A 112,907-nucleotide genomic window follows, 5' to 3' on the forward strand; every position below is an offset into this window, starting at 1 on the left:
GTCGGGCCCGCCGCCGCCCGCCTCCGTGGTGACGCTCAGCGCGGTGGAAGCCGCGGAGACGTTCCCGGCGGCGTCGCGCGCCCGGACGGTGTAGCCGTACGCCGTGGCCGCGGTCAGCCCGGTGTCGGTGAACGCGGTGCCGGTGAGCGTCGAGGCGTTGACCCTGGTGCCGTTGCGGTACACGTCGTAACCGGTGACGCCCACGTCGTCGGTGGCCGCCGTCCACGCCAGGGAGACGCTGGTCGCGGTCTTCGCGGTGGCCCTCAGGCCGGTCGGCGCGGTGGGAGCGGTGGTGTCGGTGGGGTCGGGCTCACCGCCGCCGTCGACGGGCACGGCCGGGTACGCGTTGCGCACCAGCATCGAGAACTGGTGGTGGAACCAGTGGCCGGCCAGCGGCGCGTCCGGCATGGCGCCGGTCGGGTTGCCGCCCGCGTTGGGCGCCGTGTAGTCCGGGTTGCACATCGGGTCCGGACGCTTGCCCTCGTCGTTCGGGATGTCCTTGCTGGCCCCGTCCGACTCCCCCGGCGGCTTGATCCACAGGAAGGCGTCGAGGTGCGAGTCGGGGTACCCGGCGGGTGAGGCCTGCGGGGGCTGTCCGAGGCCGGCACCGTTGACGTTGCACCACAGGCCGCGGTGGGTCCGCCGGTCCACCTTGGACTGGCTGACGTAGGTGTCGAGGACGGTGCTGGTGGACTCGGCGGTCGGCCGGGCCGCGCCTCCCCAGCCGTTGCGGGAGGTGTCGACGACCATGCCGGTGGAGGCGGGCCAGCCCTGCGCCACCAGGGTGGCGTGCACGGCCTTGGTGAAGTCCGACTCGTCGAAGTTCGGGTTCCACTCGTAGTACTTGCCGGACCGGATCTGGTTGCCGCCGACCGTCTTGCTCGGGTCGGTCAGGAACGGTTCGGCGAGCGGCGTGTAGTTGGCGACGTTGGTGATCAGGCCGTCGACACTGCCGAGCCCGGCCGTGGTGCCCTTGACGACGTCCGTGTACAACTGGGTGGTCTGGGCGAGGTTGTTGTCCCAGCCCAGCCACCCGGAGTGGGCGAAGTCCAGGTACGTGTACACGTTCGGGACGGCGTGCAGCTTGTTCAGGGCGTAGCGGATGGCGTCGACCTGGATGCCGCTGCTCTTGGCCTGGGCGCACTCGGGGTCGTTGAGGTTGGTGACCAGGTTCGGCAGGCCGTCCGGTTCGATGACCGTGGTGATGCGGATGTCCTGGTACTTGGGGTCGGCGAAGACCTCGGCGATCTCGTCGATGTACTCGCTCTTGTAGCGGGCCAACCCGGCCGCGGTGAGCGGCAGTTCGCCGTTGGAGGCGAGGGCGGAGCAGTCGCGGCCCGGCAGGTCGTACACGACGAAGGTGGCGGCGAGCGGCCGGCCGGGCTTCTTCTGGGCGAGCGCCAGGTCCAGGTGATCGGCGAGGCTCTTGCGGCCCGCGTTGGCCTCACCGCCGTGGATGGCGGCGATCCGGTCGAGCCAGACGGCCGTCGGATAGCCCTTGACCTTCTCCATCCTGGCCTTGAGGGTCGCGTCGCCGGTCTGGGCGATGGACCCGTCGACCAGGCGCGCGTAGTCCGGGTTGACGTAGAACGAGGCGCCCGCGAACGGGTTGTCGACGTGCGCCTCCGCGGCGGACGCCTCGGGTGCGGCCAACTGGGCCGCCGCGCCCAGCAGCAGCGTGCTCACCGCGGTGGCCAGGGCAGCCGTCCGCTTGCGGTGCGGCCTGCGCGGGCGGGTGTCCGCGCGTCCGGTCCGGTCTGACATGTGCGCTCCTCGGTGCGGGGGTACGGGGGTGCGGGGGTGCGGGGGTGGCGCAGGTTCGGCGGAGCGGGGTGGCACGGGTCCGGCCGAGCCTTTCCGGAAGCGGGCCGGAGGGGCGGGAGCGGTGCGGGTTCGAGCCCGAGCGGGGCGTGCTGGGTGGTCCGGGCCGGGCCGGAGCCCGGCAGGCGGCTCGCCTCGCCCGGGCCACCCGGAGCGAGCCGGTCGTGCGGCCTCCGGGACGGCCCGCCCGGCCGCTCCGACCGTCCCTTCACGACCCGGGCGGGCCGGGGTGAGGAGCTCGAGCCGGGTGCGCGGCAAGGGATTCGCCGGTGAGCCGGTGGTACGGCCCGGGCAGAGCGCGGGGTGCGGCACTCGAGCGGACCGCGCCGTGCAGGACGTGCCGGGACGGCCGGGGGCGGGCCCCCATGGGCGGTCGTGGACCAGGTCCGTACGCCCCTGGCGCGTGGCGCGGGGAAACCGGCCCTGCCGTGTCCCGGTACCGCGGGTGGAACGCTCCGGGGCCCGCCCGTTCGGCGCAGGGCGGAACCCGGAGCGGGTCGGTGCGCCGCGGGTCAGGCGACGGAGCAGGCCGTGCCGTTCAGGGTGAAGCCGGCCGGCTTGGCGAAGGTGCCGCCGTACGTGCCCTGGAAGCCGAAGCTCTGGGTACCGCCGGCCGCGATGCGCGCGTTGTGCGCGACGGGACTCGCCGTGACGGCGCCGGAGGTACCGGACAGGGTCGCGTTCCAAGCGCTCGTGACCCGTTGCCCGGACGGCAGGGTGAAGCCGAGCCGCCAGCCGTCGACCGCCGCCGATCCGGTGTTCTTCACGGTCACGTCGGCGGTGAAGCCGCCCTGCCAGACGCTGGTCCCGTACGTCACCTGGCAGGCCGCCGCCGGGCCGCCGGGGCCGCCCGGGTCGCCGCCACCGGTGTTGACGGTGGAGGAGAAGGAGTTCACGGCGAGCCCGGCGCCGTTCTGCCAGGGCTCGAAGCCGGCCTGGACGCTGGTCAGGTACCAGTTGTTCTGCGCCATGCCCCGGGCCACGGTCTGGTCGACGAAGTCCATGACGTCGAAGCTCCAGCTGGAGACGGCCGAGGGGGCGACGAAGGAGATCACGTCGTTGGATCCGTTGCTGCCGGTCCACACCTCCCAGGTGCGCCCGCCGACGGAGGCGGTGCCGACCTGGGAGCCGATCGGCTGGATCGGGCCGACCCGGTTGAACCAGATCATGATCTCGGTGCGGTTGACGCCGTCGGTGCGGGGCGTCGGGTCCAGCCAGATGTCGTACGAGGCGTTGTACACCGCCCCCGAGACGTAGCCGTAGGAGATGCTGCTGGGCGCGCTGGAGATGGTGCTGATCTGCGCCGGCAGCTTGGTGCCGGGCGAACAGTTGGTGTAGTGGCAGCCGTTGAAGACCGACGGGTAGGACTTCGGCGCGCCGTTGGTGGGCACGGAGCCGTCGGCCTGGGTGAGCCGGAAGCCGGAGTCGGTCGCGGTGACGCACTGCGGGGCGCTGGTGCCCCAGCGGTTGTTCTGGACGACGTAGCGGCCCTGGATCACGGTCGATCCGAACTGCTCGCAGACGACCGTGTCCGCCCGGGCGGGCGCGGTGGCGGCGAGCAGCGCCGCGACGGTGGCGAGCGTGGTGAGCAGCGCGCCGAACAGGGCGCGGACGGTGCGGAGGCGGTGCGGTGACGATCGCATGGGGGGGCCTCTCTGCGGGGGGACGACCGGACGCGACGGAGGGTGCTGCGGCAGGGAGATCGGGAGCGCTCCCGCCTCCCCAGGAATGGGAGCGCTCCCATCTCACCGGTTTCGGTCGCGACTGTAGGAGCCACCCCATGTCCCTGACAACCCGTTAGGCGCGAATCCGTCGAATGTATTTCGATGCCGCAGCTCAGCGAGGTGCCCCGACAGCCCTCGGCAACGGGCGCGGGGCGCGCGGGAGTTGGGAGCGCTCCCGGATCGCCTCCGGCCGGTTGCCGAACGGCCTCACGCCGAGTCCCGGACCACCAGGCGCGTCCGCAGGATCACGTGCCGCCACGCCACCTCCGGCTGCTCCATCTCCTCCCGCAGCAGCCGCACCATCGTCCGGCCGATCTCCTCCAGCGGCTGCCGGACGGTGGTCAGGGGCGGATCGGTGTGCCGGGCGAGCTCGAAGTCGTCGAAGCCGATCACCGCCACGTCGTCGGGCACCCGCCGCCCCGCCGCGTGCAGCACGGCCAGGGCTCCGGAGGCCATGGTGTCGGAGGCGGCGAGGACCGCGTCCACCTCCGGGTGGCGCTCCAGGAGTTCGGCCATCGCCCGGCGCCCGCTCGCCTCCGTGAAGTCGCCCTCGACGGTCCGGGAGACGGGCGCGGGCAGCCCCGCCTCCTCCAGGGCCTGCCGGTAGCCGCGCAGGCGGCAGCGGGCGACGTACATGTCCAGCGGCCCGGTGATCGCCCCGATCGACCTCCGGCCGCCGCGCACCAGGTGGGCCACCGCCTCGCGCGCGCCGCCCACGTTGTCCGCGTCGACGTAGGTGATCTGCTCGTCGCCGGAGCGGCGGCCCAGCAGCACGGTGGGCAGGCCCGCGTCGGCGAGCATGTCGGGCAGCCGGTCCTCGGCGCGCACCGACATCAGCAGCACACCGTCGACCCGGCCGCCGCGCGCGTACTCGACGAATCGCTGCCGCTCGGCGTCGGTGCGGACCAGGGTGAGCAGCAGTTGCACGGACGTCTCGGCGAGCGCGTCGCCGACGGCGGTGACCGTCTCGGAGAAGAACGGCTCGCCGAACAGCCGCCAGTCGCGCTCCGTCATGACCAGCGCCACGGCGTCGGCCCGCCGCCCCGCCAGCGACCGCGCCGCCAGGTTGGGCACGTAGCCGAGTTCGGCGATGGCCTGCTGCACGGCTCGGCGGGTGGACTCCCGGACTCCCGCCTCGTTGTTGACGACGCGGGAGACCGTGCCCCGTCCGACGCCGGCGAGCGCGGCCACCTGCTCCAGCGTGGGTGTCGTACCGGGCCGCCGTCTGACCATGTGTCACCCCCCAAGGGCGTCGATCCTACGGGCCCCCGGCTCCGCACGACCGAACGCCCTCGCGGTCGTTCACCCGGCGTAGCGCTCGCGCAGTTCCACCTTGCGCACCTTCCCGGACACCGTCATGGGGAAGGCGTCCAGGACCTGCATCCGGCTCGGGACCTTGTAGTGCGCCAGCCGGCCCGCGCAGAAGGCCCGCAGGTCCTCCAGCACCGGCGGGTCGGCCGGGTCGCGCGGGATGACGCAGGCGAGGACCTCCTCGCCGTAGTGCGGGTGCGGGACGCCCACGACCTGGACGTCCCTGATCTTGGGGTGCGCGTAGAGGAACTCCTCGATCTCGCGCGGGTAGATGTTCTCCCCGCCGCGGATGATCATGTCCTTGATGCGGCCGACGATCTCCACGTAGCCGTCCTCGCGCATCACGGCCAGGTCCCCGGTGTGCATCCAGCGGCCCGCGTCGACGGACTCGGCGGTCTTCTCCGGCTCGTCCCAGTAGCCGAGCATCACGCTGTAGCCGCGGGTGCACAGCTCCCCCGCCTCGCCGCGCGGCCGCGTCACCCCGGTCGCCGGGTCGACCACCTTGACCTCGAGGTGGGGCAGGACCCGGCCGACCGTGCCGGTGCGGTGCTCCAGGTCGTCGTCCCGCCGCGTCTGCAACGACACCGGGGACGTCTCGGTCATGCCGTAGCAGATGGAGACCTCCGCCATGTGCATCTCGGCGACCACCCGCTTCATCACCTCCACCGGGCAGGGCGAGCCCGCCATGATGCCGGTGCGCAGCGAGGACAGGTCGTACGAGGCGAAGCCGGGGAGGTTCAGCTCCGCGATGAACATAGTCGGCACCCCGTACAGGGAGGTGCAGCGCTCGCGCTGGACCGCCTCCAGGGTCGCCTCCGGGTCGAAGGAGGGGGCGGGGATCACCATGCAGGCGCCGTGCGAGGTGGCGGCCAGATTGCCCATGACCATGCCGAAGCAGTGGTAGAAGGGCACCGGGATGCAGATGCGGTCCTGTTCCGAGTAGCCGAGCAGTTCCCCCACGAAGTAGCCGTTGTTGAGGATGTTGTGGTGGGAGAGGGTCGCGCCCTTGGGGAAGCCCGTCGTGCCCGACGTGTACTGGATGTTGATGGGGTCGTCGCAGGAGAGGTCCTCGGGGACCGGCTCGGCACCGGCCCGGGTGAGGAGACCGTCCCAGCCCGGATCGCCGAAGTACACGACCTCCCGCAACCCGGGGCAGCGGCCCCGGACCTCCTCGACCATGGCCCGGTAGTCGCTCGACTTGTGGCCGAGGGACGCGAAGAGCATCGAGACCCCGGCCTGCCTCAGCACGTACTCGACCTCGTGGGTGCGGTACGCCGGGTTGATGTTCACCATGATCGCGCCGAGCCGGGCGGTGGCGTACTGGACGAGCACCCACTCGGGGCAGTTGACCGCCCACACGCCCACCCGGTCGCCCTTGGCGACGCCCGAGGCGAGCAGGGCCGACGCCAGTTCCCGCACGGCGGCGCCGAACTGCGCATAGGTCCAGCGCCGGCCGGACGGCACGTCCACCAGCGCCTCGCGCTCGGGCCAGGCGGCGACCGCGCGGTCCAGGTTCGCCCCGATGGTGTCACCGAGCAGGGCGGTGCCGCCGGTGCCGTGGCTGTAGGAGTTCACCGGAAGTCCTCCTCGCGGTACTCGGCGTCCGACCCGGCCGCCGTGGCCTCGCGCAGTTCGATCCGGCGGATCTTGCCGGAGACGGTCTTGGGCAGCTCGCCGAACTCCAGGCGGCGTACGCGCTTGTAGGGAGCGAGCGTCTGACGGGAGTGCTCGAAGAGGACCTTGGCCGTGTCCGGGCCGGGCCGCCAGCCCTCGGCGAGCACCACGTAGGCCTTCGGGACGGCGAGCCGCAGCTCGTCCGGGGCGGGGACGACCGCCGCCTCGGCCACCGCCTCGTGCTCCAGCAGCGCGCTCTCCAGCTCGAACGGGCTGATCTTGTAGTCGGACGCCTTGAAGACGTCGTCGCTGCGCCCGATGTAGGTGAGGTAGCCCTCCTCGTCCCGGGAGGCGACGTCACCCGTGCGGTAGTAGCCCCCGGCCATGGACTCGGCCGTCCGGTCGGCGTCGCCGTGGTAGCCGGTCATCAGGCCGACGGGCCGCTCCGACAGGTCCAGGGCGATCTCCCCCTCCGTGGCGCCCGGGGCGCCGGAGACCGGGTCGAGGAGCTCCACGCGGTACCCCGGGCTGGGCCGGCCCATCGAGCCGGTCTTGAGCGGCTGGCCCGGGCTGTTGGCGACCTGGACGGCGGTCTCGGTCTGCCCGAAGCCGTCCCGGACGGTCACGCCCCAGGCCCGGCGGACCTGCTCGACGACCTCGGGGTTCAGCGGCTCCCCGGCGGCGACGACCTCCCGGGGCGGGGTGCGCAGCTGGCCGAGGTCGGCCTGGATGAGCATGCGCCACACGGTCGGCGGGGCGCAGAAGGTGGTGACGCCCGCCCGGTCCATCTCGCTCATGAGGCGGGCGGCGTCGAAGCGCGTGTAGTTGTGCAGGAAGACGGTCGCCTCGGCGTTCCACGGGGCGAAGAGGTTGGACCAGGCGTGTTTGGCCCAGCCCGGCGAGGAGATGTTCAGGTGCACGTCGCCCGGCTTCAGGCCGATCCAGTACATGGTCGCCAGATGGCCGACCGGGTACGAGGTGTGGGTGTGCTCGACGAGCTTGGGCCGGGCCGTGGTGCCGGAGGTGAAGTAGAGCATCAGCGGGTCGTCGGCCCGGGTCGGGCCGTCGGGCGCGAAGCCGTCCGGGGCGCCGTGGGCGTCGTCCAGCGCCGCCCAGCCGGCCGGCACGTCACCGGCGGCGCCCGCGGCGATGCGCGTGTAGTCCCCGGGGACCTCGGCGAACTTCGCGGTGTCCTCGGCACGGGCCACGACGTGCCGGACCCGGCCGCGCTCCACCCGGTCGCGCAGGTCCGCCGGGCCGAGCAGCGGGGTGGCCGGGATGACGACCGCGCGCAGCTTCATCGCGGCCAGCGCGGTGATCCACAGTTCGGCCTGGTTGCCGAGCATGACCAGGACGCGGTCCTCGGCGCGCACGCCCCGGTCCTGGAGCCAGCCGGCGCACCGGGACGAGAGCCGGGACATCTCCTGGAAGGACAGCCGCGTCTCGCTGCCGTCCTCCTCGACGATGTGCAGGGCCGTGCGGGCGTTGTCCTCGGCGATCACGTCGAACCAGTCGAGCGCCCAGTTGAAGTACTCCGGCCGGGGCCAGCGGAAGCCCTCGTAGGCCGTGGCGTAGTCGTCGCGGTGTTCCAGCAGGAAGTCCCGCGCGCTGCGGAACTGCTCCGTCGCCGATGTCATGCGTCCTCCTCGGTGCCGGACCATTGCCGGGCGGCTGCGAGTCATCGTGTAATCCGTGATGCGGGTCTCACTACCCCCGAACGGGGGGTGGGGCCGCACGGAAGCCGGAACGAAGGGGCGAGCGGGTGACGGCAGACGCGTCCGAGGCGGTCGAGATGCGGGACGCACTGCTGCGCCTGCGGCGCGGCACGGGCCTTCCGGTCGCCTTCGGCGGGCTGCTGGAGGCGGGCTCCCGGGTGCGCATCAGCGAGCTGAGCGGCACGGCGACCGGCGCGCTGCGCTCGCTGGTGGTGACGTCGGGGAACGGGCTGGGCGGGAAGGCGGTGGCGCTGTCCCGGCCGTGCGTGGTGACGGACTACTCGGTGTCCCGGCAGATCAGCCACGAGTACGACGCCCCGGTCGCCGCGGAGGGCCTGCGCTCGGTGCTGGCCGTGCCGGTGGTGGTGGGGCACCGGGTGCGGGGGGTGCTGTACGGGGCGCTGCGCACGGCGCTGCCGCTGGGCGGGCGGATGCTGGACGCCGCGGTCGAGGCGGCGCGGGACGTGGAGCGGGCGCTGGCGGTGCGGGACGAGGCCCGCACGGTCGCCGCCGGGGCCGGGACGGGCGCGGGGTGGGAGCAGGTGCGGGAGGCGCACGCGGCCCTGCGGGCCCTGGCCCCGCGGATCGCCGACGCGCGGTTGCGGGCGGAGCTGCTGCGGGCCTGCACGCTGCTGGCGGCCGAGGGCGGGGGTCCCGGCCCGGCGGCCCGGGTGCGGCTCGCCCCGCGCGAGGTGGACGTGCTGGCCTGCGTCGCGGCGGGCGCCACCAACGCGGCCGCCGCCCAGCGGCTGGGCGTGACGCCCGAGACGGTCAAGGGGTACCTGCGGTCGGCCATGCGCAAGCTGCGGGCGCGTACCCGGGGCGAGGCCGTGGTGGCCGCGCGCCGGGCGGGATGGTTGCCGTAGGTTGGTGGTGCTTTCCCCCGGGTCCGGCCGCGCGGCCGGGCGGCGGTGCCCCGCGCAGGTGCGGGCGCCGTGTTCCGCGGCATTCCGCGGCCGGTGAATTCGCCCGTCCGCACCCCTGTTATTTCCCTCACCACACCGTCCCTCCGTTATTCGAAGAGCTGTTGCCTAATATTGGCCAGGACACGACACAGGGAGGGCCGCGGTGACCGTACGACGGGACTTCCAGGAGCCTTCCAGGAGCCGCCCCGACCTGGTCATCGGCCGGGAGGATCTCTTCACGTCGGCCCGGGATCAGCTCGGCCGGGGCGGCAGTGTGCTGCTCCACGGTCCGGCCGGAATTGGAAAGTCGACCGTCCTGCGGGCACTGGCCGCGGAATACGCCGGTCCGGACCGCACGGTGTTGCGCTGCTCGGCGACCGAGTCGGAATCGCATCTGCCCTTCCTGGCGCTGGCCGATCTGTTCGGGCTCGTCCTGGACGACGTCTCCGGGTCCCTGCCGGCAGCGCAGCGCACCGCCCTGGAGTCGGCGCTGACCGGCCGGGGCGAGTCCACGCTCCAGCGGGACGGGCTCGCGCTGCGCCTGGCCGTGCTGTCGGCGCTGCGGGCGCTGGCCACCAGGGGCCCGGTGCTCGTGGTGGCCGACGACCTTCAGTGGCTGGACGCCGCCAGCGCGGAACTGCTGGGCTTCGCCGCCCGCCGCCTCGGTGACACACCGGTGCAGATGCTGTGCGCGGTGCGCACCGAGGGCGAGGAGTACGACCGCCACCTGCGCGCGTCCCCGCCCGACACGCTCGCCGTCCGGCTGGGGCCACTCACCCGTACCCAGGTCTCGGCGCTGCTGGACCACCGCGGCTACACCCCGCTGTCCCGTTCCACGGTCCGCGACATCCACCGCACCAGCGGCGGCAATCCCCTGTTCGCCCTGGAGCTGGGCCGTGCCCTGGCCGAGAGCACGGCACGGCCGCGGCCCGGTGAGCCGCTGCCGGTGCCGACCTCCCTGCGGGCGCTGGTGCTGAGCCGGCTGGAGATGCTGTCGGACGAGGCCCGCCGGACCCTGCTGGTGGCCAGTGCCGGTGCCCGTCCCTCGCTGGCGCTGCTGCACGCGGCGGGCCGGGAGCACGCCGAGGCGGAGACGGCCCAGGCGGCGGCCCTGGGGCTGCTGGCCACGGACTCCGAGGCGCCGGCGCTGCGGTTCGCGCACCCCCTGATCTCGGCCGCGCTGTACGCGGAGGCCCCCGCGCAGGAGCGGCGCGCGGTGCACGCGGCGCTGTCCACGGCCGCCTCCGACCCGATCGAGCGTGCCCGGCACCTGGCGCTGGCGACCACCGGCACCGACCCCGAGGTCGCGGCCCGGCTCGCCGAGGCGGCGGCCCTGGCCCGGGACCGCGGCGCGCCGTCGGTGGCGGCCTCGCTCGGACTGCTCGCGGCCCGGCACACCCCGGCCGACAGCACTCCGGGACCGGACGAGCGGCGGCTGCAGGCCGCCGAGGACGCGATCACCGCGGGCGAGGCCGATCTCGCCCGCGACATCGCCCGCGACGTACTGACGCGTGCCACCGTGCCCGCCGAGCGGGTACGGGCCTGGATGGTCGTCATCGAGGCGGCCGGGCAGGCCCTCGGGGACGTCGACGCCGTCTTCCCGCAGGTCCTGGCCGACGCGGGCGACGACCCGGGCCTGCTGGCGCTGGTCCACTACCAGCTGGCCTGGCGCGGCCTGGTGGTGGAGGGGGACTTCGCGGAGGCCCGGCAGGAGGCCGCGCACGCGGCGGAGCTGGCGGCCCGGGGCGGGGACCGGCGCACCGAGCTGATGGCGCTGTCCTTCCAGGCCTCCACCGAGACCCTGATGGGCCACCCGGACGCCCCGGTGACCGTCAAGCGGGCGCTGACGGAGCCGCAGGACCCGTATGTGGCCTGCCATCACAACGGCGCCGGTTCGGCCCGGTTCCGCTGGCTGATCATGAGCGACCAGCTGCCGGAGGCGCGGGCCACGATCACCGCGCTGCTGCGCGAGGTGCGCCGGCGCGGCATGGTCGAGAGCGAGGTGCACTTCCTGCGCTTCCTCGCCGACACCGAACTGCGCTCCGGGCACTGCGGCCGGGCCCTCGACCTGGCCCGCGAGAGTCTGCGCCTGGCCCGCGACTCCGGGATCGGCGAGGGCGCCTCGGCGATGCTCGCCTCCCTCGCGGAGGCCTCCGGCGGGGACGTCGACCGGGCGCTCGCCCTCGCCCGCGAGGCGGCCGACCACGCCGAGGTCGACGGCGACCAGATGTACCTGTCGCGGGCCCTGGCCGCGCTGGGTTACGCCCAGTTGGTGGCCGGGGACCCGGCGGCCGCGGTGCGCTCGCTGCGCCGGGTGCGTGAGCTGGAGCAGGGCCTGGGCATCAACGACCCCGGGCGCGGCCGCTGGCACGGCGACCTCGCCGAGGCGCTGGTGCGCGTCGGCGAACCGGGCGAGGCCCAGGACCTCGTCGACACCACCCGGGTGCACGCGATGCGGCTGGGCCGGCAGAGCGTGCTGGCCGTGCTGGACCGCGCCGAGGCGCTGGTGCGCGCGGCGCGGGGCGACCACGAGGGCGCGCTCGTGCGGCTGGCGTCCGTGCAGGACCGGCTGGGCCGGCTCGGGTACGGGCTGGAGGAGGCCCGGGCCGCCTTCGCGCTGGCCCGCCTGCGGGCGCAGAGCACCGCCGCGCGCGGCTCGGCGCCCGGCGCCCCGGCTCCGGCGCCCTACGACGAGGCGGCGCGGTTGTTCAGGCGCTGCCGGGCCCTGCCCTGGCTGCGGCAGGTGGACGCGGCCGCCACCGCCGGGTCGGCCGCGCCGGTGGCACCGGCCGCCTCGGCGCCGCCCGTCGCGCTCGACGCGCTGGAGGGACTCGCCTCGATGGAGCGTCAGGTGGCCTCGCTGGTGATGGAGGGGGCGACCAACCGGGAGATCGCGGCCCGTCTGTTCATCAGCGTCAAGACCGTCGAGGCGACCCTCACCCGGGTCTACCGCAAGCTGGGTATCCGCTCCCGGGTGGACATCGTCCGGCTGGCCGCCGGCCGCCGCACCACCTGAGCCGGGACCGCCGGAGCACCCGCACGGCGCCGGGCCATGCGGTCCGACCTGGGTTTACGCGGCCGGACCGAGGGTTTTCCCTGCCCCAACTCCCTTAGGGGGTTCCCTCATTGGGGGCCTCGCCGCACCGGCCCTAGCTTGGGGGCGTGCCGCTCGCCGGGCACACGGAGATCCGAACAACGACGTGAGGGTCACCGTGCACCACCACCCGCGCGACCCCCCACCGGCAACTCCCCGAGGAGACCCATGTTCGGGCTCAACGCTGCCAGAAAGGCCGCCGCCGTAGCCGCGGCGACCGCTGCCGCCGCCACGACCGCGCTGCTCGCCGCCCCCACGGCCGTCGCCGCGCCCCAGCCGATCGTCGGCGGCACCACGACCACCACGTCCGCGTACCCGTACGTCATGCAGATCACGGACGCCTCGCAGAACCAGTTCTGCGGCGGCACCCTGGTCTCGCCCACGAAGGTGGTCACCGCCGCGCACTGCATGGTCGGCGAGACGACGAGCAGCGTGCGCGTCGTCGGCGGCCGCACCTACCTCAACGGCACCAACGGCACCGTGGCCCGGGTCAGCAGGATATGGATCCACCCGAGCTACACCGACGCCACCAACGGCGACGACGTGGCCGTGCTGACGCTGTCGACGTCCATGCCGTACACCACGGCCAAGTACGTCTCCTCCTCCCAGACCTCGGTGTACGCGGCCGGCACCACCGCCCGCATCCTCGGCTGGGGCACCACCTCCGCGGGCGGCAGCTCCTCCAACCAGCTGCGCACCGCGACCGTTCCGACCGTGTCCGACTCCAGCTGCGCGAACTCCTACGGCTCGGACTTCGTGCGCAGCGACATGGTGTGCGCCGGCAGGACGACCGGCGGCGTGGACACCTGCCAGGGCGACAGCGGTGGTCCCCTGCTCATCGGGGGCGTCCTGGCAGGCATCACCTCCTGGGGCGAGGGCTGCGCCCAGGCCGGGTACCCGGGTGTCTACACCCGGCTGACCACCTTCTCCAGCCTCGTCACGGCCCAGGTCAACTCGTGATCTGAGCAGGTTTCCTGAGCAACCCTCAGGTGCGATACCAGGGGGCGTTGCGGGCCTCCACGAGCGGCCCGCAACGCCCCCTCTCCATGTCCGCGTGCCGGTGGCGGCCGCCCGGGGGCGAGCGGGGGGGGGCGCCGCCCGCCTCACGTCCGTACGGCGCCGAAGCGGATGTCGTACGAGGCCCCCGGGTGCATGGTCCGCAGCATCCGCTCCCCCTCGGCGACGACCTCCTCCCGCGCGGCGCGGGCGAGCCGGCCGAAGGGCTCGATCACCAGGGCGTCCTCGTCCAGGCGCCACAGCCCGGCCAGGAAGCCGTCGACGAGCAGGGTACGGTGGGCGACGTTGCCCTGCCAGGAGCGGCCCCGGTGCTCGGGCGGGACGACCCGCGTGCGGTCGGCGTGCGAGAGCAGCAGGTTGTCGAACTCGGGCAGGAAGCGCGGCGGGGCGGGGGTGTCCGGGTCGGGGCGGGGGGCGTCCGGGAGGTCGAACAGCTCGGTGCCGCCGTCGTCCCGGAAGGTGACGAGCTCAGGGCGCAGCCGCTCGAACGCCGCACGCAGCCGGGTCAGCCCCGCCCAGGTCTGCATGTCCTTCACGGAGGCCGGGCCGAAGGCGGCCAGGTAGCGCAGGACGACCGCCTCCGGGGCGGGGGCCGGTTCCGCGGCACGGCCCAGCCAGTGCCCGGCGGTGGTCAGCCGGACCTGGCCGCTGCGCTCCCACAGCCCGCGCGGGGTCACCTGCACCAGCGGGAGCCGGCACCGGGCGGCGACGCCCAGGGCCTGGGGGTCGGCGTCGGGCCACTGCTGCGCCAGGGCCTCGCGCAGCTCGCCCATGGTGCGCGGTGCCTCCTCGACGAGGTCGCGGGCCAGGGCGGCGAGCCGGTCCAGGTCGACGCCGGCCAGACCCTTGCGGAAGGCGACCAGTTCGCGGTCGCGGGCGGGCTGCACCAGGGGGCGCAGCACGAGGCAGTCGTCCGCGGTGTGGGTGTGGATGGTGGAGCGCATGGTGACGATCCGGACGGCCGAGCGGTCGGCCATCAGCCGGGACAGCGCCTCGGGGGTGAAGGCGTCCAGGCGGGCGGCGAGCGCGTAGTACGGCGGCTTGACGTTCTGCGCCTGGAGGCCGACCAGGTGCTCCACGGCCTCGGCGGCGGACATCCGCGCGGGGCGCAGCAGGAGCTGGCGGTCGAGCGTGGCCCGGTTGAGGGCGCGCGTGCCGAGGACGGGTGCCGTGGCGCTCCGCTTGGTGGTGGTCATGGAGGCACGGTAGCGAGGGTCGCGGACAGGTTCTGTCCGCGATGGCGGAGAGGTCCGCGGCGGATGCGGCCCGTATTCTGCTCGTGTCCCGCCCCCATGCTCCCCCGATCCCCGCGTACGCATCCTCGACCGAGAGGCAGCCGCGATGCCCGAGCCACGCGCCGGCTCCGCCGGGAACGACCGGCCTGCCTCCGGGTCCGGGCGGACCGCCGGTTCCGCCCGGCCGGCGGGCCGCGGTGCGCGCAAGTCGGTGTGGCGCCGCGCCCTGCCGCCGGCGCAGCCGCCCGCCGACGGCCCGGCGCAGGCGGAGCGGCCCGCCGAGCCGGCCAGTGTGGTCGAGGCGGCCCTCTACCGCGACGGCGTCCGCGTCTCCTCCCCCGCGACCCTGGCGGACACCTTCCGCGCCCTGCGCGAGCAGCCGGCCGGCATGGCGTGGATCGGGCTCGCCCGCCCCACGGACGACGAACTGCACGCGCTGGCAGCGGAGTTCGACCTGCACCCGCTCGCCGTCGAGGACGCGATCAAGGCGCATCAGCGGCCGAAGCTGGAGCGTTACGGCGAGACGCTGTTCGTGGTGCTGCGGGCCGCGCTCTACCTGGACGCGCCGGAGGAGGTCGACTTCGGCGAACTGCACGTGTTCGTCGGCCCGGACTTCGTGATCACGGTCCGCCACGGCGCGGCACCGGACCTGTCGGCGGTGCGCCGCCGCATGGAGGCGACGCCCGAACTGCTGCGGCTGGGGCCCGAGGCGGTGCTGTACGCCATCCTCGACGCGGTCGTCGACGGCTACGTGCCGGTGGTGGCGGGCGTGCAGAACGACATCGACGAGATCGAGACCGAGGTGTTCCGCGGCGACCCCGAGGTGTCCCGGCGCATCTACGAACTCTCCCGGGAGATGGTCGAGTTCCAGCGCGCCACCCGCCCCCTGGGCGGCATGCTGCGCGCGCTGACGGCGGGCTTCGCCAAGTACGGGACCGACGAGGAACTGCAGCGCTACCTGCGGGACGTGGCCGACCACGTCACGCACATCAGCGAGCGCGTCGACACCTTCCGCCAGGCCCTCACCGAGATCCTCACGGTGAACGCCACGCTCGTCACGCAGCAGCAGAACGCCGAGATGCGCGCCCTGGCGGAGGCCGGCTTCGAGCAGAACGAGGAGATCAAGAAGATCTCGGCGTGGGCGGCGATCCTGTTCGCGCCGACGCTGGTGGGCACGGTGTACGGCATGAACTTCGACCACATGCCGGAGCTGGGCTGGGGCTTCGGGTACCCCTTCGCGATCGCCGCGATGGGCCTGGTCTGCGTCGGGCTGTACGTGGTCTTCAAGCGCCGGGACTGGCTCTGAGGGGACGCCGTTCGGGTGCCCCGCCGGCCGCCCGGCGGGCGGGCCGTCCCGCTCGGTGCGAGCGTGGAGGGGACACCGCGGCGGACGGGCACGCCGGGGACGGACGGGACGGAGCGCGGCATGGCTCGGGCGATCTGGACAGGCGTGATCACCTTCGGCCTGGTCACGGTGCCGGTCGGGCTGTTCACCGCGACCGAGGACCACACCGTCCACTTCCACCAGCTCCAGCGCGGCACCGGGGACCGCATCCGCAACCGGCGCGTCAACGAGCGCACCGGCGAGGAGGTCTCCACGTCCGACATCGTCAAGGGCTACGAGGTGGGCGAGGGCGAGTACGTGATCGTCGAGCCGGACGAGCTGGACGAGATCGCACCGGGCCGGTCCAAGACCATCGAGATCTCCGACTTCGTCGACTTGGACCGGATCGAGCCGGTGTACTTCGCCCGCACCTACTACGTCGCCCCGCGGGGCGAGGAGTACCTCAAGGTCTACGAGTTGCTGCGGGCGGCGCTGGAGAAGACCGGCAAGGCGGGCGTGGCCACGTTCGTCATGCGGAACAAGCAGTATCTGACGGCGCTGCGGGCCGAGGACAAGCTCCTGGTGCTGCAGACCCTGCACTGGGCCGACGAGGTGCGCGACCCGGGCACCGAACTGCCCGACCTGCCCTCCCGCCGGGCCGGGCGCGGCAAGGAACTGGACATGGCGCTGCGGCTGGTGGACGCCCTCAGCGGCCCGTGGGACCCGCACCGGTACCACGACACGTACCAGGAGAAGGTCCGCGAGCTGGTGAAGGCGAAAGCCGAGGGCCAGGAGGTCGCCGTGGCGGAGGGGCCGCCCGAGGCCACCGGCGTCGTCGACCTGATGGCGGTGCTGGAGAGCAGCCTCGCCCAGGCCGGCGCCTCCGGCGGCGGCAAGCGCAGCGGGTCCCGGCGGTCCGGATCCGCCGGGAAGGACTCCCGCCGGGCCGCGTCCGGGTCCTCGCGGTCCTCGCGCCCGGAGCGGGCGCGCGCGCCGAAGGGCCGTGAGCGGGGTGCGAGCCGCAGCGAGCTGCGGCAGTTGACCAAGGCCGAGCTGTACGAGCGGGCCGGCGAACAGGGCATCGAGGGCCGGTCGAAGATGACCCGCGACCAGCTGATCGACGCCCTGACCCGGCCGGGCCGCCGTCGCGCCGGGAGCGCGGCCTGACCACGGGTGGCGAAGCCCGCGGAGGGTACCCGGCTGCCCCCTGAGGAGGGAGGCCCCCGTTGGGCAGGAGCCCGGTCCCCGTGCGCGGCCGTGACCATCACCGCCGCGCACGGCGTCATGAAACACGCAGGGAGCAGACCCCCGGCGACCCGCCCGCCTCCGCATCCCGGCCGGTCGCCCTGGTCGAGGACGCCTTCCGCGCGAGCGCCCTTCCCGTACGCGGCCGTGAAGAGCGCCGCCGCGCACGGCGTCATGAAACACGCAGCGAGCGGACCCCCGGCGACCCGCCCGCCTCCGCGTCCCGGTCGGTCGCCCTGGTCGAGGACGCGTTTCGCGTGTGCGCCCTTCCCGTACGCGGCCATGAGGACCGCCGCCGCGCACCGCTTCGCGACGGACACCCGCGAGGACGGAGGTCCACGTCGTGAGCGTGCGTGACGGGGCCACACCCGGGACCCGGGCCGCCGGCCCGCCCGTGTCCGTGTCCCGGCCGGTCGCCCTGGTCGAGGGTGCCTTTCGGGCGCTGGCCCGGGTGCGGCGGGCCCCGGCCCTGCACCCGCGGGGGCTGACCTGCGCGGGTGAGCTGGAGGTGCCGGACGACGGGGCCGGGCCGTGGGGCGTGCCGTGGCTGGACTCGCCCCGGCGGCTGACGGCGACGGTCCGCCTCTCGCGTGCGGGCGGCCTGCCCCGGCGGCTGCCGGACGGGCTGGGCCTGGCCGTCCGGGTGACGGACGCCGACGGCCCGGGCCGCACCCTCGACCTGCTGATGACCAGCAGCGGCCGCGGCCGCGTCTCCCGGCATCTGCCGCTGCCGCGCGCCGACGCGCTGCGCGGCCCGTACTCCAGCCTGCTGCCCTACCGGGTGGCCGGCCGGTCGTCCCTCCTGGTCGCCTTCCCGCGCCGGACCCGGCAGGCGCCGGTGCCGGGCGGTCCGGAGGGCATCGCCGCCGCGCTGGCCGCCGGGCCGCTGGTGTACGACCTGTGCGCGCAGGTGGGTGCGGCGTCCTGGCGGCGGTTCGCGGTGCTCACGGTGCGGGACGTCCTGCCCGTGGACCCCGGGGACACCGTCGACTTCGACCCCTACCGGCACAGCGTGCGCGCGTTCGCGCCGGGTCCCGTCCTGGCCGCGACGCGCCGTGCCGCGTACCGGGGCTCCCGGCGGGGGCGGGGTGCCCGCGGCGAGGTTTCCTAGCCGCCACCGGCGGCCGGCGGTCGCCGGTCGGCCCCGCTCCGACCGCCGGCCGCCGGTCAGTCGCCCGTCGTCCTGCCGACCAGCGCGCCGTACGCCAGTTGCAGCGTGTCGGCCCCGGCCAGCGCGGTGAGCGTGCCCATGGCGGTACGGGTGGCCCGGGGCCAGAGCAGCTGACCGGCCGTGAGCGCCGAGGCGATCCAGACGCTCATGCAGAAGGGGCAGGTCGCCAGCTCGCCGACCGTGTGCCGGCCGTCGGGCTGCGCCTCCTCCTCCAGTTCGGCCGGCCCCTGCGGGCCCACGTACCGGGTGAAGGGGGCCCGCAGGGGGCTGGTCACCGAGGCCTTGCTCAGCAGGCGGCTGAGGCGGAACGTGGCGACCGCGGTCAGGGCGACGTCCCACGGCTCGGGGCGCGCCGGGACGGGGCGTCCGCTCAGCCGGACGGCGGTCGCCCAGGCCGTGGTGAACACCGCGAATCCCGCCATGGCGGCGGTGTAGCCGCCGAGCGGCCGGTCGTGGCCGCCGGAGTAGCCCGTATGGGTGCGGCGCAGCAACCCGCGCAGCCTCTGTGCCGGGCGACTCTCCGCCACTGACGTCATGTTCACGTTCATTACCTGTTCGAGCTGCGCTTTCCTTGTTCGGTGAGGGCACGGTCCGGTGCGGTGTGCCGGCCGCCGTTCTGGTGCCGCAGGCGCACCTCGACCCGGTTGCCGGTGATCCGGGTCTCGAAGGAGGGCTGGGGGGCGGTGGCGGGGCCGGCCACGTTCCAGCCGTCGGAGAGGCGGAAGACGCTGCCGTGCCAGGGGCAGCGCACGCAGCCGTCGGCGACGGTGCCCTCGGCGAGGGGTCCGGCCAGGTGGCTGCACCGTTCGGCGAGGGCGTGGATCTGCCCGCCGGTCTCGCGCACGACCAGCACCGGCACGTCGTCGACCGTGCGCCGCACCGGCTCACCCGCCGGGAACTCCTCGACGGCGCCGACCGGGTGCCAGCCCTCGGAGACGACGTGCGGGACCTCCTCGGCGTGATTGGCGCCGGCGGCCTGCCGGTAGGCCATGTGGCCGCCCAGCAGGCCGCCGACGCCGACCACCGTCAGTCCGAGGAACCCGTAGGTCCGGCCCGCCGTCTCCCGGCCCGTGGCGCGGCAGGCGAGGGAGGTCGCGTACAGCCCGACGGCCGCGATGTTGGACAGGGCGTGCGCCAGGCCGACGCGCTGCTGCTGGCGGTGCAGTTCCGCCCAGTCGACCCAGCCGGCCAGGGCCGCCGGGGCCGCGGCCCCGAGCCCGACGCCGATCAGCAGCCGGGCCTCGCGGGAGCGGCCCGGACGCAGGTCCAGGACCGCCGCCGAGAGCCAGCTGCCGATCGGCACCTGCACCATCAGCGGGTGCACGGGGTGACCCATCCACCGGCCGTGCAGCAGGTCGCGGCCGCGTCCCAGCGGCAGCGCCCGCACGCCCTTGCGGAGGGTGTCGATCACCGCGTCGGCCCCGGACTCGCGCTCCAGGCGGTCCAGCAGCCACAGCATCCGGTTCTGCCGCAGCAGGCGGCGTCGCTTGGTGGTCATGCCCGGCCGGGTCCCCACCGGCCGGGACGGCAAACAGGGACGCGGGCGCCCGCGCGGAGGCAGCCGCCGCCCATGTCACGCCCTCCGCGTGCCGGTGGCCGGGCCGCGGGTGAGCAGGGCGCCCAGGGCGATCATGCCGATGCCGAGGAAGAAGTGCAGCCAGTCGTCGGCCGTGTTCAGCGGGACGAAGTTGGCGGCACTGTCGTGGCCGATGATCAGGCCGTACAGCCACAGCACGAGGTAGACGGCGCCGCCGGCCAGCAGGTAGGTGCGGGCGGCCGCGGCGCTGCGGGACATGGCCAGGCCGGCCACGCCGAACGCGAGGTGGACCAGGTTGTGCAGGACGGAGATCTGGAAGACGCCGAGCAGTTCGGCACCGGAGTCGTGCGAGGCGAACTCCATCGAGTCGTATCCGGTGGTGATCCCCGGTATGAAGCCCAGGATGCCGACCAGCAGGAACACTGCTCCCACCAGCAGTGCCGCCGTCTGGACGGGCGTGCGGGCACCGGTCGTCGGCTGCGTTCGTGAGCTCATGGCGGTGGCCTTCCGGCGTGAGGGGCGCGTCACGTCGAGCGCCCGGTGCGCCGCGAGTACCCCCGCTGCACCACCCAACCTCCTTGGTTTCCGGGGGCGTTTCCCGGTGTGGCGGGAGGGGCACTCGCGGCGCCATGGATCGAAGCCGTCGCCCCGTGCTCGCCGACAGTTCGCTCGCCCTGCTGGCCAAGGGCTACACCTGGCTGCCCGACCGCAGGCGCCGCACGGACGCCCCGCTGGTGCGCACCCGCCTCATGGGCCGGCACGCCGTGGCCCTGCACGGCCCGCAGGCGGTGCGCTTCTTCTACGACGAGCGGCACGTCGAGCGCGGTGCGGCCCTGCCCGGCCCGGTGCTGAGCACCCTGTTCGGGCACGGGGCCGTGCACACGCTGGACGGCCCCCTGCACCGCGGCCGCAAGGGCATGTTCCTCTCCCTGCTCACCGGGCCGCGGGCGGTCGCCGGGGTGGTGGACGCCGTCACCGCGGACTGGGACGAGACGGTGCGCTCCTGGCCCGGCCGCCGGATCGTGCTGTTCGACGAGGCGAGCCGCGTGCTCACCCGGGGCGTGTGCCGCTGGGCCGGGATCCCGCTCGAGGACGATGACGCGGTCGCGGCGGACCTGGTGTCCCTGGTCGACGGTTTCGCCACGGCGGGTCCGCGCCACTGGCGTGCCCGCCGGGCCCGGGCCCGCCTGGAGGGCCGGCTGGGCGCCCTGGTCGGGAGTGTGCGCGCCGGTGGGGCGACCGCCCCGGACGGGTCCGTCCTGGACGTGGTGGCCCGGCACCGGGACGCCGACGGGCGGCTCCTCGACCCGCGCACCGCCGCGGTCGAACTGCTCAACGTCGTCCGCCCCACCGTCGCGGTGTGCTGGTTCGTCGCCTACGCCGGTCACGCGCTGCGACGCCCGGACGTCCGCGAGGAACTGCGCGGCGGGGACCCGGCCTACGCCGTGGCCTTCGCCCACGAGCTGCGGCGCTTCTACCCCTTCGCCCCGTTCGTGGGCGGCCTGGCCGTCACCGACCTGGACTGGCACGGCGAGCCGATCCCCGAGGGCGCGATGGTCCTGCTCGACCTGTACGGGCAGAACCACGACCCGGAACTCTGGGACGAGCCCCACGCCTTCGCGCCGCGGCGCTTCCTCGGGCAGCCGCCCGCCCGGGACGAGCTGATCCCCCAGGGCGGCGGCGATCCCGCCACGGGCCACCGCTGCCCCGGCGAGGACATCACGATCGCCCTGCTGGCGGCCCTCGCCCCGCGGCTCGCCCGGCTGGAGTACGAAGTGCCGGAGCAGGACCTGAGGATCCCGCTGAACCGTCTGCCGGCCCGGATCCGCAGCGGCTTCGTCATGGAGTCCGTCCGCGTCCCGGTGCCCGCCGGGCAGACAGCGCCGGTGCACACCGCGTGAGAACCGGCGAGCAGGCCGCCGCGCGGAGGGCGGGGAGAGCGGGGTCACAATCTGAGCGAGGGGAAGGTCACAGGCGTCCCCTCTGCTGCCCGTTCGTGTCCGTGACCTAGCATCCGAGCATGACGGTCCTGCCTGACGACGGGCTTGAGCTGGCCGGCGAGTTCCCTGACGTGCCCCACGAGCAGTGGCAGCGCCTAGTGGCGGGTGTGCTGCGCAAGTCGGGCAAGGACGTCGGGGGCGCCGAGGCCGAGGAAGCCCTGTCCACCGCGCTGGAGGACGGGTTGCGCACCCGTCCCCTGTACACCGCCCGCGACGCCGCACCCGAACCGGGGCTGCCCGGGTTCGCCCCCTTCGTACGGGGTGGCCGCGCCGAGGGCAACACGGTCGGCGGCTGGGACGTACGGCAGCGGCACACGGCGGCCGACCGCGACGCGCTGCTCGCCGACCTCGAGAACGGCGTCACCTCGCTGTGGCTGACCGTCGGCGACGGCGGCGTCCCGGTGCCCTCCCTGGGCGCGGTCCTCGACGGCGTCTACCTCGACCTGGCCGGGGTGGTGCTCGACGCCGGGCGCGACACGGAGCCGGCCGCGCGGGAGTTGTTCCGGCTGTACGAGGAGCGGGGCGTCGCGCCGGAGGCCGCCCGCGGCAACCTGGGCGCCGACCCGCTCGGGTTCGAGGCCCGTACCGGTGAGCGGCAGGACTTCACGGCGGCGGCCGAGCTGGCGCGACGGTGCGCCGGGGAGTACCCGCAACTGCGGGCGCTGACCGTGGACGCGCTGCCGTACCACGAGGCCGGCGGGTCGGCCGCGCAGGAGCTGGGGGCCTCGCTGGCCACGGCGGTGGCGTACCTGCGGGAGCTGACCGGTGCCGGACTGGGCGTCGAACAGGCCTGCGGGCAGCTGGAGTTCCGCTACGCGGCGACCGCCGACCAGTTCCTGACGATCGCCAAGCTGCGGGCCGCGCGCCGGCTGTGGGCGCGGGTCGCCGAGGTCTGCGGTGCCCCGGCCGCCGGGGCGCAGCGCCAGCACGCGGTCACGTCGCCGGTGATGATGACGCGCCGCGACCCCTGGGTGAACATGCTGCGCACCACCATCGCCACCCTGGCGGCCGGAGCGGGCGGGGCCGACGCGGTCACGGTGCTGCCCTTCGACGACGCGCTGGGCCTGCCGGACGCGTTCGCCCGGCGCATCGCCCGCAACACCTCCACCATCCTCATCGAGGAGTCGCACCTGGCCCGGGTGATCGACCCGGCGGGCGGCTCCTGGTACGTGGAGCGGCTCACGGACGAACTCGCCCACGCGGGCTGGGAGTTCTTCCAGCGGATCGAAGGGCTCGGCGGCATGGCGGCCGCCCTGCGGTCCGGTGACGTCGAGCGGGACCTCGCCGAGACCTGGCGGGAGCGCACCGGACGGCTGGCCGAGCGGCGCGAACCGGTCACCGGAGTCAGCGAGTTCCCGTTCCTGGCGGAGAAGCCGGTGGTGCGCGAGCCCGCGCCCGGGCGGCCGGCGGGCGGGCTGCCGCGGGTGCGCCGCGACGAGGCCTTCGAGGCGCTGCGCGCCCGTTCGGACGCGCACCTGACCGCGACCGGCTCCCGGCCGCGGATCTTCCTCGCCGCGCTCGGCCCGGCCGCCGCCCACACCGCGCGCCTCACCTTCGCCTCCAACCTCTTCCAGGCGGGCGGCATCGAGCCGGTCGCCGAGGGCGACTTCGCGGACAGCGGCGCGCGTGAGGCCGTGCTGTGCTCCAGCGACGCGCTGTACGAGGAGCAGGCGGCGGCCCGGGCCGCGCAGCTCAAGGAGGCCGGCGCCGCGCACGTGTTCCTCGCCGGGCGGCCCGGGGAGTACCCCGGTGTCGACGACTACGTCTTCGCGGGCTGCGACGCCGTGGCCGTGCTGTCCGCGACCCTCGACCGCATGGGAGTTGCCCGATGACCGCCCCCCGTGGCATCCCCGACTTCTCCGGGATCGAGCTGGGCACCCCGGCCGCCGACGGCACGCCCGACGAGTGGCGCGCGGCGGTCAAGAACGCCTCCGGCGGTGACGACCTGCTGTGGGAGACCCCGGAGGGCATCTCCGTCAAGCCGCTGTACACCGGCCGTGACCTGGAGGGCCTGGACTTCCTGGACACCTACCCGGGAGCGGCGCCGTACCTGCGCGGCCCGTACCCGACGATGTACGTCAACCAGCCCTGGACGATCCGCCAGTACGCGGGCTTCTCCACGGCCGAGGAGTCCAACGCCTTCTACCGGCGCAACCTCGCGGCCGGGCAGAAGGGCCTGTCGGTCGCCTTCGACCTGCCCACGCACCGCGGGTACGACAGCGACCACCCGCGCGTGACGGGCGACGTCGGCATGGCGGGCGTGGCCATCGACTCGATTCTCGACATGCGGCAGCTGTTCGACGGGATCCCGCTGGACAGGATGACCGTGTCGATGACGATGAACGGCGCGGTGCTGCCCGTGCTGGCGCTGTACATCGTGGCGGCGGAGGAGCAGGGCGTACCGCCCGAGAAGCTGGCCGGGACCATTCAGAACGACATTCTGAAGGAGTTCATGGTCCGCAACACCTACATCTACCCGCCGAAGCCGTCGATGCGGATCATCTCCGACATCTTCGCGTACACCTCGCAGCGGATGCCGCGCTACAACTCCATCTCCATCTCCGGCTACCACATCCAGGAGGCGGGTGCGACGGCCGACCTGGAGCTGGCGTACACCCTCGCGGACGGCGTGGAGTACATCCGGGCGGGCCGTGAAGCCGGCCTGGACGTGGACGCGTTCGCGCCGCGGCTGTCGTTCTTCTGGGCGATCGGCATGAACTTCTTCATGGAGGTCGCCAAGCTGCGCGCGGCGCGCCTGCTGTGGGCGAAGCTGGTGCGGCAGTTCGACCCGCAGAACGCCAAGTCGCTGTCGCTGCGCACCCATTCGCAGACCTCCGGCTGGTCGCTGACCGCGCAGGACGTGTTCAACAACGTCACGCGCACCTGCGTCGAGGCGATGGCGGCCACCCAGGGCCACACCCAGTCGCTGCACACCAACGCCCTGGACGAGGCGCTCGCCCTGCCGACGGACTTCTCGGCGCGCATCGCCCGCAACACGCAGCTGCTGCTCCAGCAGGAGTCCGGGACCACACGGGTCATCGACCCGTGGGGCGGCAGCGCGTACGTGGAGAAGCTGACGTACGACCTGGCGCGGCGGGCCTGGCAGCACATCCAGGAGGTGGAGGCCGCGGGCGGCATGGCCAAGGCCATCGACGCCGGCATCCCCAAGCTGCGCATCGAGGAGGCCGCGGCCCGCACCCAGGCCCGGATCGACTCGGGCCGGCAGCCGGTCATCGGCGTCAACAAGTACCGGGTGGAGACCGACGAGCAGATCGAGGTCCTGAAGGTCGACAACTCCTCGGTGCGCGCCCAGCAGATCGAGAAGCTGCGGCGGCTGCGCGCGGAGCGCGACGAGCAGGCCTGCCGGGACGCGCTGGAGGCGCTGACCAGGGCCGCCGACGGCGAGGGCAACCTGCTGGAGCTGGCCGTGCACGCGGCCCGCGCCAAGGCCACGGTCGGGGAGATCTCCGACGCCCTGGAGAAGGTGTACGGACGGCACGCGAGTCAGATCCGTACGATCACCGGCGTGTACCGCAACGAGACGGGAGAGTCCCCGAGCGTGGACCGCACCCGCACCCTGGTGTCCGCCTTCGAGGAGGCCGAGGGGCGCCGCCCGCGCATCCTGGTCGCCAAGATGGGCCAGGACGGCCACGACCGCGGCCAGAAGGTGATCGCCACCGCCTTCGCCGACCTCGGTTTCGACGTGGACGTCGGCCCGCTGTTCCAGACGCCCGCCGAGGTGGCCCGGCAGGCCGTCGAGGCGGACGTGCACATCGTCGGCGTCTCGTCGCTGGCGGCCGGTCACCTCACCCTCGTCCCGGCGCTGCGCGAGGCGCTGGCGGAGGAGGGGCGCGAGGACATCATGGTCGTCGTCGGCGGGGTCATCCCGCCGCAGGACGTGCCGACGCTGCTGGAGATGGGGGCGGCGGCCGTCTTCCCGCCCGGGACGGTGATCCCGGACGCGGCGTACGACCTGGTGCGGCGGCTGTCGGACGGTCTCGGGCACGAGCTGTGATCGATGTCGACGCGTATGTGAAGGGCGTGCTCGACGGGAAGCGGGCGATCGTCGCGCGCGCCATCACACTCGTCGAGTCGACCCGCCCCCAGCACCGGGCGCTGGCCCAGGAGCTGCTGACCGCGCTGCTGCCGCACAGCGGCCGGGCCCGGCGGATCGGCGTCAGCGGGGTGCCCGGCGTCGGCAAGTCGACGTTCATCGACGCCTTCGGCACGCTGCTGACCTCGCTCGGGCACCGGGTGGCGGTGCTGGCCGTCGACCCGTCTTCCACCCGTACGGGCGGCTCCATCCTGGGCGACAAGACCCGGATGGAGCGGCTGGCCGTGGACCCGGCGGCGTTCGTGCGCCCCTCCCCCACGGCGGGCACCCTCGGCGGGGTCGCCAAAGCCACCCGCGAGTCGATCGTGGTGATGGAGGCGGCCGGCTACGACGTGATCCTGGTGGAGACGGTCGGCGTCGGGCAGTCCGAGACGGCCGTGGCGAACATGGTGGACACCTTCCTGCTGCTCACCCTCGCCCGCACCGGCGACCAGCTCCAGGGCATCAAGAAGGGCGTGCTGGAGCTGGCCGACGTGATCGCCGTCAACAAGGCCGACGGACCGCACGAGCGCGACGCCCGGGCCGCCGCGCGGGAACTGGCGGGCGCGCTCAGGCTGATGCACGGCAAGGACACGTTCTGGACGCCGCCGGTGCTGCACTGCAGCGCCCGCGAGTCGACGGGGCTGGACACGGTGTGGGAGCGGCTGGAGCAGCACCGCACGCTGCTGGACTCCACCGGCCGCCTCACCGCCAAGCGCCGCGATCAGCAGGTCGACTGGACCTGGAGCATGGTCCGCGACGAACTCCTCGGGCGGCTGCACGCCGACCCGGCGGTCCGGGCCCTGGCCCCCGTGCTGGAGGAGCGGGTGCGGCAGGGTGCACTGACCCCGACCCTGGCCGCCGAGCGGATCCTCGGCGCGCTCGGCGGCGGTACCGAGGCCGCGGGTTCCTGAACCGGAAAGAACCGGAGCGAGGAATGCGCACGCCCGGCTTGCATGACTATGCAAAGTGATACATACTCTTTCTATGTCCAAGGTCCTCACCTCCTTGCCCGCCGGCGAACGCGTCGGCATCGCCTTCTCGGGCGGTCTCGACACCTCCGTCGCGGTCGCGTGGATGCGCGACAAGGGCGCGATCCCCTGCACCTACACCGCCGACATCGGCCAGTACGACGAGCCCGACATCGCCTCGGTGCCCGGCCGTGCCCAGGCCTACGGCGCCGAGATCGCGCGCCTGGTCGACTGCCGTGCGGCGCTGGTCGAGGAGGGCCTGGCCGCGCTGACCTGCGGCGCGTTCCACATCCGCTCGGGCGGGCGGGCGTACTTCAACACCACCCCGCTCGGCCGGGCCGTCACCGGCACGCTGCTGGTGCGGGCGATGCTGGAGGACGACGTCCAGATCTGGGGCGACGGCTCGACCTTCAAGGGCAACGACATCGAGCGGTTCTACCGCTACGGCCTCCTCGCCAACCCGCACCTGCGCATCTACAAGCCCTGGCTGGACGCGGCGTTCGTGACCGAGCTCGGCGGCCGCAAGGAGATGTCGGAGTGGCTGCTCGCCCACGGCCTCCCCTACCGCGACAGCACCGAGAAGGCGTACTCCACCGACGCCAACATCTGGGGCGCCACGCACGAGGCCAAGACGCTGGAGCACCTGGACACCGGCATCGAGACGGTCGAGCCCATCATGGGCGTGAAGTTCTGGGACCCGACGGTCGAGATCGCCCCCGAGGACGTGACGATCGGCTTCGACCAGGGCCGCCCGGTGTCGATCAACGGCAAGGAGTTCCCCTCCGCCGTCGACCTGGTGATGGAGGCCAACGCCATCGGCGGCCGGCACGGGCTCGGCATGTCGGACCAGATCGAGAACCGCATCATCGAGGCCAAGAGCCGCGGCATCTACGAGGCCCCGGGCATGGCCCTGCTGCACGCCGCCTACGAGCGGCTGGTCAACGCGATCCACAACGAGGACACCCTCGCCCAGTACCACACCGAGGGCCGGCGCCTGGGCCGGCTGATGTACGAGGGCCGCTGGCTGGACCCGCAGGCCCTGATGATCCGCGAGTCGCTCCAGCGCTGGGTCGGCGCGGCCGTCACCGGTGAGGTGACGCTGCGGCTGCGGCGCGGCGAGGACTACTCGATCCTCGACACGACCGGCCCGGCGTTCAGCTACCACCCGGACAAGCTGTCCATGGAGCGCACCGAGGACTCGGCCTTCGGCCCGGTGGACCGGATCGGCCAGCTCACCATGCGCAACCTGGACATCGCCGACTCGCGCGCCAAGCTGGAGCAGTACGCCGGCATCGGCCTGATCGGCACCGGCAGCCCCACGATCGGCGCCTCCCAGGCCGCCGCGACCGGGTTGATCGGCACCATGCCGGAGCTGCCGCAGGGCGGCGCCGAGGCCATCGCCTCCCGCGGCGAGGTCTCGGAGGAGGACGCCTGGCTGGACCGCGCGGCGATGGAGTCCGGCACGGACTGACCGCACGGAACAACGCGAGGGCCGGCTCGACGGTGTCGAGCCGGCCCTCGTGCGCGAGGTGCCCGTCGGCTCAGCCCGACGTGCCGGCCATCTCGCGGACCGGGCTGTCCAGGGCGTCCAGCCCGCGCAGGATGTCCTCGACGCGCTGCTTGGCGTCGCCGAAGAGCATCTGGGTGTTCTCGCGGAAGAACAGCGGGTTCTGCACGCCCGCGTAGCCGGCGGCCATGGACCGCTTGAAGACCACCACGTTCGCCGCCTCCCACACGTGCAGCACCGGCATGCCCGCGATGGGGCTCGACGGGTTGTCGGTGGCGGCCGGGTTGACCGTGTCGTTGGCGCCGATGACCAGGACGACCGAGGTGGCGGCGAAGTCGTCGTTGATCTCGTCCATCTCCAGGACGATGTCGTAGGGCACGTTGGCCTCGGCGAGCAGCACGTTCATGTGCCCGGGCAGCCGGCCGGCGACCGGGTGGATGCCGAAGCGGACCTCGACGCCCCGCTCGCGCAGCTTGCGCGCCAGTTCGGCGACCGGGTACTGCGCCTGGGCGACGGCCATGCCGTAGCCCGGCGTGATGATCACCGAGGTGGCGTCGCGCAGGAGTTCCGCGGTCTCCTCGGCGCCGATCTCCCGGTGCTCGCCCTGCTCGCCCTCCTCGGCCGCCGCGGCCGGGGTGCCGAAGCCGCCGGCGATCACCGAGATGAAGGACCGGTTCATCGCCTTGCACATGATGTACGACAGGTAGGCACCGGAGGAGCCCACCAGCGCGCCGGTGACGATGAGCAGGTTGTTGGCGAGCAGGAAGCCCGAGGCGGCCGCCGCCCAGCCCGAGTAGCTGTTCAGCATGGAGACCACCACCGGCATGTCACCACCGCCGATGGAGGCGACCAGGTGCGCGCCGAGCGCCAGGGCGACCACGGTGACCGCGATGAGCAGCCCCATGTTCGGCCGGGCCACGAACGCGATGGTCAGCCCCACGAAGGCGACCAGCGCGCCGATGTTCAGCACGTGCTTGCCCGGCAGGGTCAGCGGACGGGAGGCGATGCGCGCGGACAGCTTCAGATAGGCGACGACGGAGCCCGTGAAGGTGACGGCGCCGATGAACACCCCGATGAACACCTCGGCGTGGTGGATGCCCAGCAGCGAGCCGGACAGGTCGGCGTCGACGTCGAGGTAGCCGTTCCAGCCGACCAGGGTGGCGGCCAGACCGACGAGGCTGTGCATGATGGCGATCAGCTCGGGCATGCCGGTCATCTCGACGACCCGGGCCCGCCACAGGCCGATGCCGGCCCCGGCCGCCGTGGCGACGGCGATCAGCACCAGTCCGGTGGCGGTGATGCTGCGCGAGGCGAGTCCGACGGTCGCGGCGAGTGCGACGACCATGCCCGCGATGCCCCAGACGACGCCGGAACGCGAGGTCCGGTGCTGGGAGAGTCCGGCGAGGCTGAGGATGAACAGCAGCGCCGCGACGACGTAGGCGGCCTGGGCGGCCGTGTCTGTGGTCATCCCTGATCAGCCCTTCGAGAACATGCCGAGCATGCGGCGGGTCACGGCGAATCCGCCGAAGATGTTGATGCTCGCCAGCAGGATCGCGGCGAACGACAGCACGGTGACGGCGGTGTCCCCCTGCCCGATCTGGAGCAGCGCGCCGACCACGACGATGCCGGAGATGGCGTTGGTGACCGACATCAGCGGTGTGTGCAGCGCGTGGTGCACGTTGCCGATGACGTAGAAGCCGATGACGATCGCCAGGACGAACACCGTGAAGTGGCCGAGGAGTTCGCTCGGGGAGAAGGCCGTCACGAGGAACAGCGCGAGCGCGCCGGCTGCGACGAGGGCGTAGGAGGCCCACGCGGGCCGGGCGGGCTTGGCCGCCGCCTCGGGGGCCGGTGCGGCGGCGTCCTTCGCGGCGGCGGGGGCCGGGGCGGCGGACACCTGCACCGGGGGCGGCGGCCAGGTCTTCTCGCCGTCGCGGACCACGGTCATCGACCGCTGCACCACGTCGTCGAAGTCGAGGACGAGGCGGCCGTCCTTGCCCGGCGTGAGCAGCTTCATCAGGTTGACGAGGTTGGTGCCGTACAGCTGCGAGGCCTGGGCCGGGAGCCTGCCGGGCAGGTCGGTGTAGCCGATGATCGTCACGTCGTTGTCGGTGACGACGGCCTTGCCCGCGACCGTGCCCTCGACGTTGCCGCCCTGGGCGGCGGCCATGTCGACGATGACGCTGCCGGGCTTCATGCGCGCGACGTCCTCGGCGGTGATCAGCCGCGGCGCCGGGCGGCCCGGGATGAGGGCGGTGGTGATGATGATGTCGACGTCGGCGGCCTGCTCGGCGTACAGCTGCGCGGCGAGCCGGTCGTAGTCCTCCGAGGTGGCCTTGGCGTAGCCGTCGGTGCTCACCTCCTGCTCGGTGGAGACGGCGAGGAACTCCCCGCCCAGGGAGCGCACCTGCTCGGCGACCTCGGGCCGGGGGTCGGTGGCGCGGACCACGGCGCCGAGGCTGCGGGCGGCGCCGATGGCGGCGAGGCCGGCGACTCCGGCGCCGGCGACCAGGACCTTGGCGGGCGGCACCTTGCCGGCGGCGGTCACCTGGCCGGTGAAGAACCGGCCGAAGGCGTGCGCGGCCTCGACCACGGCCCGGTAGCCGGCGATGTTCGCCATCGAGCTGAGGACGTCCAGGGACTGGGCGCGCGAGATGCGCGGCACGGCGTCCATGGCGAGCACGGTGACGGGCCGTCGGGCCAGCTCCTCGACGAGCTCGGGGTTGAGCGCGGGGCTGATCAGCGCGACCAGGGTCGCCCCGTCGCGCAGCCGGCCGATCTCCTCGTGGGAGGGGCCGTTGACCTTGAGCACGATCTCCGCCTGCCACGGGTCGCCCAGGCGGGCCCCCGCCTCCTCGTAGGCCGGGTCGGAGAAACGGGACGCGGCTCCCGCTCCCGGTTCGACCACCACGTCGTACCCGAGCGCGACGAGTCTGCCCACGGTGGCCGGTGTGGCCGCCACCCTGGTCTCGCCCGCAGTGGATTCGGCCGGAATGCCGATCCTCTGGGGTTCAGCTTCCGCTGGAACCATCGTCTGCCTCTCCTCGTCTTGGTGCTTGTCCTCCTTGGTGCCCGCATCCTGCACGGTCGACGCGGTATCCGTGGCGGACCACGGTCACATGGCCGGGGAGGCCGTCCTCACACGACCGAGGGGTTGCCGTGAGGTCCGTTCGGCGGTATTGCCGTGGCTCCGGAGGCGCCAGTTGCCCCGTGATGCGGCATGTTTCCGGCGCGCGCAGACTGGACGTGTGACCCATGTGCGCCCGGGGCGCGGGACCGCGTCCCCCTCCCGAACCGTGTCTCAGCAGACTCTGGCGCTGGCGGCGATGATGTTCGCCGTCGCCATGACCTTCATCGACCAGACCATCGTGTCGATCGCGGCTCCGGACATCGTCCGGGAACTGGGCCTGTCGTCCTCCGGGATGCAATGGGTGGTCAACGCCTACCTGCTGGCCCTCGCCGCGTTCTTCGCGCTCGGCGGGCGGCTCGCGGACCTGTACGGGCCGCGCCGGGTCGTCGTCATCGGCACGCTGGTGTTCGTCGTCTCGTCGGTGCTGTGCGGCTGCGTCCCCGCGGGCGGCGCCGCGCAGGCCTGGCTGATCGTCTTCCGGGCCACCCAGGGGCTGGGGGCGGCGCTGCTGTTCCCGGCGGCCCTGGCCGTGGTGGTGGCCGTCTTCCCGGTCGAGCGGCGCGGCCGCGCCCTCGCCCTGTTCTTCGGGGTCACCGGCGCGCTGACCGCCATCGGGCCGCTCCTGGGCGGCTGGCTGACCAACTGGACCTGGCGGGCGGTGTTCTGGGTCAACGTCCCGGTGGCGATCGTGGCGCTGGTGCTGACGGCCCTGGCGCACGTCTCCGACCGGCGGCGCTCCGGCACGCTGGACGTGCCCGGTGCCGTCCTCATCGCCCTCGGGATGGGTCTGAGCGTGCTCGGCTTCCAGCAGGCGTTCTCCTGGGGCTGGGACAGCTGGGCGACCTGGCTGTGCATCGTGGGCGGCCTCGCGGTGCTGGCCGGGTTCGTCCGCTACGAGCGCGGGGTGGAGCATCCGCTGATCGACCTGCGGGTCTTCCGGGACAAGGCGTTCAGCGTGGACGCGCTGGTGCTCTTCTTCGCGATGCTGGCGTTCGTCCCGCTGTTCTTCTTCGCGTCGGTGTACGCGCAGGTGTCGCTGAGCGCCTCGCCGAACCAGGCCGCGCTGTTCCTGCTGTACTTCTTCGTGGGCTTCGCGATCGCCTCCCAATGGGGCGGCCGGATCCTCGACAAGAAGGGCGCGCGGCCGGCGCTGAAACTGGGCGGCGTGGTGGGTGCCGTCGGGTTCGCGCTCTGGGCGGGCGAACTGACCAACCTGACCATGCACGACCAGTGGCTCTACGCGGCGCTGGCCGGGGCGGGTGTCGGCTTCATCCTGGCGCCGGCCTCGACGGACGCCGTGAACCGGGCCATCGGCACCTCCTACGGCGAGGTCACCGGCATCACCCAGACGGTGCGCAACTTCGCGGCCAGCGTGGGCATGGCGGTCTACGGCACGATGCTGACGCACGTCACGACGGACAAGGTGACGGACTCCCTGGAGTCGCAGGGCGTGCCCGCCGGAAGGGCCGGGAGCGTCGCACGGGACGTCACCGAGTCGGTCACGGGCAACGGCGACGCCCGGCCGCCCACCGGTACCGGCCAGGCCGCCGAGGCGACCCGGGACGCGATGTCCGCGATCCGCATGGACTTCGCCGAGGCCAACCAGTGGGTGTTCTACGGCATGGCCGTCGCCCTGGGCATCGCCTTCCTGTGCGCCCTGCGCCACCCGGGCGGCAAGGTGGACGGGCAGGCCCCGGTCGAGGAGCCGGTCGCGGGCCGCACCTGAGGCGCCGCCGGGGCGGGCGCCGCCTCAGGAGGGGTACAACTCGTCGGTGCGTCGCTGGATCTGATCATGGGTCAGGTCCTCGAGGGGCTGGGAGATCATCCACTGGTGCCCGAACGGGTCGGCCAGCCGTCCGCCGCGCTGCCCGTAGTGCTGGTCGGCCACCGGGTGCACGACGCTCGCCCCGGCGCGCAGCATGGCGTCGGCGACGGCGTCGGCGTCGGCGTCGGACACGTCGAGGGCCATGATGACCGGGGTGCCTCCGAGGTCGGGGGGCGCCGGGTCGCCGTCGGCGGCGTCCTTGACGGCGAGGACCGCGTCGCCGAGCCGCAGCAGGGCGTGGACGATCCGGCCCTCGGGGCCGGTGTACCGCTCGATCTCCTCGGCGCCCAGCGCGGTGCGGTAGAAGTCGACGGCCCGGGGCCCGTCGGAGACCACGAGCCGGGCGTGGAGCCGGGTGAGGGCGGGCCTGCCGCCTGCGTGCGTCATGCCCCCACGATGACGGGCGGGCGGCGGCCGCGGATTGTAGAAAACCGCCGCCCCGGCGCACCTCACCCGGGGAGCGGTACGTGGTTGCCCTCACGCGGCGAGCGCGGGGCGTACGCGCCCGGGGTGATGCCGGCGTGCGCGCGGAACTCGTGGATCAGGTGGGCCTGGTCGTGGTAGCCGCAGTCCGCGGCGAGCGCCGCCCAGTCCGGCGGCGGCTGCCCGGCGTTCACCCGTCGCAGCAGCCGCTGGAAGCGCCGCACCCGTGCGTAGCGCTTGGGCGGGACGCCGAGTTCGCCGGCGCAGCGCCGGGCCAGGCGCCGCGGCGTCCAGCCGAGCCGGTCGGCGACCTCGGCGACGGGCACGCCCCGGCCGAACAGCAGCGCGGCGCGGCGGATCGCCGGGTCGGGCGCCGGCGGGGTCCGGGCCCGCTCCAGCAGGACCGTCTCCAGCGTGCGCAGTGCGGCGCGGGGGCCACCGGCGGCCACGGCCTCCAGCAGCCGTTCGCGCAGCACCGCGCCGTCGGCGCCCCACAGGTCGCCGAGCCCGGTCAGTTCGTCGCGCACCTCGCCGACGGGCACGGGCAGGAAGGGGCCCGGTCCCGCGGGACGGAACGCCACCCAGACGACGGCGGCCTGCTGCGCCGGGTCGATCACGGCCGGCCCGGTGAAGGGCCCGAGCACGGCCGCGCCGGGGGTGCTGCGTCGGGCGCCGCGGAGCGGTGTGGAGGTGAGGGCGTCCCGGTCGAGGTTCACCAGCAGCTGGGCCCCGCCCGTGGGCAGAGCCAGTTCGGCGGTGTGCGCGAACCGGGTCGCGGCGTACCCCATCGCCCCGATCAGCGGAGCCAGGGCGGGCGCCGACGGCCGGACCGTGAGGGAGAGCGACGGCTGCGGCGCGGGGCGCATGGGTCCAGCGTACGACGGTGTGCTTTTTGCCCTGATTGTTCCGGTCTCGGGCGGGGCACTCAGGGCGTGTGCAGACACACGAGGGCATACGACCGCGCAGGGTGCTGCTGACCGGGTGGTTCAGTTTCCCCGACGGGGAGGCGACCGCCGGGGACGTCCTGGCCCTACGGCGGGTGGAGGACGTCCTGCGGGGCACGGGCATCCCGTACGACATCGCCTGGAGCCCGGGGTTCCGGCCGGAGGCGCTGCATCTGGACCGGCTGCGGCCCGCCGACTACACGCACCTGGTGTTCGTCTGCGGTCCGCTGCACGGACCGCAGGTGGAGGAGCTGCACCGGCGCTTCGCGCACTGTGTGCGGATCGCGGTGGGCACCTCGGTCATCGACCCCGGCAGCCCGGCGGTGACCGGCTTCCACCGGGTGCTCCCGCGGGACGCGCCGGACCGGGAGCCGGTGGAGGACCTGGCGGCCCGCGCCCCGCAGGTGCCGGCGCGGCCGGTGGTCGGCGTGATCCTCACCCACGGCCAGCACGAGTACGGGGCGCTGCGGCGGCACGGCCAGGTCGCCGAGGAGGTGACGCGCTGGCTGGCCGCGAAGGACTGCGCCCGGCTCGAGCTGGAGACCCGGCTCGACACCCACGACTGGCACCTGAGCGCGACACCCGCCCAACTGCAGTCCGTCCTGGCCCGGCTGGACCTCGTCGTCACCGACCGGCTGCACGGGCTGGTCATCGCCCTGCGGGTCGGCACACCGGTGCTGGCCGTGGACCCGGTGCGGGGCGGCGCCAAACTCGGCGCGCAGGCCCGGGCCTGCGGCTGGCCCGCGCTGGTGCCCGCCGAGGCGCTGGGCGTACGGCAGTTGGACCGCTGGTGGGACTGGTGCCTGACCGGCGGGCGGGTGGCCGCGCGGCAGATCCGGGACGGGTTCCGGGAGGGTGCCGCGCCGGACAGCGCGGACCGGCTCGTCGAGGCGCTGGCCCGGCCCGTACCCGGTTAGTCCCCGGGACTGCCGGGGCACCCGCTGTACGTCCCCCGTCGCACGCCCGCGCCTGCACGTCCCCGCCTGCCCGTCCCCGCGGCACGTTCCCCGGGAGGCGACGGTCCGGCCGTCCGGAAGGAGAAAGCGCGTGTCCATCGGCCGACTTCCCGAGAACGAGCAGCGCATCCTCGACGAGATGGAACGCGTGCTGCGCCGCGACCGCCGCCTGAACCGCCGGATGCGCACCGGCCGGCTGAACCGCCGTCCCGACGCGACCCGGTTCGTCGCCCGCGTCGGCGCCTACCGCCCCCGCGGGTGGACCGTCCTGCTGCTGCTCGCGGTGTCGGTCACCCTCATGGTGGCCGGGATCGTCACCGCCGAGCCGGGCGTGATCTGGGCTTTCGCCGCGCTGTGGCCGCTGACGCTGTTCGCGGCCTTCCGGCTCATGTGCCGCTGGTGCGGCGGCTGACGGACCGCGCCGCACGACCGGGAGGGGCCCGCACCCGGCCGGTGCGGGCTCAGCCCGTGTAGCGGCGGGCCTTGGAGGCGCGCTGGGCGGGTTCCAGCAGGCGCAGCCGGGACTCGACCTCCTGGGGCAGGACCCGGCGCTCGCGCAGCACCCAGGGCAGGGCCGCGGCGGCCTCGGCGAAGGCGCGCAGCGAGGCCGCGTCCCGCGGCACCGTGCGGGCCAGGTGCACCGTCCGGCGCAGGGCGGGGCCGGCCGGGCGGCGCAGCCAGGTGAACCACAGGGTGTTGCGGATGCCGTGGGTGCGGCGCAGGGTCGCGTCGCGCGCCACCGAGGGGTGGTGGTGCACCGTCAGGTGGTCGGCGTACGTCAGCCACCACCCCGCGGCCGCCAGGTCCGCGGCGAGCAGTTCCTCCTCGCCGCCCAGCCACAGTCGCGGGTGGAAGCCGCCCGCGGCGCGGAAGGCGTCGGTGCGCAGCACGGTGGCGGCGGCCAGGAACGAGCCGAGGGCCGGCCCGGGCAGCCAGGGCGGTCCGGTGAGGGGCGAGCGGCGCAGCTCCTCGACGACGGGGTCGTCGACGCCGTCCGGTTCGACGACGATGCGGGCCGTGACCGTGCCGAGGCCCGGGTGCTCGTCGAGCAGGTCGGCGGCTCCGGCCAGGGAGCCGGGCGCCCACCAGGAGTCGTCGTCGCAGAAGGCGACGTAGGGCGTGTCGACCTGGCGGACGGCCAGGTTGCGGCCGACGGCGCCGAGGTTGCGGCCCGGTCGCAGCAGCCGGACCTGCGGGTGGTGGCGCGCCACCGCCTCGGCGGTGCCGTCCGCCGAGCCGTTGTCGGTGACGATCACCGGGGGGCGCTCGGGCAGCCGGGCGAGGTGGTCCAGGGTCCGCAGCAGTTCGCGGCGCCGGTCGTGGGTGATGACGACGACGGTCGTCCGGGGGCGGGTCATGCGGCCTCTTCCAGCAGCCGCGCGGCCCGTTCGACGTGCGGCGGCAGGGGCCGCCGTTCGCGCAGGGCGGCCGGCAGCCGGACGAGCGTGGCGCGCAGGGCCTGCCGGGCGTGCTCGTCGTGGCGGGCCTCGGCGGCCAGGGCGCGGGTGCGGGCGAGCGCGTACGGCACCGGGCGGCGCAGCCAGGCGGTGAGGACCTCGTTGCGCCGCTGGACGACCGGGCGGCCGGTGCGGGGCCCGGTCGCCGGGTGGTGGTGGGCGACGATGTCGGGGCAGTGGGTGACGCCCCAGCCGCGGGCCGCCAGGTCGTAGGCGAGGAGGGTCTCCTCGCCGCCGAAGAACAGCAGCCGGTGGAAGCCGCCCGCGTCGAGGTAGGCGCTGCGCCGGACGACGGAGGCGCAGGCGAGGAAGCCCAGGACCTGGGTGCCGGGCAGGTCGGCGGCCGGGCCGAGGGGCGAGCCGGCCAGGACCTCGTTGAGCGGGTCGGAGTGCGCGGCGGGGCCGACGAGCGTGCGGGCGGCGATCAGGCCGAGCCGCGGGTGCGCGTCCATCAGCCGAGCCGCCCGGAGCAGCGCGCCCGGCGCCCACCAGGAGTCGTCGTCGCTGAAGGCCACGTAGGGGGTGTCCAGGGCCCGGGCGCCGTGAGTGCGGGCGAGGGCCCCGTGGTTGAGCGGCAGGGCCAGCAGGTGCACCTCGGGGAAGTCCCGGGCGAGCATGGTGCGCGTGTCGTCGGTGGAGGCGTTGTCCACCACGAGGATCGGGGGCCGCTCGGGCAGGGCGAGCAGCTGGGCGAGGCTCCCGGCGAGGGCGGCGGAGCGGTTGCGCGTGGCGATGACGATGCCCACCCGGCACGCGTCCGGGTCCTGGAGGTTCACGGGTGCCGGGTTCCCTTCCGCCCGGACCGGATTCCGGGCAGTTCGCCGGCGGCCCGCAGCACCTCGTCGGGGGTGATGCGCAGCAGGGCGGGGTCGGGGCGGCGGCCGTGCGGGTCGCCCTCCGGGCCGTGCCAGAGGGCCAGGTGGCGTGGGTCGGGCGGCGGGCCCCAGCGGCTGGGCGCGACGGGCCCGAACAGGGTGACGGACGGCGTGCCGTGGGCGACCGCGAGGTGGGCGATGCCGGTGTCGCCGCTGATGACGCAGGACGCGTCGGCGACCAGGGCGGACAGCCGGCCGAACGGCAGCCCGCCGCCGAACACGTCCGTGTCGGCGAGGTCCGCCTCCTTGGCGAGCCGCGCCACCAGGTCGCCCTCGTCGGCGCCCCCCGTGACGACGACCCGCAGGCCCCTGGCGCGCAGCCCGGCCGCGACGGCCGCGTAGCGCTCGACGGGCCAGCAGCGGGCGGGCGAGCCGGCGCCGGGATGCAGAAGGGCCGCGCCGGGCGCCGGGGAGGCGGTGCGCGGCGGGGGCAGCCGCAGGTCGCCCGGGTCGGCGTCGACGCCGTACCACCGCAGCAGCCGGCACCAGCGGTAGCGTTCGTGTTCCTCGGCGTACCAGGGGGGTCCGTCGATCTCCGGTGTGTCCGGGTGGGCGAAGGCGAGCAGCTTCGCCGGGTGCAGGTGCGTCAGCAGCCGGTGGCTGAGCGGTCCGTTGCCGTGCAGGTCGACGGCGATGTCCGGGGGCGGGCCGCTCCAGTCGAGCGACGCGGGCACCTCCCGCCCCGGCGCGGACGCGGGCAGCAGCCGGTCCACGGCTCCCGTCGCCCGTGCGACCGGTGCCAGCCCGGCGGGGGCCGCGAGCACCAGTTCGTGGTGCGGGTGGGCCCGGCGCAGGGCCCGCAGGGCGGGGACGCCGGCGAGGAGGTCGCCGAGGCCCAGGGCGCGCAGGACGAGGAGGCGGGGTGGCGTCGGTGCGGCTGCCGGGTCCGGTGTCATGCCAGCAGCCTGCCGTGCGGCCCGGCGATACGCCTGCGCAGGCGGCCGGAGGGCGCCCGAAACCACTATACATGCCGTGTATACACCGCATGTATAGTCCCGGCATGCCTTCACCGACCAAGAAGATTCCGACCGGCAAGATGCAGAACACGGGGGCGGGGTTCCGGACGTTCGGGATGCTCGCGGCGACCGCGGCCCTGGCCGCCGTCCTGAGCGGCTGCTCCAGGTCGGACACCACGGCGCCCAGCGCCGTCCGCGCCCAGGGAGCCGCGGGCACCCGGGCGGCCCGCATCGGCGTCGCGGACTGCCGCGAGGTCAAGTGCATCGCCCTGACCTTCGACGCCGGGCCGAGCGAGCACTCGGCCCGGCTGCTGGACATCCTGAAGGAGAAGCAGGTCCCCGCGACCTTCTTCCTCCTCGGCGAGCGGCACATCGAGAAGTACCCGGAGCTGGTGCGGCGCATGGCCGCCGAGGGCCACGAGGTGGCCAGCCACACCTGGGACCACAAGATACTGACCGAACTGAGCCCCGAGCGGATACGCGAGGAACTGCGCCGCCCCAACGAGGAGATAGAGCGCCTCACCGGCCGGCGCCCGACCCTGATGCGCCCGCCGCAGGGCCGCACGAACGACACCGTGCACGAGATCAGCCGCGAGCTCGGCCTGTCCGAGGTCCTGTGGAGCGTGACGGCGAAGGACTACACCACGACCGACCCGGACCTGATCACCCGTCGCGTCCTGGCCCAGTCGTCCCGGGACGGCATCATCCTGCTCCACGACCTCTACGACGGCACGGTGCCGGCCGTGCCGGGGATCATCGACGCCCTGAAGGAACGCGGCTACGTGTTCGTGACGGTCCCCCACCTGCTGGCCCCGGGGAAGGCGGAGCCGGGCGAGGTGTACCGGTGACGGGCCGCCGGACCGGCGGGCCGGCGCCTGGGCCGACCGGGTGACGGGGGCGCGACCGGCGCGGCGGGCGGCGCGGGTTCCCTACGATCGGGGTGTGGCCAACTTCCTGCTCGAGCGCACGGTCCCGCTCCCCCTCGACGAGGCGTGGCGGCGGATCACGCGATGGGAGCGGCACGGCGAGACCGTGCCGCTGACCGTCGTCCGGGTGGTCCCGCCGGGGCCCACGCGCGAGGGCACGCGTGTCGTGGCCCGCTCGGGCGCCGGTCCGCTCGGCTTCGACGATCCGATGGAGGTCACGGTGTGGGAGCCGCCCGCGGACGGCGGCCCCGGGAGGTGCCGGCTGGTCAAGCGCGGCCGGGTGGTGCTCGGCTGGGCCGAGCTCGAGGTGCGGCCGGGGCCCGGCGGGCGCACGCGGGTGCTGTGGCGCGAGGAGATCAGCGTCCGGTTCGTGCCGGCCCTGTTCGACGGCGTCCTGCGGCGTTCGGCGCGCCGGGTCTTCGGGCGGACCGTGAACCACCTGCTCCGGCTGCCCTGACGGCACCGGCGCGGTCCCCGCCGGGTGTCAGGCCACCGAGCCGATCCGGCCCACCGTGCCCGACTCCGGCGGGTGGTGGATCGGGGTGTGCGCCCCGGTCAGCGGCACGCCGCTCCCGCCGCGCCGCCCGGCGACGATCTCGGCCGCGATCGACAGGGCCGTCTCCTCGGGCGTACGGGCGCCGAGGTCCAGCCCGATCGGCGAGTGCAGGCGGCTCAACTCCAGTTCGGTGACGCCGACTTCCCGCAGGCGCGCGGTGCGGTCCAGGTGGGTGCGCCGGGAGCCCATGGCCCCGACGTACGCCACCGGCAGGCGCAGTGCCCGTTGCAGCAGGGGCACGTCGAACTTGGCGTCGTGGGTCAGGACGCACAGCACCGTGCGGGCGTCGACCTCCGTGTTCTCCAGGTAGCGGTGGGGCCAGTCGACGACGATCTCGTCGGCCTCGGGGAACCGGGTGCGGGTGGCGAAGACGGGGCGGGCGTCGCACACCGTGACGTGGTAGCCGAGGAACCTGCCGACGCGGACCAGGGCGGAGGCGAAGTCGATCGCACCGAACACGATCATGCGCGGGGCGGGGACCGAGGACTCGACCAGGACCGTGAGCGGTGCCCCGCAGCGCGAGCCCTGCTCCCCGATCTCCAGGGTGCCGGTGCGGCCGGCGTCCAGGAAGGCGGCCGCCTCGGCGGCGACCGTGCGGTCCAGTTCCGGATGGGCGCCGAAGCCGCCGGCGGTCGAGCCGTCGGGGCGGACCAGCAGCGCCCGGCCCGTCAGCCCGGCCGGGCCGGAGACGATCCGCGCCACCGCCGCCGCCTCCCCTCCGGCGGCGGCGGTGAGCGCGGCCGCGACCACCGGCCGGACCGGGTCGGCGGCCCGTACCGGGGTGACCAGGACGTCGATGACGCCACCACAGGTCAGGCCCACGGCGAAGGCGTCGTCGTCGCTGTAGCCGAAGCGCTCCAGGACGGTCCCGCCGTCCCGCAGCGCCTGCTCGCACAGTTCGTAGACCGCGCCTTCCACACAGCCCCCGGAGACCGAGCCGATCGCCGTGCCGTCGGTGTCCACCGCGAGCGCGGCGCCGGGCTGGCGGGGCGCGCTGCCGCCGACGGCCACCACGGTGGCCACGGCGAAGTCACGACCCTGCTCGACCCACCGGTTCAGCTCCTCGGCGATGTCCAGCATGTGTCTCGGTCTCCTTCGGGCTGTCGTGTCGGTGCGGGGGCGGGGCGTCAGTGGACGCCGAGCCAGCTCTCGATCGGGTGGAGGGCGAAGTACACGAGGAACACCGCCGTGAGGATCCACATGAAGGCGCCGATCTCGCGCCACTTGCCCTGGGCGGTCTTGATGGCGACGTAGGAGATGACACCCGCGGCGACACCGGTGGTGATGGTGTACGTGAAGGGCATCAGCACCACGGTCAGGAACACCGGGACGGCGGTGGCCCGGTCGGCCCAGTCCACGTGCCGGGCGTTCATCAGCATCATCGCGCCGATGACCACGAGCGCCGCGGAGGCGACCTCCTGGGGCACGATCGCGGTGAGCGGGGTGAAGAACAGGCAGGCCGCGAAGAACAGGCCGGTGACCACGGAGGCGAGACCCGTGCGGGCGCCCTCGCCGACGCCGGTGGCGGACTCGATGAACACCGTCTGGCCGGAGCCGCCCGCGACACCGCCGATCGCGCCGCCGGCGCCGTCGATGAACAGCGCCTTGGACAGGCCCGGCATCCGGCCCTTGGCGTCGGCGAGCTTCGCCTCGGTGCCGACGCCGATGATGGTGGCCATCGCGTCGAAGAACCCGGCCAGCACCAGCGTGAAGACGATCATGCCGACGGTCATCGCGCCGACCTCGCCCCAGCCGCCGAACTCGACGTCGCCGAAGAGCGAGAAGTCGGGCATGGACACGGCGCTGCCGTGCAGTTCGGGAGCGCCGCCCGCCCACTGCTTGGGGTCGACGACCCCGGCGGCGTTCAGGACCGCGGCGACCACCGTGCCGCTGACGATGCCGATCAGGATGGCGCCCGGCACGTTGCGCGCCTGGAGCATGAAGATCAGCAGCAGCGTGCCGGCGAAGAGCAGCACGGGCCAGCCGGCCAGCTCGCCCGCCGGGCCGAGGGTGACCGGGGTGGCCTCACCCTGGTGCACGAAGCCGGACTTGTAGAAACCGATGAGCGCGATGAACAGGCCGATGCCCATGGTGATGCCGTGCTTGAGGGCGAGAGGGATCGCGTTCATGATCATCTCGCGCAGGCCGGTGACCACCAGCAGCATGATGACGACGCCGTACATGACGCACATGCCCATGGCCTGCGGCCAGGTCATCTCGGGTGCGACCTGGGAGGCGAGGACCCCGGAGACGGAGAGGCCGGCGGCGAGGGCGAGGGGCACCTTGCCGATGAAGCCCATCAGCAGGGTGGTCAGCGCCGCGGCGAACGCGGTCGCGGTGATCAGGGCCTGCTGCCCGAGCGTGCCCCCGGCCGCGTCCTTGCCGGACAGGATCAGGGGGTTGAGCAGGAGGATGTACGCCATCGCCATGAAGGTCGTGATGCCGCCGCGCACTTCGCGGGCGACGGTCGACCCTCTGAGGGATATGTGGAAGTACCGGTCGAGCCAGGACCTGCCGGCCGGGACGCGGGTGCCTTCGCCCGCGTCGTCGGCTGTGGTCCTCGGCTCTACTGACTGCTGGGTCATGTGGGCCTACTCCCAAGGTTCAAAGGGGCACCCGCGGCTCGTCGCGACGACGTACGGGATTTGGGAAGGTGCTTCGGCCGCACGACCCGGGGGACGGCCCGAGACGAACGATCAGACGGGTCCCGGGGACCGCGAGCGGTGCGGTTCCCGGATCTCCGGGCGGCGCGGAAGTGTGACGTTCCGGTGCGCCGCCCGGAGAGCTCTCATGCGGTGCCGGTCAGGTGCTCGGGGCGGACCGGCGTCCTGTTCAGCTCCAGCCCGGTCGCGGCGCGGATCGCCGCGAGCACGGCCGGGGTGGACGACAGGGTGGGCGCCTCGCCGATGCCGCGCAGGCCGTACGGGGCGTGCTCGTCGGCGAGTTCGAGGACGTCGACCGGGATGGTCGGCGTGTCGAGGATGGTCGGGATCAGGTAGTCGGTGAAGGACGGGTTCTTGACCTTCGCCGTCTTCGGGTCGACGACGATCTCCTCCATCACCGCCACACCCAGGCCCTGCGTCGTGCCGCCCTGGATCTGGCCGATCACCGACAGCGGGTTGAGGGCCTTGCCGACGTCCTGGGCGCAGGCCAGTTCGATGACCTTGACCAGGCCGAGCTCGGTGTCGACCTCGACGACGGCCCGGTGGGCGGCGAAGGAGTACTGCACGTGCCCGTTGCCCTGCCCGGTGCGCAGGTCGAAGGGCTCGGTCGGCCGGTGCCGCCACTCCGCCTCGATCTCCACGCTCTCGCCCTCCAGCACGTCGACCAGGTCGGCGAGGACCTCGCCGCCGTCGGTGACGACCTTGCCGCCCTCCAGGACCAGTTCGGCCGTCGCCCAGGCCGGGTGGTAGGAGCCGAACTTGCGGCGGCCGATCTCCAGCACCTTCTCGCGGACGAGTTCGCAGGAGTTCTTCACCGCGCCGCCCGTGACGTACGTCTGCCGGGAGGCGGACGTCGAACCGGCGCTGCCCACCTGGGTGTCGGCCGGGTGGATGGTCACCTGGGTGACGCCCAGCTCGGTCCGGGCGATCTGGGCGTGCACGGTGACGCCGCCCTGGCCGACCTCCGCCATGGCGGTGTGCACGGTCGCCACCGGCTCCCCGGCGATGACCTCCATGCGGACCTTGGCGGTGGAGTAGTCGTCGAACCCCTCGGAGAAGCCGACGTTCTTGATGCCGACGGCGTAACCGACACCGCGGACGACGCCCTCGCCGTGCGTGGTGTTGGACAGGCCGCCCGGCAACTGCCGCACGTCGGCGCCCTCGCTGGACTCCCACTGGCGCTCCGGCGGCATCGGCATGGCTTTGACGCGGCGCAGCAGGTCGGCCACCGGGGCCGGGGAGTCGACGGGCTGGCCCGTCGGCATCAGCGTGCCCTGCTCCATGGCGTTGAGCCGGCGGAACTCCACCGGGTCCATGCCGAGTGCCGCGGCCAGCTTGTCCATCTGCGCCTCGTAGGCGAAGCACGCCTGCACCGCGCCGAAGCCGCGCATGGCGCCGCAGGGCGGGTTGTTGGTGTAGAGGGCGATGGCCTCGATGTCCACGTCGTCGACGACGTACGGGCCGGCCGACAGGGAGGAGGCGTTGCCGACGACCGCCGGGGACGCGGAGGCGTAGGCGCCGCCGTCCAGGACGATCCGGCACTTCATGTGGGTGAGCTTGCCGTCCTTGGTGGCCCCGTGCTCGTAGTACAGCTTGGCGGGGTGACGGTGGACGTGCCCGAAGAAGGACTCGAAGCGGTTGTAGACGATCTTGACGGGCTTGCCGGTGCGCAGGGCGAGCAGGCAGGCGTGGATCTGCATCGACAGGTCCTCGCGGCCGCCGAAGGCGCCGCCGACGCCGGACAGCGTCATGCGCACCTTGTCCTCGGGCAGGCCGAGCACGGGCGCCATCTGGCGCAGGTCGCTGTGCAGCCACTGGGTGGCGATGTAGAGGTGGACGCCGCCGTCCTCCTCGGGCACGGCGAGGCCGGACTCGGGGCCGAGGAACGCCTGGTCCTGCATGCCGAAGGTGTACTCGCCCTCGACGATCACGTCGGCCCGTTCCCGGGCGGCCGTGACGTCACCGCGGACGATCGGCTGGCGGTGCACGATGTTGGGGTGCGGGACGTGACCGCTGTGGTGGTCGTCGCGGTTCTCGTGGACGAGGATCGCGTCGGGTGCGGTGGCCGAGGCCTCGTCCGTGACGACGGGCAGCTCCCGGTACTCCACCTTGATCTTCGCGGCGGCGCGGCGCGCGGTCTCCGGGTGGTCGGCGGCGACGAGCGCGACCGGCTCGCCGTGGTGGCGGACCTTGCCGTGGGCGAGGACGGGGGTGTCCTGGATCTCCAGGCCGTAGTTCCTCACCTCGGTGGGCAGGTCGTCGTACGTCAGCACGGCGTACACACCGGGGGTGGCCAGGGCCTCGCCGGTGTCGATCGAGACGATCTCGGCGTGGGCGACCGTGGAGCGCAGGATCTGGCCCCAGAGCATGTCCTCGTGCCACATGTCGGACGAGTACGCGAACTCGCCGGTGACCTTGAGGGTGCCGTCGGGGCGCAGCGTGGACTCGCCGATGCCGCCCTTGGTCGGGGTGCCCTGGGTGATCTTCGTGGGGGTTCCGCTGGGGGATGACACGATCAGACCGCCTCCGACTGCCGGGCGGCCGCCAGGCGGACCGCGTCCATGATCTTCTCGTAGCCGGTGCAGCGGCACAGGTTGCCCGACAGCGCCTCGCGGATGTCCGCGTCGGTCGGGTTGGGGTTGCGCTCCAGCATCTCGTCGGCGGCGACCAGCAGCCCCGGGGTGCAGAAGCCGCACTGGACGGCGCCGGCGTCGATGAACGCCTGCTGGATGGGGGCCAGTTCGCCGCCCTCGCCGGTCTGCGAGTCGGTGCCCCCGGCCTGCCGGCCCTGCGCGTCCTGCACCGAGGTGCCGCAGGCGCCGGAGGCGCAGCCGCCCTCGGCGCGCTGCCTGGCGTGGTCGGCGAGGCCCTCGACGGTGACGACCTCGCGGCCCTCCACCTGCCCGGCGGCGACCAGGCACGAGCACACCGGCACGCCGTCCAGGCGGACCGTGCACGAACCGCACTCGCCCTGCTCGCAGGCGTTCTTCGAGCCCGGCAGGCCGAGCCGCTCCCTCAGCACGTACAGCAGGGACTCGCCCTCCCACACGTCGTCGGCTTCCTGCGGACGGCCGTTGACCGTGAAGTTGACGCGCATCACGCAGCTCCCTCGGTGAGGCGGCGTTCGCCGCGGTAGGACTCCCAGGTCCAGGTCAGCGTGCGGCGGGCCATGACGCCGACCGCGTGGCGGCGGTAGCTCGCGGTGCCCCGGACGTCGTCGATGGGGTTGCAGGCGCCCGAGCACAGGTCCGCGAACTGCTTGGCGACCGACGGAGTGATGATCTTGCCGTTGTCCCAGAAGCCGCCTTCCTCCAGCGCGGCGTTCAGGAACTCCTCGGCGGCCTTGGCCCGAACGGGGGTCGGCGCGGCGGAGCCGATGCCGGTGCGCACGGTCCGGGTGGCCGGGTGCAGCGCGAATCCGAAGGCGCACACGGCGATGACCATGGCGTTGCGGGTGCCGACCTTGGAGAACTGCTGCGGCCCGTCCGCCTTCTTGACGTGCACCGCGCGGATCAGCTCGTCGGGCTCCAGCGCGTTGCGCTTCACACCCTTGTAGAACGCGTCGATCGGGATGAGGCGCGTGCCGCGCACCGACTGGACCTCCACCTCGGCGCCCGCGGCCAGCAGGGCCGGGTGGGCGTCCCCGGCCGGGGACGCGGTGCCGAGGTTGCCGCCGACGCCGCCGCGGTTGCGGATCTGCGGGGAGGCCACGGTGTGCGAGGCGAGGGCGAGACCCGGCAGCTCGGCGCGCAGGTTCTCCATGATCTTCGTGTACGGCACGGAGGCGCCCAGGCGCACGCTCTCCTCGCCGACCTCCCACTCGGAGAGGTCGTCGACGCGGTTCAGGTCGAGGAGGTACTCGGGCCGGCGGTGGTCGAAGTTGATCTCGACCATCACGTCGGTGCCACCCGCAATCGGCACAGCGGTGGGATGCTCGGCCTTCGCGGCGAGCGCCTCCTCCCAGCTGGCGGGGCGAAGGAAGTCCATGACCGGCTCTCTTCTTCGTCTTCTCGTGGGGCGTGCAGATTGAGCCAATCCGTGTGCGGCGGTCCCGGCTCGTTCATGTGCTGTTCACGCGTAGTGGGCTCAGTACACAGGCCCGTGCTCCGACGGGGTCAGTCACGGAAACCATGAAGGAGTTGGCTGGCCACGGCAGGCATCTTGTAGATTCGTATGAACGGAGGCCATCCGAAACCTCCTCGTTCTCCTGTGGAAACGCGCGACACCACCGCGTGACCTGGGACACAACCGGGACACGGTTCCCAGGCGGCGAGCCCTGCTCATCCACCCGCCGAACAGGCGTTCTTCGGAGGCGCCTCTTCTGGATCCACCATAGTTTTCGAGACAAAGAACGGCGGCGACGAGAATGCGGCTGCGCGCACTGCTGGAGACGGACGCGCTGGGCCTCAGGCTGCTCGGCGGCCGGGACGAGCTGGACCGCACGGTGCGGGGCGTGATGACCACCGACCTGCGCGACCCCAGCCGCTACCTCTCGGGCGGCGAACTGGTGCTCACCGGTCTGGCCTGGCGCCGGGACGCCGGTGACTCGGAGCCGTTCGTCCGGCTCCTGGTGCAGGCCGGCGTGACGGCCCTGGCCGCGGGCGAGGCCGAGCTCGGGGACGTGCCGGAGGACCTGGTCGCCGCGTGCGCCCGGCACCGCCTGCCGCTCCTGGCCGTCCACGAGTCGGTGGCCTTCGCGACGATCACCGAGCACGTGGTGCGGCAGGTCTCCGGCGAGCGCGCCGGAGACCTGGCGGCGGTGGTCGACCGCCACCGCAGGATGATGACGTCCGGCCCGGCGGGCGGCGGCCCCGACGTGGTCCTGGACCTGCTGGGCTCCGACCTCGACCTGCGTGCCTGGGTCCTCTCCCCCACCGGCCGCCTGATGGCGGGCTCCAAGACCGCCGGGGCCGCCCTGCCGGCCGAGGTGTGCGCCCGGCTCGCGGGCGAGCACCTCACCGCCACCCGCTCTGGCCGCCGCGGTCCCCACCGGGTCGTCCTCGGTGCCACCACCTACTCCCTGTTCCCCGTGCGGTCCACGGGCCGTCCCCCGCAGCCGGTCCGGGACGCCCGCGAGAGCGCGCTGTCCGACTGGCTGCTGGCCGTCGAGGCGGACGCCGGCGACTGGGCCGAGGAGCGCCTGGACCTGCTGCACGGCGTCACCCAGCTGATCGCCGTCGAGCGGGACCGCCGCGACGCGGCCCGGACCGTCCGCCGCCGCCTCGCCCAGGAGGTGCTGGAGCTGGTGCAGACGGGCGCCGCGCCCGGTGAGATCGCCGCCCGGCTGCGCGTGGCCGCCCCGGTGCTGCTGCCCGGCCTGGGAGCGGCGCCGCACTGGCAGGTGGTGGTGGCCCGGGTCGACTGGGACGGCGAGGAGACCGGGACCGGCCCGGTGGCGCAGGCCCTGCTGGAGGAGATCCTCGCCGACCCCGCGGCGGGCGGCCCGGACCCCTCCGACCGCATCGCCGTCGCCCACACGGGCGAGGAGGCCATCGCCCTGGTCCCCCTCCCGGCCGTCACGGCGGAGCACGACGGGCCGGAGACGGGCGTCCTCGCCGACGCCCTCCTGGAGTCGGTCCGCGACCCGCTGACGGCGGGGCTCGACGGCGACGGCCGGCTCACCCTCGGGGTCAGCGCGGCCGTCCACTCGGCGGAGGGCCTGCGCGGCGCCCTGGAGGAGGCCCGGCACGCCCGCCGGGTGGCCGCCGCGCGGCCGGGCCGGGTCTGTGCGGCGGGCCACCAGGAACTGGCCTCCCACGTCCTGCTGCTCCCCTTCGTCCCCGACGACGTCCGCCGCGCCTTCACCGCCCGCCTCCTGGATCCCCTGCGCGACTACGACCGCCGCCACCGGGCCGAGCTGATCCCCACCCTGGAGGCGTTCCTCGACTGCGACGGCTCCTGGACCCGCTGTGCCACCCGTCTGCACCTGCACGTCAACACGCTGCGCTACCGCGTCGGCCGGATCGAGCAGTTGACGGGTCGTGACCTTTCCCGGCTGGAGGACAAGCTCGACTTCTTCCTGGCACTGCGGATGAGCTGAGACAAGGGCGCGCACGGCCCGGGCCCCGGGCCCGCGCCGCGTCCCACGACTTTGTGAAATCCTTCACCCGCCCTCTTGGCCCGGCCCGCCGATTCGTGCTGAGATGCCGCCACCACTCAACAGCTCGATGGCGTGCTCGGGGAGGGCAACGTGGCGCATACCGCCATGTCTGGTAACGGAACGACCGCCGGTGACGATCCCCTCCAGACCGCGGTATGGCGGCTGCGCTCGCGCGGGTGCTGGGCCGACGCGGCCGCACTGCTGCCGCCGGCCACCCCGGGGGCGGCGCTGCAGCGCGCGGCGCTGCTGGTCGAACGGTGCCTGTACACCGAGCAGGGCTGGGAGGACGCCGAGGACGCGCTGCGCACGGCCGAGGCGCTGGCCCACGGCGACGAGGAGCGGGGCGCGGCCGCTTGTGAACGCGGGTACTTGGCCTACGCGGCGACGGTGCTCGCGGTGCGCGACCGGGCCGACGAGGCCCGTGCCGCGCTCGGCCGGGCCGCGGCGCTGGTGCCTCCGGGGGCCCCGCAGCGGGCCCTGCTCGACTTCCGCCGCGGGCTGGTGGCGGAGAACCTGACCAGCTCGCCCCAGGCCGCACGCGCCGCCTACCGCCGCGCCCACGCCGGGGCGACGGCCCTGGCCGACCCGCTGCTGCTGTCGTTCACCTGGCGCCACATGGCCGGACTGGCCCTGCGCGAGGGTGAGTTGGCGGAGGCCCGGCACGGCTTCGCGGAGTCGCTGCGGATCCGTGAGGAACTGGGCTACCTGGTGGGCACGGCCCCCGCGCTGGTGTCCCTGGCCGAGACCGAGACCGAGCCGGAGGCGTCGCGTCTGCGGGAGGAGGCCCGCCGCCTGTTCCGCCTGCTCGGCGGCGTCCCCACCTGGCTGGCCCGCCACCTGACGCCGTTGCCTCCGGCGGCGACGGCCTGACAGGCCCGACACCGCCCTCGGGGCGCGGCCCCCGCGGGCACCGGGCCCTGACCGGCCGGCCGGCACCACCGCAGGGTGCCCGCCGAGAGGACCCGTCATCCCGTGCCGGGCGCGGGACCCGGCAGCCCGCGGACGAGGCCCGCCATCCCCTGCCGGGCGCGGGACCCGGCAGCCCGCCGAGAAGACCCGTCATCCCGTGCCGGCGGCCCCCGAGAAGTGCTCACTCGCCAGCGCCCGCACGACCTCCAGGTCCCGGGCGATCAGCGCGTCCAGCAGCGCCGTGTGCTCGTGCGCGTCCGCCACCAGGTCGGCCCGGCCCCGCATCCCCGGCCCGCCCCCGACCAGCGGCCACTGCGCCCTGCGGTGCAGGTCCTCCGCGATCTGGACGAGCTGGCGGTTGCCGGCGAGGGACAGCACCGCCCGGTGGAACCCCCGGTCGGACTCCGCGTACGTCGCCCGGCAGCCCGAGGACGCCGCCCGGACCGTCGCCTCGGCGAGGGGACGCAGCTCCGCCCAGCGCTCGGCGGGGACGGTGCGTGCCAGGCGCAGCAGCACCGGCACCTCGATCAGCGCCCGCACCTCGGCCAGCTCCGCCAGTTCCCGGGCCCCGCGCTCGACCACCCGGAAACCGCGGTTGGGCACGACCTCCACGGCGCCTTCCAGGGCCAGCTGCTGCATGGCCTCGCGCACGGGTGTGGCGGAGACCCCGAACCGCTCCCCCAGCACGGGCGCCGAGTACACCTCACCGGGCCGCAGGTCCCCGGCCACCAGCGCGGCACGCAGCGCGTCGAGGATCTGCCCGCGCACCGAGGTCCGCTGCACGACCGGCCGCTCCCGCGCAGCCTCCGGGGCGGGCGGCTCACTGTGCGTGTGCTCACCGCGCACCGTCCCGGCCTGGCGCGGCACCCGGGCCTCCCCGGCCTCGGCGGCCGGTCGCGTCCGGGGCAGTCCGGTCCCGGGAGAGCCCTGCGTGCCCTGCTTCACAAGGTCCTCCTCGGGACGTGTCGGTGACGTATCGGTACTTGGGGTCATTACGGCGGGTTGTCACTCAGCCGTCAAGCACCATAAGTGCATCGGCCGCTCGTTCCCTTCCACGGTTCCCTTTCCCGCGATCTTCGGTAAGGTAAGGCTTACCTTCAGGAAGCCTGTTCGACCCAGACGGATCGGTGATCACATGCCCGCGCCCCGCTCGGCCGTCTCCGGCGCCTACGCCCGTCTGGCCGACGTCCTCCCGGGGCTCGCGGTCACGGAGCTCGCGCCCGGGGACGCGCTGCCACGGGGCGCCGGCTGGGCCGCCGCAGCCGACCTCGCGGCGGCCGGCCCCGCGCTCGACGCGTTCCTGGCCTGGGACGAGGACCAGATCCAGCGGGACTACGGACAGCGCGCCCGCCCCGACGTCGTCGCGAGCTTCGGTCTGCACCGCTACGCCTGGCCCGCCTGCCTGCTGATCACCGTCCCCTGGTTCCTCGAGCGCAGGGTCCCCTCCTACCCCGTGACGCACGTCGCGTACGACCGCACCGCCGCGGGCCACCCCCTCGGGCACCTGGCCGTCCGCCCCGCGGGCTTCGCCTGCCTGCCCGGCGACGAGGCGGCCGTCCTGCCCGGGGCCCGTGTCGTGCCCGACGAGGAGGCGCTGCGCGCGGAGGTGCGCTCGGCCGTGGCCGCGCACATGGAACCGGTCCTGGCCGGGTTCGGACCCCGGATGCGGCGCCGCGGCCGGGCCCTGTGGGGCATGGCGACGGACGAGATCGTCGAGGGCGTCTGGTACGTCGCGCAGCAGCTCGGCGAGATCGAGGAGCGGCGGGCGATGCGCGAGCTGGAGATGCTGCTGCCCGGCGCGGTCAAGCCGTACGTCGGCACACCGGCCTTCCGGGAGCTGACCGGGCCGGGCGGCGAGCCCCTGCGCACCCGGGAGCGGGCGAGCTGCTGCATGTTCTACACCCTGCGCCCGGAGGACACCTGCGCCACCTGCCCCCGCACCTGCGAGGCGGACCGGGTCGGCAAGCTGCTGGCCACAGCGGGGTGACACGGCGCCGGGCGGGATCACCCCCCGGCGACCCGTAAGATCATCACCACACCGGCCCCCCGCATGCCTCCAGGCGGATCACCGTCTCCTCACGCGTGGCGGGAACTTTCCGGAGAACCACTCGTACGGGTAGTCTTGTTCGAACTCAACTCCCGCCCCTCAAGCGGCAGTTCGAGCAGAACGCCGCCCTGGGCATCCCCTTGCACTTCCTTGGCGGCCTCTTGCCCCGAAACCCCCTGAGGGCTGACGGGATTGGGCCACTATGGCGGGCGTTACGCCCTATCCCACTGCAAGGGACCCCCGAATGAGACTGACCGACATATCGCTGAACTGGCTGCTTCCCGGCGCCGTGCTCCTGCTGGGCATGCTGGCGGCGGTGGCGGTGCTCGCGCGCGGCAAGCGCTCCTCGGTCAAGGACACGAGCGCGGACGACTCCTGGGAGCGCAGCGAGGAGCGCCGCAGGCGCAAGGAAGCGGTCTACGGCACCGTTTCCTACGTCCTGCTCTTCTGCTGCGCGGCCGTCGCCGCCGCGCTCTCCTTCCACGGCCTGGTCGGCTTCGGCGAGCAGAACCTCGGCCTGACGGGCGGCTGGCAGTACCTCGTCCCGTTCGGCCTGGACGGCGCGGCGATGTTCTGCTCGGTGCTGGCAGTGCGCGAGGCCAGCCACGGTGACGCCGCGCTCGGCTCCCGGATACTGGTCTGGACGTTCGCGTTCGCCGCTGCCTGGTTCAACTGGGTGCACGCCCCCCGGGGCGTCGGCCACGCGGGCGCCCCGCACTTCTTCGCCGGCATGTCGCTGTCCGCCGCCGTCCTCTTCGACCGCGCGCTGAAGCAGACCCGCCGCGCCGCCCTGCGCGAGCAGGGCCTGGTGCCGCGCCCGCTGCCGCAGATCCGCATCGTGCGCTGGCTGCGCGCTCCCCGGGAGACGTACGGCGCCTGGTCGCTGATGCTGCTGGAAGGCGTGCGCAGCCTCGACGAGGCGGTGGACGAGGTCCGTGACGACAAGCGCAAGAAGGACGAGGCCCGTCAGCGGCGGCGCGACCAGCAGCGCGTGGAGCGCGCGCAGTTGAAGGCGATCAGCCGCGGCAACCGCGGGCACTTCGGCCGCGGTGGCGGCCGGCAGGTGGAGGTGCAGGTGGAGCGCGCCTCCTCGCAGGCCTCCGCGGAGCCTGCCATAGCGCCGGATCCCCTGCCCGTCCGCTCGCGTCCCTCCCTGCAGCCGGTCCGCCAGGGGACTGACCCGGTGACTGTCGACCTGACGGCGGAGGACGACACGCAGGCGCTGCCGCGTCTGGACTCCCTGGAGCGCAAGCTCAAGGACCTGGAGCAGCAGTTCGGCTGACGCAGCGGCACCGAAAAGGGGGCGCGGTCCGGGGGGGACCGCGCCCCCTTCGGCGTTCACGCCGCGCGGGCCTGGAGCTCGAACCAGACCGACTTGCCCACCTCGTGCGGCCGTACCCCCCAGTCGTCCGCGAGGGACTCCACCAGGAACAGGCCGCGCCCGCCTGTGCCCTCGTCGGGGACCGGTGTGCGCACCCGGGGCCTGCGGGCCACGAAGTCCCGCACCTCCACGCGCAGTCCGCGGGGTCCGACGGTGGCCGTGAGGACCGCGTCGTGGTCGGTGTGGACGATCGCGTTGGTGACGAGTTCGCTGGTGAGCAGTTCCGCGATGTCGGGGAGGTCGGAGCGTCCGGGCGGCCTGCCCCAGCGTCCGAGCAGTTCCCGCAGGGCCCTGCGGGCTTCCGGGACGGCCCGCAGGTCCGCCCGCCCGAGTCTGCGGCGCAGTTGCGGCTCCGCCTCCCGCTCCGCGACCTCGTCCGCCCTGTCCCCCGCCGTGTCCACCGAGAAGGCCCCCGTCGCCGTGGGACCGCCTCCCCGTGCCTGCCTCTCCATGGCCCCCGCCCGCGCGCCGATGTCGGTTCCCCCTTGCTCGAACACGTTCACGGGGATCCATGCCCCACCGGGCACGCGCCAGTCATGCCCGCTCGCCGACGGCCGGGTGTTCGGCCACGGGAACGGGCACCCGGGCCCGGTGGCGGCCCGCCGCGTGGTACACCGGCCGGGGGCAGGGGGTCAAGGGGGTGGCCGGTCAGGGTCTCCGTACGGTTGCTGACCGCCGGAGATCGGACGACGAGCCGTGTGTCGGCTGTCGCCGGACGCGTGCGCGGGGACGGGAGGAGAGGACCGGCCCGCGTAGGGGGCGCTCGCCGGAAGTTGGCCGAAGTACGACGGTTTCCGTCGCCGCGTGCGGCCGGTGCGGGGCCGTCCTCCTCACCCCCGTGGCGGAGGACGGCCCTTGCGCCGGTGGCCGCCCGGTCAGTAGAGCTTGTTGACGGCGGTGGTCGTCGTCTTCTTGAAGGCGCTCACCGGGGCGTCGCCGAAGTCGCCCATCTGACCCCACTGCACGACGGTGACGGTCCTGCCGTCACGTCCCACCGACATCAGCGAGACGTCGTTGGCACCCCACGAGGTCTCGGTGTGCAGACCCCGCACCTGGGCGCCCTCCTCGACCGCCAGCTTGCCGTAGTAGCGGCCCTCAGCCTCGGTGTCGGGGTAGGCCTGCTCGATGCGCTCGCCACAGGTGCGGATCAGGTCGTCGTAGTGCTTCGCCAGCGCCTTGGCCAGGGTGGCCGTGTCCGCCACGACGGTCAGCTGCACGGCACTGGTGTCCAGGTCGGTCCGGAACTCGCGGTACCGGTAGTCGTAGGACGGCACGCCCTCCGTGCTGACGCAGGTGCCGAGTCCCTCCGGGAACCCTTCGGTGACCGGGCCGGCCGTCCAGGTGGAGCTCGGGTGCGGCGGCAGCTGGGACGCCGACAGGAACTTCGGTGCAACGGCCTTCGTCGCGGCACCGGCGGCCGGTGCCGTGAGGACCGTGCCCGCCGCGAGGGCCGCGACGGTGAGTGGGGTGAGCGCGCTTGCTCGGATGTGCCTGGGCATGGGTGTTCCCCCGTGGATGTGTACGTGGATGGTCGGTGCCGCCGCGCGGCCGGCCGGTCGGGCAGGACCTGCTCGGTGCGGCACCAGAAGCATCAGCCGTCCCACAGGACGGACGCAACAGCCCGCGCCCGATCCGGCACGGTGGAACCATCCCAGCCCGTCTGACGTGCAGGTACATGGGGTGCCTGGGATGCCGTTCCGGGCCCGGTCGGACCACGAGGACGGGGGAACGGTGTCGGCACGCAAGGACGTGGACGGCGTCGGGGAGTTCGCGGCGCTGCTGAGAGCCCTTAAGGAGCGCACGGACCGCAGCTACGGTTCGCTGGCCCGCCGCCTGGCCATGAACACCTCGACATTGCACCGGTATTGCGCGGGCGACGCGGTCCCGGTCGACTTCGCTCCCGTGGAGCGCTTCGCGGCCCTGTGCGGGGCCACCGCCGACGAGCGCCTGGAACTGCACCGCCGCTGGCTCGTCGCGGTGGCGGCACGGCAACGGCCTCGCGGCGGCACGGCCGGAGGCAGTGCGGCCGCGGGCGGATCGGTGGAGGGCGCGGGCTCCACGGTCGCCGCCGGTGCGGGGCAGGCCGCGGCTGCGGTGGAAGGACGGTCCGCGGCTGCGGCGGAAGGCGCAGGCGGCCCGAACGGGGAGGCAGCCGCGGAGGGTGACGGGCCGTCAGCGGGCGGGGGCAGGGCGGAGGCCGGGGAACCGGCAACCGTAGGCGACAGGGCGGAGGCCGAGGGACCGGCAGCCATAGGCGACAGGGCGGAGGCCGAGGAACCGGCAGCCATAGGCGACAGGGCGGAGGCCGGAGAGCCGGCAGCCGCCGACCGTAGGGCAGAAGCCGAGGAACCGGCAGCCACGGGCGACAGGGCAGAAGCCGGGGAGCCGGTCGTGGCCGGGGACGCCGGGCCGGATGGGCGCGCGGCGCCGGGCCGGGGCGCCCCGCAGGGCGCGCACGCGGTGCGGGTCGCCGAAGCGGCGCGGGGCGCGGGCGCACACCAGGAGGCGGGCGCCCCGTCGAGCGGGCGCGCGGCGGACGCCCCGGCCGGGCCGGACGGGACGTCACGAGAGGCGGACGCCCCGGCGGAAGCGGACCCGGTGAACCTCCCTGCCCCGCACGCCGCCCGTCCCCACCGCCCCTGGCACCGTCACCGGCGGCTCCTGATCGGCCTCGCCGCCGCCTGCGCGCTGCTGGCGACCCTGGGAGGTCTCGCCGCTCTGCCCGACGGACGGCGGGCAGCCGCCGACGGCCCCGCCCGTACCGTCGCCCCGGCCGACCCCGGGGCGGACCCGGCCGGACCGCCGGGACGGCACGGCTCCTCCACGCCGAGCGACTCGCCCACCCCGGAGCCGTCGTCGTCCTCCACCGCCCCGGAGAAGGCAAAGGGAGGGAAGAAGGGGAGGAAGCACGGCACGGCCGGCCCCTCGCCGTCCGCCCGGACCGCCGCTCCCCCGCGGAACGGCTCGTCCGCCGCCGCACCCCTGACCTGGTCCGCCGACTCCCAGGCGTGGAAGCTGGGTTGCGGACACGACTACGTGATCAGCAAGCCCCCGGGCCGGGTTCCCCCGCCGCCCGTGCCGCAGGACGCGGGCACTTGGGCCGCGACCCAGGGCGCGGTGCATGCGGGCGAGACGCTCGTACGGCTTTCGGTGCAGGGGCGGACCGACACGGCTGTCGTACTGGAGGACCTGCGCGTGCGCGTGGTGGGGCGCACGGCCCCCGTCGAGGGCAACGCCTTCGCGATGGACCAGGGCTGCGGCGGTGCCGTCACCCCGCGGTACTTCGAGGTGGACCTGGACAAGGACCGGCCCCTCGCCCGCGCGGTCGCCGGCAACGACGCCGGGACGCCGATACCGGCGGTGCGCATGCCCTACCGGGTCTCCGCGCGAGAGCCCGAGGTGCTGCTGGTGACAGCGGGCACCCGGTCGTGCGACTGCCGGTGGTACCTGGAGCTGGACTGGTCCTCGCAGGGCCGCAGGGGCACGGTCCGGATCGACGACCGGGGCCGGCCCTTCCGCACCAGCGCCCTGGAGGGCCTGCCCCGCTATCGGTACGACACCTCCTCGCGCCGGTGGACGCCGTACGGCTAGACGCCGCGGAACGGCTACGGCCGGGGCATGTTGCGCAGGTTGGAGCGGGCCATCTGCACCATGCGGCCGACGCCGCCGTCCAGCACGATCTTCGAGGCCGACAGGGCGAACCCGGTCACCATCTCGGCCTTGATCTTCGGCGGGATGGACAGCGCGTTGGGGTCGGTGACGACGTCGACGAGGGCCGGTCCCTTGTGCTTGAAGGCGTCCTTCAGGGCCCCCCGGAGGTCCTTGGGCTTCTCGACCCGCACCCCGTAGGCACCACAGGCACGGGCGACGGCCGCGAAGTCCGGGTTCTTGTTGGCGGTGCCGTGGGACGGCAGGCCGGCGACCAGCATCTCCAACTCGACCATGCCGAGCGAGGAGTTGTTGAAGAGGACGACCTTCACCGGGAGGTCGTACTGCACCAGCGTGAGGAAGTCGCCCATCAGCATGGAGAAGCCGCCGTCGCCGGACATCGACACGACCTGCCGTGTGCGGTCGGTGAACTGCGCGCCGATCGCCATGGGCAGGGCGTTGGCCATCGAGCCGTGCGAGAAGGAACCGATGACGCGGCGGCGGCCGTTGGGCGAGATGTACCGGGCGGCCCAGACGTTGCACATGCCGGTGTCGACGGTGAAGACGGCGTCGTCGGAGGCGACTTCGTCGAGCACGGACGCCACATACTCGGGGTGGATCGGCGTGTGCTTCTCGACGTTTCGGGTGTAGGCCTTCACCACCCCCTCCAGCGCGTCGGCGTGCTTCTTGAGCATCCGGTCCAGGAAGCGGCGGTTCTTCTTCTCCTTCACCCGCGGGACGAGGCAGCGCAGCGTCTCCCGTACGTCGCCCCACACCGCGAGGTCCAGCTTCGAGCGGCGGCCGAGGTGCTCGGGCCGCACGTCCACCTGGACGATCTTCACGTCGTCGGGGAGGAACGCGTTGTAGGGGAAGTCGGTGCCGAGCAGGATCAGCAGGTCGCACTCGTGGGTGGCCTCGTACGCGGCGCCGTACCCGAGCAGTCCGCTCATGCCGACGTCGAAGGGGTTGTCGTACTGGATCCACTCCTTGCCGCGCAGGGCGTGCCCGACCGGGGCCTTGATCTTCCCGGCGAACTCCATGACCTCCGCGTGCGCTCCGGCCGTGCCGCTGCCGCAGAACAGGGTGACCTTGCCCGCCTCGTCGATCATCTCGACCAGCCGGTCGATCTCGGCGTCGCCGGGGCGCACGCTGGGCCGTGAGGTGACGAGGGCCGTCTCGGCGGCCTGTTCCGGGGCGGGCCGGTCGGCGATGTCCCCGGGCAGGGTGACGACGCTGACGCCGCTGCGTCCGACGGCGTTCTGGATGGCGGTCTGGAGCAGCCGCGGCATCTGCTGCGGGCTGGAGATCATCTCGCTGTAGTGGCTGCACTCGGTGAACAGCCGGTCGGGGTGGGTCTCCTGGAAGTAGCCGAGGCCGATCTCGCTGGAGGGGATGTGCGAGGCCAGGGCGAGGACCGGCGCCATGGAGCGGTGGGCGTCGTAGAGGCCGTTGATGAGGTGGAGGTTGCCGGGACCGCAGGAACCGGCGCACGCGGCGAGCGAGCCGGTGATCTGGGCCTCGGCACTGGCGGCGAAGGCGGCGGTCTCCTCGTGCCGTACGTGGATCCAGTCGATGGCGGAGTTGCGGCGGACGGCGTCGACGACGGGGTTGAGACTGTCGCCGACGACCCCGTAGAGGCGCTTCACCCCGGCGCGGGTGAGGATGTCGACGAACTGTTCCGCGACGTTCTGTTTGGCCATGGTTCTCGTCTGCCCCTTCGGTCTGCCGGGATCCCTCCGAGTTCCATCACCTCACAGGCCGCGTACTCACGCCTCCCACACCGCCGCGGCCGTACGGTCGTCCGCGTACCCCTTGACCCGGACCTGGGAGTCCGCGAAGAACGCGGCCAGGCCGGGCGCCTCCGGGAGGGACCACCGCTCGGCGAGGTACTCGCCCAGCTCGGGTTCGCCCCGCAGCGGATCGGCGAGACCGCTGCTGCACATCAGGAGCGTGTCACCCGGGCGGGCGACGGAGGTACGGAAGCGGAAGGGCTCGCGGGGCGGCTCCGGGGCCGGTTCGTAGGGGCTCGGCGGGGCGGGGATGCCGAGGTCCATGGTGAGCCGGTCGCCCTCGGGGGTCTCGGAGGGCGGCGACCCGAAGCCGAGGACCGCCTCGCCCCGGACGTCCGCCACCCGGGGCTCGATGTCCTGCCACTCCCCCTCCCGCAGCCGGAACAGCCCGCCGGGGCCGACGCCGAAGAACACGCGGGTCCGGCAGGCCGGGTCGGCGGGCAGCAGCAGGCAGCGCAGGCTCGCCGCGTACTCCTGCGGGGTGACGCCCTGTTCGCTCGCGCTGGCCCGGAGCCTGCCGAGACTGCGGTCGGTGAGCCGGTGCAGCCCGGACTTGAGGTCGCCCCGGCGGCCGCCCCTGATGTCCTCCACCAGGCGTGCGTGGCTGCGCCCCACCGCACGGCCGATCCAGTGACACGCCTCGGCGGCGGCCCGGTGCGCGCCCGGCGTGGCGCGGGCCCCGGTCGCCATCGCCACCAGCAGCAGCGCCCGTTCGCCCGTCCCGAACCGCGCGGTGAGCAGGGAGTCGCGCCGCGGCTCACCCCGGTACCGCGCCGAGTCGCCCCGCACGGACACGGCCCGCAGGGTGCAGGACCCGTACCGGGCGCCGTCGAGGACCGTGTCCGCGACGAGGTCGCCGAGGTCGTCCGGATCGGCGGCGGGCAGGGCGGTGGGTTCGGCGTCGTAGGTGGGCGGCCGGGAGCCGACGTGGCCCCGGGGCCCCGGTTCCCCGGCGGGCCGCTCGATCCGGGACGCCGGCTGCTCCACCGCGGGTTCCGGCGGCGGCCCGGCGGGAAGCGGCGGCACGGCGACGGTCCCGACCGCGTGGTGGGGCTCCGCCGGGGAGCCGGACCCCGGACTCTGCGGCTGCGCCGACGGTGGATCCACGGGCGGAGGCGGGGCGGAGGGCACGTCCGCCCCGGCCGGCGTGCGGCCGGCCCCGCCCGGCCAGGCCGGGGGCGAGACCGGGGGCGGCGGCACGGAGGGCATCCCCGGGCCGGGAGGCGCGACCGCGGGGGGATGCTCCGGGGGTGCGGGGGATTCCGGGGCCGGGGGTACGGGTCCCGTTCCGGGTGCGGGCGCCGTTGGCGGTGCGGGGGCGGGTTCCGTTCCCGGCACGGGCTCGGGCGCGTGTCCGGCGGCAGGGGCGGGCGCCGGTCCGGCCTCGGCCGGGAACCCGGGTCCGGAGGTCGGTCCGGGTGCGGACCCGGGCGTGGGCCCGGGCTGCGTTCCCGGCGGGGGCTCGGGCGCGGCTCCGGGGGCAGGTACCGACCCGGGCTCGGGCGCGGGTCCGGCCTCGGGCGGGAATCCAGGTCCGGACGCCGGTCCGGGTGCCGGGGTGGGCTGCGTTTCCGGCAGGGTCCCGGGCGCGGCTCCGGGAGCAGGTACCGACCCGGGCTCGGGCGCGGGTCCGGGGGCGGGTCCAGATGTGGGTGCGGGGCCGGGCGCAGGCGCGGGATCCTGTCCCGGCGCACGCCCCGGTGCGGGCTCGGGTGGGAGGGGGCCCGGGCGGTGGTCCGGGGCCGGCCGTGCGGTCCGGGGGTGGTCGTCCTCGGGGGCGTCGGGTCCCTGTCCGGTGGGGTCCTGAGGCTGTCTCGCCGCCGGGAAGGTGACCGGGCCGGGCGGACGGGACGGCGGTGGCTCCCACGGGGCCCGCGGCGGCGGAGCCGGCAGGTCGTCGGCGCCCGCCCGGGGCGACGGTACGACGGGCCGCCCGGTCACCGTCCCCGCCGCCGAGGCGAAGCGGTCGTCCAGGGAATCGGGGGCCGGTGCCGGGCCCGTGTCGTCGGTGGAGTCCTCGTACAACTGCCTCCACCAGTCGTCCTCGTGACCGGTGGGCCTTCCCCCCTGCTGGCTCATGCCCCCGATTGTCACCGCACGAGCCGGATGAAAACGGGGCTCTTGGAAAAAACCGGCCCGTCACCCCGCGGTGATCGACACGTCGGGTGACTCCTGGAACAGCCGTGCGATCCGGGGCGACGGGGCCGCCCGGGCGGCTGACCTGCGGGTGTCGCCCACCGTCGCCCTGCTGACCTGCGCGTTCTCCCGGCTTCCGGCAGTCTGGTCAGATGGGAGTGTGGGACCTCCTGCTGGTCGGGCTGGTCATCCTGCTCGGACTGTGCGGCGTGCTGCTGCCCGCGATGCCCGGCTCGTGGCTGGTGTGGGCCGCGGTCCTGTGGTGGGCGCTGAAGGATCCGCAGCCGGTCGCCTGGTGGGTCCTGGTGGGGGCGACGGGCCTGCTCCTGCTCTCCCAGGCGGTGCGCTGGACGCTGCCGCCCCGCCGGCTGCGCTCCGACGCCACCACCCGCCGCATGCTGGTCTACGCCGGCACCGGCTCCCTCCTCGGTTTCGTCCTCGTCCCGGTCCTGGGCGCGATCCCCGGCTTCCTCGCCGGGATCTACCTCTTCGAACGCCGCAGGCTCGGCCGGCACGGTGACGCGGTCGCCGCCGTGCGCACGGTGCTGCGCTCGGGCGGCTCCGCCGTCCTGGCCGAGCTGTTCACCTGCCAGCTCATCGCCGCGGCCTGGGTGGGCGCGGTGGTCTGGGGCTGAACCGGCGCACCGCCCAGGAGGGGGTCAGGCCGCGAGGACTCCCTCGTGCGTCAGCAGCCGCACCTTGCGGTCCAGGCCGCCCGCGTACCCGGTCAGCGCGCCGCCCGCCCCGATCACCCGGTGGCAGGGCCGCACGACGAGCAGCGGGTTGGCGCCGATCGCCCCGCCCACGGCACGGACCGCGGCCCGGGGCGCCCCGATGCGCGCGGCGATCTCCCCGTAGGTGACGGTGGCGCCGTAGGGGATGGCGTCCAGTGCGGCCCAGACCTTCTCCCGGAACGGTGAGCCCTCGGTGCGCAGGGGCAGGCGGAACTCCTTCAGGTCCCCGGCGAAGTAGGCCGCGAGCTGCTCCTCGGCCTCGCGGAAGGGCCCGGCGTCACGCCGCCAGTCGTCACGCACCTCCCGGCCGCCCTTCTGCCCGGGCACGGACAGCGAGGTCAGCTCGCCGGAGGGGGCGGCGGTCAGGAGCAGCGGCCCGAGCGGGCTCGCCATGCTCGTCCAGTAGGCCAACGGGTTCATCGGATCTCCCACTCCCCTGCTGCGCGCAGGTGGTTCAGGGCGTACGAGCGCCAGGGGCGCCAGGTGTCGGGGACGTCGAGCCCGGGCGGGGCGGCGTCGGGGTCGCCGAGGGCGCGGGCGCGGATCTCGGCGAGGGTACGGGCGTCCAGTCCGGGCACGGCCCGCAGGGCGTCCTGCGCGGCGTCCCGGTCGGCGCCCGGGTCGAGGCGTACGGCGTGGTCGGCGAGGGCCGCGGTGAGGGCGCCGAGGGTGCCGCCGGGTTCCGCCCCGGCGAGGACCGGGGGTTCGGGGAAGAGGTGGGTGAGGCTCCCGCAGGGGGCGTCGAGGGCCTTGCCGTACCGCCGGACCAGCCGTTCCGCCTCCGCGCGCCCCACCAGTGCGCGTACCGCGAGTTCCTCGGGGTCGGCTGCGCCCGGGGACCGCAGGCCGGGCCGGGCGGCGACCAGGGGTGCGAGCCGCGGGTCGGCGCCGAGGCGGCCGTCGACGGCGTAGGGGTCGGCGTCCAGGTCGAACAGCCGCCGCAGCCGCTGGACGGCGGTGGTCAGGTCGCGGAGGTCGGTGAGGTGCAGCCGGGCCTCGAGCCAGCCGCCGGGGTGGGCGCCGGAGGTGGTCCGGGCGGCACCGGTGCGTTCGGCGACGGCGACGATGCCGGTGCCGTACGGCAGGCGGAGGGTGCGCCGGTAGGTGCGGGCGCCGGGCGGGCCGCAGACCTCCTCGATGCCGGGCACGGCCTCGTATTGCAGCAGGTCGAAGACGGGGCCGGACTGGTACGGGCCGCGGTGGGCGAGGCGCAGCGGGATGCCCGCGTCGGGGGCGGCGGTGCTCCGGCCGTGGCCGCCGCGCGGTGCTGCGGCGCGCAGGTCGCTCGGGGTCGTGGCGTACACGGCCCGGATCGTGTCGTTGAACTGGCGCACGCTGGAGAAGCCGGCGGCGAACGCGATCTCGGTGATCGGCAGTCCGGTCGTCTGCACCAGCACGCGCGCGGTGTGGGCCCGCTGGGCCCGGGCGAGGGCGACGGGGCCTGCGCCGAGTTCGGCGGTGAGCTGGCGCTGCACCTGCCGTGGGCTGTAGCCGAGGCGGGCGGCGAGTCCGGTGACGCCCTCCCGGTCCACCACCCCGTCCGCGATCAGCCGCACGGCCCGGGCCACGACGTCCGCGCGTACGTTCCATTCGGCGGAGCCGGGGACGGCGTCCGGGCGGCAGCGCCGGCAGGCCCGGAATCCGGAGCCCTGCGCGGCGGCGGCGGTGGCGAAGAACCGCACGTTCGCCCGCTTCGGGGTGACGGCCGGGCAGCTCGGCCGGCAGTAGATGCCGGTCGTCTCGACGGCGAAGAAGAACACGCCGTCGAACCGCGCGTCGCGGCTGCGCACGGCCGCGTACCTGGTGTCCTCGTCCGTCCTCTGGTCCATCACCCGTCCAGTCTCCGCCGCCGCCCCACCCGCCGCTGGCGGAAATCGGACACGACATCGGCTCCCGGACCGCACCGGGCCCGGGGTGACTTCCGGGCCGCGCCGGGTCCGGGGTGAGCGGTGCACACCCAGCCCGACGGCTACCGAACAGCAGCCGCCGGGCCAGACATACCCGGGCGGACCCGGCCCGCGGGGCCGGTGGTCAGCCGCGCCAGTGGGGGCCGCGCTTGGCCTCCATCGCCGCCTTGCCCATCGCCCCCTTCCGCTTCCAGTCCTTGCGGATCTCGGCCCGCAGCCGGGCGTCGGTCTTGGCGACGATGCGCTGGTTCTCCCGCAGCAGCTTGCGGTAGCTGTGCAGGCGCCGTTCGGGCAGGTCGCCGTCGTCCACGGCGGCCAGCACCGCGCAGCCCGGCTCCGCCTCGTGGGCGCAGTCGTGGAAGCGGCACCGTTCGGCCAGTTCCTCGATCTCGGAGAAGACCTGCCCGACCCCCGTCCCGGCGTCCCAGAGGCCGACGCCCCGCAGTCCGGGGGTGTCGATGAGGACGCCTCCGCCGGGCATGACCAGCAGGTTGCGGGTCGTGGTGGTGTGCCGGCCCTTGCCGTCGACGTCGCGCGTGGCCTGGACGGCCATGACGTCGGCGCCGAGCAGCGCGTTGGCGAGGGTGGACTTGCCGGCGCCGGACTGGCCGAGCAGCACGGACGTGCCGCCGCCGACCAGGGCGGCGACGACGTCGAGCCCTTCGCCGTCCAGGGCGCTGACGGGCACCACGGGCACGCCGGGCGCGCTGGTCTCGACGTCCTGCACGAGGTGGGACAGCGTGACGGGGTCGGGCACGAGGTCGGCCTTGGTGAGGACGACGACGGGCTGGGCGCCCGACTCCCAGGCGAGTGCGAGGAAGCGCTCGATGCGGCCGAGGTCGAGCTCGACCGCGAGGGACACGGCGACGATGGCGTGGTCGACGTTGGCCGCGAGGATCTGGCCCTCGGACCGCTTGGAGGAGGTGGAGCGGACGAACGCGGTGCGCCGCTCCAGGAGTGTGCGGACGTAGCGCGGGTTGCCGCCGGCTTCGACGGCGACCCAGTCACCGGTGCACACGACGCGCAGCGGGTCGTGCGGGGTGACGAACGCGGTGTCGGCGCGCAGCACACCGCCGGCGGTGACGACGTCGCACTGCCCGCGGTCGACGCGGATCACGCGTCCGGGCAGCAGCCCTTCGGCGGCGTGGGGGGCGAACTCGTCCGCCCACGCGTCGTCCCAGCCGTAGGGGGCGAGCGCGGAGGAAACGGAGGAGGCGGAGCTGGAAGTCAAGGGTGACCCTTTCGAGGCCGGCCCCGGCGCGACGGATGGGTCGGATCAGCCGGTGGCCGTGGAGGTGGACGTGACGAACTGGATGCGGGCAGCGCTCATCGCAATGACAGCCATCGGTCGACACCTCCTCGTTCCTCGATCGGTCGTGCGCCTGCGGCAGCGACCGGCGTCACCGTATCCCGTGCCGGCCCGGCCGCGTCAACCGCTTTTCGCGCAGGCGTGGCCGTTCAGCGTGAAGCCGTACGGCGGGGAGTTGGTGCCGGTCCAGGAGGCGAGGAAGCCGAAGCTCAGCTCGCCGCCCGCGGGCACGGACTTGTTGTAGTCGGCGGCGGTGGCGGTGACGCGGTTCCCGGCCTGGGAGACGGAGGCGTCCCACATCTGGCCGGCCTGCTGGCCGTCGCGGAAGGACCAGGACACCCGCCAGGTGTCCAGGGGCCGGCTGCTGGTGACGGTGACGGTGGCCTGGAATCCGTCGGGCCACTGGTTGACCAGGTCGTACTCCACCCGGCAGACGGGGGCGGCGCTCCGCCCGGGCCGGGGTTCGGCGCGCTCGGTGGGCGAGGCGGTGCCCTGCGGCCCGGTGTGCCGGTCGCGGCTCTTCGACGAGCGGGGCGTCGCCGGCTCGCGCGTGCGCTCGGTGGCCGGGCCGGACGGCCGGCCGGTCGCGGGTGGCGACGGCGAGGGGGCGGAGGGCAGGGACGGACGGGGGTCCGCCACCGGCTCGCGGCCACCGTCGCCCCGGGTGGTGAGGTCGTCGCCGGAGCCGCCGAACGGCATCAGCGTCACCCCGAGCGCCAGGGCGGACACCAGGACGGCGGCGACGAGCAGCCCGTTGCGCGCGACCCGCGCCTTCTGCGCCCCGTCCTGCGGGTCGGTGTCGGGCGGAGTGGGGCGTCCGGCCCCGAGGCGCACCTCGGCCGCGCGGCGGCGGCGTTCCAGGTAGGCGAGGCCGCCCCAGCCGATCACCCCGCCGGCCAGTGCCCCGGGCAGCCCTCCGCCGTGCAGGCGCAGGCAGGCGGCGGCCTCGGCGCACTGCACGCAGGTGGCCAGGTGCCGGGAGAGGTCGCCGGGGGTCTCGGCGCCGGAGCGGGTGACGGCGTCCAGCAGCCGGGCGTAGCTGCGGCAGCGGGCGTCCATCGGGGTGTCGAGGTGGTTGCGGTGGCAGCGGTCCCGGAAGAGGGTGCGCACCTGCTGGAGTTCCTCGGCGGCGGAGGCCGGGTCGAGGTCGAGGCGGCGGGCCGCCGTGGGCAGCGGGAGCGCCTCCGCCTCGGCGAGCCACAGCAGTTCGGCGTCCGCCTGCTGGAGGTCGCGCAGGGCGCGCAGGGCGAGCGGGCGTTGCAGGGGCGGTCCGGTGTAGCGGGCCGCCTTGTCGGAGTTCAGCCACAGCCGCAGGTCGGGATCGAGCTTGTGGCCCTGCCCGGCCTGCTCCCAGGCCGCGGCGGTGGTGCGGACGGCGGTCAGCAGCAGGGGGATGCGGGGCAGCCGGGCGTGGCGGCGGCCGGTGCCGCGGGCCGGTCCGGCTTCGGCCTCCCGGGCCTCGCGGATGCCCAGCGCGAACGCCTCCCGGGCCAGTTGCGCGGCGGCGGCGGAGCCGGACGTGCACAGGTCGGCGTAGGCGAGGACCGCGTCCCAGCACTCGGAGAACCACGCGGCCTCGGTCGCGTCCTGAGGGGTCGGCAGGTCGGGCATGTGTCTCCTGCATCCACAAGCGAGAACAACTCACCACGTCGGCAGAGGAGTTGGGGGAACCCTCGCGGCAGGGCCCGAGCTTTTCACGCGTCCCGCACAACTGACAAGCGCCCTGTTCAGATGTGAGAACAGGGCGGCCGCGCCCCCACGGCTCCGTCTCGAAGATGCCGTACGTGCGCGTCCGCCCTGTCGACTCACCGCCGCCTCGCCCGGAGGGGCGGCGTCATCGAAGTGTCAGAGAACGGCGGTCGGTTCGTCCGCCGGGAGGCTGTCCATGAAGGAGCTGACCGAGAACACCGCGTTGCCGGCGCCGGGCGGGCCGTAGCCGGGGGGCGAGGAGAGCCCGAAGTCCTCCATGGTCTGCCGGTACGCCTGGAGCAGCCGGATGTGGTACTCCAGCGGCGCTCCTTGCGGGTTGGCCTTGCCGAGGGGGGTCGTGGGCTCGGGGCACCAGGTGGTGAAGCGGGGCGTGATGCCCTGGGACATGAAGAAGCGCAGGCCCTCGGTGGTGGAGGCGATGGCCTCGTCGACCGTCTTGAAGCCGAAGGGCTCGGCCATCTCCACGCCGGCCACGAAGTTGGGGATGACGTTGCGCGCGCCGAAGATCTCCGCCGAGTCCAGGATGCGCTTGTGCCACTCGTCGCGGCCGACGTAGCGCTCCTTGCCGGGGCAGTACATCTTGAACAGGTACTCGTCCCACACCTCGTAGTTGGGGTGGTAGATCTGCACGCCGTAGTCCTTGAAGCGCTGGACGTCGTCGCGCGGCAGCGCCTGGGCCACGACCTTGCCGATCCAGCGGCCGGGGAAGCGCTCCTCGATGGCCTTGGCGTAGTGGCCGTAGAAGTCGGCCTCGTCGCGGCCGGAGACCGTCTTGGTGATGGCGCCGCCGGTGAGGGTGTAGGCGGTGGACTGCTTCGCGGTGTCGTACCGGTCGATGATCTCCAGCGCCTCCAGCACCTCCTCGACGTCCTTCACGCCCGTGTAGGGGCGGCCGGCCGCCTTGTGCTGGCGCCAGTTGTGGTTGATGTCGCAGTACTGGCACTCCTCCTTGGCGCCGAAGTACTGGCAGACGCGGAAGACGGTCAGGTAGATGAGGTAGCCCCACTGGATGGTGGGCGCGACCTCCATGACGGACTTCCCGTTGGAGAGCTTGTGCCGGTAGTACTCGGGCATCGGCGGCACGCCGACGTCGGAGATGCGCCTGCCGTCGAGGTAGAGGCCGAGCACGCCGTCCTCGCTCGCCGCGACGCGGTAGGGCGAGGCGGGGTTCACCCGCACCGAGACGACCGTGCGGCGCAGGTCGTACGGGCCGCCGGTGAGGATGATCTCCTCGGGCGGGCGGCGCAGCGCGGCCTCGCCCAGCTCGGGCAGGGTTCCGTGGTCGAAGGAGAAGATGAAGTACGACTTCGGCTTCACCTCGCCGCCCTCGTTGTCGCTGAGCGCGGAGGGGTCGAAGGTCACACCGCCGCGCAGCAGGTCCTCCTTGAAGACGGCTTCCCGCGGCACGTGCGGGAACCGCTCCATCAGATCCTCGACCAGCGCGGTTCGGCTGCCCATCCCGTCTCTCCTCCCGGTGCGGACGTACGACTCCTCACGGTATGCCCCTCGGTGCGCGGGCCCGGTACCGGGTCCCCCCGAACCGGGCGGATGCCCTTTTCGTCCCTTTCGCGCGGGGGCTGCGTCAGGCCTCGCGTTCCAGTGTCGCCCAGTCGACCGCATACGCCGGCTTCTCCCCGGCCGCCAGCCGTTCGGCCTCCTCGGCGACCACCCGGCCGAGCCGGGCCAGCTCGTTGCCCTGGGAGCCGGCGAGGTGCGGGGTGACGAAGACCCCGGGCAGGTCGTACAGGGGCGAGTCGGCGGGGAGCGGCTCGGGGTCGGTGACGTCGAGGACCGCGGTCAGGCGTCCGGCGCGCACCCGCTCCACCAGGGCGTCGTGGTCGACCAGCGCCCCGCGCGCGGTGTTGATCAGGACGGCCCCGTCGGGCATCAGGTCCAGCTCGCGGCGGCCGAGCATGCGGTGGGTCTCGGGGGTGGCCGGGGCGTGCACGGTGACGATGGCGCAGGTGCGCAGCAGCTCGTCCAGGGGCAGCAGGGGCACGCCGAGCGCGGCGGCCTCCTCCTCGCCGACGTAGGGGTCGGTCAGGGCCGGCCGCAGATCGAAGGGGCGCAGCAGGTCCAGGACGCGGCGGCCGGTGCGCGAGGCGCCGATGACCCCGACGCGGCGGCCGTGATTGCCGATGCCGGGCACGACGCCCCCGCCCGAGGAGGGACGGTCCGTCCGCAGGCGCTCACGGGCGGCCAGGGCGTCCTTCCCGGCGAGCAGGATCATCGCCAGGGTGTACTCGGCCACGGGCACCGCGTTGGCGGCGGCGGCCGTGGAGACACTGATGCCGCGCTCGCGCAGGCCCGGGGCGACCAGGGCCTTCACCGAGCCGGCGGCGTGCAGCACCGCGCGCAGCCGGGGGGCGGCGGCCAGGACCTCCTCGTCGAGCGGGGGGCAGCCCCAGCCGGTGACCAGGATCTCGGTCCGCGCCAGCACCTCCCGCACCCGCGCGCCGGTGAAGTCCCGTGCGACGAGGGCCGGGTCGACGTCGACGGCCGCCCGCAGCCGCGCCAGCACCTCGGGCGGGAAGAGCAGCGGCACGTTCCGCGGCGTCATGGCGAACAGTGCCTGGGCGCGCTCGTGCACGGGCCTGACCTTCCGGCTCGGGGGCGTCGCGACCGCGGCCTTCCGATAGCCGGGGCGGAAACCGCTTCCTGCGGGGTGACCACGGTAGGGCCGGCCGGGGGCGGCGGCAATCGGACGCGCGTCCGGGGTAGGTTCCGGCGGGGGCTTCCCGGCCCCCTGCTGCCTCGGGGAAGGACGACGCGATGAACGGGACCGTGACCAACTGGGCGGGCAACATCACCTACGCGGCACAGGAGCTGCACCGGCCGGGGTCGCTCGACGCGCTGCGGGCGCTGGTCGCGGACAGCGACCGGGTGCGGGTGCTGGGCAGCGGGCACTCGTTCAACCGGATCGCCGAGCCGGGCGCCGACGGCGTGCTGCTGTCGCTCGCCGCCCTGCCGCCGGAGGTGGACGTCGACACCGCGGCCCGCACCGTCCGCGTCGGCGGCGGCGTGCGCTACGCCGAACTGGCCCGTCGCGTGCACGGGCACGGACTCGCCCTGCCCAACATGGCGTCCCTGCCGCACATCTCCGTGGCCGGGTCGGTCGCCACCGGCACCCATGGCTCGGGGGTGCTCAACGGCCCGCTCTCCGCGCCCGTGCGCGAGGTGGAGCTGGTCACCGCCGACGGCTCGGCGGTGACCATAGGCCGGGACGAGGAGCGCTTCGGCGGCGCCGTCACCTCACTGGGGGCGCTCGGGGTCGTCACCGCGCTCACCCTGGACCTGGAACCGGCCTACGAGGTGGAGCAGCACGTCTTCACCGAACTGCCCTTCCGGGGCATGGACGCGGGCACCTTCGAGACGGTGATGGCGACGGGGTACAGCGTCAGCCTCTTCACCGACTGGCGGGAGCCGGGCTTCCGCCAGGTGTGGCTCAAGCGGCGCACCGACCAGCCGCTGCCCGCGTTCCCGTGGGCCGCGCCCGCGACCGCGAAGATGCACCCGGTGCCGGGCATGCCGGCGGTCAACTGCACCGAGCAGTTCGGCACGCCGGGGCCGTGGCACGAGCGACTGCCGCACTTCCGGGCCGAGTTCATGCCGAGCAGCGGGGCGGAGCTGCAGTCGGAGTACCTGCTGCCGCGCGGGCACGCCGTGGAGATGCTGCACGCGCTCGACGCGATCCGGGAGGACGTCGCGCCGGTGCTGCAGACCTGCGAGGTGCGCACGGTCGCCGGGGACGACCAGTGGCTGAGCCCCTCCCACGGCCGGGACACGGTCGCGGTCCACTTCACCTGGGTCGACGACACCCCGGCGGTGCTGCCGGTGGTGCGGCGCGTGGAGGAGGCACTGGCCCCCTTCGCGGCGCGGCCGCACTGGGGGAAGGTGTTCACCCTCCCCGCGTCCGCCCTGAGCGGGCTGTACCCGCGGATGGCCGACTTCCGGGCCCTGGCCCACGAGCTGGACCCGCGGGGGACGTTCGCCAACGCCTTCGTACGGGAGGTGCTCGCCGGGGACTAGAACCCCGCGGTCCGGACGAGGCCGGCCGTGGGGCTCCGGCTCAGGCGGTGGCGTGCGGGCGGTCGCCGGAGGCCGGGACCGTGCCGCGGTCGGCCTCGTCCTGGACCAGCAGGGACAGCAGCGAGGCCACGGTCACGCCCAGGCCCGCCTCGGCCGGGTGGCGCAGCCTCTTGGCGGGGTCGATCCGGTACGTGTTGGTGCGCCCCTCCCGGGTGTGGGAGAGGTATCCGTCCTGTTCCAGGTCGGCGATGATCTTCTGCACGGCCCGCTCGGTGAGCCGGCAATGGGCCGCTATGTCCCGGATGCGGGCGCTGTGGTTGTCGGCGATGGCCGCCAGCACACGCGCGTGGTTGGTGAGGAACGTCCATCCGGTGTGAGGCTCGGGCACTCCATCCATGCTCCTACTCTAGCGACCGGACATTCACGCACTCAAAAACACGCACTCTGTTTCATGTATTGGTTGACGCATGTGCCACGACCGGGCACCCTGTCAGCGGAGACGAGGCGAGCGGAAGGGAGAACGAGGCCATGCCGGAACCTGCGTACGCTGTGCGACCCCCCACCCGGCCGGCCGTCGCGGAGGCGGCGGACGCCGGCACGCGGGCGACCCTCCCCGCCTGTGCGGCGGACCTGGCCGTCACCGTGGACGGCGACCGGACGACCGTGAGCCTGCGCGGCGAGCTGGACCTGGGCGCCCACCGGCTCCTGCCCGAGCTGACCGGCGTGCTCGACGTCTCGGGCAGCGGAATCGACCTGCGGCTGGAGGCCGTCGGGTTCATCGACTGCGCCGGGCTGTACGTGCTCCAGGTCCTGCGCGAGCGCGCGCGGGAACGGGGCCGGACGGTGACCGTCCGCTCCAGCAGCCCCGCGGTCGAGCGACTGCTCACCCTGACGGGCACCCGCCCCCTGTTCGCCGGCCCGGAGCGGGACGCGGACCGCCCCGCACCCCTGCCGCGGATCGTCCGGCCGGCGGACGGCGCCCTGCGGCCGGCGCAGCCGGTGCGGTCCGCCGGCGCGCTGATCGCGACCTCCGCCTGACCTCCGGCCCGACTTCGTCAAGCCCCTTTCCGAAGCCCTTGTCGAACGTCATCGCACGCCCATAGTCTTGCGCCGCGCCGGTGCCGATCCGACCCGCCCGGCCCGGAGGGGGGTGGGGCAACCCGGTGAAGCGCACGTCACGCGACATCCGCACCGCGAACCGCTGCGAAGTGCTGCGCCGGATCATCGCCGACTCGCCCACTTCCCGCCAGGAGCTGGCCGCCGCCACGGGGCTGAGCCTGGCCACGGTCGCCACCCTCGTCGGCGAGCTGCTCGACCTCCGCATGATCACCGAGGTCGGGTTCGAGGACTCGGCGGGCGGCCGCCCCCGGGGCCTGGTCGCGGTCGACACCTCGGGCGGCGCGCTCGTCGGCGTCGACGTCGCCGAGACGTACGTCCACGCCGAGCTGTTCGACCTGGGACTGAACGTGCTGGCCCGGGCCGAGGAGGACGTCCGGCCCGGTGAGGCCCGGCCCGAGCAGGTGGTCGCCCGGGTGGCCGCCGCCGTCGGCTCGGTGGTCGCCAGGGCCGGGGTGGAGGACACCCGTGTGCTCGGGGCCGGGGTGAGCGTCCCGGGGCAGGTGGACCCGGCCACGGGCGTCTGCGCGTACGCGCCCGACTGGGACTGGCACGACGTACCGCTGCGCGACCTGCTCTCCGAGCGCCTGGCGTACCCGCTCCACCTGGACAACCCGCTGCGGGCCGCCGCGGTGGCCGAGCTGTGGTCCGGGGCCGCACGCGGACGCGGGAACGCCGTGGTGGTCGGCCTCGGTACCGGCGTGGGCGCGGGTCTCGTCCTGGGCGGCGGGCTGCACCGGGGCGTGAGCAACAGCGCCGGCGAGTGGGGCCACACCACGATGGTCCTGAACGGGCGCCGGTGCCGGTGCGGCGACCGCGGCTGCGTCGAGGCGTACGTGGGCGCCCGGGGCATCATGCTGCACCTGCGTGAACTCGCCCCGGACAGCCCGCTGCTGCACCCCGGGGACCAGACCGCGACCCTCGACGCGCTGGCCCGCGGGCTCGCCTCGGGCGATCCGGTGGCACGCCGGGTCGTCGAGGAGACCGCCCGCTACCTGGGCGCCGGAGTCGCCGATCTGGTCAACCTGTTCAACCCGGAGGTCGTCGTGCTGAGCAGCTGGGTGGCCCGCACGCTGGGCGAACCGCTGCTGCACGCGGTGCGCGAGGCGGTGACCCGGCACGCGTTGCCGCGGCCGCTGGCGTCCACCAGGATCGTCCTCTCCCCGATCCCGACGGACCCGGTGTGCCTGGGCGCGGCGACGTTCGCCCTCGAAGGGGCGCTGGAGACGGCGGGGCAGCGGCACCACCGCCGGTCGCTTCCCGGTAGCCGCAGCACCGCCCCGTCGCCGTAGAGGCGTCGGCGGCGCCCGGGGGGCGACTGCCCGCCCGCCGAGCGCGCCGGCCGCGTACTACGCTCGTCCCCCGGCTGCGCCCGCAGCCGCCGAGGACCGCCCCGAGAGGTCATCCCGACACGCCCATGCCCAGAGCCGGCCTCACCCCCGACCGCCTCGTCGCGGCCGCAGCCGACCTCGCCGACGAGGCGGGCTTCGAGCACGTCACCCTCTCCGCGCTGGCCCGCCGCTTCGGGGTGCGGGACGCGAGCCTGTACACCCACGTGCGGAGCCTCAAGGACCTGCGCGTCCGCATGGCGCTCCTGGCCGGCGGCGAGATGATCGACCGCATCGCGGCGGCCGTCGAGGGCCGCGAGCCCGGCCGCGACACCCTCGGCGCCTTCGCCGCCGCCTACCGCGCGTACGCCCTGCACCACCCCGGGCGCTACGCGGCCACCCAGATCGCCCTCGACCCCGAACTCGTCGCCGACTCCCCCGCGATGCGCCGCACGGCCGACGTCACCTACGGCATGCTCCGCGCCTACGGCCTGCGGGAGCCCGACCTCACCGACGCCGTACGTCTGCTGCGCAGCACCTTCCACGGCTACTGCGCCCTGGAGTCCACCGGGGCCTTCGGCGCGCCCCGGGACGTCCAGGCCTCCTGGGACCGCGCGATCGACGCCCTGCACGTCCTGCTCGGCAACTGGCCCCGCGCCTGAGGTCCGCGGCCCGGCCGCCCGTGCACGGGGCGGGGCCTGGGGCGCCCCGGTTCCGGTCGGGGCGCCCCAGGGGCTCGATCCACCGGCCCGGGTTCCCCCGTTGCGGGGCCCTACTCCCTTTGCGGCCACCGCAGTTGACGGCAGCGCGGGGCGTGGCCGCTCAGTCGTCCGCCGCGGCCGTGTCGGCGACGGGGATGCCGAAGTCGGGTGTGCCGTCCGCCTTCCAGCCGAGCCGCTGGATGCGGGTGTGGCGGTTGGGGTCGTTCAGCGGGTCGCCCTCGATCTCCTTGTACTGGCGGGCGTGGTAGACGAGGACGTCGGTGCGGCCGTCCTCGGCGACGGTGAAGCAGTTGTGGCCCGGGCCGTACTGCTTCGTCGTGTCGTTGCTGGTGAAGACGGGAACGGGCGACTTGGACCAGCTCGCGGGGTCCAGGAGGTCACTGCGGGCGTCGGCGGTCAGCAGCCCCACGCAGTAGTGCGAGTCGGTGGCGCTGGCCGAATAGGTCAGGAACAGGCGGCCGTTGCGCCGGAGGACGTAGGGGCCCTCGTTGACCTTGAAGCCGATGCACTCCCAGTCGTACTCGGGGGTGGACAGGCGCACCTGCGGGCCTTCGAGGGTCCAGGGGTTCGCCATCGCCGACAGGAAGACGCCGGTGTTGCTGTCCGTGCCGGGTTCGTGCTGGGCCCAGGCCAGGTAGCGCCGGCCCCGGTGGGTGAAGGTGGTGGCGTCCAGGGAGAACGTCTCCCAGGCGGTCCTCACCTGCCCCTTCTCCACCCAGGTGCCCTGGAAGGGGTCGGGGTGGGCGTTCTCCAGCACCCAGATGCGAATGGCCCACACGTCCTCGGCGGGGGCGGAGGCGAAGTAGATGTACCACCTGCCGCCGATGCGGTGCAGTTCGGGCGCCCAGATGTGGGCGCCCATGGGGCCGGTGGGGTGGGCGCGCCAGAGGACCGACTCGGCGGCGGTGCCCAGTCCGGCCAGGGTGCGGGAGCGGCGCAGGACGATGCGGTCGTACTCGGGCACGGTGGCGGTGAAGTAGTAGGAGCCGTCGGTGTGCCGGTGGATGTGCGGGTCGGCGCGGTGGCGGACGAGGGGGTTGGCGAAGGGTGCGGGCTTCGGCCCTCGGGCCGGGGCGGCCGCGGCGGTGCCGGGAAGGACGGGTACGGCGGCCAGGGCACCGGCGGCCGCGGCGCCCAGCAGCAGGCTTCTGCGGCTGGGGGGTTCGGGCAGAGCGTGGTCGCGTGCGCGGCTCATGTGGGGGTCTGCCTCTCGCTGGGGGGACCGGGGCGACGGCCGTACACGACACGGCGCCGCACCGGAGCGGTGTTCGGTGTTCGGTGTTCGGTGGTGTTCGGTGGGTCGAACAGCATCTGTCATGCCGAACGAGGGAAAGGTAAGGGGGTGACCCCAACAGGTCAACGTTTCCGACGAGACGAACCGGGACGGGCCCCGAGGGGACCGTCACCGCGTGGGGCCCCTCGGGGTCAGCGGCCGCTGGGGGCCTGGGGGAATCCGAGCTGTGGCGCCAGGATGCGGGCCTCGGCCGCATGTTCGGCCACGTGTGCGAGGACCGGGCTCAGTTCACGGTGACCCGAGCGGGGCGCGGCCGGGCGGGGGCCGCCGTCGTCCGCCCGGGCGGCGTCCGTCCGCGTCAGCAGGGCCGCGGCGAGCCCTTCGTACCGCACCACCGACGCGCACACGCCGAGCCGGACGAGGTGTTCGTCGCCCCGCCAGCCGCTGGTGCGCAGACCGTGCAGGTAGGCGTCGTACGCCGTCTTGGCGAGTCCCGGGAGTCCGGCGGCGGGCAGGCTCAGGCCGAGGACGCACTCGGGCAGGTAGGTGCCGAGGTCCTCGCCCAGGGCGCCGTCGCCGGCGAAGGACCAGTCCAGCAGGACGCTCGCGCCGGCGCCGTCCCCGGCAAGGTGCGTCGGCCGGTGGTCGAGGTGGGAGAACGCGCGGGGCAGCGACTCCATGACGGTGAGGAACCACGCACGGTCGTGCCGCAGGCGGACCAGGTCCTCGCGCAGACCGGGCGTGACGTGCTCCCGGACGAGGGGGTGCCGCCACGCCTCGTCGTCGAGCAGTGCCCCGCCGGCCGCCGGGTCCGAGGTGTGGTCGCGCAGGCAGCGCTGCGACAGCCAGGGGGCGTCCTCCCCCGCACCCACCGCTCCCTGGGCCACCCCGAGACGGTGGGCGTGGTCGGCGTGCCGGGCCGGGGACCAGGCCGTCGCGGGCTCCCCGCGGACGTCCTCCAGCCACAACGCGACGTCGCCGTCCGGGCGTTCGACGCACTCCAGCAGCCGTGGCGCCCGGACGCCGTACGGCTGCCAGACGCGGACGAGGCCGGAGCGGTGCAGCCAGGCCTCGCGGCGCCAGAAGTGCCGGTGTCGGGGGTCGTTCGACGCGGACCAGGCGACGCCCGTCTCCCGCGTCCGGCTCAGCACCTTCAAGAGCGCCGACCGCTCGCCCCCGGTGACCCGCCACATCGCGGCCCCGGCCCCGTCGCGCCGGGTGAGCGGTTCGAACACCGCCCGGTCGGCGGAGACTCCCAGGACCTCACGTACTTCGGCATGTGCGGCAGCGACCTCGGGCATCCCCCGATGCTATGCCGCCGCCTCCGTCGCGTCCCCGCCTCCCCTCGGTGGACTACCGTCGTCCGCATGAGCGTCTCCCCCACCCTGGCCGAAGCCCTCGCCGACGGGACGGTGGTGCTCGACGGCGGCCTGTCCAACCAGCTGGAGTCGGCCGGGCACGACCTGGGCGACGAGCTGTGGTCGGCCCGGCTGCTCGCCGAGTGCCCCGAGGCGGTCACCGAGGCGCACCTGGCCTACTTCCGGGCGGGCGCGGACGTGGCGATCACCGCCGGCTACCAGGCGACGTTCGAGGGTTTCGCCCGGCGCGGGATCGATCGTGACCGGGCGGCCGGGCTCATGACGCTGAGCGTGGAGGCGGCCCGGGAGGCGGCCCGCCGGGCGGGCGTCCCCCGCCCGCTGTGGGTGGCGGCCTCGGCCGGCCCGTACGGGGCGATGCTGGCCGACGGCTCCGAGTACCGGGGCCGGTACGGCCTCACGGTCGACGCGCTGGAGCGCTTCCACCGCCCGCGCCTGGAGGTCCTGGCCGCGGCCGACCCGGACGTGCTGGCACTGGAGACCGTCCCGGACACGGACGAGGCCGCGGCCCTGCTGCGGGCGGTGCGCGGCCTCGGGGTGCCGGCCTGGCTGACGTACTCCGTCGCGGGCGGGCGCACCCGGGCCGGCCAGTCGCTGGAGCGGGCCTTCGCCCTGGCCGCGGACGCGGAGGAGCTGATCGCGGTGGGGGTGAACTGCTGCGCGCCGCAGGACGTGGAGGCCGCCGCCGCGACCGCGGCCCGGGTCACCGGAAAGCCGGTCGTCGTCTACCCCAACAGCGGCGAGACGTGGGACGCCGGGGCCCGCGCCTGGACCGGCCGTGCCACGTTCACCCCGGAGCGGGTGCGGTCCTGGCGGCGGGCGGGCGCCCGTCTGATCGGCGGCTGCTGCCGCGTGGGCCCGCAGGCGATCGTGGGGATCGCGGAGGCGGTGCGGGCACCGGCCTGACGGGGACCCGCACCGGCCGGGCCCGCACCGGCCGGGGCGGCTGACCTGCGTGTTCACGGTGCTCCCGCGCCCGTGGAGGCACTCGCCCGGCGGACTCGCCGGCAGGACGGGCCGGGGACGGCGGACCGGCGCCCTGTCGACAGGGCGGCACGGGCGGCGCAGGATGCGGTACGTGTCCGATCTTCCGCCCGCGGGGCCGCCCGCTTCCGTGGAACTGCCCGCCGGTTACCGGGGCCGACCGGTGACCACGGGTGACGCCGCCGCGATCCACGCCCTGGTGGCCGGCTGTGAGCGCGCCTTGTACGGCCACGCCGGCACCGGCGCCCTCCCCGCCGATCCGGCCCCGCCCGGTCCGGACCCGCTCCGCGACACCCTGCTCGTGCGGGACGCGACGGGGGCACCGGCCGGCTGGGGGTGGGTGCACGGCGGGCTCCGCAGTGGCGTCGACGTGCACCCCGGCCACCGCGGGCGGGGGCTGGGCAGCGCCCTGCTCTCCTGGGCTGAGGCCCGGGCCCTCGCCTCGGGCGGCGCCCGCCTGGTGCAGTCGCTGCCCGACGCCGACACGGCGGCGGCCCGGCTGCTGCGGTCCCGCGGCTACGCGCCCTTCGTCACCGAGTGGCTGCTGCAGATCGCGCTGCCCACCGAACCCGAGGTGCCCGAGGCGCCGGCGGGCGTCACCGTACGGCCGTTCCGGCCCGGTGACGAGCGGGCGGCGCACCGGCTCACCGAGGACGCCTTCGCCGCGTGGCAGAAGCGGCGCAAGCCGTACGCCGAGTGGGCCCGGCTCACCGTGGACCGCACGGACTTCGCCCCGGCCCTGTCCTGCGTGGCGCACGCCGGCGGCCGGCTGGTCGGGGTGGTGCTGGCGCTGGACGTCCCCGGCTCCGGCGAGGGCTACATCGACCGGGTCGCCGTCCGGCGGGACCACCGGGGCCGTGGCCTCGCGCGCGTGCTGCTGCGGGAGTCGTTCCGCGCGATGCACCGGCGGGGCGCGCGCTCCTGCGTCCTGTGGACCCACTCGGCGGCGGGCGCCCTGCCGCTGTACGAACGCCTGGGCATGACGGTCCGCCGCAGTTCCACGGTCTACGGCGTGCACCTCACCGAGGAGACGGCGGGGTCAGCCGTGGCGCCGCAGCGCCCCGGTCCGGCGCAACCGCCTGACGACGGCCCGCAGTTCGGCGCGGCGCGCGGGTGATACGTCGGCGGTCTCCGGGGCGGCCGGGGGTCCGGCGGGGGGCGTGACGGCGTCGCGCGCCCACAGCGCCAGCTCGCGGTCGCGCGGGCCGTGCGCGGTGTAGGCCACGGAGTCGGCCGCCTCCGGTGCGCCGTCCCCGAACACCCGCACCGGGTGCGCGGGGTTCCAGCGCTCCCACCCCGGGTCGCCCTGCGCGGCGAACCGCACCCACGCCCCGTGCATCGCGTCGGCCAGTTCCTGCGGCGCGCCGTCGCCCGCCAGTTTCCGGGACTCGGGGACGTCCCCGGTGTCGAAGACGAAGCCGAGTTCCAGGGCGTGGCAGGCGCCGAGCCCGGGCAGGGACGAGGGCCAGGCGAACTCGTAGACGTACGACGGTTCCGGGCGGGCGTCGGCCAGGTGGTGCAGGGGGATGCGCAGCAGGTGGTCGGTGACGAGCTGGCCGACGATCTCCGCCGCCCCGGCGCGAGGGTGCAGGGCACGGTAGCCGCGGGGCACCTCGCTGCCGCAGTGGCAGCGGGCCATGGCTCCGGCGAGGGCGACCGTGCCGAGCCGGTCGACACGTTCGAGCAGGCCGCCCGGGACCAGCCAGAGCCGGTACTCGTCGCGGGTCCAGCCCATCAGGAGTCCGACGCCCGGTGCGGCGCCGTCGAGGAGCGCTTCCCTCGGGTCGCGCGGGACGACGTCGCCGTCGACGACGAGACCGAAGGCGGGGCCGCCGATCACGGGGCTGCTGAGCCGGCCCACCTCGGCCTGGGTGCGCAGCAGCAGGTCGCGGTCGACGGCGGCGAACGCGGCGGCGGTGGCGGGGGTCTTCAGCCGGGTGGCCATCCGGCGCACCATCCGCCGGACCTTGGCGCGGTCGGACACCTCGGGGGGCCCGCTCTGCAGGATCGCCCGCCGGACCAGGCCCTGGGTCTGCGGGGCGGCGAGGAGGGCGCCGACGCTGATCGCGCCCGCGGACTGGCCGGCCAGGGTGATGCGGCCGGGGTCGCCGCCGAAAGCCTCGATGGTGTCGTGCACCCAGGTCAAGGCGGCGATCTGGTCGCGCAGGCCGGGGTTCGGGGGCGCGTCGGGGAAGAGCCCGTAACCCTCGATGCCGAGGCGGTAGTTGACGGACACGAGGACGACGCCGTCGCGGGCGAAGGCGTGGCCGTCGTAGACGGGGACCGCGGAGGAGCCGCGGGTCAGGGCGCCGCCGTGCAGCCAGACGAGGACGGGCAGACGCGCTGCGGGGGACGGGTCGGGCGTCCACACGTTGAGGTTGAGGCAGTCGTCGCCGGGGATCACCGGGTCGGCCAGGTACTGGGCGAAGGCGTCGGAGTACGGGGGTTTCGGCGCGGTGGGGCCGAAGGCGCCGGCGTCGCGGACACCCTCCCACGGCGGGGCGGGGGCGGGGGGCAGGAAGCGGCGGGGGCCGACGGGCGCCGCCGCGTACGGGATGCCGCGGAACACCGCGACTCCGCGCTCGAACCGCCCTCGCACGGCCCCGCCGGGGGTACGCACCACGGGATCGGACCGGACTGCCGTCATGGGTGAACCAGCCTCCTCACCGCGCTCCTGTGCACCGTGAAGATCAGAGCACCTCATTGTCGTCCGGTATTCCGGCGCCCGGGGTGGTGGGGCGGGCCGTTCGGGTGAGGCAGCGTACTCGATGGAGCGCGCCACGAGGCCCTCCGAGAGGTAGGAGGGCCTCGCCGAACCGCTAAGCGAGGTCCGCCAGCCATTCCCAGTCACCAGGCCTCGACCGCAAGCGACTGATCACCTGCTCGAGGCACTCACTCAGGCCGGAAGACGCAGCGCGGATGAGTCCCTGCTCACCCAGTCCGGGGCCCGACATCACCAGCGTCCAGGGCTCGGTTCCTTCTGCCATCCTCTCGTGGTCCACCTTCATCAAATACTCGCAACGCAGCACTGCGACACCAAGGCCTCCTGATGCGCGGTGATTCGATACCAGCGAGCTGTTCAAGAGGCCCTCCTCGCATGCACCGAGCACCCGACGACTTCCCATTCGAGGCGTCTGTTCGATCACCAAGTCCCAAGAGCATGACGACAGCAGCTGCTTACGCGTCGGGATGTTCCGGCAGGGCGAGCCAGTCCGACCAGGAGATCTCGCGGCCGAGGAAGCGTGGCTCCTCGAACGGCCAGTCGGCGGCGATCCACTGCGGCACCAGCGTGTCGAGGGCTTGCTCGACCTTGCTGCCCACCAGCTCGTCCACCACCCACCAGGAGATCTCGCCGTCGGCGCCGTCCCTCTCCGGCGGGTCGATGTAGACGCAGCCGAGCAGAGCTGTCTCCGCCGCGTCGAACAACGCGTAGTTGAAAGACTGGTGTGCGGCGATCTCCTTCTCGTGCCGCAACAGGTCGGCCTGGTCGGCCTCGTAGGTCATGGTGGCCGCGGGCCAGCCCCAGGCCGGGCCGAAGATGGTCCACAGCCGCTCTGGTCGGCGCGTCGGGGCGGAGCCAGTTGTTGACGTCGACGGCGAGGACCAGACGCCCGTCGGCAGCCCGTGGCATCGGCAGACCGGCCAGCACCTGCCGCAGCCGGGGCACGTCCACGTTCCCGTGGTTCAGCGCCTCGTACCTCGCGCCGTGCCCGCGCCGGTGCTCGGCCACCAGCGTCAGATCCACGGGCGAGGTCACCGGACCGTCCGCGCACAGCAACGCGTCCACGAGCTCGAACAGTTCGTCCCCGCGTGCGGTCAGACAGTCGAATAAGTCCTCCCGGAAGCGTGACGCTTGCGCGAACGCCTCCGCCGGAACAGCATCAGGCAGCAGACTCACCTTTACGGCCTTCGTACTGGTCAAGTGCCTCTCTGGTCGGAGCACATGATCGTGCGGAGGCCGTCCGCACGTCCGCCAAACAGCGGAAGCAGAGATCAAGTTCGAGTGATGTTCGGACGCTGGTAAGCAGGTCAGGCGGCAACCAGTGAGGCGTGGATCCGGCTGATGGCACGCAGGATCTCGTCTCGGTTCTTCGCCCTCTTGATCCATACCGGAAGACGGGCCACCAAGGTCATCTTCTGTCCGGTGTCGTACCAGGGCGCTCGTTCCCGCAGCGACGCCTGGACGAAACGACGGATCAAGTCGAGATGTTCGAGGTTGTACGCCCACAACCACCCGTGCCGGGTCTTGACCTGGAGCCACAGCGGCATACCGAAGTACGGATCCGTCGCTGGTTGAGCTGTGCCGGCAGAGAGCGTGACAAGGCGGCCGCTCCACACCCGCGACAGTCCGCAGCCATGACAGACCAGGCGCCGCGGCGTGAACAGAATCCGCCCCCCAGGACTGGCGTCTTCGGGCGCCGGAACGACACGGGCGGCCTTCTCACAACCGGGGCACCGCACCATGATCAAGGCGATGAAGTCGTACTCGGTGCTGCGCGGGTCTCGGAACCGAGCAGAGAACGTGGGCATGCGGTGAGTATGCAACTGCCGTGCACAACAGCGCATCCCGATTCGACCGCTCCTGCTCAGGGCCCGCCAGCCACCCTGCCAGGGCCAGACGGAGGTTGAAGAACAAGCTCAGCCGAGCCTCTCGGCCCCCAGGCCATCTTCGGGGGCCGAAGCCGATGCCCTCACCCGGCCAAACGACTCCTCACCCAACATCACGATGGCTGCATGGGCGGGGTGCGGTGCGGGCCCGCTCGGGCCGACTGGCGGGTGTTCGGCTTCTGACCCCAGGAGGCCTCCGCCAGGGGCACCCCGGCATGGCCGTTTTGCGTGTACGGACCGGGTGGACAGGCCTTCTGGAGTGACCGTGCTGGTCGCAGCATCAACGACCGGCTGTGACCGACACCGCCCCGCCGGGCGTGGGTGGGCTTGCGCCCCCATCGGTGCACGTCATCAGCGGCTCACGTGTGGATGTGGCGCGCAGGCAGTTCCGGCGAGGGAGGAAAAAGCAACGAACCGCGGCTCGCCAAGAAGAGACCTGGCGAGCCGCTTTCTGCGCCGCTATGCGGTACCGGTGGAGGCCGATTGCAGCAACGTGCAGTCTGAGTTCCACGACGGTAGATCATGCCGGACCTGATCGAGGTCGTGTCCGGGATAGCTTGGTGGCGCTGCGGGAATTCCGTGGGCCTCCAGGAGATAGAACTCCGCGCTCATTCCGCTGATGGAAGCTTCGCCGTCCGGGAAGAACTCCACTTCCATTCGGAATGCGCCGTTGTCGACCCTGAAGGGTCGGCTGGACGTGACCGAGAACGCCATCAGATTTTTATCCTGAGGTGTTCCGCTCCAGCGGAACGACTGTAGTCCGCGAACCACGAGGAGTGCAGCGTTACCCGTGGGGTAGAACAACGCACCGCGCATGTCGAAAAGGAGCGCCGCTCGGTTCGCAGTCGGGCACACTCTGCAGTCGAGCAGTTGGGCGTCGTCCAGAGCGTCGGGTTCCTTCAGCGGGTCCCAGCCAATGGGCTCCGGGGCCGGTTGGTACCTCTGGGACGTGAAAAGTTCTTCTGTCTGTGTCATGGGATCGGTATGTGCCAGTAGGGGTCGGACTTGGTGGGAGTCTTGCCGGTCATGGGATGGATCACCTGGCCGGCTTCGTTCAGATAGTTGATGTATCCGTTGGGGTATGGGTGTGGACCGCTGGTCACCGGATCCATGACGCGAACGTATTTGACAGACTTGTGGAAGCCGGCAGCCACGGCCTCGGTAGGCTTGATGTCATAGATCCATCCCTTGAGGTTGTTGGCCGTTGCCACGGCCTTTCGCCCCTTCGGGAGCCAGAGCTTTTCGCCCTGAGGGCCGACGATGTCGGCGATCAGGCACCTGCTGTTGTGGACCAGGACCGGGGTGTCCCCCGCGAGGACATAGTACGAGTGCAGGTCCGCGACAGTGAGGTTGTACGTCCGCGCGTGATGGTAGAAGGACCGGTTCGAGTGCACGGTGACCGTGTCGCCGACGTCGGTCCTGAGTGTCATGCCCGGCTCGAGGATGGCTGCCTCGAGCCACTTGCCCGCAGATGGCGACCAGAACGGGTGGTCGACGGTCGCGGTCAGCTTCTGCTCGCCACGCGATGTTGAGACGGTCAGTTCGGAGAAGTACTTGTCGTCGTCAGTGACGATGAGGTCGGTGACCTTGCGGGGACCTGTCCGCTGTGTCACAGGGTCCGTGGCCAGTACCTCGTCGCCGACCTGGAGGGACTCGATGAGCTTCACCGAATGGTCGGCCATCAGGACCTTGGTGCCTGCCAGGAAGCACTCGGCGCACTTCTGAGCCGCGCGCGCGGCGCGGCTGCTGTCGACCGCTCCCTCGACGCCCTCGAGACTCTTCTTGAGCAGCTTGAGCTTGCCGACGGGCAGGAAGCTCATGGCGGCGACGACGCATTTGCCCAGGGTGGGGTTCTTCGCGCAGTCCTTGGCGTCGTTCAGACCGAGGACCTCCCAGGCGGCTTCCTTGATGGTGGGGTCGATCGTGGGGAACACGAGTTCATGGCCGGCCATGGCGCACGGAGGGAGACTGTCCCGGTTCATCGGGATGTAGCACTTGGGCTTGCTCTCCCGTTCCTTCTTGCGCTTCTCCGCGGCAATGCGACGGGCTTCGGCCTCTTCCGCCTCACGCTTTTCGACCACGTCGTCCCAGGCCGCTGCCGCGTCCTTCTTGGCCTCGCTGGCGCTCTTGCCCGCAGCCAGTGCATCGGCGTGCGCCCGGTCGCTGGCCTCCTTGGCCTGGTAGGCGGACGTGCGCGCGTACGCGGCGGAGAACTCCGCCTGGGCCGCTGACTCCTCGGCAGCAGCGGAATCCTGGTTCGCGCGGTCAGCGGCAGCGCGTGCGGTGGTAGCGGAGGCCTTGGCGCGTTTGGCGCTGGTCTCGGCCCGGTCGGCGGCAGCGTCAGCGTCGGTGGCGTACTCCGACGCCTGCTTGGCGCTGTCCGCGGCGTCCTTCTTGGCCTTCTCGGCGTCCTCGGCTGCATCCTTGGCCTCAGCAGCAGCTTGCGCTGCCAGGGCAGCGTTCTTGCGCGCCGTGGCGGCTGTCTTCTGCCCTTCGGCGATGAGCCGTTCGACTTGGGCGACATGAACGTGCGCAAGCGCGTCCTTCTGTGCGGCCATGTACTGGCCTGCCTCGACGAAGCGGTGAACTTCGTCGGCGGGTCCGGCCAGCGCAATCTTCGCTGCCGACCTGACCTCAGGGCCACCCTCGTTGAACAGCTGTGTGGTGGTCACTCGTTCGTCGGCCTGCTGGGCGGTATGGCGCCCCTTGCTCAGGAAGCCGACGAGGGCTTGAGGGCTACCGTCTTCCAGTGCCTTCCTTGCGTCTTCCTTGACGCCGGGCCCACCGTCGTTGGCCAGCTTGGTGACGGCGACGCGGTAGTCGGCGTTGGCGGCCTGGTGCTGACCAGTGGTGTAGAAGTCGCGAATCTGCTGGTCGGTCCCCTTGAGGGCCTCGGTAGCGGCTGTGCGTACGGCCTCATAGGGACTGCTGGAAGCGAGGTCAGCGACCTGTTGGCGGGTTTCATCGGTCACGGCCTGGTTCCAGCCGGTGCGCAGATAGTCGATGACATCGGCGTCCGTACCAGACAGAGCTTGGGCGGCCGCGCTCTGGCGCCAGGAGCCGAAGTACGACATCGTCCTCAAGGCGACCGCACGGCCTTGAGCGGCGAGTGCAGCTTGGTCAACGTCTGGCTTGTCGACCTTGGCTGCCAGGGCTTGAGTGTCGTCCACGATCGCCTGGCCCTCGACCACCGACCGGGATATGTCGACGGTGAAGGTGTCGGCGCTGGCCTTCTTGGTCATGGCGGCCTCGACGCCGGCGTTCGTACGGGTGGTGAGGTCTTCGGTCTCCACTTCCCGCGCGATGGTGAAGGTCTTCTTCGCGGTCGCCACTGCCTTGGTGGCGGTGTCGGCAGCGGCCTTGGCGGCTGCGGCCTGCTTGGTGGCTTCAGCTGCCTGATCGGCGGCTTCGCCGGCGTTGTCGGCGGCGGATTCGGCTGCTATCGCTGCGTTCTTGGCATGGGTGGCGGCTGAGTTGGCCGCGTCACGGGCTTCTCGTGCGGCCGCGGCTGAGGTGCGGGCCAGAGATTCGGCCGCGTTGGCGGCGCGGTTGGCCTCGGCGGCATGCCGGCGGGTCTCGGCAGCGGCCGCTCGTGCCTCGGCGGCGGAACCTCCCGCAGCAACAGCGTAGTCAGCTGCCTGATCCGCAGCTGCAGCCGCCTTGTTGGCGTTTCCCGTCGCGCTGCGGGAAGCAGCCACGGCATCTGCAGCCGCGATCGACGCCTTGGCAGCCTGCTCCGCGGCCTGGGCAGATTTCTTGGCGAGTTCGCCGGCCTTGGTCGCTTCGGCGGCGCGATCGCGGGCTGCCTGCGCCTTGCTGCGGTCCTTGCTCGCTGCGTACGCCGCGTTCGAAGCGCGGCTCGCCGCTTCCGCCGCTGCCGCTGCCGCGTTGGCGGTCTGGGCCGCAGCCAGCGATGCCCTGCGAGCAGAGCGGTTGGCCGCATTGGCTGCACCGATAGCCTGCTGTGCCGCTTCAGCAGCGGCCCGGGCCGCGTTGGCGGCCTGCTTTGCCTTCAGCGAGGCGCGGTCGGCGTCGTTCTTCGCCGCTTGCGTCTCTTTGGCTGCCTTCTCGGCAGCCTGCTGGGCCAGCTCGGCGGCGGCAATGGCCTTACCTGACGCTTCCTCAGCCTTATCAGTCGCGTCTTCGGCCTGCTTGCCGGCCTTCTCGGCCTGCTTGACCAACTGTTCGATCGTGGCATGTTCCTGGTCGCGGTTACGCGCCACGAACTGGCCGACCTCGAGGAACTCGACGAGGTCGTCGGGAGTGCCCTGCAACGCCAGCTTGGCGGCGGCCTTGACGTTGGGGCCACCAGAGTTGTAGAGCTTGGTGACTTCGACCCGGTCGTCTGCCTGCTGCGCTTTGTACTGGCCCACTTCCAGGAACTGTTTGACGTCCGCGGAGGTGCCTTGCAGCGCCGCTTTGCCTGCGTCCTGGACCCCGGGGCCACCGAAGTTCACGACGCGGGCAGCCTCGACACGCTGGTCCTGTGCGTGCGCTGCCTTCCAGCCCTCGTCCAGGAACGCCTCGACATCGGCCGGTGTGCCTGCCAGCGCCGTCTTGGCAGCCTGGCGTACGCCTGGTCCGCCAGCGTTGACTACGCGGGACAGGTCTACCCGGTCATCGACTTCCTGGATGGCGAGCGCGTCGCTGAGAAACTGCCGGATGTCATCGTCGCTCCCCAGAAGGGCCTTCTCGGCCGCTTCCTTGATACCGGCACCGCCGTTGAGCCAGTAACCGACTACGAGGCCCCGGTTGGCGGGCGATGTCTCGGTGTCCGCAGCAGTGGCCGGGGACATGCCCAGGAGAGTGGCCGTCAAAGTGGCGGACATCACGGTGGCACAGGCGACTTGTCGGCCGGACCGACGCGCCCTTCCATTCGGCTGAGAGTTGGAATTTCGCCCCGGTCGTACGGAGCGCGGTGGTCGTTTCACCTAAGGGGTCCTTCGTCGATCAAAACCGCACGCCAGCGAAGTGCCGCTTGCAAATCACCAGGGCACACGGTGCCATTTCACGGTTCATCATGGGATCTGCGCCGCAGCGGGGCTCAGTGGATGTCGAGAGGTCAACTCGACTGCTGGACAGCGCCCTTACCGGCCCGTAGCGATCTGAGTAGCTTGCAGCGGTTGATCTTACATGTGCTTTACTTCCGCTCTACGCAGCGGACACTTCTCCTTCACTTGTGTGATCCGCAACACTCCATCCGAGAGGCATCCATGGCCATATCCCCTGCCCGAAGGACACTCATGGGTGGCCTGACAGCGGCCCTCGTCGCCGGCCTCGGCGCCGCCGCCCTGGTCTTTGCGCAGTCCGCGCCCGCCGCCCCTGGCGACACCACCACCGATATCCCGAGCCTGGTCGAGGACTTCGACCATCCCGGTGCCGCACGCGCGCAGCAGGAGCGCGGCGTCACGTTGAAGCGTGGGGACGGTCACATCTGGCTGACCGACGTGACCGACCTGGGCCAGTGCAGCGATGCCTCGAACATCGCGATCGAGACCCGCAGTGGCATCTTCTGCTTCAAGACGAACGCCAAGTCGGGCTACCTGACTCTGCAACTGCCCGACACCTTCAGCATCTGGACCCAGGAACGCCCGGTGAAGGCCACGTTGACCGCCGAGGGCAAGGACACCGTGGTGAACGCGCCCGCCAACGAGCTGACCCCGGTCGGAGAGTCCGGCGACAGCGGCCAGCGGTCGGTCCTCGTCGAGCTTCGCGTCACCGGCTGACGCCGGCAGCCCCCGAGCATCACACGTGTGCGCACCGCCGGTGTGCACCACCGAACCTTCAGGAACCCTCAACGTGTCTCACATACGCCCCCGCGTCGCCGCGACGAGCGCCCTGGTCGCAGCCGGCGTCGTGTCCGGTGCGCTCACCGGCACCCCCGCACAAGCCGTCACCGGTGATCGCGTCCCAGCGACGGCCTACGCCTACACCGCCCAGATCACCGTCGGCGACCATGACCGCGGCTGCTCCGCCGTTCTCGTCGACGCCGAATGGCTGATGACGGCCGGCAGTTGCTTCTCCGACTCCGGCTCCGCAGTGCCTTCCGGCGCTCCGAGCACCAAGACCACTGCTGTCGTCGGCCCCTCCGAGCTGTCCAGCAGTCACATCCCGGACACCCGGCGCCAGGTCGTCGAACTGGTACCGCGGACCGACCGCGACGTGGTCCTGGCCCGACTGAGCCGGCCCGTCACCAAGGCCACCCCGATCGCTCTGGCCTCCACGGCGCCGGTGGCCGGTGAAGAGCTGAGGTTCGCAGGATACGGGCGTACCGCAGCCGAGTGGTCTCCGCTCAGCCTGCACACCGGCGTCTACACCGTGAACTCCGCGAACGTCACCACTGCCGGCGTCACCGGAAAGGCCGGCGCGTCCGCGTGTGCGGGCGACGCGGGCGGCCCGGTCGTACGCGAAGCGGGCGGCACGGCCACCCTCGTCGGACTCAGCAGCCAGTCCTACCAGGGCGGTTGCTTCGGAGCCGACCCGGCCGAGAGCCGCACCGACGGTGTCGTCGCCCGTGTCGACGATCTGGGCACATGGGTGACCTCCACCGCCAACGCTCCCCGCATCACTGACTTCAACTGCGACGGCACCGAGGACATCGCCATCGCGGACCCCAAGGCTGCAGTCGGCGGCGTCGACGGCGCGGGGGCCGTTCGAGTCGTCTACGGCGGGAGCAAGGGCACGGCCTCCATCGACCAGAACCTGGACTGGGTGCCCGGCGATGCCGAGGCCGGTGACTGGTTCGGCGAGACCCTGGAAACCACCGACCACAATCAGGACGGCTGCACCGACCTGGTCATCGGCACCCCGTCGGAAGACATCGGCAACAAGGCCGACGCAGGCGTCGTCGATGTCGTCTACGGCGGCCCGCGCGGCCTGGGCACCAACTCGGTGAAGAACACCCGCTTCGAGCAGAACACCGGCTCCGGCTCCCTCGGTGCCTCCACTCCGGAAACCGGTGACCGCATGGGCCAGGCACTGGCGGCAGGGGCCACCGCCTCCGGGGAACCGTTCCTGGTGATCGGCGCGCCCGGTGAGGCCATCGGTTCCGTGCAGAAGGCCGGCATGGTCTTCTACGTCCGGGACAGCACCAGTATCGGCATCACGACCGCCAACGTCGGCATCGACCAGGACAGCACGGGCGTGCCCGGCTCCGTGGAGGCCAACGACGGCTTCGGTGGCGCCGTCGCGGCCGACGCCAACCGCATCGCCATCGGCGCCCCCGGGGAAGCCATCGGCGATGACGCCAACGCCGGCAACGTGGCGGTCTTCTCCCACAAGCTCACCAGCGAGAAGCGGCCCACGCCGCTGTTCGGTCTCGACCAGGACCTGGACAAGGTTTCCGGCGGATCCGAAGCCGGTGACCAGTTCGGCAAGTCACTCGCCCTGGTCCCCTACCGCCCCTCCGGAGCCGCTGCGGCAACCGACTCCATTCTCGCCGTCGGAGCGCCGGGCGAGGACTTGGACATCGACGGCACCGACAAGACCGACGCCGGCAACGTGATCACGTTCCGGCTCCCCGCAGCCGGCGGCTACAGCCAGCTGAACGTGTACAGCTCGGGCAGCGCCTCGGACGACATCACCGGCACCTCGGAAAGCGGGGACCGCTTCGGTCAGACCCTGACCGCCGTCAACACCTCCCCTCGCACGGTAGGCACCGCAGCGACCATGAAGCTGGCGGTCGGCGCGCCCGGTGAGGCCGTCGGCACCGCCTCCAAGGCCGGCGCCATCACCACGTTCTCGCTCCTCGGCGCACCCGGCTCCAGCGACCGGTGGGTCGAGGCGGGCACCTCCGGCATCCCCGGACCGGCAGGCAGTGACCAGCAGCTCGGCGCCAGCATCCACTTCACCCCGAGCACGCTCTACGTCGGCATGCCCTACGGCCCGAAGGCCAAGGGCCTGCTCCACCTCCTGCCCCTGTCGAACGTGATCGCCGGCGGCAGCAACACCGCCATCACCACCCACGAGCCCGGCCAGGGCGGGCTGCCCGCCACCGGCTCGCGCTTCGGCTACGCCGCCCGCTGACACACCCGCACGCGGCCGGGCATGAGCAACGTCCCGAAGGGCCCAGCCCTTTCGGGGCGTTGCTGCATCGCAGGCGCGTCGAAGTGCGGTCTGACGGACCTGTCCCGCCCGGCCGAGGACCACGTCGACGGTCCGACGGACTCGGTCATCCCCTCCCGGGCTCCGGGCGGGCCGCCCAGGTGATGCCGCCCAGGAGGTGGGCGCGGAAGGCCGGATCGTCGTAGATCTCGGCGGCGTGGCCGAGGGCCGTGTAGAAGACGCGGCCGCGGCCGTGGTCGTGGCACCAGGCCAGGGGGTGGTCGGCGCCCATGCCGCCGCCCTCGTAGGAGGACTCGTCGGCGGACAGCAGGACGTGGACGCGCCCGCGCGGGTTGGTGCGGAAGTCGTACCACTCGTCGGTGACGTCCCAGACGGCGGGCAGGTGCCGGGTCGCCGGGTGGTCGCGGTCCTCGACCACGGCCCGGCCTGGCTGGTAGCGGGGGTGGCGGGCGAACCGGGCGCCCAGCAACTCGCCGTACCGGGGCCACCCGTACTCCGTGCAGGCCGCCGCGTGCACGCCCACGAAGGCGCCGCCCGACCCCACGTACGCGGCCAGTGCCCGCCGGCCGGCGGGGGTGAGGATGTCGCCGCTGGTGGAGAGGAAGACGACGGCCGCGTAGCCGTCCAGCGGCTGTTCGAGGGCGGCCGGGTCCTCGGTGGCGTGGACCTCGAAGCCGCCGAGGGCGCGCAGGGCGGCGACGCCGGCCGGGATGGAGTTGTGCCGGTAGTCGGTGGTGCGGGTGTGGACGAGCAGTCGGGGGGCCATGGCACCCGAACCTAGAAGACGCGGGGGCGTCCCCGCACGGCGCGGGAGCGGCCGGGGCGCGCCGGGCGGTGTCCGTTTCCTTCAAGACCGCCGTCGCGGGCCTGCCTACGGTGGGCCCATGACTGCACGATTCGACGCCATCGGGATGGTGGTCTCCGACCTGGCCGCCTCCGTCGCCTTCTACCGCCGGCTCGGGTTCGCCTTCCCGCCGGACGCGGACGGCCGGCCGCACACCGAGGCCGAACTGCCGGGCGGGCTGCGCCTGATGCTCGACACCGAGGAGACGGTCCGCTCGTTCCTGCCCGGGTGGCGACCGCCCACGGGCGGGGGCCGCACGTCGCTGGCCCTGCGCTGCGAGGCGCCCGGCGAGGTGGACGCGCTGTTCGAGGAGCTGACCGGCGCCGGGTACCACGGCGAGCTCGAGCCCTGGGACGCCTTCTGGGGCCAGCGGTACGCCGTCGTGCTCGACCCGGACGGCAATGGCGTGGACCTGTTCGCGCCGCTACCCGCCGCCGGCGAGCAGCGCGCCTAGCGGCAGGCCCGTGAACTCCCGGACATCACGCGCCAGATGGGCCTGGTCGGCGTAGCCGGCCCGGGCGGCCGTGTCCGCGAGGGGCACCCCTCCCCGGGCCAGCGCCAGGGCGCGGCGCAACCGCAGGATGCGGGCCAGGGTCTTGGGACCGTAGCCGAAGGCCGCGAGCGAGCGGCGGTGCAACCGCCGGGCCCCGATGCCGAGTTCGTCGGCGGTGGCGGCGACGGGACGGCCCGCGGCCAGGGCGGCGACGACCTGCCGCAGCAGCGGGTCCGGGGGGCCGGCGTGGGCCGCGCGGGCCAGGGCCGCCTCCTCCAGGCCGCTCGCCGGGTCCGCGGCGGCGTTCACCAGGTCCGTGAGGTGCCGCACCCGCGGGGCCGGCCACAGCTCGGCGAGGGCCACCCGGCGGTCGCACACCTCGTGCGCGGGCACCCCCAGGAGCGCGGGCGCGGTGCCCGGGTGGAAGCGGACGCCCGCCCAGCCGCCGGGTTCGCCGGCGGTGAGGTGCGCACGGGTGTCCGGACCGGCGACCAGCAGCCGCCCGTCGTGCCAGAGCAGGTCCATGCATCCGTCGGGCAGGACGCGCGTCGCACCGCCGGCGGCCGGGGTGTTCGTCCACACCACCGCTCCGGCCAGGCGGGAGGGGCGCTCGGCGTACACGTGACGAGCCTACGCGCCGCCGTCCGCGCGGGCAGCGGCGTACCGGCCGCCGTCTCAGTCGCCGTCGTCGCCGGAGCTGCGGCTGCCGCCTCCCCGGCTGCCCTTCCCGGCGCTGTGCAGCAGTTCGCCCGCGCCGCGCGTCAGGGCCGCCACCACGCGGACCCAGCGGGGTCCTCCCCGCTCGGCCCACACCACGCACACGCACCCGCCGACGACGAGCGCCAGCACTCCCAGGAGTACCGCCACGGCCATGTCCCCCACCCCATTCCTCAGATGATCAACTGATCATTCCAGAGCGGGGCGTCGCTTCACCCGTCCCGGCGGCCAGGTCCCCGGCGCGGCCACGGCGATGTGTGCCTTCCGGCACCGTCACCCCTCACCCGTCACCCGTCCCCCGGCTCGCGGTCCTCCGCGGGGTTCCGGCCGTTCTTCGCGTGGGTGCTCCGGGCGTGCGTGCGCAAGCGGGACGAGACGTCCTCGGGGGGCAGGAACCGGGACCAGCGCTCGGGGAACTCGGAGGGCATGTCCGGGTCGGCCTCGCCGTGGGCGGTCGCGCGGGCCACGTACTCGGCGACCTGCGCCTGCCGCAGGCGCTCGTTGGCCTCGCGCGCCGCGGCCGTCGCGGCGGCGGGCCAGACGCGGTCGATGGCGGCGTTCACCGCGGCCCCGACGAGCACGGCGAACGCGGACACACCGATCCACAGCAGCACGGCGACGGGCGCGGCGAGGGAACCGTAGATCGTGGGGCCCTCGACCGTGCTGGTCAGGTAGATGCGCAGCAGGAAGCTGCCGAGGACCCACATGCCGAGGGCGACGAGCGCGCCGGGCACGTCCTCGATCCACGGGGAGCGCACCGGGACGGACACGTGGTACAGCGTGGTCAGGAACGCGATGGACAGCAGGATGACCACCGGCCAGTACAGGACCTGCACGACCGTCGTCGACCACGGCACGATCCGCACGACCGCGTCCGGCCCGGCCACCATCAGCGGCAGCGCCACGGAGCCGATCAGCAGGGCCACGATGAACAGCAGGAAGGCCATGAGGCGCGTCTTGACGATGCCCCGGACGCCGTCGAGGCCGTACATGACGGTGATCGTGTCGATGAAGACGTTCACCGCGCGGGAACCGGACCACAGGGCGAACAGGAAGCCGATGGAGATGACGTCGGGCCGGCCGCCCTTGGTCACGTCGTGCAGGATCGGCTCCGCGATCTCCCGCACGCCGCGGTCGGACAGGACCGTGCGGGCGGCGTTCAGCAGGTTGTCCTGCAGACTCTGGATGGTGTCGGCACCCGTCCAGGCGTCGACGTAGCCGAGCAGTCCGATCATGCTCAGCAGCAGCGGCGGCACCGACAGCAGGGTGAAGAACGCGGCCTCCGCCGCCAGGCCGAGGATGCGGTACTCGATGCAGGAGTTGACGGTGTCCTTCAGCAGCAGCCAGGCGGTCCTGCGCTTGGAGACGTTCCGGTACAGGGCACGCGCCCTGTGGAGGCGCCCGGGGGGCGTGTCGGGGGTTTCACTTGCTGGCTGCACCCCCTAACGGTATCCGTCACGCCCGGCCCCACTCACCCACAGGCCGGGTCCGTGCGGACCGGACCCGCTGCGCCGGTGAGCGGCGCCGGGGCACGGGGTACGTTCGCAGCATGGCAGGCAGCACGCACACCGTGACGAACCAGGTCCCGCCCCTGGTGGGGTACGACGTCTTCTCCGCCGACCGGGCCCTGGCCGCCGCGGTCGAACGGCACGTGGCACCGGGCCTGCGCGAGGAGGTGCTCGGCGAACTGTCGGCCCTCGGGCGCACCTCCGGCTCGGCCCAGGTGCAGGAGTGGGGGGTCCTCGCCAACGACAACCCGCCGCGGCTGCGCACCCACGACCGCTACGGCAACCGGATCGACGAGGTCGAGTTCCACCCCTCCTGGCACCGCTTGCTCGGCAAGGGCGTCTCGGCCGGCCTGACGGCCGCCTGGGACCGGCCGGCCGGTCACGTGCGGCGGGCCGCCGCGTTCATGGTGTGGACGCAGGTGGAGGCCGGCAACGGCTGCCCGCTGTCGATGACCCACGCGGCCGTGCCCGCCCTGCGCGCGGACCCGGAGCTGGCCGCCGAGTGGGAGCCCCGGCTGACGTCCATGGTCTACGACCGTGAGCTGCGGCCCGCGCACCTGAAGGCGGGGGCGCTGTTCGGGATGGGCATGACGGAGAAGCAGGGCGGCAGCGACGTACGGGCGAACACCACCTCCGCGCGGCCCCTCGCGGAGGCGGGGACGTACGAGCTGACCGGGCACAAGTGGTTCTGCTCGGCGCCGATGTCCGACGGTTTCCTGGTGCTGGCGCAGGCCCCGGGAGGGCTCACCTGCTTCCTGGTGCCGCGGGTGCTGCGGGACGGCACGCGCAACGTGTTCCTGATCCAGCGGCTGAAGGACAAGCTGGGCAACCGGTCGAACGCCTCGGCGGAGGTGGAGTTCGACGGCACCTGGGCGCGCCGGGTGGGTGAGGAGGGGCGCGGGGTGCGCACCATCATCGGGATGGTCGCGGCGACCCGGCTCGACTGCGTGCTGGGCTCGGCCGGGCTGATGCGCCAGGCCGTGGCGCAGGCCGTGCACCACTGCTCCCACCGGGAGGCGTTCGGCGCGAAGCTCACCGACAAGCCGCTGATGCGCAACGTCCTGGCCGATCTGGCGCTGGAGTCGGAGGCGGCGACGACGCTGGCGCTGCGGCTGGCGGCGGCCTGTGACGACGGCGGCGAGCGGGAGCGGGCGCTGCTGCGGATCGCGGTGCCGGCCGCCAAGTACTGGGTGACCAAGCGCTGCCCGGCGGTGGCGGTGGAGGCGGCGGAGTGCCTGGGCGGCAACGGGTACGTCGAGGAGTCCGGGATGCCCCGGCTGGTGCGTGAGTCGCCGCTCAACTCGATCTGGGAGGGCGCGGGCAACGTGCAGGCCCTCGACGTGCTGCGGGCGCTGCGGCGGGAGCCCGCCGCGCTGGACGCCTACCTGCGGGAGGTCGGGCAGTCGCGCGGCGCCGACCACCGGCTGGACAAGGCCGTCAAGGACCTGCTGACCGAGCTGGCCGACCTGGACGGCGTGGAGGGGCGGGCGCGGCGGCTGGTGGAGCGGCTCGCCCTGGTGCTCCAGGGATCGCTGCTGGTCCGGTTCGCGCCGCCGCAGGTGGCCGACGCCTTCTGCGCTTCCCGCCTGGGCGGTGACGGCGGCGCGGCCTTCGGGACGCTGCCGCACACGCTGGATCTGGCCTCCGTGGTGGACCGCGCCCGGCCGGAGTCCTGACCGGCCGTTCAGGACCGCGCGGCATGCGAAGCGGGGGTGGTGCTGCGCCGACACGGCACCACCCCCGCCGCACAGGCCCGTTCGAGCCGTGAACGCCGCTCGGGACGGCGCAGATCAAGTTTCGGACACGGCCGGGGCCGTCCACCAGGGTTGCAAGGGGTTGCAACTTGCTGCCGACTGTGTGCGGACCGTGCACGATCCCCTCCGGCAGGCGGCACCATGGGACACACAGTCAGCCACGATCCCGGGGGGCGCACGCGTATGGACGTCACGCATCTGGCCGCCGTGGACACCTCGCGTGCGGCCCGGGTCCTCGAGCAGGTCCGTTCGGCCCGGCTCTCGGGCCGGCCCGCTCCCGTCGCACCGCGCCCCGTCATCGAGCAGTCCTGGGGCCGGATGCTGCGCGGGGGCGTCGATCCGGACCACGACGTCCGGGCCGACCCGCTGTCCCGCGAGGAGGTGCAGCGGCGGCGCGAGACCTCGGTGCTGCGGCACGTCCTGCCGGTGCTGCGGGACGGGCTGCTGGCGGCCGCGGACGTCGCGCACCACATCATGGTCGTGGCCGACGACGAGGGCCGGGTGCTGTGGCGCGAGGGCAGCGCGCCGGTGCTGCGCAAGGCCGACGGGCTGGGCTTCGCGCTCGGCGCGGACTGGCGCGAGGACGTCGTGGGCACGAACGGCGTGGGCACCCCGGCCGTGGTGCGCCGGCCCGTGCAGGTCTTCGCCTCCGAGCACTTCGTGCGGTCCCAGGCCGAGTGGACGTGCGCGGGCGCCCCGCTGACGGATCCGCGGGACGGCCGGCTGATCGGCGTGGTCGACGTCAGCGGTCCGCTGGAGACCATGCACCCGGCCACGCTCGCATGGGTGGACTCGGTGGCCAAGCTCGCCGAGGCCCGGCTGCGCGAGATACACACGGAGTCGCTGGAGCGGCTGCGGGCGGTGGCGGCGCCGGTGCTGGCCCGGCTCCCCGGGCGGGCCCTGGCGGTCGATCGGGACGGCTGGACGGCCGCGGTGGGCGGAATGCCGTACACCCGGCGGGTGGCGCTGCCGAAGGCCATGTCCCCGGGCCACCGGTGGATCCCGGCGCTCGGGCTGTGCGCCGTGGAGCCGCTGGCCGGCGGCTGGCTGCTGCGGCCGGCCGCCGACGGGCCGGGACCGCGGGGGTCGGCGAGGATCGTGCTGGACCTCAGCCGGGCGCGCCGCTGGTCGGTGGAGGTGTCCGGCGGTGCGGGTTCCTGGGCGCGCGAACTGAGCCCGCGGCACGCGGAGTTGCTGTTCCTCCTGGCCGTGCACCGGTCCGGCCGCAGTGCCTCCGGCCTGGCCGGGGACGTGTTCGGCGATCCGGGCCGCACGGTGACGGTCCGGGCCGAGATGTCGCGAGTGCGGCGCTACCTGGGCGCGTTCCTCCAGCACCGGCCGTACCGGTTCGCCGAGGACGTGCAGGTGGAGGTGCTGCTGCCGGACGACCCGCGCGATCTGCTGCCGCACTCGGCCGCACCGGCCGTCAGCCGGCACCGCAGGTCCGCAGCGGCGCCCTGAGCTTCACCGGCGGTACGCGCCGGACCGCCCCCAGGGGTGCATCTTGCGCATGTTTGCAGGGTCTTCGCCCCTCGGGCCCGCCCCTGCCGTAGCATCCGTGTACGGGCCACCCCACCTGCTCCTGCGCCAACGTACGGATCACAGGGCGCAGTTGGCCCGTCTCGGGAGGACGGTATGAAGCATCGCGGCAGACACCGGCGGCGCAGACGGGGCAGGGCGCTGCGCGCGACCCTGGCCGGGACGGCTCTCTCGCTCACCGCCGCCGCCACGTTGATCAGCGCCTCGCAGGCCACCGTCGCGGAGACCCCCGGGGCACTGCGGACCGTCTCGGCGTCCTCCGGAGCCGGGCGGCTGCCGCTGACCGAGCACCGGGTGCCCGAGCGGTGGCTGGACCGGCTCGCGGCCGGAATGGGCCGCCCCGTCGGGGTGGGCGCGGTGCTGAAGGACGCCGACCTGCCCCTGCGGCGGGCGGCGCACTGCCCGGCCGGGGACCGGCGCGACCTGCCCCTCGCACCCGCGGCGAGCCGGGCGTACTGCTTCGGCGCCACCGAGACGAGCGGCTGGCGGCCCGGCGCGGTGACCACCTCGGGCGACGCGGACGACGACGGCCGCTGGGGCGAACACCGCGTCGTCCTCTCCGGCTGGACCCGCGGCGGCGCGGGCGGCTCCCTGGACGGGCCGTCCCCCGAGCAGGGTCTGGCCAAGGTCGCCTTCGTCGACGCGGACGACCCGGCACGGGCCCGCTACGCCTGGGCCCTGCTGGCCGTCCCGGTCGACGGCGGCCGGGACTACCGCGGCCTGGTCTCCCCCCTGTCGGGGATGACGTGGTACCAGGACAAGCTGCTGGTGACGACCCGCGAGGGCGACCGGCGGGCGCTGTACGTGTACGACCTGGACCGCATCCAGCGCGCGAGTGTCGCCTCCGGTGCGGTCGGCCGGGTGCGCGGCGGCTGGTCGGCGCACGGCTCCCGGTTCGTGCTGCCCGCCGTCGCCTCCTACAGCCTGCCCGCGGGCGGCCCGCGCCCGGCCGCCGTCTCCCTGGACCGCAGCACCTCCCCCGACAGTCTGGTGGCCGGCGAGTGGGTGCCCGCGGACGGCGAGCGGCGCACCCGGCTGTGGCGGTACGCCCTGAGCCGGGACCCGGCCCGTTCGGGACTGCTGTCCACCGGCGTCTCGGGGCGGGCGGAGCCGGTGGCGGCGTACGAGTCCGAGGCGGCCGACGTGCGGGGCGTGCTGGCGCACGGCCCGGACTGGTACCTGGACCGGGCGGCGGACGAGCCGGGATCGCACGGGACGCTGTGGCGCCAGGACACCGAGGGTGCGGGCGCGGCGGTGTGCGGGCCGGACGAGTCGCGCCACTGCTGGAGCGGCGGCTCGGGCTCGCTGTCGTACGGGCAGGACACCGGTGAGGTGTGGTCCCAGTCCGGGCGGATGCTGTTCGCCGTGCCGCTGGCGTCGCTCGAGCGTGCCGTGGAGCGCTCCTCGGACCGGTAGGCGGACGGGGCCGGCGTCGACAGACCGGCCGGCCGGATGATTTTCTGGCCCGCATGACCACCATCGCCGTGACCACCTGGTCCCTGGAGCAGACCGCCCCGACCGACCTGCTGCCGGCCGTGGCGCCGGACGGGGACGTCCGGGTCGTCCGCTCCGAGGTGCCCTCGCCCGAGTTCAGCCGGTTCCTGTACGCCTCGGTCGGCGGCGACATCCGCTGGACGGACCGGCTGAGCTGGTCGTACGCGCGCTGGCTGGAGCACCTGCGGCGGCCCGGCGTGGAGACGTGGGTGGCCTACGACCGGGGCACACCGGCCGGATATGTGGAGCTGGAGGCGCAGGACGACGCCGTCGTGGAGATCGTCTACTTCGGGCTGCTCCCGGCGTTCCGCGGCCGGCGCATCGGCGGGCACCTGCTGTCCTACGGCACGGCACGGGCCTGGGATCTCGCGGACCGCTGGGCGGGACTGGCGCCGACGAAGCGCGTATGGCTGCACACCTGCAGCAAGGACGGCGAGCACGCGATGGACAACTACCAGCGGCGCGGCTTCAAGCTCTTCGACACCAAGGTCGAGGAGGAGGCGGACGCCGCCACTCCGGGACCGTGGCCTGGGGCGTTCCCCGCCTGACCTGGCCGGACACGGCCACCGGCCCGCATGTGACCCAGGACACCCTTGTCTTGCTGTGCGAGACAAGGGTGTCCGCATCTCGGACAATGCTGGACTGTGTCCAGATCGCCGTGACACGCTTCCGTCATGTCTGGAACTGGAATCGCCTTGGTGAGTCGACGGCACGTCGACCTCGGCCGCATGTCCAGCGCCATCTGTCCGGCGCACTGAGAGCACTCAGCACGCGCCGCACATCCCTCTTCTCCTGACTCTCGCCCGCGCAAGGACGCGCAGGTGCACGCATGCGCGCACGCGCAGGTCAGAGCAGCATCTCCCGCCTGTCCGAAGGACGTATCCCCATGGCCGCCACCCCGCAGAAGCCTGCCGCCGCGACTCCCCGCCGCAAGGTGAGCCGTCACCGCGGTGAAGGCCAGTGGGCCGCGGGGCACTTCACCCCGCTGAACGGCAACGAGCAGTTCAAGAAGGACGACGACGGTCTCAATGTGCGGACACGCATTGAGACGATCTACTCGAAGCGGGGCTTCGCCTCGATCGACCCGAACGACCTGCGCGGCCGGATGCGCTGGTGGGGTCTGTACACCCAGCGCAAGCCCGGGATCGACGGCGGCAAGACGGCGATCCTGGAGCCGGAGGAGCTGGACGACGAGTACTTCATGCTGCGCGTGCGGATCGACGGCGGGGCGCTGACCACGCGGCAGCTGAGGGTCATCGGCGAGATCTCGCAGGAGTTCGCGCGCGGCACCGCGGACATCACCGACCGGCAGAACGTGCAGTACCACTGGATCCGGATCGAGGACGTGCCCGAGATCTGGAACCGGCTGGAGGGCGTGGGACTGTCCACCGTCACCGCCTGCGGCGACACCCCGCGCGTGATGATCGGTTCCCCGGTGGCGGGCATCGCCGCCGACGAGATCATCGACGCCACCCCGGCCCTGGAGGAGATGAAGCGCCGGGTGCTCAACAACCCGGCGTACTCGAACCTGCCGCGGAAGTTCAAGACGGCCATCTCGGGTTCGCCCCTGCTGGACGTCGTGCACGAGATCAACGACGTCGCGTTCGTCGGCGTGGAGCACCCCGAGCACGGTCCCGGTTTCGACGTGTGGGTCGGCGGCGGCCTGTCCACCAACCCCAAGCTCGGCGTGCGGCTGGGCGCCTGGGTGCCCCTCGAGGACGTCCCGGACGTCTACGAGGGCGTCATCTCCATCTTCCGCGACTACGGCTACCGCCGGCTGCGCAACCGCGCCCGGCTGAAGTTCCTGGTCGCCGACTGGGGTGCGGAGAAGTTCCGCCAGGTGCTGGAGGACGAGTACCTCGGCGGGCGGAAGCTGACCGACGGTCCGGCTCCCGCGCAGCCGTCGCAGCAGTGGCGCGACCACATCGGGGTGCACCGGCAGCAGGACGGCCGCTTCTACGTCGGCTTCGCGCCCCGCGTGGGACGCGTCGACGGTGCGACGCTGACCAAGGTCGCCGACCTCGCCGAGGCCCACGGCTCGGGCCGGGTGCGCACCACCGTCGAGCAGAAGATGATCGTCCTGGACGTCGAGGAAGACCAGGTCGACTCGCTCGTGGAGGCCCTGGAGGCGCTCGACCTGACCGCGCGGCCGTCCACCTTCCGGCGCGGCACCATGGCCTGCACCGGCATCGAGTTCTGCAAGCTCGCCATCGTCGAGACCAAGCAGCGCGGCTCGCAGCTCATCGACGAACTGGAGCGCCGCCTGCCGGAGTTCGACGAGCCGCTCACCATCAACCTCAACGGCTGCCCCAACGCCTGCGCCCGCATCCAGGTCGCGGACATCGGTCTCAAGGGGCAGCTGGTCCTGAACGACCGGGGCGAGCAGGTCGAGGGCTACCAGGTGCACCTGGGCGGGGCGCTCGGCCTGGAGGCCGGGTTCGGCCGCAAGGTGCGCGGCCTGAAGGTCACCTCCGACGAGCTGCCCGACTACATCGAGCGTGTGCTGAAGCGGTTCCAGGCCGAGCGCGCCGACGGCGAGCGGTTCGCGGCCTGGGTGTCCCGGGCCGACGAGGAGGCCCTGTCGTGAGCGAGCGGATGGCGCCGTTCTACTGCCCCTACTGCGGGGACGAGGACCTGCGGCCGAGCGAGGAGGGGCACGGCGCGTGGGAGTGCGCGGCGTGCAGCCGGGCCTTCCGGCTGAAGTTCCTCGGGCTGCTGTCCCAGGGATCGAGGACATCCGACTCCGGAGGGGAACGCATATGACGACCACTCAGGAAGAGCGCGGCACGGAGGAGTTGAAGGCGCTCGCCGAGCAGGCGGGGCGCGACCTGGAGGACGCCTCCGCGCTGGAGATCCTCACCTGGGCGGCCCGGACGTTCGGCAAGCGCTTCTGCGTGACGTCCTCGATGGAGGACGCCGTGGTCGCCCACCTCGCCTCCCGCGCGATGCCCGGCGTCGACGTCGTCTTCCTCGACACCGGCTACCACTTCGAGGAGACCATCGGCACCCGCGACGCGGTCGACGCCGTGATGGACGTCAACGTCATCACGCTGACCCCGCGGCAGACGGTCGCCGAGCAGGACGCCGAGTACGGCCCGAAGCTGCACGACCGGAACCCCGACCTGTGCTGCGCGCTGCGCAAGGTGCGGCCGCTGGAGCAGGGACTGAAGGACTACCAGGCCTGGGCCACCGGTCTGCGCCGCGACGAGTCCCCGACCCGGGCGAACACCCCCGTGGTCGGCTGGGACGACAAGCGGCAGAAGGTCAAGATCTCCCCCATCGCCCGCTGGACGCAGGACGACGTGGACGCCTACGTCGCCGAGCACGGCGTCCTGACGAACCCGCTGCTGACGGACGGCTACGCCTCCGTCGGCTGCGCCCCCTGCACCCGCCGGGTCCTGGCGGGCGAGGACGCGCGGGCCGGCCGCTGGGCCGGCCGCACCAAGACCGAATGCGGGCTGCACGGATGACGGCGCCTCAGACCACCCACACGACCCAGACGACTCAGGAGACACACGTGACGACCGGAGCCACCGTCTGGCTCACGGGTCTGCCGAGTGCGGGCAAGACCACCATCGCCCACGAACTGGCCGGCCGGCTGCGCGAGGAGGGCCGGCGGGTCGAGGTGCTCGACGGCGACGAGATCCGCGAGTTCCTCTCCGCGGGCCTCGGCTTCGGCCGCGAGGACCGGCACACCAACGTGCAGCGCATCGGCTTCGTCGCCGAACTCCTCGCCCGCAACGGCGTGCTGGCCCTGGTCCCGGTGATCGCGCCGTACCAGGACAGCCGCGAGGCCGTCCGCAAGCGCCACCAGGCGAACGGGACGGCGTACGTCGAGGTGCACGTGGCCACGCCGGTCGACGTGTGCAGCGAGCGGGACGTGAAGGGGCTGTACGCCAAGCAGGCCGCCGGCGAGCTCACCGGACTCACCGGCGTCGACGACCCGTACGAGGAGCCCGCCTCGCCCGATCTGCGGATCGAGTCGCAGCACCAGACCGTGCAGGAGTCCGCGGCGTCGGTGTACGCGCTGCTGATGGAAAGGGGACTCCAGTGAGCGGCGCACGCGCGGCCGCTCGGCCGCAGGCGACCACGAAAGCCGCGCCTCTGCGCCGCGCGGGCGGAGAAGCGAACGAAAGGGGCACAGCATGACGACCGTCGCCACCGTGTCCGGGCAGACCGGCAGCCCGTACGCGCTGTCGCACCTGGACGCCCTCGAGTCCGAGGCGGTGCACATCTTCCGCGAGGTGGCGGGTGAGTTCGAGCGGCCGGTGATCCTGTTCTCCGGCGGCAAGGACTCCATCGTCATGCTGCACTTGGCGCTGAAGGCGTTCCGCCCGGCGGCGGTGCCCTTCTCCCTGCTGCACGTGGACACCGGGCACAACTTCCCCGAGGTCCTCGACTACCGCGACCGCACGGTCGCCCGGCACGGGCTGCGGCTGCACGTCGCGTCCGTGCAGGACTACATCGACCGCGGGGTGCTCAAGGAGCGCCCGGACGGCACCCGCAACCCGCTGCAGACCCTGCCGCTGACCGAGAAGATCCAGGCCGAGCGGTTCGACGCCGTCTTCGGCGGCGGGCGGCGCGACGAGGAGAAGGCCCGGGCCAAGGAGCGGGTGTTCTCGCTGCGCGACGAGTTCTCCCAGTGGGACCCGCGCCGCCAGCGCCCGGAGCTGTGGAACCTGTACAACGGCCGGCACGCCCCGGGCGAGCACGTGCGTGTGTTCCCGCTGTCCAACTGGACCGAGCTGGACGTGTGGCAGTACATCGCCCGCGAGGGCATCGAGCTGCCGGAGATCTACTACGCGCACGAGCGCGAGGTGTTCCGGCGCAGCGGCATGTGGCTGACCGCCGGCGAGTGGGGCGGGCCGAAGGACGGCGAGAGCGTCGAGAAGCGGCTCGTGCGCTACCGGACCGTCGGTGACATGTCCTGCACCGGCGCGGTGGACTCCGACGCCGACACGATCGAGAAGGTGATCGTGGAGATCGCCGCCTCCCGCCTCACCGAGCGCGGCGCCACCCGCGCCGACGACAAGATGTCCGAGGCCGCGATGGAAGACCGCAAGCGCGAGGGGTACTTCTAGAGATGAGCACGATCACCACCGAGGAACTCGCGGACACCACCCTGCTGCGCTTCGCCACCGCGGGTTCCGTCGACGACGGCAAGTCCACGCTGGTGGGCCGGCTGCTGCACGACTCCAAGTCGGTTCTCACCGATCAGCTGGAGGCCGTGGAGCGCGCCTCCGCGAGCCGCGGGCAGGACGTGCCCGACCTCGCGCTGCTGACCGACGGACTGCGCGCCGAGCGCGAGCAGGGCATCACCATCGACGTGGCCTACCGCTACTTCGCCACGCCCCGGCGGCGGTTCATCCTGGCCGACACCCCCGGCCACGTGCAGTACACGCGGAACATGGTCACCGGCGCCTCCACGGCCGAGCTGACCGTCGTCCTCGTCGACGCCCGCAACGGCGTCGTGGAGCAGACGCGCCGGCACGCCGCCATCGCCGCCCTGCTGCGCGTGCCGCACGTGGTCCTCGCGGTCAACAAGATGGACCTCGTCGGCTACGAGGAGAAGGTGTTCGCGGCCATCGCCGAGGAGTTCACGGCGTACGCGACCGAGCTCGGCGTGCCGGAGGTCACCGCCATCCCGATCTCGGCCCTGGTCGGCGACAACGTCGTGGACCCGTCCTCGCACATGGACTGGTACGGCGGGCCGACCGTGCTGGAGCACCTGGAGACGGTGCCGGTCAGCCACGACCTGAGCCACTGCCACGCCCGGCTGCCCGTGCAGTACGTGATCCGGCCGCAGAGCGCGGACCACCCCGACTACCGGGGCTACGCCGGCCAGATCGCGGCCGGTTCGTTCCGCGTGGGCGAGTCCGTGACCGTGCTGCCGTCGGGCCGTGCCTCGAAGATCTCCGGCATCGACCTGCTGGGCGAGCCGGTCGACGTGGCCTGGACGACGCAGTCGGTGACCCTCCTGCTGGAGGACGACATCGACATCTCGCGCGGCGACCTGATCGTGCCGAGCAAGGACGCGCCCGCGACCACGCAGGACATCGAGGCGACCGTCTGCCATGTCGCGGACGCGCCGCTGACCGTCGGCCACCGGGTGCTGCTCAAGCACGGCACGCGCACGGTCAAGGCGATCGTCAAGGACATCCCGTCGCGGCTGACGCTGGCCGACCTGTCGCTGCACCCGCACCCGGGGCAGCTCGTCGCCAACGACATCGGCCGGGTGAAGGTGCGCACCGCCGAACCGCTGCCGGTCGACTCCTACGCCGACTCGCGCCGCACCGGCTCGTTCATCCTCATCGACCCGAACGACGGCACCACCCTCACCGCCGGCATGGTCGGGGAGTCCTTCGCCGCCCCCGAGCCCGTCAAGGACGAGGCCGAGGACGACGGGTGGGACTTCTGACATGAGCGCCCCCGACTACTACTCCATGTTCGCCAAGGAGGGCGGCCGCGTCGGCAGCGGCGTACTCGGCAGCGGGCAGGGCGGAGTGGCCCGATGTGCGCGCTGACGCACGCGCACCGCTCGCGCGCCCTCGCCCCCCACCGCCGAAAACCCGCCGACCTCCCGGCCGCGACCTGACAGACCGTGACCGCCGGGCCCTACGAGAGGACCACCTCCCGTGCCTGCATCATCCGCCCTGCGCCGCGGCCTCGCGGTCCTGGCCGCGCTGCCCCTGCTCACCCTGGCCGCCTGCGGCTACGGCTCGCAGGCCAAGGACGACGGTGCCGCCCAGGTCGCCGCCGGGGCGCAGCGGATCGACGGTCTCGACAGCGTCAAGATCGGCTACTTCGGCAACCTCACCCACGGCACCGCCCTGGTCGGGATGCAGAAGGGGTTCTTCCAGAAGGAACTGGGCGCCACCCGGGCCGAGCCGGCCGTCTTCAACGCCGGGCCCTCCGAGATCGAGGCGCTCAACTCCGGATCCATCGACATCGGCTGGATCGGCCCCTCCCCCGCCATCAACGGCTACACCAAGTCGGCCGGCAAGAACCTGCGCATCATCGGCGGTTCCGCCTCCGGCGGGGTGAAGCTCGTGGTGAACCCGGACGAGGTCAAGAGCCTGAAGGACGTCGAGGGCAAGCGGATCGCCACCCCGCAGCTGGGCAACACACAGGACGTGGCGTTCCTCAACTGGGTCGCCGAGCAGGGCTGGAAGGTCGACCCGCAGAGCGGCACAGGGGACGTCACGGTCGTCCGCAGCGACAACAAGGTCACCCCGGACGCCTTCCGGTCCGGGTCGGTGGACGGCGCGTGGGTGCCCGAGCCGACGGCGTCGAAGCTCGTCGCCGAGGGCGGCCGGGTGCTGCTGGACGAGTCGAGCCTGTGGCCGGGCGGGAAGTTCGTGATCACGAACATCATCGTGCGGCAGGACTTCCTGGAGAAGCACCCGAAGGTGGTCGAGGCCGTGCTCCGGGGCTCGGTGGCGACCAACAAGTGGATCAACGCCCATCCGGACGCGGCGAAGAAGGCGGCGAACGAGCGGCTCGCCCGGGACTCCGGCAAGGCCCTGCCCGCCGATGTGCTGGACCCGGCGTGGAAGTCCATCCGGTTCACCGACGACCCGCTGGCCTCCACCCTCGGCACCGAGGCGGAACACGCCGTCAAGGCGGGCCTGCTGGAGAAGCCGGACCTGAAGGGCATCTACGACCTCGCGCCGCTGAACGAGGTCCTTCGGGCCGAGGGCGCGCCCACGGTCGACGACGCCGGTCTCGGCGCGAGCTGACCCGTATCCCGCAACGTATCCAGGAGGTGACGACCATGGCCACGACTCTCGCCAAGGCCGCCGAAGGCACCGAGGCGGCCACCCACGCCGCACGGATCGAGCACGTCTCGAAGTCCTTCGCCGGCCCCGCCGGACAGCAGCTCGTCCTCGACGACATCACCCTCGACGTCGCGCCCGGGGAGTTCGTCACCCTCCTGGGTGCCTCCGGCTGCGGCAAGTCCACGCTGCTCAACCTGGTGGCAGGCCTGGACCGGCCCACCGCCGGCGAGATCGTCACGGACGGCCGCCCGGCGCTGATGTTCCAGGAGCACGCGCTGTTCCCGTGGCTGACCGCGGGCAAGAACATCGAACTCGCCCTGAAGCTGCGGGGCGTGGCGAAGGCCGAGCGCCGGGAGCGGGCCGAGGAACTGCTTCAGCTCGTCCGGCTGAAGGGCGCGTACGGCAAGCGCGTCCACGAGCTGTCCGGCGGGATGCGGCAGCGGGTCGCGCTGGCCCGGGCTCTCGCCCAGGAGAGCAGGCTGCTGCTGATGGACGAGCCGTTCGCGGCGCTGGACGCCATCACGCGGGACGTGCTGCACGACGAGCTGACCCGCATCTGGCGCGAGACGCAGCTGTCGGTGCTGTTCGTCACGCACAACGTGCGCGAGGCGGTCCGGCTCGCGCAGCGCGTGGTGCTGCTGTCCTCCCGCCCGGGGCGGATCGCCCGCGAGTGGACGGTGGGCATCCCGCATCCGCGCCGCATCGAGGACACCGCCGTCGCGGAACTGTCCGTCGAGATCACCGAAGAACTGCGTGGGGAGATCCGCCGCCATGGCCAGCACTGATCAGACGACCGTCACCAAGGACGGCAGCGATCTCGCCGGACTGGAGGCGGGCCTGGACGCACTGGAGACGGTGCAGACCGGCCGCAGGCCGTTCCGGCAGACCCTGACCGAGAAGATCCTGCCGCCGGTGCTCGCCGTGGCGCTGGTGCTGGCGGTCTGGCAGGCCCTGGTCTCGTTCAGGATCGTCGACGATCCGACCAAGCTGCCCGCGCCGTCCGCGGTGTGGGACGTGGTGCACACCGCGTGGCTCGAGGGCGAACTGCTCGGCTACATCTGGACCAGCGTCTCGCGCGGCCTGCTCGGCTTCTGCCTGGCCCTGGTGATCGGCACACCGCTGGGCCTGCTCGTCGCCCGGGTGAAGTTCGTCCGCGCGGCCATCGGGCCGATCCTGTCCGGCCTGCAGTCCCTGCCCTCGGTCGCCTGGGTCCCGCCGGCGGTGATCTGGCTGGGGCTCAACAACTCGATGATGTACGCGGTGATCCTGCTCGGCGCGGTCCCGTCGATCGCCAACGGCCTGGTGTCGGGCGTGGACCAGGTGCCGCCGCTGTTCCTGCGCGCGGGCCGCACGCTCGGCGCGACCGGGCTGAAGGGCACCTGGCACATCGTCCTGCCCGCGGCGCTGCCCGGGTACGTGGCGGGCCTGAAGCAGGGCTGGGCGTTCTCCTGGCGCTCGCTGATGGCGGCCGAGATCATCGCCTCCTTCCCCGACCTGGGCGTCGGGCTGGGCCAGTTGCTGGAGAACGGCCGCAACGCCAGCGACATGGCCATGGTGTTCGAGGCCATCCTGCTCATCCTGATCGTCGGCATCGCCATCGACCTGCTGATCTTCAGTCCGCTGGAGCGGTGGGTGCTGCGCAGCCGCGGCCTGCTCGTGAAGTGAGTGACATGCTCCAGCCGCCCGTTCTCCTCGTCATCGCCCACGGCAGCCGCGACCCGCGGCACGCCGCGACCGTGCACGCCCTCGTGCGCCGGGTGCGCGCGCTGCGCCCCGGCGTGCGGGTGGAGACCGGCTTCCTGGACTTCAACGTGCCGTCCGTGGGAGGCGTGCTGGAGTCCCTGGCGGTCCAGGGCGTCCGGGACGTCGTGGCGCTGCCGCTGCTGCTCACCCGGGCCTTCCACGCCAAGGCGGACATCCCGGCGGTCCTGGCGGACGCCCCCGCGCGGCTGCGCATCCGCCAGGCGGAGGTCCTCGGCCCCTCGCCGCTGCTGGTCTCGGCCCTGGAGCGGCGGCTGTACGAGGCGGGTCTGACACCCGCCGACAAGTCCTCGACCGGGGTCGTACTGGCCTCGGCGGGGTCCTCCGACCCGGAGGCGAACGCGGTGATCGCAGCAATCGCGCGGGAGTGGCGGCACACCGGCTGGTGCGCCGTGCGGCCCGCGTTCGCCTCCGCCTCCCTTCCGCGCACGCAGGACGCGGTCCGCGAACTCCGCGCCCTCGGCTGCGCCCGGGTGGCCGTCGCCCCGTACGTCCTGGCCCCCGGCTTCCTGCCCGACCGGATCGCCCGGGGCGCGGCGGACGCGGACGTCCTCGCGGACGTCCTGGGTCCCGCGCCCGAGGTGGCGCGGGTGGTGCTGGAGCGCTACGAGGCGGCGCGCGTGCCGGCGCTGCGGGCCGCGAGCGCCTGAGCGCCCGCGGCGAGCGGCGTCACGGCGAGCGGCGTCACGGCGGGCGGCGTCACGGGGGGGGGCGGCGTCACGGCGCGGGCTCGGGCTGGAGGGCGAAGGAGTACGGGGCCCAGGGCCCGGTGACCTCCACGCGCAGTCCCGGAATGCCGCGCGCGACGGCGAGGACGCCCGTGCGGAAGGCGTCGACGCGGTCCCGGGGGACCAGGTAGGCGTCGTTGCCCAGGGCGGTGCCCGAGCCCGCCGGGCCGGTGCGTTCGGGGGTGTGGGCGACACGGTCGACGGACAGGGCGCCGGCGGTTCGGGTGAGCCGGGCGGCGCCCTCGGCGACCGCGCGCCAGGTTTCCTCCGTCCGGCGCTGCCTGCGGCGGCGGATGGCCTGGTAGGCGCGGCCGACCCCGAGCCCCGGCGCCGGCTCGTGGGTGCTGTCGGGGCCCGTCCCCGGCGGCAGGACTTCCGGGGCGGCGTGGATCCTGACGCCGAGTTCCACGTGCCCGGTGAGGCGGGTCAGCAGGGAGAGGAAGTAGTCGCGGCGGGTGTCGAGGGCCTGCCGGGCGCTGTGCTCGTCGGGGTAGACCGTGGCCAGGCGCAGGGGGAGGACGGCCGCGCCGGAGGCGACCAGGCCCGCGACCACGGTGTGATGGGAGCGGACGGTGGACTCCAGCCAGTCCAGGTCGTCCAGATGGGCCTCGAGGGGCGCCTCGCCGTAGTCCTCGTGCGGGACCGGGCCGACGGCGAAGGCCAGGGGCGGGGCGGCGGTGGCCGGGTCCACCAGACGGACCGGTTCCCCGGCGACGCCGCGCAGGTGTGCCGCCGCGGCGGCGGCCTCGGGGGTGCGGCGCAGGACCGCGTAGGCGTAGACGAGGTGGGTGTCGGTCATGCTGCGGGCTCCTGTCGCCGGCCGTGCGCTCCCTCTGGCGAGACTCCGTGTCCGTACCGTCCGTCGCCCGTAGGTACGGCCCCCGTGACCGAGCTGTTCACGCGGTCGGCGGCGGGGGCGGCATGGCCCTGCGACAGGACGGCCCTGCGACAGGAGGGAGCGCCGCCCGCCAGGTCACCCGGCGGGCGCGCCGAACGGGGTCGCCTGGTGGAAGTAGAGCCGCCACACGCCGTCCGTCCGCCGCCACAGGGAACTGCGGTGCGCGCGGCGGCCGTCGAGCTCCGTGTCGTAGACGAGGTGGACGACGTCCGGGGCGAGCCGCACCCCGCGCATGCCGGTCGTGACGGCGGGCCGGTCGCCGGCGTCGGCGGTCCCGGTCAGCAGGGCGACGATCCCGGCCCGGTCCCAGTGCCGTCCGGAGGCGCCGAACTCCTGGAAGTCCGGGTGCAGCAGCGCCTCCACCGTGCCCGGTGAGCGGCCGGTGCGCGGGTCGAGCAGGGCCAGTTCGCCCTCGACGGCCGCCCGGACGTCGCGGCCGTCCTCAGTCATCCGTCAGCTCCACGAGTTTGAGGACGGTGTTCCAGTTGCGGGTCGTGGCGATCAGGCCGCGGGTGATGCGCGGTTTGGCCAGTTGTTCGGCCAGCTTGGAGCGGCCGAGGCCGTCCGGGGCGTAGAGGTACAGGGCGCGGTCGCCGAGCCGGAACTCCTCCGGCAGGTGCGCGCTCCGGTCGATCCCGGCGAAGCGGTCGGGGGTGACGGGCGCGGAGAAGTAGGTGACGTGGAGCTGTTTCGGCTCCAGGCCGGCGGCCGGGAAGGGGCAGCTCTCCGCGATCGCCCTCAGGTAGGCGTGGTCGCGCACGATCACGTCGACGCCGAAACCGAAGTGCTGCTCGATCGCCGCCGTGATCCCGGCCGCCAGCGACTCCTCGTCCCCCTGCCCGGAGGAGAACACGGCCTGGCCGCTCTGGAGGTAGGTGCGTACGTCGCCGTGTCCGAGATCCGTCAGGAGCGCGCGCAGTTCGGCCATCGGGACCTTCCGGCTGCCGCCCACGTTGATCCCGCGCAGCAGGGCCGCGTAAGTCGTCGTCATCCGCTCACCCTAGGGGCTGCCGCCAGGCCGGGCCGGCGGGAACGCCCGCGTCCGCCGGGCGGTGCCGGCCCGGTCCGCACGGGGCCCCGAGCCGGCCGTCGTGCCCCGTGGGGGCGGGCACGACGGCCGGGCGGGCAGCTGCCCGGTCCCCGAAATTACTCACGGGTCACCACGCGGCACAACCGTCTGCCCAGGATCCACACACCCCGGCAGCCCGGAATGTCTGCCGATAGGTGTAAGGGACCACAGTCGGTGCGGGTCCTCCCCAGTGGGGAGGGGGCTCGGTCCACGGGGAGGAGACCGGGCGCGCCACTTCACCGGTCAGCACGACGAGATGGACGTCCCCGGCCCCTAGTTTCGACACGGAGGGGGGCGGCAGGGGGCCGCCGCCGAGGCACGAGGGGGCAGACCCGCCATGGGGAACGGAGAAGCACGGGTACGGGGGTTCGCCGCCCGGGCCGGCGGCTGGAGCGCCCGGCACCGATGGGCCGCCGTCGGCATCTGGGTCCTGTTCGTCGTCCTGGCCATGGGGCTCGGTTCGGCGGCCGGCCGGGTCGACGTCAAGGACAGCGACCAGTTGAAGGGCGAGACGCACACCGCCGCGCGGATCGTCGAGGACGCCGGGATCGAGGAACCGGCCGGCGAGACCGTCCTGATCCAGGCCAGAGGCGGTGATCTGAAGGCGACGGACGCCGAGTTCCGCGACGCCGTCACGGCGGTCGTCACGGCCGTGGAGGGCACCGGCAGGGTCACCGACGTGACCTCCCCGTACGAGGCGAAGACGATCTCCAGGGACGGGCGCAGCGCACTCGTCCAGTTCGACATGCGCGGCCCGTCCGACACCGCCGGTGAGCGGGTCGAGCCGGTGCTGAAGGCCGTCGAGGGGGTGCAGGAGGACCACGCGGCGGTGCGGATCGAGGAGATCGGCGGCGCCAGCATGATGAAGACGTTCGACGACGCGTTCGGCGACGACTTCAAGAAGGCCGAGTACTCGGCGGTGCCGGTCGCGCTCGGCATCCTGCTGATCGCGTTCGGGGCGCTGGTCGCCGCGCTGCTGCCGGTGGCGCTCGCCGTCACCGCGATCATGGCGACGATGGGCCTGATGGGCGTCGTCAGTCACGTGATGCCGATGAGCGAGACCGCCAACTCCGTGATGCTGCTGGTCGGCATGGCGGTCGGCGTCGACTACTGCCTGTTCTACCTGCGCCGGGAGCGCGAGGAACGCGAGGCCGGGCGGGACGCGCAGACGGCGCTGCGGATCGCCGCCGCCACCAGCGGCCGGGCGATCGTGGTCTCGGGCGTCACTGTGTGCGTGGCCATGGCGGGCATGCTGTTCACCGGACTCGCCGAGTTCGAGGCGATGGGCCTCGCCTCGCTGATGGTGGTCGCCGTGGCCATGGTCGGGTCCGTGACCGTGCTGCCGGCCCTGCTGTCGCTGCTCGGCGAGCGGGTGGAGAAGGGCCGCCTCCCGTTCCTGCGCCGGCGCAGGCGGGGCGCCCGCGGGGACAGCAGGTTCTGGACGGCCGTGCTGCGGCGCGTCCTGGCCCGTCCGGTGGTCGCCGTGGCGGTGGCGGCCGGTGCGCTGCTGGCCATCGCGGCCCCCGCACTCGGCATGAAGACGCAACAGCTCACGCTGGACCAGGAGTTCGGCGACTCGCTGCCGATCGTGCAGACGTACAACCGGCTCAACGAGGCCTTCCCGGGCGGTTCGGAACCGGCCGAGGTGGTCGTCAAGGCGCACGACATCAACGCGCCGGAGGTGAAGGCGGCGCTGGCCGGCTTCCGTGACCGGGCGATCAGTTCGGGTGCCTCCCGCGGCCCGGTGGAGATCAAGCTGCACGACGCGCAGAACGTGGCGTTCGTCTACGTCCCGCTGGTGGGCGGCTCCGACCTGGACCAGGCGGGGGTGAGTCTGGACAAGCTGCGCGACGAGGTGCGTCCGGCCACGCTCGGCAAGGTGGAGGGGCTGGAGGCGCCGATCACCGGGCAGGTGGCCGGGTCGAAGGACTTCAACGACCAACTGGCCGGCGCGGTTGTGCCCGTGTTCGCGTTCGTGGTGGTGTTCGCCTTCGCGCTGATGCTGCTGTCGTTCCGCTCGCTGACGATCGCGCTGACGTCGATCGTGCTGAACCTGCTGTCGGTGGGCGCCGCGTACGGCATCCTCGTGGCGGTCTTCCAGCACGGCTGGGGCGCGTCGCTGGTCGGTGCGGAGGGCGTCGGCGCGATCATCACCTGGCTGCCGCTGTTCCTGTTCGTGATCCTGTTCGGCCTGTCG

At 73.5% G+C, this 112,907-nt stretch carries 93 protein-coding genes and 2 pseudogenes (2 of these 95 cut by a window edge); 47 read left to right on the top strand and 48 right to left on the bottom strand.

Translation table 11 applies throughout. The features are described 5' to 3' along the window. The 5 genes from ACZ6ZN_RS04860 to ACZ6ZN_RS04880 form a co-directional block, all read right to left on the bottom strand. A protein-coding gene (locus tag ACZ6ZN_RS04860; RefSeq protein WP_469643082.1) for a glycoside hydrolase family 6 protein crosses the window boundary here: on the bottom strand, positions 1 to 1,764 show its 5' portion. The gene continues 459 nt to the left of window position 1, outside the view; 1,764 of the gene's 2,223 nt are visible here — the first part of the coding sequence; its start codon is at positions 1,762 to 1,764; the stop codon falls past the left edge of the window. A 569-nt stretch (positions 1,765 to 2,333) separates the two neighbouring features. After that, complete coding sequence (locus tag ACZ6ZN_RS04865) at positions 2,334 to 3,464, bottom strand: glycoside hydrolase family 12 protein (protein ID WP_469643084.1); 1,131 nt, start codon at positions 3,462 to 3,464, stop codon at positions 2,334 to 2,336. A 288-nt stretch (positions 3,465 to 3,752) separates the two neighbouring features. Then, a complete protein-coding gene (locus tag ACZ6ZN_RS04870) occupies positions 3,753 to 4,778 on the bottom strand; it encodes a LacI family DNA-binding transcriptional regulator (protein WP_398109576.1) in 1,026 nt (341 codons plus the stop codon). A gap of 69 nt (positions 4,779 to 4,847) precedes the next feature. Further along, positions 4,848 to 6,431 (bottom strand): AMP-binding protein, encoded by a 1,584-nt coding sequence (locus ACZ6ZN_RS04875; RefSeq protein WP_469643086.1) that lies wholly within the window; start codon positions 6,429 to 6,431, stop codon positions 4,848 to 4,850. Further along, positions 6,428 to 8,107 (bottom strand): AMP-binding protein, encoded by a 1,680-nt coding sequence (locus ACZ6ZN_RS04880; RefSeq protein WP_469643088.1) that lies wholly within the window; start codon positions 8,105 to 8,107, stop codon positions 6,428 to 6,430. Before ACZ6ZN_RS04880 ends, ACZ6ZN_RS04875 begins: the two co-directional genes overlap by 4 nt. A 125-nt stretch (positions 8,108 to 8,232) precedes the next feature. Here ACZ6ZN_RS04880 and ACZ6ZN_RS04885 point away from each other — a divergent pair, with 125 nt between their 5' ends. From ACZ6ZN_RS04885 to ACZ6ZN_RS04895, 3 genes are all read left to right on the top strand, one after another. Continuing rightward, positions 8,233 to 9,051, top strand: a complete 819-nt coding sequence (locus ACZ6ZN_RS04885) for a helix-turn-helix transcriptional regulator (protein ID WP_451879619.1) — start codon at positions 8,233 to 8,235, stop codon at positions 9,049 to 9,051. A gap of 202 nt (positions 9,052 to 9,253) precedes the next feature. Next, on the top strand, positions 9,254 to 12,106 hold the full coding sequence (locus tag ACZ6ZN_RS04890; RefSeq protein WP_469643090.1) for a helix-turn-helix transcriptional regulator: 2,853 nt from the start codon (positions 9,254 to 9,256) through the stop codon (positions 12,104 to 12,106). 246 nt (positions 12,107 to 12,352) lie between these two features. Then, the gene (locus ACZ6ZN_RS04895; protein WP_451879617.1) at positions 12,353 to 13,144 is read left to right on the top strand and encodes a S1 family peptidase; all 792 of its coding nucleotides are present in this window, start codon (positions 12,353 to 12,355) and stop codon (positions 13,142 to 13,144) included. A gap of 143 nt (positions 13,145 to 13,287) precedes the next feature. Here ACZ6ZN_RS04895 and ACZ6ZN_RS04900 read toward each other — a convergent pair whose 3' ends face one another. Further along, entirely contained in the window at positions 13,288 to 14,397 is a 1,110-nt protein-coding gene (locus ACZ6ZN_RS04900; protein WP_469643092.1) for a winged helix DNA-binding domain-containing protein, read from the bottom strand. Between the two features lie 145 nt (positions 14,398 to 14,542). On the opposite strand from ACZ6ZN_RS04900, the gene ACZ6ZN_RS04905 reads away from it, so the two are divergent. The 3 genes from ACZ6ZN_RS04905 (at position 14,543) to ACZ6ZN_RS04915 (ending at position 18,116) form a co-directional block, all read left to right on the top strand. Beyond that, positions 14,543 to 15,742 (top strand): magnesium and cobalt transport protein CorA, encoded by a 1,200-nt coding sequence (locus ACZ6ZN_RS04905; protein ID WP_469643094.1) that lies wholly within the window; start codon positions 14,543 to 14,545, stop codon positions 15,740 to 15,742. A 120-nt stretch (positions 15,743 to 15,862) separates the two neighbouring features. Further along, positions 15,863 to 16,927, top strand: coding sequence for a non-homologous end joining protein Ku (ku, locus tag ACZ6ZN_RS04910; RefSeq protein WP_469643096.1), 1,065 nt, complete (start codon positions 15,863 to 15,865; stop codon positions 16,925 to 16,927). A gap of 421 nt (positions 16,928 to 17,348) precedes the next feature. Beyond that, the gene (locus ACZ6ZN_RS04915) at positions 17,349 to 18,116 is read left to right on the top strand and encodes a phosphodiesterase (protein WP_469643098.1); all 768 of its coding nucleotides are present in this window, start codon (positions 17,349 to 17,351) and stop codon (positions 18,114 to 18,116) included. Positions 18,117 to 18,172: 56 nt separating this feature from the next. Here the strand turns inward: ACZ6ZN_RS04915 and ACZ6ZN_RS04920 are convergent, their stop codons facing one another. From ACZ6ZN_RS04920 to ACZ6ZN_RS04930, 3 genes are all read right to left on the bottom strand, one after another. After that, a complete protein-coding gene (locus ACZ6ZN_RS04920) occupies positions 18,173 to 18,712 on the bottom strand; it encodes a DUF1360 domain-containing protein (RefSeq protein ID WP_469643100.1) in 540 nt (179 codons plus the stop codon). A gap of 11 nt (positions 18,713 to 18,723) precedes the next feature. Next, positions 18,724 to 19,674 carry a Rieske (2Fe-2S) protein gene (locus ACZ6ZN_RS04925; protein WP_398109587.1) on the bottom strand — a complete coding sequence of 317 codons (951 nt, stop codon included), beginning with the start codon at positions 19,672 to 19,674 and terminating at the stop codon, positions 18,724 to 18,726. 75 nt (positions 19,675 to 19,749) lie between these two features. Further along, positions 19,750 to 20,208 (bottom strand): DUF4383 domain-containing protein, encoded by a 459-nt coding sequence (locus tag ACZ6ZN_RS04930; protein ID WP_398109588.1) that lies wholly within the window; start codon positions 20,206 to 20,208, stop codon positions 19,750 to 19,752. Between the two features lie 134 nt (positions 20,209 to 20,342). On the opposite strand from ACZ6ZN_RS04930, the gene ACZ6ZN_RS04935 reads away from it, so the two are divergent. The 5 genes from ACZ6ZN_RS04935 (at position 20,343) to argG (ending at position 28,248) form a co-directional block, all read left to right on the top strand. Further along, on the top strand, positions 20,343 to 21,614 hold the full coding sequence (locus ACZ6ZN_RS04935; protein WP_469643103.1) for a cytochrome P450: 1,272 nt from the start codon (positions 20,343 to 20,345) through the stop codon (positions 21,612 to 21,614). Positions 21,615 to 21,733: 119 nt separating this feature from the next. Further along, positions 21,734 to 23,545, top strand: a complete 1,812-nt coding sequence (locus tag ACZ6ZN_RS04940; protein WP_469643105.1) for a methylmalonyl-CoA mutase family protein — start codon at positions 21,734 to 21,736, stop codon at positions 23,543 to 23,545. Next, entirely contained in the window at positions 23,542 to 25,728 is a 2,187-nt protein-coding gene (gene scpA / locus ACZ6ZN_RS04945) for a methylmalonyl-CoA mutase (protein ID WP_451879607.1), read from the top strand. Before ACZ6ZN_RS04940 ends, scpA begins: the two co-directional genes overlap by 4 nt. After that, positions 25,725 to 26,720 (top strand): methylmalonyl Co-A mutase-associated GTPase MeaB, encoded by a 996-nt coding sequence (gene meaB / locus ACZ6ZN_RS04950; protein ID WP_469643107.1) that lies wholly within the window; start codon positions 25,725 to 25,727, stop codon positions 26,718 to 26,720. The genes scpA and meaB overlap by 4 nt, the downstream gene beginning before the upstream one ends. A 73-nt stretch (positions 26,721 to 26,793) precedes the next feature. Beyond that, positions 26,794 to 28,248 (top strand): argininosuccinate synthase, encoded by a 1,455-nt coding sequence (gene argG, locus ACZ6ZN_RS04955; RefSeq protein WP_451879605.1) that lies wholly within the window; start codon positions 26,794 to 26,796, stop codon positions 28,246 to 28,248. A gap of 70 nt (positions 28,249 to 28,318) precedes the next feature. Here the strand turns inward: argG and pntB are convergent, their stop codons facing one another. Then, on the bottom strand, positions 28,319 to 29,752 hold the full coding sequence (gene pntB, locus ACZ6ZN_RS04960) for a Re/Si-specific NAD(P)(+) transhydrogenase subunit beta (RefSeq protein ID WP_451879604.1): 1,434 nt from the start codon (positions 29,750 to 29,752) through the stop codon (positions 28,319 to 28,321). Between the two features lie 6 nt (positions 29,753 to 29,758). Then, positions 29,759 to 31,315: a Re/Si-specific NAD(P)(+) transhydrogenase subunit alpha gene (locus ACZ6ZN_RS04965; RefSeq protein ID WP_451879603.1), complete on the bottom strand. Its 1,557-nt coding sequence runs from the start codon at positions 31,313 to 31,315 to the stop codon at positions 29,759 to 29,761. A gap of 295 nt (positions 31,316 to 31,610) precedes the next feature. Between ACZ6ZN_RS04965 and ACZ6ZN_RS04970 the strand changes: the two genes are divergently transcribed. After that, positions 31,611 to 33,140 carry an MFS transporter gene (locus ACZ6ZN_RS04970; RefSeq protein ID WP_469643961.1) on the top strand — a complete coding sequence of 510 codons (1,530 nt, stop codon included), beginning with the start codon at positions 31,611 to 31,613 and terminating at the stop codon, positions 33,138 to 33,140. 24 nt (positions 33,141 to 33,164) lie between these two features. Here ACZ6ZN_RS04970 and ACZ6ZN_RS04975 read toward each other — a convergent pair whose 3' ends face one another. Both ACZ6ZN_RS04975 and ACZ6ZN_RS04980 read right to left on the bottom strand, forming a co-directional pair. Further along, entirely contained in the window at positions 33,165 to 33,626 is a 462-nt protein-coding gene (locus ACZ6ZN_RS04975) for a VOC family protein (RefSeq protein WP_469643110.1), read from the bottom strand. Positions 33,627 to 33,688: 62 nt separating this feature from the next. Continuing rightward, entirely contained in the window at positions 33,689 to 34,528 is an 840-nt protein-coding gene (locus ACZ6ZN_RS04980; protein ID WP_469643112.1) for a helix-turn-helix domain-containing protein, read from the bottom strand. Between the two features lie 68 nt (positions 34,529 to 34,596). On the opposite strand from ACZ6ZN_RS04980, the gene ACZ6ZN_RS04985 reads away from it, so the two are divergent. After that, entirely contained in the window at positions 34,597 to 35,523 is a 927-nt protein-coding gene (locus ACZ6ZN_RS04985) for a polysaccharide pyruvyl transferase family protein (protein ID WP_398109597.1), read from the top strand. Between the two features lie 130 nt (positions 35,524 to 35,653). Then, a complete protein-coding gene (locus ACZ6ZN_RS04990; protein WP_451879600.1) occupies positions 35,654 to 35,974 on the top strand; it encodes a DUF3040 domain-containing protein in 321 nt (106 codons plus the stop codon). Between the two features lie 49 nt (positions 35,975 to 36,023). On the opposite strand, the gene ACZ6ZN_RS04995 is transcribed toward ACZ6ZN_RS04990, so the two are convergent. The 3 genes from ACZ6ZN_RS04995 to ACZ6ZN_RS05005 are packed head-to-tail and all read right to left on the bottom strand — an operon-like array spanning position 36,024 to position 38,790. After that, complete coding sequence (locus tag ACZ6ZN_RS04995) at positions 36,024 to 36,920, bottom strand: glycosyltransferase family 2 protein (protein WP_469643114.1); 897 nt, start codon at positions 36,918 to 36,920, stop codon at positions 36,024 to 36,026. Then, entirely contained in the window at positions 36,917 to 37,795 is an 879-nt protein-coding gene (locus tag ACZ6ZN_RS05000) for a glycosyltransferase family 2 protein (protein WP_451877897.1), read from the bottom strand. Before ACZ6ZN_RS05000 ends, ACZ6ZN_RS04995 begins: the two co-directional genes overlap by 4 nt. After that, a complete protein-coding gene (locus tag ACZ6ZN_RS05005; protein WP_469643116.1) occupies positions 37,792 to 38,790 on the bottom strand; it encodes a glycosyltransferase family 9 protein in 999 nt (332 codons plus the stop codon). Before ACZ6ZN_RS05005 ends, ACZ6ZN_RS05000 begins: the two co-directional genes overlap by 4 nt. Before the next feature lie 140 nt (positions 38,791 to 38,930). Here ACZ6ZN_RS05005 and ACZ6ZN_RS05010 point away from each other — a divergent pair, with 140 nt between their 5' ends. Together ACZ6ZN_RS05010 and ACZ6ZN_RS05015 are read left to right on the top strand one after the other, a co-directional pair. Then, positions 38,931 to 39,698, top strand: a complete 768-nt coding sequence (locus ACZ6ZN_RS05010; RefSeq protein ID WP_469643964.1) for a polysaccharide deacetylase family protein — start codon at positions 38,931 to 38,933, stop codon at positions 39,696 to 39,698. A gap of 94 nt (positions 39,699 to 39,792) precedes the next feature. Then, positions 39,793 to 40,233: an SRPBCC family protein gene (locus tag ACZ6ZN_RS05015; RefSeq protein WP_451877895.1), complete on the top strand. Its 441-nt coding sequence runs from the start codon at positions 39,793 to 39,795 to the stop codon at positions 40,231 to 40,233. A 27-nt stretch (positions 40,234 to 40,260) separates the two neighbouring features. On the opposite strand, the gene ACZ6ZN_RS05020 is transcribed toward ACZ6ZN_RS05015, so the two are convergent. From ACZ6ZN_RS05020 to ACZ6ZN_RS05040, 5 genes are all read right to left on the bottom strand, one after another. Next, positions 40,261 to 41,412, bottom strand: coding sequence for an XdhC family protein (locus ACZ6ZN_RS05020; protein ID WP_469643118.1), 1,152 nt, complete (start codon positions 41,410 to 41,412; stop codon positions 40,261 to 40,263). A gap of 47 nt (positions 41,413 to 41,459) precedes the next feature. Further along, a complete protein-coding gene (locus ACZ6ZN_RS05025) occupies positions 41,460 to 42,917 on the bottom strand; it encodes an NCS2 family permease (protein ID WP_469643120.1) in 1,458 nt (485 codons plus the stop codon). A gap of 203 nt (positions 42,918 to 43,120) precedes the next feature. Then, positions 43,121 to 45,508: a xanthine dehydrogenase family protein molybdopterin-binding subunit gene (locus ACZ6ZN_RS05030; protein WP_451877893.1), complete on the bottom strand. Its 2,388-nt coding sequence runs from the start codon at positions 45,506 to 45,508 to the stop codon at positions 43,121 to 43,123. 2 nt (positions 45,509 to 45,510) lie between these two features. Further along, entirely contained in the window at positions 45,511 to 46,092 is a 582-nt protein-coding gene (locus tag ACZ6ZN_RS05035; protein WP_469643123.1) for a (2Fe-2S)-binding protein, read from the bottom strand. Next, positions 46,092 to 46,982 (bottom strand): FAD binding domain-containing protein, encoded by an 891-nt coding sequence (locus ACZ6ZN_RS05040; protein ID WP_469643125.1) that lies wholly within the window; start codon positions 46,980 to 46,982, stop codon positions 46,092 to 46,094. Before ACZ6ZN_RS05040 ends, ACZ6ZN_RS05035 begins: the two co-directional genes overlap by 1 nt. 379 nt (positions 46,983 to 47,361) lie before the next feature. Here ACZ6ZN_RS05040 and ACZ6ZN_RS05045 point away from each other — a divergent pair, with 379 nt between their 5' ends. Both ACZ6ZN_RS05045 and ACZ6ZN_RS05050 read left to right on the top strand, forming a co-directional pair. Beyond that, entirely contained in the window at positions 47,362 to 49,035 is a 1,674-nt protein-coding gene (locus ACZ6ZN_RS05045) for a PucR family transcriptional regulator (protein WP_469643127.1), read from the top strand. A gap of 165 nt (positions 49,036 to 49,200) precedes the next feature. Continuing rightward, positions 49,201 to 49,965 carry a hypothetical protein gene (locus tag ACZ6ZN_RS05050; protein WP_398109609.1) on the top strand — a complete coding sequence of 255 codons (765 nt, stop codon included), beginning with the start codon at positions 49,201 to 49,203 and terminating at the stop codon, positions 49,963 to 49,965. A 189-nt stretch (positions 49,966 to 50,154) separates the two neighbouring features. Here ACZ6ZN_RS05050 and ACZ6ZN_RS05055 read toward each other — a convergent pair whose 3' ends face one another. Continuing rightward, positions 50,155 to 50,949, bottom strand: a complete 795-nt coding sequence (locus tag ACZ6ZN_RS05055) for a GntR family transcriptional regulator (protein WP_469643129.1) — start codon at positions 50,947 to 50,949, stop codon at positions 50,155 to 50,157. A 190-nt stretch (positions 50,950 to 51,139) separates the two neighbouring features. Here ACZ6ZN_RS05055 and ACZ6ZN_RS05060 point away from each other — a divergent pair, with 190 nt between their 5' ends. Both ACZ6ZN_RS05060 and ACZ6ZN_RS05065 read left to right on the top strand, forming a co-directional pair. Next, on the top strand, positions 51,140 to 51,991 hold the full coding sequence (locus ACZ6ZN_RS05060; protein WP_451877889.1) for a (2Fe-2S)-binding protein: 852 nt from the start codon (positions 51,140 to 51,142) through the stop codon (positions 51,989 to 51,991). A 304-nt stretch (positions 51,992 to 52,295) separates the two neighbouring features. Further along, positions 52,296 to 53,333, top strand: a complete 1,038-nt coding sequence (locus ACZ6ZN_RS05065; protein WP_398109612.1) for a DUF2637 domain-containing protein — start codon at positions 52,296 to 52,298, stop codon at positions 53,331 to 53,333. A gap of 56 nt (positions 53,334 to 53,389) precedes the next feature. Here the strand turns inward: ACZ6ZN_RS05065 and ACZ6ZN_RS05070 are convergent, their stop codons facing one another. Next, entirely contained in the window at positions 53,390 to 53,884 is a 495-nt protein-coding gene (locus ACZ6ZN_RS05070) for an ATP-binding protein (protein WP_469643966.1), read from the bottom strand. 423 nt (positions 53,885 to 54,307) lie between these two features. Then, the gene (locus ACZ6ZN_RS05075) at positions 54,308 to 54,931 is read right to left on the bottom strand and encodes a hypothetical protein (protein ID WP_469643131.1); all 624 of its coding nucleotides are present in this window, start codon (positions 54,929 to 54,931) and stop codon (positions 54,308 to 54,310) included. Positions 54,932 to 55,163: 232 nt separating this feature from the next. Here ACZ6ZN_RS05075 and ACZ6ZN_RS05080 point away from each other — a divergent pair, with 232 nt between their 5' ends. Beyond that, complete coding sequence (locus tag ACZ6ZN_RS05080) at positions 55,164 to 57,023, top strand: helix-turn-helix domain-containing protein (RefSeq protein ID WP_469643133.1); 1,860 nt, start codon at positions 55,164 to 55,166, stop codon at positions 57,021 to 57,023. 14 nt (positions 57,024 to 57,037) lie between these two features. Here ACZ6ZN_RS05080 and ACZ6ZN_RS05085 read toward each other — a convergent pair whose 3' ends face one another. Beyond that, a complete protein-coding gene (locus ACZ6ZN_RS05085; RefSeq protein WP_398109615.1) occupies positions 57,038 to 58,780 on the bottom strand; it encodes a pyruvate dehydrogenase in 1,743 nt (580 codons plus the stop codon). 66 nt (positions 58,781 to 58,846) lie between these two features. Beyond that, a complete protein-coding gene (locus ACZ6ZN_RS05090; RefSeq protein WP_469643135.1) occupies positions 58,847 to 59,857 on the bottom strand; it encodes a protein phosphatase 2C domain-containing protein in 1,011 nt (336 codons plus the stop codon). Between the two features lie 1,301 nt (positions 59,858 to 61,158). Between ACZ6ZN_RS05090 and ACZ6ZN_RS05095 the strand changes: the two genes are divergently transcribed. Continuing rightward, positions 61,159 to 61,641, top strand: coding sequence for a DUF456 domain-containing protein (locus ACZ6ZN_RS05095; RefSeq protein WP_451877884.1), 483 nt, complete (start codon positions 61,159 to 61,161; stop codon positions 61,639 to 61,641). A 24-nt stretch (positions 61,642 to 61,665) separates the two neighbouring features. Here the strand turns inward: ACZ6ZN_RS05095 and ACZ6ZN_RS05100 are convergent, their stop codons facing one another. From ACZ6ZN_RS05100 to ACZ6ZN_RS05125, 6 genes are all read right to left on the bottom strand, one after another. Further along, entirely contained in the window at positions 61,666 to 62,160 is a 495-nt protein-coding gene (locus ACZ6ZN_RS05100; RefSeq protein WP_469643137.1) for a methylated-DNA--[protein]-cysteine S-methyltransferase, read from the bottom strand. After that, entirely contained in the window at positions 62,157 to 63,569 is a 1,413-nt protein-coding gene (locus ACZ6ZN_RS05105) for a DNA-3-methyladenine glycosylase 2 family protein (protein WP_469643139.1), read from the bottom strand. Before ACZ6ZN_RS05105 ends, ACZ6ZN_RS05100 begins: the two co-directional genes overlap by 4 nt. Before the next feature lie 202 nt (positions 63,570 to 63,771). Then, complete coding sequence (gene rsgA / locus ACZ6ZN_RS05110; RefSeq protein WP_469643141.1) at positions 63,772 to 64,878, bottom strand: ribosome small subunit-dependent GTPase A; 1,107 nt, start codon at positions 64,876 to 64,878, stop codon at positions 63,772 to 63,774. Positions 64,879 to 65,076: 198 nt separating this feature from the next. Then, positions 65,077 to 66,567 (bottom strand): cellulose binding domain-containing protein, encoded by a 1,491-nt coding sequence (locus ACZ6ZN_RS05115; RefSeq protein WP_469643143.1) that lies wholly within the window; start codon positions 66,565 to 66,567, stop codon positions 65,077 to 65,079. A 234-nt stretch (positions 66,568 to 66,801) separates the two neighbouring features. Continuing rightward, entirely contained in the window at positions 66,802 to 68,124 is a 1,323-nt protein-coding gene (locus ACZ6ZN_RS05120) for a radical SAM protein (RefSeq protein WP_469643144.1), read from the bottom strand. 124 nt (positions 68,125 to 68,248) lie between these two features. After that, positions 68,249 to 69,256, bottom strand: coding sequence for a hydroxyacid dehydrogenase (locus tag ACZ6ZN_RS05125; protein WP_469643146.1), 1,008 nt, complete (start codon positions 69,254 to 69,256; stop codon positions 68,249 to 68,251). A gap of 182 nt (positions 69,257 to 69,438) precedes the next feature. Between ACZ6ZN_RS05125 and ACZ6ZN_RS05130 the strand changes: the two genes are divergently transcribed. Next, positions 69,439 to 70,695: a D-arabinono-1,4-lactone oxidase gene (locus ACZ6ZN_RS05130; RefSeq protein ID WP_469643148.1), complete on the top strand. Its 1,257-nt coding sequence runs from the start codon at positions 69,439 to 69,441 to the stop codon at positions 70,693 to 70,695. Positions 70,696 to 70,735: 40 nt separating this feature from the next. On the opposite strand, the gene ACZ6ZN_RS05135 is transcribed toward ACZ6ZN_RS05130, so the two are convergent. After that, positions 70,736 to 71,092 carry a helix-turn-helix transcriptional regulator gene (locus ACZ6ZN_RS05135; protein WP_398109625.1) on the bottom strand — a complete coding sequence of 119 codons (357 nt, stop codon included), beginning with the start codon at positions 71,090 to 71,092 and terminating at the stop codon, positions 70,736 to 70,738. 152 nt (positions 71,093 to 71,244) lie between these two features. Here ACZ6ZN_RS05135 and ACZ6ZN_RS05140 point away from each other — a divergent pair, with 152 nt between their 5' ends. The 3 genes from ACZ6ZN_RS05140 (at position 71,245) to ACZ6ZN_RS05150 (ending at position 73,801) form a co-directional block, all read left to right on the top strand. Next, positions 71,245 to 71,733, top strand: a complete 489-nt coding sequence (locus ACZ6ZN_RS05140; protein ID WP_469643149.1) for an STAS domain-containing protein — start codon at positions 71,245 to 71,247, stop codon at positions 71,731 to 71,733. A gap of 125 nt (positions 71,734 to 71,858) precedes the next feature. Next, positions 71,859 to 73,103, top strand: coding sequence for an ROK family transcriptional regulator (locus tag ACZ6ZN_RS05145; protein ID WP_469643151.1), 1,245 nt, complete (start codon positions 71,859 to 71,861; stop codon positions 73,101 to 73,103). A gap of 125 nt (positions 73,104 to 73,228) precedes the next feature. Continuing rightward, complete coding sequence (locus ACZ6ZN_RS05150; protein WP_398109628.1) at positions 73,229 to 73,801, top strand: TetR/AcrR family transcriptional regulator; 573 nt, start codon at positions 73,229 to 73,231, stop codon at positions 73,799 to 73,801. A 160-nt stretch (positions 73,802 to 73,961) separates the two neighbouring features. On the opposite strand, the gene ACZ6ZN_RS05155 is transcribed toward ACZ6ZN_RS05150, so the two are convergent. Together ACZ6ZN_RS05155 and ACZ6ZN_RS05160 are read right to left on the bottom strand one after the other, a co-directional pair. Then, entirely contained in the window at positions 73,962 to 75,056 is a 1,095-nt protein-coding gene (locus ACZ6ZN_RS05155; protein WP_469643153.1) for a glycoside hydrolase family 43 protein, read from the bottom strand. Between the two features lie 230 nt (positions 75,057 to 75,286). Beyond that, the gene (locus ACZ6ZN_RS05160) at positions 75,287 to 76,396 is read right to left on the bottom strand and encodes an aminoglycoside phosphotransferase family protein (protein ID WP_469643155.1); all 1,110 of its coding nucleotides are present in this window, start codon (positions 76,394 to 76,396) and stop codon (positions 75,287 to 75,289) included. A 66-nt stretch (positions 76,397 to 76,462) separates the two neighbouring features. On the opposite strand from ACZ6ZN_RS05160, the gene mmuM reads away from it, so the two are divergent. Then, positions 76,463 to 77,377 (top strand): homocysteine S-methyltransferase, encoded by a 915-nt coding sequence (gene mmuM, locus ACZ6ZN_RS05165; RefSeq protein ID WP_469643157.1) that lies wholly within the window; start codon positions 76,463 to 76,465, stop codon positions 77,375 to 77,377. A gap of 172 nt (positions 77,378 to 77,549) precedes the next feature. Continuing rightward, positions 77,550 to 78,572 (top strand): GNAT family N-acetyltransferase, encoded by a 1,023-nt coding sequence (locus ACZ6ZN_RS05170; protein ID WP_469643159.1) that lies wholly within the window; start codon positions 77,550 to 77,552, stop codon positions 78,570 to 78,572. On the opposite strand, the gene ACZ6ZN_RS05175 is transcribed toward ACZ6ZN_RS05170, so the two are convergent. The 6 genes and pseudogenes from ACZ6ZN_RS05175 to ACZ6ZN_RS05200 form a co-directional block, all read right to left on the bottom strand. Continuing rightward, positions 78,495 to 80,102 carry a carboxylesterase/lipase family protein gene (locus tag ACZ6ZN_RS05175; RefSeq protein ID WP_469643161.1) on the bottom strand — a complete coding sequence of 536 codons (1,608 nt, stop codon included), beginning with the start codon at positions 80,100 to 80,102 and terminating at the stop codon, positions 78,495 to 78,497. The genes ACZ6ZN_RS05170 and ACZ6ZN_RS05175 overlap by 78 nt on opposite strands. Positions 80,103 to 80,632: 530 nt before the next feature. After that, positions 80,633 to 81,010: pseudogene (locus tag ACZ6ZN_RS05180) on the bottom strand (N-acetyltransferase); the annotation flags it as partial. After that, positions 81,006 to 81,353: pseudogene (locus tag ACZ6ZN_RS05185) on the bottom strand (transposase); the annotation flags it as partial. The pseudogenes ACZ6ZN_RS05185 and ACZ6ZN_RS05180, both read right to left, overlap by 5 nt. Before the next feature lie 131 nt (positions 81,354 to 81,484). Further along, positions 81,485 to 81,985 (bottom strand): hypothetical protein, encoded by a 501-nt coding sequence (locus ACZ6ZN_RS05190; RefSeq protein ID WP_469643163.1) that lies wholly within the window; start codon positions 81,983 to 81,985, stop codon positions 81,485 to 81,487. A gap of 537 nt (positions 81,986 to 82,522) precedes the next feature. Continuing rightward, positions 82,523 to 83,038, bottom strand: coding sequence for a hypothetical protein (locus tag ACZ6ZN_RS05195; RefSeq protein WP_469643165.1), 516 nt, complete (start codon positions 83,036 to 83,038; stop codon positions 82,523 to 82,525). Beyond that, on the bottom strand, positions 83,035 to 86,859 hold the full coding sequence (locus ACZ6ZN_RS05200) for a polymorphic toxin-type HINT domain-containing protein (protein ID WP_469643167.1): 3,825 nt from the start codon (positions 86,857 to 86,859) through the stop codon (positions 83,035 to 83,037). The genes ACZ6ZN_RS05195 and ACZ6ZN_RS05200 overlap by 4 nt, the downstream gene beginning before the upstream one ends. 447 nt (positions 86,860 to 87,306) lie before the next feature. Between ACZ6ZN_RS05200 and ACZ6ZN_RS05205 the strand changes: the two genes are divergently transcribed. Together ACZ6ZN_RS05205 and ACZ6ZN_RS05210 are read left to right on the top strand one after the other, a co-directional pair. Beyond that, a complete protein-coding gene (locus tag ACZ6ZN_RS05205; protein WP_451877865.1) occupies positions 87,307 to 87,789 on the top strand; it encodes a hypothetical protein in 483 nt (160 codons plus the stop codon). A 73-nt stretch (positions 87,790 to 87,862) separates the two neighbouring features. Beyond that, entirely contained in the window at positions 87,863 to 90,088 is a 2,226-nt protein-coding gene (locus ACZ6ZN_RS05210) for a trypsin-like serine protease (protein ID WP_469643170.1), read from the top strand. Between the two features lie 145 nt (positions 90,089 to 90,233). Here the strand turns inward: ACZ6ZN_RS05210 and ACZ6ZN_RS05215 are convergent, their stop codons facing one another. Beyond that, positions 90,234 to 90,893, bottom strand: a complete 660-nt coding sequence (locus ACZ6ZN_RS05215; RefSeq protein WP_469643172.1) for a ThuA domain-containing protein — start codon at positions 90,891 to 90,893, stop codon at positions 90,234 to 90,236. Between the two features lie 118 nt (positions 90,894 to 91,011). Between ACZ6ZN_RS05215 and ACZ6ZN_RS05220 the strand changes: the two genes are divergently transcribed. Next, the gene (locus ACZ6ZN_RS05220) at positions 91,012 to 91,425 is read left to right on the top strand and encodes a VOC family protein (RefSeq protein WP_398109640.1); all 414 of its coding nucleotides are present in this window, start codon (positions 91,012 to 91,014) and stop codon (positions 91,423 to 91,425) included. Here ACZ6ZN_RS05220 and ACZ6ZN_RS05225 read toward each other — a convergent pair. The 3 genes from ACZ6ZN_RS05225 to ACZ6ZN_RS05235 form a co-directional block, all read right to left on the bottom strand. Further along, on the bottom strand, positions 91,396 to 92,085 hold the full coding sequence (locus tag ACZ6ZN_RS05225) for a helix-turn-helix domain-containing protein (RefSeq protein WP_469643175.1): 690 nt from the start codon (positions 92,083 to 92,085) through the stop codon (positions 91,396 to 91,398). The genes ACZ6ZN_RS05220 and ACZ6ZN_RS05225 overlap by 30 nt on opposite strands. Positions 92,086 to 92,139: 54 nt before the next feature. Continuing rightward, positions 92,140 to 92,337: a hypothetical protein gene (locus tag ACZ6ZN_RS05230; RefSeq protein WP_451877860.1), complete on the bottom strand. Its 198-nt coding sequence runs from the start codon at positions 92,335 to 92,337 to the stop codon at positions 92,140 to 92,142. 131 nt (positions 92,338 to 92,468) lie between these two features. Beyond that, on the bottom strand, positions 92,469 to 93,620 hold the full coding sequence (locus ACZ6ZN_RS05235) for a YihY/virulence factor BrkB family protein (RefSeq protein WP_398109643.1): 1,152 nt from the start codon (positions 93,618 to 93,620) through the stop codon (positions 92,469 to 92,471). A gap of 110 nt (positions 93,621 to 93,730) precedes the next feature. Between ACZ6ZN_RS05235 and ACZ6ZN_RS05240 the strand changes: the two genes are divergently transcribed. From ACZ6ZN_RS05240 to ACZ6ZN_RS05310, 15 genes are all read left to right on the top strand, one after another. Next, positions 93,731 to 95,365: an acyl-CoA dehydrogenase family protein gene (locus ACZ6ZN_RS05240; RefSeq protein ID WP_469643177.1), complete on the top strand. Its 1,635-nt coding sequence runs from the start codon at positions 93,731 to 93,733 to the stop codon at positions 95,363 to 95,365. Positions 95,366 to 95,626: 261 nt separating this feature from the next. Continuing rightward, positions 95,627 to 96,904, top strand: coding sequence for a GAF domain-containing protein (locus ACZ6ZN_RS05245; RefSeq protein WP_469643179.1), 1,278 nt, complete (start codon positions 95,627 to 95,629; stop codon positions 96,902 to 96,904). Positions 96,905 to 97,078: 174 nt separating this feature from the next. Next, complete coding sequence (locus ACZ6ZN_RS05250) at positions 97,079 to 98,398, top strand: hypothetical protein (RefSeq protein WP_469643181.1); 1,320 nt, start codon at positions 97,079 to 97,081, stop codon at positions 98,396 to 98,398. 53 nt (positions 98,399 to 98,451) lie between these two features. Continuing rightward, positions 98,452 to 99,024 carry a GNAT family N-acetyltransferase gene (locus tag ACZ6ZN_RS05255; protein ID WP_398109647.1) on the top strand — a complete coding sequence of 191 codons (573 nt, stop codon included), beginning with the start codon at positions 98,452 to 98,454 and terminating at the stop codon, positions 99,022 to 99,024. A 126-nt stretch (positions 99,025 to 99,150) separates the two neighbouring features. Beyond that, on the top strand, positions 99,151 to 99,234 hold the full coding sequence (locus ACZ6ZN_RS05260; protein ID WP_311241247.1) for a putative leader peptide: 84 nt from the start codon (positions 99,151 to 99,153) through the stop codon (positions 99,232 to 99,234). A gap of 128 nt (positions 99,235 to 99,362) precedes the next feature. Continuing rightward, the gene (locus ACZ6ZN_RS05265) at positions 99,363 to 101,063 is read left to right on the top strand and encodes a nitrite/sulfite reductase (RefSeq protein WP_398109648.1); all 1,701 of its coding nucleotides are present in this window, start codon (positions 99,363 to 99,365) and stop codon (positions 101,061 to 101,063) included. Continuing rightward, complete coding sequence (locus ACZ6ZN_RS05270) at positions 101,060 to 101,239, top strand: hypothetical protein (protein WP_398109649.1); 180 nt, start codon at positions 101,060 to 101,062, stop codon at positions 101,237 to 101,239. The genes ACZ6ZN_RS05265 and ACZ6ZN_RS05270 overlap by 4 nt, the downstream gene beginning before the upstream one ends. Beyond that, the gene (locus ACZ6ZN_RS05275; protein WP_451877856.1) at positions 101,236 to 101,946 is read left to right on the top strand and encodes a phosphoadenylyl-sulfate reductase; all 711 of its coding nucleotides are present in this window, start codon (positions 101,236 to 101,238) and stop codon (positions 101,944 to 101,946) included. Before ACZ6ZN_RS05270 ends, ACZ6ZN_RS05275 begins: the two co-directional genes overlap by 4 nt. Next, positions 101,943 to 102,530, top strand: a complete 588-nt coding sequence (gene cysC, locus ACZ6ZN_RS05280) for an adenylyl-sulfate kinase (protein ID WP_469643184.1) — start codon at positions 101,943 to 101,945, stop codon at positions 102,528 to 102,530. Before ACZ6ZN_RS05275 ends, cysC begins: the two co-directional genes overlap by 4 nt. Before the next feature lie 91 nt (positions 102,531 to 102,621). Further along, positions 102,622 to 103,557, top strand: a complete 936-nt coding sequence (cysD, locus tag ACZ6ZN_RS05285) for a sulfate adenylyltransferase subunit CysD (protein WP_398109652.1) — start codon at positions 102,622 to 102,624, stop codon at positions 103,555 to 103,557. 2 nt (positions 103,558 to 103,559) lie between these two features. Next, the gene (locus ACZ6ZN_RS05290; protein WP_451877853.1) at positions 103,560 to 104,894 is read left to right on the top strand and encodes a sulfate adenylyltransferase subunit 1; all 1,335 of its coding nucleotides are present in this window, start codon (positions 103,560 to 103,562) and stop codon (positions 104,892 to 104,894) included. A gap of 217 nt (positions 104,895 to 105,111) precedes the next feature. Continuing rightward, positions 105,112 to 106,215: an aliphatic sulfonate ABC transporter substrate-binding protein gene (locus tag ACZ6ZN_RS05295; protein WP_469643187.1), complete on the top strand. Its 1,104-nt coding sequence runs from the start codon at positions 105,112 to 105,114 to the stop codon at positions 106,213 to 106,215. Positions 106,216 to 106,250: 35 nt separating this feature from the next. Next, positions 106,251 to 107,039, top strand: a complete 789-nt coding sequence (locus ACZ6ZN_RS05300) for an ABC transporter ATP-binding protein (RefSeq protein ID WP_398109655.1) — start codon at positions 106,251 to 106,253, stop codon at positions 107,037 to 107,039. Beyond that, the gene (locus ACZ6ZN_RS05305) at positions 107,026 to 107,919 is read left to right on the top strand and encodes an ABC transporter permease (protein WP_451877851.1); all 894 of its coding nucleotides are present in this window, start codon (positions 107,026 to 107,028) and stop codon (positions 107,917 to 107,919) included. The genes ACZ6ZN_RS05300 and ACZ6ZN_RS05305 overlap by 14 nt, the downstream gene beginning before the upstream one ends. 5 nt (positions 107,920 to 107,924) lie before the next feature. Then, positions 107,925 to 108,665, top strand: a complete 741-nt coding sequence (locus ACZ6ZN_RS05310; protein ID WP_469643189.1) for a sirohydrochlorin chelatase — start codon at positions 107,925 to 107,927, stop codon at positions 108,663 to 108,665. A gap of 67 nt (positions 108,666 to 108,732) precedes the next feature. Here the strand turns inward: ACZ6ZN_RS05310 and ACZ6ZN_RS05315 are convergent, their stop codons facing one another. The 3 genes from ACZ6ZN_RS05315 to ACZ6ZN_RS05325 form a co-directional block, all read right to left on the bottom strand. Beyond that, on the bottom strand, positions 108,733 to 109,542 hold the full coding sequence (locus tag ACZ6ZN_RS05315; protein WP_469643191.1) for a GvpL/GvpF family gas vesicle protein: 810 nt from the start codon (positions 109,540 to 109,542) through the stop codon (positions 108,733 to 108,735). Between the two features lie 174 nt (positions 109,543 to 109,716). Next, positions 109,717 to 110,091 carry a nuclear transport factor 2 family protein gene (locus ACZ6ZN_RS05320; protein WP_398109659.1) on the bottom strand — a complete coding sequence of 125 codons (375 nt, stop codon included), beginning with the start codon at positions 110,089 to 110,091 and terminating at the stop codon, positions 109,717 to 109,719. Next, a complete protein-coding gene (locus ACZ6ZN_RS05325) occupies positions 110,084 to 110,632 on the bottom strand; it encodes a DUF1697 domain-containing protein (protein ID WP_451877846.1) in 549 nt (182 codons plus the stop codon). Before ACZ6ZN_RS05325 ends, ACZ6ZN_RS05320 begins: the two co-directional genes overlap by 8 nt. Before the next feature lie 415 nt (positions 110,633 to 111,047). On the opposite strand from ACZ6ZN_RS05325, the gene ACZ6ZN_RS05330 reads away from it, so the two are divergent. Continuing rightward, positions 111,048 to 112,907: the 5' portion of an MMPL family transporter gene (locus tag ACZ6ZN_RS05330; protein WP_451877845.1), read on the top strand. 390 nt of this gene lie beyond the right edge of the window; the window shows 1,860 of its 2,250 coding nt (coding positions 1–1,860); the start codon lies at positions 111,048 to 111,050; its stop codon lies off the right edge, out of view.

This window comes from Streptomyces sp. NPDC053665, assembly GCF_055585285.1.

Coding starts and splice junctions, on each gene's coding strand:
- ACZ6ZN_RS04865 (WP_469643084.1), bottom strand. CDS start 3,464: ATGCGATCGTCACCGCACCGCCTCCGCACCGTCCGCGCCCTGTTCGGC.
- ACZ6ZN_RS04870 (WP_398109576.1), bottom strand. CDS start 4,778: ATGGTCAGACGGCGGCCCGGTACGACACCCACGCTGGAGCAGGTGGCC.
- ACZ6ZN_RS04880 (WP_469643088.1), bottom strand. CDS start 8,107: ATGACATCGGCGACGGAGCAGTTCCGCAGCGCGCGGGACTTCCTGCTG.
- ACZ6ZN_RS04895 (WP_451879617.1), top strand. CDS start 12,353: ATGTTCGGGCTCAACGCTGCCAGAAAGGCCGCCGCCGTAGCCGCGGCG.
- ACZ6ZN_RS04900 (WP_469643092.1), bottom strand. CDS start 14,397: ATGACCACCACCAAGCGGAGCGCCACGGCACCCGTCCTCGGCACGCGC.
- ACZ6ZN_RS04905 (WP_469643094.1), top strand. CDS start 14,543: ATGCCCGAGCCACGCGCCGGCTCCGCCGGGAACGACCGGCCTGCCTCC.
- ku (WP_469643096.1), top strand. CDS start 15,863: ATGGCTCGGGCGATCTGGACAGGCGTGATCACCTTCGGCCTGGTCACG.
- ACZ6ZN_RS04920 (WP_469643100.1), bottom strand. CDS start 18,712: ATGACGTCAGTGGCGGAGAGTCGCCCGGCACAGAGGCTGCGCGGGTTG.
- ACZ6ZN_RS04925 (WP_398109587.1), bottom strand. CDS start 19,674: ATGACCACCAAGCGACGCCGCCTGCTGCGGCAGAACCGGATGCTGTGG.
- ACZ6ZN_RS04930 (WP_398109588.1), bottom strand. CDS start 20,208: ATGAGCTCACGAACGCAGCCGACGACCGGTGCCCGCACGCCCGTCCAG.
- ACZ6ZN_RS04935 (WP_469643103.1), top strand. CDS start 20,343: ATGGATCGAAGCCGTCGCCCCGTGCTCGCCGACAGTTCGCTCGCCCTG.
- ACZ6ZN_RS04940 (WP_469643105.1), top strand. CDS start 21,734: ATGACGGTCCTGCCTGACGACGGGCTTGAGCTGGCCGGCGAGTTCCCT.
- scpA (WP_451879607.1), top strand. CDS start 23,542: ATGACCGCCCCCCGTGGCATCCCCGACTTCTCCGGGATCGAGCTGGGC.
- argG (WP_451879605.1), top strand. CDS start 26,794: ATGTCCAAGGTCCTCACCTCCTTGCCCGCCGGCGAACGCGTCGGCATC.
- pntB (WP_451879604.1), bottom strand. CDS start 29,752: ATGACCACAGACACGGCCGCCCAGGCCGCCTACGTCGTCGCGGCGCTG.
- ACZ6ZN_RS04965 (WP_451879603.1), bottom strand. CDS start 31,315: ATGGTTCCAGCGGAAGCTGAACCCCAGAGGATCGGCATTCCGGCCGAA.
- ACZ6ZN_RS04970 (WP_469643961.1), top strand. CDS start 31,611: ATGATGTTCGCCGTCGCCATGACCTTCATCGACCAGACCATCGTGTCG.
- ACZ6ZN_RS04975 (WP_469643110.1), bottom strand. CDS start 33,626: ATGACGCACGCAGGCGGCAGGCCCGCCCTCACCCGGCTCCACGCCCGG.
- ACZ6ZN_RS04980 (WP_469643112.1), bottom strand. CDS start 34,528: ATGCGCCCCGCGCCGCAGCCGTCGCTCTCCCTCACGGTCCGGCCGTCG.
- ACZ6ZN_RS04995 (WP_469643114.1), bottom strand. CDS start 36,920: ATGACCCGCCCCCGGACGACCGTCGTCGTCATCACCCACGACCGGCGC.
- ACZ6ZN_RS05005 (WP_469643116.1), bottom strand. CDS start 38,790: ATGACACCGGACCCGGCAGCCGCACCGACGCCACCCCGCCTCCTCGTC.
- ACZ6ZN_RS05010 (WP_469643964.1), top strand. CDS start 38,931: ATGCAGAACACGGGGGCGGGGTTCCGGACGTTCGGGATGCTCGCGGCG.
- ACZ6ZN_RS05020 (WP_469643118.1), bottom strand. CDS start 41,412: ATGCTGGACATCGCCGAGGAGCTGAACCGGTGGGTCGAGCAGGGTCGT.
- ACZ6ZN_RS05025 (WP_469643120.1), bottom strand. CDS start 42,917: ATGACCCAGCAGTCAGTAGAGCCGAGGACCACAGCCGACGACGCGGGC.
- ACZ6ZN_RS05035 (WP_469643123.1), bottom strand. CDS start 46,092: ATGCGCGTCAACTTCACGGTCAACGGCCGTCCGCAGGAAGCCGACGAC.
- ACZ6ZN_RS05040 (WP_469643125.1), bottom strand. CDS start 46,982: ATGGACTTCCTTCGCCCCGCCAGCTGGGAGGAGGCGCTCGCCGCGAAG.
- ACZ6ZN_RS05045 (WP_469643127.1), top strand. CDS start 47,362: ATGCGGCTGCGCGCACTGCTGGAGACGGACGCGCTGGGCCTCAGGCTG.
- ACZ6ZN_RS05050 (WP_398109609.1), top strand. CDS start 49,201: ATGTCTGGTAACGGAACGACCGCCGGTGACGATCCCCTCCAGACCGCG.
- ACZ6ZN_RS05060 (WP_451877889.1), top strand. CDS start 51,140: ATGCCCGCGCCCCGCTCGGCCGTCTCCGGCGCCTACGCCCGTCTGGCC.
- ACZ6ZN_RS05065 (WP_398109612.1), top strand. CDS start 52,296: ATGAGACTGACCGACATATCGCTGAACTGGCTGCTTCCCGGCGCCGTG.
- ACZ6ZN_RS05070 (WP_469643966.1), bottom strand. CDS start 53,884: ATGGAGAGGCAGGCACGGGGAGGCGGTCCCACGGCGACGGGGGCCTTC.
- ACZ6ZN_RS05075 (WP_469643131.1), bottom strand. CDS start 54,931: ATGCCCAGGCACATCCGAGCAAGCGCGCTCACCCCACTCACCGTCGCG.
- ACZ6ZN_RS05085 (WP_398109615.1), bottom strand. CDS start 58,780: ATGGCCAAACAGAACGTCGCGGAACAGTTCGTCGACATCCTCACCCGC.
- ACZ6ZN_RS05095 (WP_451877884.1), top strand. CDS start 61,159: ATGGGAGTGTGGGACCTCCTGCTGGTCGGGCTGGTCATCCTGCTCGGA.
- ACZ6ZN_RS05100 (WP_469643137.1), bottom strand. CDS start 62,160: ATGAACCCGTTGGCCTACTGGACGAGCATGGCGAGCCCGCTCGGGCCG.
- ACZ6ZN_RS05105 (WP_469643139.1), bottom strand. CDS start 63,569: ATGGACCAGAGGACGGACGAGGACACCAGGTACGCGGCCGTGCGCAGC.
- ACZ6ZN_RS05115 (WP_469643143.1), bottom strand. CDS start 66,567: ATGCCCGACCTGCCGACCCCTCAGGACGCGACCGAGGCCGCGTGGTTC.
- ACZ6ZN_RS05120 (WP_469643144.1), bottom strand. CDS start 68,124: ATGGGCAGCCGAACCGCGCTGGTCGAGGATCTGATGGAGCGGTTCCCG.
- ACZ6ZN_RS05130 (WP_469643148.1), top strand. CDS start 69,439: ATGAACGGGACCGTGACCAACTGGGCGGGCAACATCACCTACGCGGCA.
- ACZ6ZN_RS05135 (WP_398109625.1), bottom strand. CDS start 71,092: ATGGATGGAGTGCCCGAGCCTCACACCGGATGGACGTTCCTCACCAAC.
- ACZ6ZN_RS05150 (WP_398109628.1), top strand. CDS start 73,229: ATGCCCAGAGCCGGCCTCACCCCCGACCGCCTCGTCGCGGCCGCAGCC.
- ACZ6ZN_RS05155 (WP_469643153.1), bottom strand. CDS start 75,056: ATGAGCCGCGCACGCGACCACGCTCTGCCCGAACCCCCCAGCCGCAGA.
- ACZ6ZN_RS05160 (WP_469643155.1), bottom strand. CDS start 76,396: ATGCCCGAGGTCGCTGCCGCACATGCCGAAGTACGTGAGGTCCTGGGA.
- mmuM (WP_469643157.1), top strand. CDS start 76,463: ATGAGCGTCTCCCCCACCCTGGCCGAAGCCCTCGCCGACGGGACGGTG.
- ACZ6ZN_RS05175 (WP_469643161.1), bottom strand. CDS start 80,102: ATGACGGCAGTCCGGTCCGATCCCGTGGTGCGTACCCCCGGCGGGGCC.
- ACZ6ZN_RS05190 (WP_469643163.1), bottom strand. CDS start 81,985: ATGCCCACGTTCTCTGCTCGGTTCCGAGACCCGCGCAGCACCGAGTAC.
- ACZ6ZN_RS05195 (WP_469643165.1), bottom strand. CDS start 83,038: ATGACACAGACAGAAGAACTTTTCACGTCCCAGAGGTACCAACCGGCC.
- ACZ6ZN_RS05200 (WP_469643167.1), bottom strand. CDS start 86,859: ATGTCCCCGGCCACTGCTGCGGACACCGAGACATCGCCCGCCAACCGG.
- ACZ6ZN_RS05205 (WP_451877865.1), top strand. CDS start 87,307: ATGGGTGGCCTGACAGCGGCCCTCGTCGCCGGCCTCGGCGCCGCCGCC.
- ACZ6ZN_RS05215 (WP_469643172.1), bottom strand. CDS start 90,893: ATGGCCCCCCGACTGCTCGTCCACACCCGCACCACCGACTACCGGCAC.
- ACZ6ZN_RS05220 (WP_398109640.1), top strand. CDS start 91,012: ATGACTGCACGATTCGACGCCATCGGGATGGTGGTCTCCGACCTGGCC.
- ACZ6ZN_RS05230 (WP_451877860.1), bottom strand. CDS start 92,337: ATGGCCGTGGCGGTACTCCTGGGAGTGCTGGCGCTCGTCGTCGGCGGG.
- ACZ6ZN_RS05240 (WP_469643177.1), top strand. CDS start 93,731: ATGGCAGGCAGCACGCACACCGTGACGAACCAGGTCCCGCCCCTGGTG.
- ACZ6ZN_RS05245 (WP_469643179.1), top strand. CDS start 95,627: ATGGACGTCACGCATCTGGCCGCCGTGGACACCTCGCGTGCGGCCCGG.
- ACZ6ZN_RS05250 (WP_469643181.1), top strand. CDS start 97,079: ATGAAGCATCGCGGCAGACACCGGCGGCGCAGACGGGGCAGGGCGCTG.
- ACZ6ZN_RS05255 (WP_398109647.1), top strand. CDS start 98,452: ATGACCACCATCGCCGTGACCACCTGGTCCCTGGAGCAGACCGCCCCG.
- ACZ6ZN_RS05260 (WP_311241247.1), top strand. CDS start 99,151: ATGTCTGGAACTGGAATCGCCTTGGTGAGTCGACGGCACGTCGACCTC.
- ACZ6ZN_RS05265 (WP_398109648.1), top strand. CDS start 99,363: ATGGCCGCCACCCCGCAGAAGCCTGCCGCCGCGACTCCCCGCCGCAAG.
- ACZ6ZN_RS05275 (WP_451877856.1), top strand. CDS start 101,236: ATGACGACCACTCAGGAAGAGCGCGGCACGGAGGAGTTGAAGGCGCTC.
- cysC (WP_469643184.1), top strand. CDS start 101,943: ATGACGGCGCCTCAGACCACCCACACGACCCAGACGACTCAGGAGACA.
- cysD (WP_398109652.1), top strand. CDS start 102,622: ATGACGACCGTCGCCACCGTGTCCGGGCAGACCGGCAGCCCGTACGCG.
- ACZ6ZN_RS05290 (WP_451877853.1), top strand. CDS start 103,560: ATGAGCACGATCACCACCGAGGAACTCGCGGACACCACCCTGCTGCGC.
- ACZ6ZN_RS05300 (WP_398109655.1), top strand. CDS start 106,251: ATGGCCACGACTCTCGCCAAGGCCGCCGAAGGCACCGAGGCGGCCACC.
- ACZ6ZN_RS05305 (WP_451877851.1), top strand. CDS start 107,026: ATGGCCAGCACTGATCAGACGACCGTCACCAAGGACGGCAGCGATCTC.
- ACZ6ZN_RS05310 (WP_469643189.1), top strand. CDS start 107,925: ATGCTCCAGCCGCCCGTTCTCCTCGTCATCGCCCACGGCAGCCGCGAC.
- ACZ6ZN_RS05315 (WP_469643191.1), bottom strand. CDS start 109,542: ATGACCGACACCCACCTCGTCTACGCCTACGCGGTCCTGCGCCGCACC.
- ACZ6ZN_RS05320 (WP_398109659.1), bottom strand. CDS start 110,091: ATGACTGAGGACGGCCGCGACGTCCGGGCGGCCGTCGAGGGCGAACTG.
- ACZ6ZN_RS05325 (WP_451877846.1), bottom strand. CDS start 110,632: ATGACGACGACTTACGCGGCCCTGCTGCGCGGGATCAACGTGGGCGGC.